The following is a 115,343-nucleotide window of genomic DNA, read 5'->3' as shown; positions in this document are numbered from 1 at the left end:
ATCTATGCTAAAAACAGTAATGGACAGCTATTAAAAGAAAGCTCAAAATCCTTTGTTGTCGATAATCCGCCAAGACCATCGGGTGTACATTTAATTAGCGGTTTTAAAGGTGTAGTTATCAGCTGGGATTATGTTGATGAAGCAACACAAACAGAGATTTTTGTCTCTGAGACGGATGACATTAAAACAGCGAAAAAAGTTGCTAAAGTCCAAGCACAAACTTATACACACAATATCAATGCCAACGTGATCCGCTATTACTGGCTACGTCATATTCGTGGAATTAACAAGGGAGAATTTTACAAAAGAGCGGGCTTAAAAGCAGAGACAGCATTAGCGACAGATACCGAGTTACAGAAAGTTCGTGAAGTGTTTGAGCTTGATGAATTGCGTGATTCGGTTGAGGAAGTTGATAAAAAAGTTGCAAAATCCAACAAAAATCTGACCGCTAAAATTGCAGATGAAGCAACGAAGCGACAGCAGGCGTTAATTGTTCAGGCGAGGGAGCAAGAGAAAAAATTAGTTGAAGAAGCGAAAAAACTAGGGACAAAAATCACGGCAGTTGAAACTGCAACAAATGATCAATCCCAACAACTATCACGCTTAACAGTGGCTAAAAATAATCTTGTAGCAGGCTTAGAACAAGAACGCCAAGCACGCATTAACGGCGATAAAGTAGAGGCACAAGCAAGGGCGAATTTAGTTAGTCAAGTTGAGAAAAATAAAGCTGGATTAAGCACGCTTTCACAGACAGTTGCTACTAATCAGCAATCGACCGTTAGCCAGTTGACAACTTTAACAGCCAAAGTTGATAGTTCTGTCTTTGGGGCTAACTTAATTCCTGATAGTGAGTTTGTGAATGGGTTTAGTGAATTGCTGATCCCAAATTATAATCGCTCAGACATTAGAACAGGGATTAACTTATCTCCAATGAGAACCGTCGAAGGAATGAATATTGCTTTTGTGGAAAGAAAAGGAGCAAGATCCCCTACAGGCAAAGGACGAGCAATCGAAATATATCGTATTCCTGTTGAAAAAGGTAAAACATATCAGCTTTCTTGCTATGTGCAACAAGCAACGCAAAACTGTAATAAAACGCATATTTATTATAGACCGCTCGTTAATGGTAATTGGCACAGTGAAAAAACATCACAAAAAATTATTAGAATAGCAAGTGCCTATAACCCGAATACAACCACGCTGAATACACTGACACGACATGTTATTAACGTACATATTGCACAAGATTCAGAGGTTGATACGATTGGTCTAGCGATTTGGATTGGTGAAAAAACAGATGATAATGTTGCTTATCAGTTCTTCACAAGACCAATGATATGTGAGGTTGTAGATCTTAATTCTCCTGAGGTTCCTTATTCTATCGGTAGTTCTAAGCTCCAAAATGAATCAAGTAATATAAAGGCTGAATTATCTCAATTTAAAGAGACTCAAGCCAACAGAGACAGAGTATTAACAACCGAGATCAATACAGCAAAATCGCGTTTGGGAAATGCGGAAAGCAATATTAGAGCGTTATCTCAAACAGTAACGAATAGTCAACAGACTACAGCCAGCCAGTTAACGACACTGACGGCTAAGGTTGATAATGTTAAAGTCGGAGGTAGAAATTATATTTTAAATAGTAATGTTAGTTTAGATAATAGTAATGGAATAGCTGATTATTTCCACAGGTTACATTTTAGTAGTGACTTACCTCTTGATGCTAAAGTATATACAATTTCTGCAGATTTTAATTGTGAGAATGTTTCTTATCCAGAGCAAAATTCACGAGTGATTGTAACCGCAAAAGTAAACTTTGTAGATGGAACACATAGTTATTTAGCTAGATTTTTAGCAACTTCGAAAAACAATTTATCAAAATTAAAAGGAAGATTTAGTACTACGCTTGAATATGATAAACCGATATCTGAAATCAACGATGTTTATATTCAGATAAGAAATATCAATGGCAAAGCATATATTGGAAATCCTAAACTTGAAGTTGGGAATGTAATGAGCGATTGGAGTCCTGCTCCTGAAGATCTAGATAGAAAAATAAGCACTATTTCAGCCAATTTATCTCGTTTCCAAGAAACCCAAGCAACTAAAAACCAGAGTTTAACTAATGAAATTAACACCGCTAAATCTCGCTTAGGTAGTGCTGAAGGTAGTATTAGAACACTTTCGCAGACAGTTGCCACGAATCAGCAATCGACAGCAAGTCAGATTACGACGTTAACAGCAAGGTTAAACACTAAGCCTAAGCGTTATGATTGGGCGAACGGTACAAGTTTTTACGGTAAGTCTATTTCTTGTGAGTTCCCACCAAGTAATGCCCCTGTTGTTTACATTAAATTTCGTGCTACTGATGTAGAAGGTGGCTTACACGTTAAACTAAATGGCGTTGAAAAAGCGATTGGGTTTAGGGGTAAGAATAACGAGGATAAATGGTACTCAATCAAAGTCAATTCAGATATTAACCGCAATCAGCCTAATGTTGTGGTGTTAGAAAACCCAGAAAAAACAGATGGAGGATCAATTTATTCTGTTATTTGGGAAGAAGATAACATTACTGATTCCCAAGCAGAATCCACACATACAATTAAAACGCAAGCCATTGCAGGCGGTAGAATAGCCGTTGCAGGTATCTCAGTAGGTGCAATGGCTAATGAGAGAACAGCAGAAAGTTCTATTATTTTAATGGCGGATAAAGTAGGCGTGGTGTCGAGTGCTAATGATGGAACGGTTAAAAACCTATTTTCTATTGTGTCAGGAAAAGTTGCTGTTAGTGGAGATTTAATTGCTGATGGAATGATAATGGGTAAACATATAAAGGCGAATCAGACCATCACAGCACCAAATATTCAAGGTGGTTCTGTTAATGTGAATAATCGTTTTATTGTCGATAATCAAGGAAATTTAACCGCAAATAGTGGCGTTTTTCGAGGCAGAATTGAGGGGGCAACGATCACTGGGGGGACAATAAAAGGTGGTACAATAAAAGGTGGTACAATTGAAGGTGTTACAGGAACATTTAGTGGTAATGTTTATGCAAAAAATTTAATTGATGATGTTGCAAAAGTTTATACATGGGAACGACATAATCAAACAATTACAATTCCACCATTTGCAAAAAATAGAGTACTAATTATTCCTGGTTCTAATATTAAATTTTGGGCTCACGGCGCATCTGGTTCTGGTAGCTCTTTTAATATTGATGCAGTATTAAAAAGTAACAGAGGGGATTCGATTAGGGATCAAGATTCAATTCACACAGGAGGTAAAACAACTTTACATTTATCAGGGGCTATACCTATACCACGAAATACATCACTGCAGGTTACGCTACATATTCCAACAACTTATTGCAATTTTAAAGCTCGTGTTGTTGGTATTGCAATTTGTTAATTTTTTATCATAAGGAGAAAGACATGAAAAAAGTACTTTTAGTCTCAATTTTAGCAACTGTCTTAACAGCTTGTTCAACAAACAGCAACACAAAACTAGATTATACAACTAAACCTGTTTTCTGTTATCAACTCGCTCCACAAGAACAAATGCCAAGTAAAAACTGTATTGGTTCTGGTGGACATAATTAAATCTAAACTAAACAAGGAGTCAAAAATGACAAAATATATCGAAAAAACTATTGAAGACATCACAACAGGTGCTGATGTTAACTACCACGAAGTCACTTATATTGGTATTGATCTAGCAAATAACTTAACCACCGCAACGGTGACCAGTTATTTCTCGCTGAAAGCTAAACAAAAAGGCAAACACCCAATCGGAGAACCGAAACGGTTTACCATTGAGAATAAACCGCCAAAAGGCGTAGAGCTGGAAAATTGGCTTTATGAGAATTTAACGCAGGCAATCCCTGAAGACTATCAACCAACACCTGAAAATGAGCAGTATATGGGTTATGTTGATCCGTATTTATTTAGTGGCGGGCTAGTTAAAGATGTGGAGGAAGAAAGCAATGAGAAATAAATAGGGATATGGCTATACTCCGTTTAGGTTGTAGTTATATTTTGGGGTTAAAAATATGAACAATGGTAAAAATTAACTAAACAGTGATTGTGACAGAATCGTGACATAACTATTTAAAAAATCACTAAATTGGTTGTATTTTGCATGTATAAAAATACATATTTAAAAGTATAACAAATTGATTTTAAATAAGTTTTTGTTTTATCTGTTTATATTTGTTCGCACTTCTAAGCCGTAGGTCATTGGTTCGAATCCAATAGGGCGTACCATTTTAAGCATCTTATAAATCAATAAATTATCTTTCAATTTTTTCTTATCAAAATCTTTTTTATGTCATAAATGTGCTGTGAGTTACGATATTATTTTCGTGATACATAAGATGAATGGTATTTAAATAAGCATATTTTCGATTATTTCCAGTTTAATTCTTCTCCATAAAGTCTTTTTTCATCGTTAACTTTTTCTTTGGCTAATGATACGGGTTTAAATTTATTGCCAGTAGTTATCGTTGAATCTTCTTTTGATAGTAATGGTGTAAATTCATTATAAATAAGTTAATTGTTACAATAATTCTATCCTCTGAATGACTTTAATTGTCGTTGTACGGTTAAGGCATTGGACGCACAGTTTATAAACTAAATTTAGATGATTACCCTGAGAAATTAGCCCATCAATTTGCAAAAGTGGAGATGAAAGGGAGCGAGTTTAAATGGGCTTTTAATCAGGTTGAAAGCCAGTTTAAAACCTTAAAAGATAAATTAGGGGTAACGAAGTTAAATGCCAAAGAAATGGTGACCGTTCGTGAAAATTTAAGCCGTAATTTTAAGTTTGCTAGTGGTGTGTTAAGTGCTGAAAATAAGGCGTTGATTGGCAGCGAAACGGCAACGGTTTGGTTAAGTGATGATACGCTGATTAAGCAGCTAAATAGCCGTGATGGGGATATAGTTATGCGTTATTGCCTGATATTATTTATGAGCCTGATAATATCCTCAGAGATGGAAGAAATTTAGTGTTCTTAAAACTATTTGATAATAAAAAATTAATGGCTGTTGTTAAAGAAATTAAGGATACAAACGAGTTCTTTATTTTGTCTTTTCGTGGGATTGGTCAAGCAGAATGGGATAAGTTTTTAGAAAAATTAGCGATTATTAGGTAAGGCTCCCGATCACTTACACACGCTCTCAGACACTTGGGCAGACCCCAAATAGGCTGCGGCAGGGAGATTATCACCGCTTTTCTAATAATCGCAGTTTGGAATATAACAAGGTTTAAAATTAAAATCAATAGGAGTTTTATATGGCAAAATTGTTAGAACAGGATAAATTATGGTTACAAGAAAGCTACCCTTGTGCATTAAGTAAATTTCATAAATGCGAAATAAAAGAGGCGTTATTAAAGAATTTAAGTAACAGTAGTTCAATGATTTGTAATTTTGCGGAATATTTAAGAACGATGGCTATTTTAGATGCCTATCCTGTAAAGGACGATGAATGATTATTGAAGTAAAGCTAAATAATGCCGATATGGTTACGGCGTTATTAAAAAAACTCGCTGATAAAACGGCTGACCGTAGAGAGTTGATGAGCATTATTGCTGGTACAATGGAATGCAGTACTTGAAAACTTTGAGAAAGAAGGGCGTCCTGCTTGGGCTGGTATTAAATATCGTCAGGGGAAAGTGCTAAATGACTCAGGGAATTTAAAAACAGTATAACTGCTGTTTTTTTGGATATACACTCATAACATTAAAATCAAATTGTCAAAGTAAAAGTGTGTTCAAGATAGCAATGATGGTAGCAAAAGCAATATAAAATTTGTTAAACTTATTTTTGTAAAATTTAATTAAAATATAACCGCTTGGTTAAAAGAGAAAACACTGAAAATAGATTGGGAATTAGTGCGTAATCTTTTGATGTTTCATAGAAGAGAAAGAAGAACAAAAACTCAGCATGCAAGATATCAGAGTAGATAATATTCGTAATTATACGATTTGGAATAAAATTAAATTAACTATTAAAAAGAAAGGGTTAGAATTAACTTTTGATAGTATAAAATCAGTCAGTAAAACGTCGATTTTGACATTATTATAATATTAGGAGAATAAAATGATAGCAACAATAATTCTAGGTATTTTTACTCTTCTTGTAATGACACTTTTTTTAAAGTGGCTTGGTATTAACCCTTTTATTTTATTAGGGTCAGTTATCATTATTGGATTAGTTTATTTGGCTCTTTGGTTGAATACGTCAGAGTTCCCCTATGGAATTTTTGTCGGGGCTGCAATTACGCTATTTGCTATTGTTTATAGTATAAAGGTATGGCGGGATCCGGCGTATAAAAGCTTAACTTCGAGCGAAAAATGGCGAATATTAAATGGGCAAGATCCATTTAAATAATTGAATAAAATTAGAATATAATCATTATTGTTTTAATAGGAAATAATATGTATTACATAATATGGTTTGTTAAATTCTTTGGTTATGGTCTCGTTTTGCCTTTTATCCTTTTATATATGCTAGGAGTATTGGCTAGCGATAAAGTATGGGAATGGAAAGGTTGGGGATATATTCTTGTATGGTTGAGTATTTTCGTCGTATTTGTCATTTATGAGGTATGTAAAGTTTATATAGAATATAAACAAGAAGAAGCAAGAAGAGAGCAGCTCAAAAAAGAGCAAGAAGAAAAAGACAAAGTTAAATACATTATCATTAAATAACAGGATCATAGTTAGAAAGCTCAATCTTAGCGGATTGGGCTTTTTTTATGAGCGAACTTTATGTCGGATTCATTAGGATATTTGAATATTTAGTTTCAGCTAAATTATTAAATTCTAAGTAACTAAAACAGAGCTTACGGTAGCTAAAGGAACAGACAGGAATAGATGCTTAAAATATCATTCTTACTATTGATGCAATTTAGTTTTGGTTTGATAAATATGATAATCAGAGAGCAATATATCTTGAAAAAGATCAGGCGTCATAATGAATTAAAAATAGATCAAAAAATAAAATTTGATAGGCGTCACATTTTTAAAAAATAGTTAAAAGTGAATCTTGCACGGTTGTTTTTTTTTGTACATTTGGTGCAATTCTTAACCGTCGATTATATGGAGTTTTATTATGAAAAAAACATTGCTAGTTATTGCAATATCAGCTTTTTTAACTGCTTGTGGTAGCGGTGGTGGCAGTAGTAATAGCGAGGCTAATACTACTGAAAATACGGCTGGAAATTCAGTTAATACACCAGCAGTATCAACTGTTCCAGCAGCAGATAAAAAAGATACAAGCTTAATTTTAAATGATATCGCTAAAAGCGAAATAAATCAGTTTGTTCTCAATGGTAAAACTGTTAATTTAATGCCTCAGGGGATGAATCCTGGTGGCTTCTTTATGAATAATGGAGGTAACATTTTTGGTGATACTTTAACGAAGGCGGTAAGTGGTAGAAAATATACTGAAACTCGTTTTGGTATCTTAGTGCCTGATGATGCAGATTTGGTTGCATTCAGTCAGGGTACAGTGACTGTATTAGATGATATGCCAACAGCCAATGTAGAGACTAAATACTCTGGTGATTTTGTTAATTATGACAAGAATAAAAAATCATTTAATAATGGTACAGTGGATGTCGGGGTAAATTTTGCACTTAAAAATATCAAAATTGATACCTTCGATGATCAAACAGGTAAAAAACTAGGTGATACGATGACAGGATCAATCACAGGTAACCAATTTACTTTTGATTCCGGAAAAGGTAAAGGTCAGTTTTATGGCTCACAAGCGGCGGAGTTAAGTGGTATCCATAAGGATGGTAATGTAGTCACTTCTTTTGGAGCTAAAAAACAGTAACCAAGCGGTTATATTTTTGGTAGAATTTACTAAAATGCTCGGGGCGAATTGGATTCGCCCTGAAATTTTTTTGTATAATTGTTGGAGGTATGTAATACGTCCTTACACAACAACTTTTTATAATGGCTGGCGAATACAATTTGCCTTTAAGATATACGGAATATGAAAAAACAATTATTAAGCATTTTAACTATTACTGCCATATCTAGTGCTGTGATAGCGAAAGATTATACACCACAAGATTATAAATCTGAGACCAATCCTGATTTTCAAGCAATAGATAAAATTGAAAAATTTGCAAAAACTGATAAAAAAGTGACCGCTTCAATCTCTCAGAAAAAGAGCAATGCGGTACGAGTAGATGAGCAAAATTTATTAGCTAATCCTCCTTTGTTAAAACGAGCAATGCAAAGTGTTGTATTGACCAAGCAGGTCGAAGGCATTGAGATTGTTTTGCCGATTTATCAAAAACTACCTGATGCTGATCCGTTGCTAATCACGTATGCAAAAGGCTTGCTTGCACATTCAAAGGGGCAGTTTGATACAGCGATCAACTATTACCGTGAAATTATTGCTCACAATCCTGAAATGTCTGTGGTGCGTTTAGATTTAGCAACAGCATTATATGCGAATCATCAGCGTGTGGCGGCACGTGATCAGTTTAATAAATTACAAAGTGAACCTTTGCCACCGAGTGTCGCAGAGCAGGTGAAACAAACCATATTACATATTGACAGAGAGCAAGATTGGCAGTGGAATGCAAATTTTTATTTTCGTAATGAACGCAATATCAATAATGCCCCAAAAGAACGTGAAGTGAAGTATGGTGATGGTAAAGTGACCACGCCAAAAGCTGAAAAAGCACAAGGTTTTCATTTTGATATTGGTGTGTCAAAACGCTTCAACTTAAAAGGTAATTTTTACGGTAACTTACAGGCAGATTTAAGTAGCGATCTGTTTTGGAATAATCATCAGTATGATGATGTTTCTGCCCAACTTGGCGTGGGATTAGGTTACCAAACGGCACGATTTGTCGCAGAAGTGCAACCTTTTGTTAAAAAACGTTTTTATGGCACGGATCCTTATTCTGTGAGCTACGGGGCGAGTGGATTTGAAAGTTATCAATTTACACCACGTTTTAAATTATCAAATAATTGGTCGTGGGAATATGAGAAATTTGATACCAGAAAGCATTTAAACGGTCAGCGTCACTTTATTGGGCTATCCGCCTTTTTTATGCGAAACTCACAACAATATTGGCTTGCGGGAATCAATCTTTATAACAAAGAGGCCCGAGATTTAGATGATGCTTTTGTCCGTAAAGGAGCTTATGTTGGCTTAGGGCAGGAGTGGCAAGGCGGTTTGTCATCTCGTTTGATTTTATCTTTTGGGAAACGTGATTATAAAGGGGTGGATCTGTTTAATATTAAACGTTCCGATAAGGATTATTCAGCGAAATTATCATTATGGCACCGTAATTGGCATTGGCTGGGGATTACGCCTCGTTTGGTACTATCGTGGAATAAAACCAAAAGTAATCATTTTTTATATAATACGCAAGAAAATAAAGTAAATATTGAGTTTTCTAAATCGTTTTAATCAATAAAGGGGAATAGTTCCCCTTTATTTTTATGTGCTTTAGATTTGAAATTTGCTTTTATCACCAATATCAAAATGCAGCGGCATTCGCCATTTTTGGATAGCTAAAACGATAAATAATCCGCCCACGATAACAGATATAATTTGCACCAATAATTCAGTATTAAATTGAATAAAAAACCATAGCAGGGCAACAAAAACAGGCTGTAAATTTAGCAATGGTACTCTAAAACAGAAATATTCTTTGAAGGCTAGTCCTCCTAGCGTAACTAATGCTCCACCAAGTGCTAATTCGTTAAAACCGATTATTTGACATAACAACGCAATCCAAGTGGCGAACTGTAAAATCAGGCGAAAAGATTTTAGATAAATATGCAGTGATGACGCACAACAAACCGCTGCAATTAAAATGCCTATTTGGGCAATATCAGGTTGATAAGGTAATAATAAAACCATTATCCCTGCTAGCACAAAGCCACAGCGATAAATAATAACGGTTAAATAATCCCAAAAGTCCATTGGGGATTGAATGTGTGGATCTGCCATAAAATGTCCTTGTTAATAATTGAAAATTAGATTGACTTCCTTAATTTTAACACAGGATCTAAAATAATTTTTTGATAAGGCGGATTATTGTTTTTGATGCGTGCTAATAAGGTTTCAACCGCCTTTTTAGCGAGCTCTTTTTTAGGCTGATTGATGGTGGTAAGTGGTGGAGCGAGAAATTGGGCGATATGAATATCATCATAGCCAATCACCGCCATATCTTGTGGGATTTTTAAACCTGCTTGCCAAATGGCTTGATAAGCACCGATAGCAATGGTGTCACTACACGCAAACACCGCCTTTGGAAGCGGTTGTTTTTTGAGTAATTTTTGCATAGCGTTAAAACCATCTTGAAAGTTTGCGTGGCTTTCAATAATCCAATCTGAATTGATGGCTAAATTAGCTTCTTTAAGGGCTTTTTTATAACCTTCTAAACGATTTTGAGCAAGGAATTTTTTAATTCCAGCGGTAATAATCGCAATTTTGGTGTAACCTTTATCAATCAGTGCTTTTGTTGCAAGATAGCCACCAAGTTCTGAGTTTTCGATGATTTTATCCGCATTTAATTCCGTTGGCCACCAGTCCATAATTACCATTGGTAACGTAAGTTGATGATTGATATCATCGCTAATATTCCAGTGTGATTCCGAACACATCAAGATCAAACCATCTACTTTTTTCTGAATTAACGTTTGGATATTTTTTTGTAAACGCTCGTTGTTTCCGTCGGCGTAAGAAAGGATCAAATTATAATTATAGCTATGGCAATATTGCTCAACATAACGAATAATTTCAGAGAAAAAAGGGTTATCGCTCGCAGTAACGAGCATTCCAATCGTTCTAGTTTCGTTTACTTTGAGGCTACGAGCGAGTGCCGAAGGGCTATAATTTAGCTCTTCAACAACAGCGAGCACCTTTTCTCTGATTTCATCACTCACAAAGCGAGAGTTATTGATAACGTGTGAAACCGTTGATGTTGATACTTTCGCAATGCGTGCAATATCTTTCATTGTTGCCATTAAGCGTTGATCCTTAAATCGTAAAAATTGGTTTAAATATAACCGCTTATACTAACCGAGATTATTGAGATTGTAAAAAATTCATCACATCTTCTCGGCTAGGAATTGAAGATTGTGCTCCTTTTTTCGTCACTGAAAGTGCGGCGGCTGCGTGAGCAAAGGTGATCGCCTCTGGCATTGGTTTTTGTTCGAGTAATGCCGTTAATAATGCACCATTAAAAGTATCGCCAGCGGCGGTGGTATCAATCGCATTCACTTTAAACCCTTTGATAATTTCACCTTGATTTTGATGGCTACAATAAACGCCCTTAGAACCTAAGGTTATCAGCACATATTCAATGCCTTTTTGATGAAATACTTGGGCGGCTTGTTGAGCCGATTGTTCATCGGTTACCTTAATACCTGTTAATAATTCCGCTTCGGTTTCATTTGGGGTAATCATATACAATTTTTCTAATAATTCATCAGGCAATGTACGAGCAGGGGCGGGGTTTAAAATCACTTTTACACCGCTTTCAAAAGCAATATTTGTGGCTTGAATAATAGTTTCAAGGGGCGTTTCAAGTTGCATTAACAAAGCATCGGCATTTTGTATTGTTGATTGACATTCAGTTAAGCGTTCAGGTAATAAGTGAGCGTTTGCTCCCGCACAAATCACAATGCTATTTTCTGCTTGTTCTGTTACTTGGATCATTGCAATCCCTGTCATTTCTTGGGATATTTTAAAAATATGTTGAGTGTTGATATTATCTTTTTCAAAGGCAGTTTTCATTTCTTGTCCAATCGAATCATCGCCAATACAACCAATAAAATCAACCTTTGCCCCTAACCTTGCCGCAGCAACGGCTTGATTAGCACCTTTGCCACCGTAAGCAATTTGATATTTTGTGCCAAAAATAGTTTCCCCAGCTTGTGGGAAGCGTTTGGTATAAACAACGTGATCAGCATTGATACTGCCAAGCACAACAAGGCGATGATTTGACATAATGAATCCTTAATTTTTTGTAAATTTTGATGAAAAATACACCGCTTGTGAGCAGTGTATGTAAGCTTAATATAATCTAAACTACCCTAACTTTTTTTTATGTAACAGAATTTATCGAAGTACGGTTACTGAGCTTGTCGAAGTATTAGTACTTCATTTTCCCTTCGACAGGCTCAGGGAGCGGTAGTATTATTTCGTTACCACTTTTAATGGTACTGGAATGCTTGCTTCCACTTTTTCGCCTTTTAAGACTTTATCTGCTGCTTCAATACCATATTGACCGATTAACGCAGGCTGTTGAGCGATAGTTGCACCAAGTTTACCACGTTTAACTGCTTGTAAACCTTCGTCTGTACCATCAAAGCCTACGATTAAAATGTCTTTTTTGTTTGCTGCCATTGTTGCACGCAATGCACCTAGTGCCATTTCATCGTTTTGTGCAAATACGGCTTTCACATCAGGTTTAGACGTCAGTAAGTTTTCCATTACGTTTAAGCCTTTGGTGCGGTCAAAATCTGCTGGTTGGCTTGCAAGTACGTCAAAGTTGTGTGCTTTAACTGCTTGCTGGAAACCTTCACCACGTTCACGAGCAGCTGACGCACCTGGAATACCTTCTAATTGAATTACTTTTGCATTTTTGCCTAATTTTTCAGCAATAAAATCGCCAGCTAATTTTCCACCTAATACGTTATCAGAGGCAATGTGGCTTACCACTTCGCCTTCACTAGCATTACGGTCTAATGTGATCACGGGGATATGTTTTTTATTTGCAATTTTTACTGCATTCCCAACCGCTTGTGAATCTGTTGGGTTGATAAGCAATACTTTTGCACCACGCACGGTTACATCTTCCACGTTCGCAAGCTCTTTTGCTGGGTCGTTGCGTGAATCCAACACAATTAAATCATAGCCAAGCTCTTTTGCTTTTGACTCCGCCCCTTCTTTTAAAGTTACAAAGAATGGGTTGTCTAAGGTTGAGATTGCTAGAGCAATGGTATCTTTTGCAAGAACACTACCTGTTGCCATAAGACCTAACATCATCACAGACGCTAATTTAGTAAACTTTTTCATAAGTTTTCTCCTAGATTGAAATTAAAGTAATGTAATAACAACGCACTAAACAAAAGTTACTACGCAGTTTTTTTACTACCTAAATAATTATCAGCTAACACAGCGGCAAGGATAACCAATGCTTTTGCGATCATTTGATAATACGAAGATACATCTAATAAGTTTAAGGCGTTATTTAAAAATCCGATAATCAATGCACCAATCAGCGTTCCCATTACACGTCCTTTTCCGCCCATTAAACTTGTTCCACCCACAACAACAGCGGCAATCGCGTCAAGTTCGTAAGCCGCCCCAGCCGTTGGTTGAGCCGATGAAAGACGAGATGTAACAATTAACCCTGCCAATGCAGCCAAGAAACCACTCGCAGCATACACAAAAAGTTTAATTTTTGTGGTGTTGATCCCTGATAATTGGGTTGCAGATTCATTGCCACCGAGTGCATAAATATAACGTCCCATTTGTGTATGTTTTAAAATATACCAAGCAACGACGAACACAATCGCCATTAAAATAATTGGGAATGGTACACCGAAAACATAACCTGTGCCTAAAAAAGAGAATAAATCGGCACTGTCTGAAAAACCTGTTGAAATCGGTCTTCCGTCAGTATAAACCATTGTTAAACCACGCAATAATGTCATTGTTACAAGGGTTGCAATAAAGGCTTGAACTTTACCTTTTGCGACAATAAAACCACTTACGCCACCGAGCAAAATGCCACAAATTAAGGTTAAAGGCACAACGATAAAAATAGACATTTCCATTGAAATAAGGCTTGCGGCAATTGCACCTGTTAAAGCAAGCACAGAACCAACTGATAAATCAATGCCAGCCGTTAAAATAACAAAGGTCATTCCCACCGCAATAATTGCATTGACGGACGTTTGTCTAAGAATATTTAAGATATTATCAACACTAAAAAAGTTTGGACTGATGGTTGATACCGCTGCAATTAAAATAAGCAATGCAACGAAAGAACGTTGTTCTATAATAAATTTTTTAAAATTAAATGCGTTCATAAAGTTATCCTTCATTATTTTTGCCAATAGCGGCAGCTAAAAGTTTTTCTTGGGTCGCTTCTTCTCTTGAAAATTCGGCTTTAATTTTGCCTTCGTGCATAACCATAATACGGTCACTCATTCCTAGCACTTCGGGCATATCCGATGACACCAAAATAATACTAAAACCATCTTCTTTAAATTGATTAAGTAGTTGATAAATTTCTTTTCTTGCCCCAACATCTACGCCACGCGTTGGCTCATCAACAATCAGCACTTTTGGTCTAGTCATCAAGCCTTTGGCAATCGCCACTTTTTGTTGATTTCCCCCTGAAAGCAATCCGATCAGCTGGTTTTGTGATGGTGTTTTAATATTGAACAGCTTAATAAAATCCTCAACCGCTAATTTTTCAGCTGATTGATCAATATGCCCAAGCGTAGAGAAATAATCTAATGCGGTTAGCGACATATTTTCTTTAACAGACATGCCTAAAATCAAACCGTCTTTTTTACGATCTTCGGAAATATACACAATACCGTTAGCTAAACCATCTTGCGGTGTTTTGTTATGAATAGCGAGATTATCAAGATAAATCGAGCCAGCTTCTTTTGGCAATGCACCATACAGCACTTTCATCAATTCGGTTCTGCCTGCACCCATCAAGCCTGAAATTCCAAGAATTTCGCCACTATGCAGTTCAAAATTGATATTTTTAACCCCTGAACCTGATAGATTTTCAACTTTCAGCACAACCCCGCCTTTTTGTTGTTTTAAATAAGGGTATTGTTCATCAAGTTTACGCCCAACCATCATTTCAATAAGACGATCTTCGGTTAAGCCTGCCACAGGCACTTCGCCAATAAATTGCCCATCACGTAACACTGTAACATCATCACAAATCTCAAAAATTTCTTTAAGGCGATGAGAAATATACACAATGCCTCGCCCCTGTGCTTTGAGTTCGTTAATCACTTTAAACAGGGCTTCGGTTTCAGTATCCGTTAGTGCGTCAGTTGGCTCGTCCATAATGATTACTTTTGATTCAAAGCTCAATGCTTTGGCAATCTCAACCATTTGTAACTGACCAATAGATAATTCACTCGCAAGCTGGGTACTTTTATGATCAACCCCCAATTTTGCAAGTAATTTATCCGCTTCACGGTACATCGTTTTCCAATCAATGCCCCCCCATTTATTTTTGAATTCTCGCCCTAGAAAAATATTTTCCGCAATGGTTAAATTCGCAATTAAATTTAATTCTTGATGGATAATGCTAATCCCCGCTTTTTGCGATTCTTTGGGATTTTTGAAGGTTACTTCATTATTTAAGTATTTGATTGAGCCTGCATCTTTGGTATAAATACCTGTTAAGACTTTCATCAAGGTTGATTTTCCTGCCCCATTTTCGCCCATCAATGCCATTACTCTACCTGCATAGATAGAAAGTCCAGCTTGATCTAAGGCTTTTACACCGGGAAAAGATTTATCAATTCCACTTAGGCGTAACAACACATTATTTGGCATATCTCCCCCTAGAATGGTACGCCAGAATATAAAATAATATTCGCATAAGGCGAACATTCCCCTGAACGAACAAAGGCTTTGGTTTCTTTTGTTTTTTGCTTGAATTGTTCGTGAGAAACAAAATCAATCTGAATGTTATTATTTTGTTTTTGTTCAAGTTCGCTCAAAATCGTTAAAACTTGTTGATACACCGCTGGATTAACCGTTTTAATTTCTTCGGCAAGTAACACCCTTTCCACAAAAAGTTCTTCAATTGTCGCTTTTAATACCTCAACAAATTTAGGCACATCTTTGACTAATGCCAAATCAATACGATTATTAGCCTCTGGAATAGGCAATCCAGCATCGCATAATGTAATGCCATCGGTATGTCCCATTAGTGAAATCACTTGTGATAATGGCGAATTAAGTAACATATTCTTTTTCATTTTATTTGTCCTTTACTTTATCAAGAAAGCTATCGAAACGTTTCGATGATGGATTTTATAAAAAATGGGAGAATATGTAAAAAGAGAATTGTTGGAATTGTGATCGAGTTCAAAGTTTTTTAAATCTAATTACTTTTTATATTGAGTTTTGTTACATCATACTCCGTCAATAATTCTATAAGTTAAAGCTAAAACAGTAACACATAAGCCAATATAAAAGATTTGTTTTCCGTGTTTTCTATTTTCTTCGGTGTAAACGTATATCACTTTGCCATTCGGTAAGGTTTTCTTAGCTGTCCATAATGAATAGCCCGTCAGTATTCCCAAAAGTCCGCCACAAAAAGCACAAAAATAACCTAATGCGACCAAAATCGGCGATGATTTAGGTTGAGATAATATTTCAATTCTTTCCTCTTTTATTTTTTCTAGCTTTTTAGGATCAACAGACTGACCTCTATCTTTTAGGATCTTTTTAGCAAGAGTATAATCAAACGCATTCCATTCATAGGGCTTTGATAAAATATCCTGTAATTCATCATCGGAAGAATCAAAGAGATAATAATCCTCTTCCACACTTTCAATCATTTTTTCTGCGTCTTTTTCAATGATCTGCTGTGCTTGTTCAAAATCAGCCTGTTTTAAATGAATTTCAGGTTTATTATTTATATGATTTCCAGCAAAATCAGGCGGTAAATCTTTTATAAGTTTTACGTCAATCCCACTTTGTTCAAGCAGAAATTTGACCTCTTCTGCTTCTTCTAACGTAAAACATTTTTTGAATTTTACATATTCTTGTGACATTTTGATTTCCTTTTTATTTAGCATTTACAAGCTGAATGGCTAGCCCACTTTGGCGTTGAATTTTACTCATCACGCCTTGCTTCCATACTTTTTCATTACTAAATAACGTAAAAGTTGTTTTGGCTCGAGTCACTGCTGTGTAAAGCAATTCTTTTGTTAAAATAGGCGAGTTTGTCACTGGAAGAATTAGCACCGTATGTGCAAATTCAGAGCCTTGTGATTTATGCACCGTCATTACGTAAGCCGTTTCATAACTCGGTAAGCGGTTTGGTGTTATGCTGTGGGGCTTATCGTTAATTTGGGTTTCAAAATAGACACGAGCATTACCTTGTTCATCAGGTAAAATCAAACCAATATCGCCACTGTAAATATGGGATTGTGGGGTGTTTTCGGTAATCATAATCGGCTTACCAAGATAATTTTCACGGTTGTGATTAAAAGTAATTAAGCCCTTTTGACGCAACGTATCCGCAATGCGATCATTGAGTTTTTCTACCCCAAATTCCCCCACTCGCAGAGCAGATAGAAAACGTATTTGATTAAAGGTGTCAAAAATTCGCTTAACACTGATATTCTCAGGATTTTGAGTGCGTTGTTTGACTAAATCCAAATAAGCACGATATAGCTCAACGGCTTGGTTTACCACCTGTTTCACGTTATATTCAATCCATTTAGACTTTTCACTGAACTGCGTACTGGCTTGATATTCAATTAAATTTATATCATTAAATTTTGCAAAAAGTTGCCAAGATTTGATCGCTTGTTGCCCGTTGATTTGCTGACTTAAATGCCCAATACCTGAATTTTCATCAAAACGGCGACTGTATCGTAAATGGCACAGAGAGTCACAAATTTCAGGTGGATTATTTTGCAACGCCGGAATTTCATAGCCTGTGATTTCTGCTAAATATTGGCAATGCGATGGCGAATAACCGTTAGTAATAAATGTACCTAACTCACCAATAACAGCCCCCGCCTCCACAGACGCAAGCTGATCTTTATCCCCTAAAATAATTAAACGTGCCGTTGGTTTTAAAGCGTTGATCACTTTTTCCATTAAAAATAGATCGATCATTGAGGCTTCATCGATCACTAATACATCTAAAAATAATGGATTATCACGGTTATATTTGGGGGTATCGTGCATTGGATTCACGCCAAGTAAACGGTGCAAGGTTAACGCATTTGTTGGAATTTGTGCCTTTAATTCATCGGAATGATTAAAACGAGCCAAGCTATCTGTGATCGATTCTTTCAAACGTGCAGCCGCTTTACCTGTTGGAGCGGCAAGCTTGATTTTTAATGGTTCTAAACCTAGCTGTTGCTGTTTGAGTTGCAAAGCCAATAAGATTTTAACCACTGTGGTCGTTTTTCCTGTTCCCGGTCCACCTGTAATCAAAGTAAAATTCTTGGTTAATGCAGTCGCAACCGCCACTGTTTGCCAATCAATTTGTTGCTCGTTATCTGATGGAAGTTGTGCGAGTACCTGTTTAACTAATTCACTTTTTGCATTTTTTTGATCAAAAGTGACCGCTTGTTTAAGGTAATTTGCGATACGATTTTCAGATTGCCAATAGCGATAAAAATAAAGCATTTCATTTTGAAATAGCATTGGAGCAACTTGCGATGGATCGTGACTAAATGCGATATGATTTTGTAATACTAACTGCCATTCAAGCGGTGTAATATTTTCAATTTTTTGCAAAATTTCGCTGTAAAAATCCTCGTCTAATTTTTTATTTTTTAGCCCAAAAGGATTACTCGCCAACGTAGAATGCAAGTCTAAGGCGGTATTACCTTGCATAACATTGTAAGAGATCAATGCACTCAAAAAGATCGCCAAATTTTGTTGCAATGCCGTATAAGAATAGGTTTGCTGTTTGTGGTCGATCATTTTCGCAAATTGATAATTCAGTTCACTGATAATATTTTGCTCTTTAAGACGTACGAGTAGGCTTAACATTGGCTTATCCTGTTATAAACATTTAGCGGGTTTTGGTAATCCTGCAATTTTGGTGGCTTGTTTGGCTGGTCCATTTGGAAATAAACGTTGCAGATAACGGCTATTGCCTTTCTCTTGCCCAAACTTATTGGCTAAGGTTTTGACCAACATTCGGATCGCTGGCGAAGTATTATATTCTTGATAAAATTCACGCACCACATTGATAATTTCCCAATGCTCGTTTGTTAAGGTAAGCTCTTCTTTTTGTGCGATGATTTCAGCCAATTCTGGCGACCAATCTGCAAGATTTTTTAAATAACCTTCGTTATCTGTTGGGATCTGTTGTTGCTTAAACTCGATAAAATTTGTCATTGTTGTATGTCTGATTAAAATAAAATGCCATTATACCTAAAAATGTAATGACTTATAAAAATTGATTCAACCATAAGCGTACTTTTAGCGACCAGCTCGCTTGTACGCCTGATAATCCTTGTTTCATTATACCATCTTGTAAAATGACAAAAGAGGGAGTAACACGTCCTGACCAATCTCTAAAAATGCGTCCATTTGGATCGTTGATGGTCGTAAAAGTATATTGATGTGTATTCAAATACTGTTTTACTTGTTCATCACTGCCCGAACTTACAGCAATAGTGACAACATTATAACCATCTTCGTGAAGTTCTTGGATTGATGGACTTGTGATGCTACAAACACTACACCAACTTCCCCAAAAATAAATAAGAAGCGGTCTATTTTTACTCATTTTTTGCAAATCTAATGCGTGATTATTTACTGAGATTAAATTAAGGTTGGGATTTGCAGGGGCTGTTGGTGCTCTATACCAGCCAATCGCAGTTAGGATAATGAGCAGAAGTAATAAAAATTTACTTAATCCCCACAGATAAGAAAGTAGTTTTTTCATTATAAAAGTCCGTGTTTTGGATAAATTTTAAACATAAAAAAGGCGAATATTTCATTCGCCTTAACTAAAAAATTATTTTTAGTGATTAGTCATCACCACGTAATGCACCTAAAATATTCAATAGGCTAACGAAGATATTATATAACGCTACATATAATTCAACGGTTGCTAAAATATAGTTAGTTTCACCATTATGAATAATTCGGCTTGTTGTCATTAAAATTGCACCGCTTGAGAATACAATAAATAATGCACTAAGTGCTAAATGTAATGCTGGAATATTCATAAAGATACTTGCGATCATTCCGATAATTAACACGATGAAAAGCGAGAACATCATTCCAGAAAGGAAAGACATATCTTTTTTCGTGGTTAGAACATAGCCTGAACAAGCAAGGAATACCGCAGCAGTTCCTGCAAAAGAAAGTCCTACAACATCGCCTAATCCCGCACCTAAATAAATATTAAGGATTGGTCCAAGTGTATAACCCATAAACCCCGTTAAAGCGAATACGCTTAAAATACCAAAACCACTACGCGCCGTTGCATTGGTTAGGAAGAGTAAACCATAAAAGCCGATCAATAAGATCCAAGGGGACATTATTGGTGCGTTGGTTGCCATTGCAAAAAATGCTGTTCCAGCAGAGAATGCGAGGGTGAGCGATAATAAAAAGTAAGTATTACGTAATACTTTATTGGTACTTAATACAGATTGTTTTTGTGCGTTAATCACAATGCGATCTTGTTGCATAAAATCTCCTAGATGTTACAACATAAAACTGTGCTTAAATTAGCGATAATTAAGTAGAATGTCAATCAACTTCTTTTTGTTTATCGCTTATTTTTTTATGAAAATCTGTTATATTATAGCCTCTATTTTTTACGATGATAATATGATGATACACTTCAAAAAATATTTTAAATTAACCTTAATTACAGCAATTTTAGGTGTGACGGGTTGTAGCTCAGTGCTAGATAGCCCTTCACAATTAGAAAACTCACAGACAGTTTCCCATAATAATCCTCTTTGGCAATCTCATTTAACTCAGCTTAAACAGATAAAATCCTATCAAACTACTGGACAATTTGGGTATATTTCAGCTCAACCGAAAGAGCGTTTCTCATCATCATTTGAGTGGTCTTACCAGAATAAACAGAATTTTGATTTTATGCTTTCCTCTACGTTATCAAGCCAGTTTTTAAAATTACACCACGATACACAAGGCTTGACGATTTCCGATAATAAACACACTCGCTCTAATGATGAAGCTAATTTATTATTAGAACGGACGCTAGGCAGTAGTTTTCCATTGGCTCAATTAGGTGACTGGTTGAAAGGAATTCCAGCTGAAAATAGTGATTATAAAGTGAATAAAAAAGGGCTGCTAATGCAATTTAATTATGTTGTAAAAGGCAAGATGTGGCAGGTACGTTATCTTAAATATGATGAAACAAAACAGCCTTATTTACCTAAGTTGATTGCATTAGATAATGGTAATCAAATTTTAAAAATTAGACTTGATGATTGGAAATACTAGAATGATTTTACCAAGTCCTGCAAAACTAAATCTATTTTTATATATCAACGCAAAACGAGCGGATGGCTACCACGAACTACAAACCTTATTTCAATTTTTAGATTTTGGCGATGAAATTGAGTTTGAGCTAACCAATACAGGTGAAATTGAATTATTAAATCAAATTGATGGTGTGCCAACAGAGCAGAACTTAATTTATAAAGCTGCAAAATTATTGCAAAATCATACCGCTTATCACTCATCCTTTGGGGCAAAAATCAAACTTACAAAGCGTTTACCGATGGGGGGCGGAGTTGGTGGTGGCTCGTCCAATGCCGCAACGGTGTTGGTTGGATTAAACCACTTATGGAAAATGGGTTTATCGTTATCAGAATTGGCTCAATTAGGCTTAACACTTGGGGCGGACGTGCCTATTTTTGTGCAAGGTCGCTCTGCTTTTGCTGAAGGTGTGGGCGAAAAACTTACTTTTTGCGAGCCAAAAGAGAAATGGTATCTTGTTTTAAAGCCTGAGGTACATATTTCAACAGCTGTTGTTTTTAATGATCCAAATTTACCACGAAATACCCCAAAACTTAGCTTAGATCAATTATTGAGCAGAAAATGGGGCAATGATTGTGAAAAAGTTGTAAAAGATCACTATTCAGAGGTTGAAGATCTTATCCAGTGGTTGGTACAATATGCACCTGCAAGATTGACAGGTACAGGTGCTTGTGTTTTTGCTGAATTTGATAATAAAGAAGAAGCCCAAAACGTGTTTTCATTAAAGCCATCAGGAGTGAGTGGGTTTGTGGCACAGGGATGTAATATTTCTTCTTTACATCAAACATTACATTTATTTTCTTAAACTATTAGAGGTTATTTACAAAATGTCCGACATTCAACTCTTCGCTGGAAATGCAGTTCCAGAGCTTGCAAACCGAATTGCAGAACGCCTTTATACTTCGTTAGGAGATGCAACGGTTAGCCGTTTCAGCGATGGCGAGATTCAGGTGCAAATTAACGAGAATGTGCGTGGGGGAGATATTTTTATTATCCAGTCCACTTGTGCACCAACAAATGATAATTTAATGGAATTAGTTGTAATGATTGATGCGTTACGTCGTGCTTCGGCAGGTCGTATCACAGCTGTGATTCCTTATTTTGGTTATGCAAGACAAGATCGCCGAGTGCGTTCTGCTCGTGTGCCAATTACAGCAAAAGTTGTTGCTGATTTTCTTTCAAGTGTAGGTGTGGATCGCGTTTTAACTTGTGATTTACACGCAGAACAAATTCAAGGCTTCTTTGATGTACCAGTGGATAACGTGTTTGGTTCGCCAGTCTTAATCAATGATATTTTAAAGAAAACGGATCTGGTTAATCCAATTGTTGTATCACCAGATATTGGTGGTGTTGTGCGAGCAAGAGCAGTAGCGAAATTATTAAACGATACTGATATGGCAATTATTGATAAACGCCGCCCAAAAGCAAATGTAGCACAAGTAATGCACATTATTGGTGATGTTAAAGACCGTGATTGTATTTTAGTTGATGATATGATTGATACAGGTGGTACTTTAGGTAAAGCAGCAGAAGCGTTAAAAGAACGTGGTGCAAGACGACTATTTGCTTATGCAACACACCCTGTTTTATCAGGTAATGCGGCTAAAAATTTAAGCAATCCTGCATTAGATGAAATTGTGGTAACAGATACCATTGCATTGTCGCCAGAAATCATTGCATTAGGTAAAGTGCGTCAATTAACTTTATCTAGTATGCTTGCTGAAGCGATTCGCCGAATCAGTAATGAAGAATCTATTTCTGCAATGTTCAATGCATAATTTTTCAATTTATTAAAACAAAAAGCTCAAAAGTTAGATTTAATTTTTGAGCTTTTTATTTAGGTATGAGATTGGCTATTTCATTTTTATTATTTGATCACACCACATGCCATACGTGGACCGCCACCGCCTAATTTTGCAGGATGATCTGAGTGATTATCTCCACCAGCGTGAATCATAATCGCGTGACCTTTTACTTCATCTAAATGTTTTAAACGTGGAGCTAAGACAGGATTTGTTGCTGTTCCATCGTGATTTACTGTTAGGGCTGGTAAATCGCCTAAATGCGCATTATCTTCCCAAGGATGACCGTGCTGTCCTGCATTCATCGGATCCCAATGTCCACCAGCGGCTAAGCCTGCAACCATTTTATCGTTCTTTTCTTTTGGCTCACAACTTGGATTTTGATGGATATGAAAACCGTGTAAACCAGCCATTAACCCCGTAAGATTCGGTGTAAAAACTAAACCGTGCTTAGATTCCGTGATAGTAATATCACCAATAGGTGCATTGCCATTTTTAAGATCAAGGGCGTTCATTTGCACTTTGATTGATGGTGTCATTGTATCAGTCATTTCAAGGTTGTTAGCAAAAGTAGCAGCAGAAATCCCACAAGTTAAGAAAACAGTTAATGTTTTTTTCATTTGAATTTTCCTTATATTCAATATAAATAAATTTATACTCTAATTCCTTAGAATAATGCTTAAGCGAAACATTATTATTGAAATTTTTTAAGATAACAATGACGTACCAAAGTGGTTGGACTTGTTAATGCTCATTTTTAACAGATTAAGCGGTCAGATTTTTTCCTAAATTTACAAATTTATGATAGGATCGCACAACTTTTTTATTTATAAAACTAAACAACAAATTATGAAATTTATTATTAAACTTTTTCCTGAAATTATGATTAAAAGCGATTCGGTTCGTAAACGCTTTATCAAAATTTTAACCAGTAATATCCGTAATACCTTAACTAAACACGATGAAACAGTGACCGTTGTGCGTAATTGGGATTTTATTGAAGTCCGCACTAAAGATGAAACTAAAAAACAGCTTGTGTTAGATTTGCTACAACGCACCCCAGGTATTCATCATATTTTAGAAGTGGAAGAAACGCCTTTCATCGATATGCATGATATTTTTGAGCAAACTTATTTGGCGGTAAAAGATCAGCTAGAAAATAAAACCTTTTGTGTACGTGTAAAACGCAAAGGAAAACACGAATTCCGTTCAATTGATTTAGAGCGTTATATTGGCGGTGGTTTAAATCAGCGTATTGAATCTGCAAAAGTAAAATTAACCAAACCAGAAGTGACGGTTCGCGTTGATATTGATCACGATAAAATGCTATTTATTAGAGAACGTTATCAAGGGCTAGGTGGCTATCCAATCGGCACGCAAGAAGATGTACTTTCTCTGATTTCAGGCGGTTTTGATTCGGGCATTTCAAGTTATATGCTACTAAGACGTGGCTCTCGAGTGCATTACTGTTTCTTCAATTTAGGTGGAGCAGCTCACGAAATTGGCGTGAAACAAATGGCGTATCATATTTGGAGTCGTTATAGCACCTCTCACAAAGTGCGTTTTATTGCGGTTAATTTTGAAGATGTGGTTGGCGAAATCTTAGAAAAAGTTGAAAATGGTCAAATGGGTGTGATTTTAAAACGTATGATGGTTCGAGCAGCGAGTAAAGTTGCTGAGCGTTTTAATATTGAGGCTATTGTGACAGGAGAAGCCTTAGGACAAGTTTCAAGCCAAACCTTAACCAATTTACGTTTAATTGACAAAGCCTCTGAACGTTTAGTATTGCGTCCATTGATCACACACGATAAAGAACAAATTATTGCAATGGCAAAAGAAATTGGTACAGATGATATTGCCAAAAGTATGCCAGAATTTTGTGGTGTCATTTCTAAAAATCCAACGGTTAAAGCGATTGAAAGCAAAATTTTAGAAGAAGAAAATAACTTTAATTTTGAAATTTTAAACCAAGCGGTTGAGAATGCCGATGTTTTAGATATTCGAGATATTGCCGAACAAACAGAAAAAGAAGTGGTTGCCGTTGAAACCACCTCTGAGTTTAGTGAAAATGATGTAGTGCTAGATATTCGTAGCCCAGAAGAAGCGGATGAAACACCTTTTGAATTAGAAGGTGTGGAAGTGAAACATTTACCTTTCTATAAATTATCTAGCCAATTTGCGGAATTAGATCAGTCTAAAAACTATTTGCTGTATTGTAGTCGTGGTGTGATGAGTAAATTACAGGCACTTTATTTGAAAGAAAATGGTTTTATGAATGTGAAAGTATTTAGAGCATAAGTGCATAGCGGATTAAATTGATTGTAGGGGCGTATATATACGCCCTATATTGTTTCAATGGTAATTTATCATAAATATAAAAGGAATATCACAATGACTCAATCAGAAATTTACACCCAATTTGAAATGTGCAAAATTTGGGAAGAAAGATACCGTTTGTTAATTCAGCTTAGCCGTAAATTACCTAAACCAACGGAACAAGAATTAGCCAGCATACCTGAGATTCACGGTTGTGAAAGCCGTTTGTGGTTTTCCTTTCAGCTTGAGCCAAGAGAAATTAAAGCATACAGCGACGCAAGGTTAATGCAGGGAATTTTGATGATTGTGGCTACGGTACTTGTGGAAAAATCTGTTGCTGAGTTAAAAGATCTTAATTTACAACAGATTTTTGATGATTTGCAGATTACCAAACATTTAACCAGTACGCGTTTAAATGGATTGCAACAGATTGAAAAAGTGATTCAACAATCACTTTGATACCGACGACAGAGCATACTCTGTTGCTACATCTGATTAAATAAAGAATAACGTAGGAACAGGCTATACTCTGTTCTTTTTATGATAAAAACTAATTATATTTTAGGTAAATATCAAATCGATGATTCTTTGTTGTGTGGCTAAAATCAGGTTTTTGTTCCGCTAGGAAAGGGGCGTAGTCAGGGCGTTTGACGACGACTCTTTTTTTTGCGAGATTTTTTGCGATTTCCAAGAACTGATCCGCATCTAGATCTGCACCGACTAAGTGTTGGAAAACTCGCATTTCTTTTTTGACTAAGGCTTGTTTTTTATTTTTTTGTTTATGTGGGTACATTGGATCAAGATAAACTACATCCGCTTTTTCTATCTCATCACTTAATTCTGCAATAGATCGTACGTTTAACAATTGCATTCGCTGTTGCATAAATTCGCCAATTTCAGGATCAAGATAGGCTCTTTCTAACCCATCTTCCAATAAGGCGGCGACGACAGGATTACGTTCGACCAAACGAACTTGACAACCAATACAAGCTAACACAAAGGCATCACGTCCTAAGCCTGCGGTTGCATCAATAACGCTCGGAAGAATATCTTTTTTAATGCCAACAGCCTTTGAAATCGCTTCGCCTCGTCCGCCGCCAAATTTTCGGCGATGTGCCATTGTGCCTTTGACAAAATCGACATAAACCGCACCGAGTTTAGGCTCATCTAATTTGCGTAATTCAAGTTGTTGTTCTGTTTGAACAAGGGCTAAAATAGCTGAATTGTCGTGAACGAGTTGCCATTTGCCGCAAATTGCTTGGAATGGTTGTTTATCTTCTGCTTCACAAATAAGTTGAATTTTTGTCATAAAATATAATCGCTAAAAAGGGTATCTATATGTTTAATAAGGGTATCTTTACCTAAAATATCTTCATTTTGCCACGCAAGTTGTAATATTTCGGGGGTAAATAAGGTTTGATATTGACTACTTATCGGCTGATAACTAATGTGCCACGGCTCAATACCAATTTTTTTATCTTTCTGTTGTTCATTAGTAGAGAAAGGAAAATAAAAGTCAAAATAAGCGGTGTAATTTTGCATAAAATTTGCAAATTCTTCAAAATATCCACCCGCTTGATATTCCCAAGGTTCAAGTTGCAAAGATTGATTTTTAGGGAGTAAATCAGGATCAAAAATATCAATTTCTGTTCCCCAATGATGGCGACTTGCCCCCGCCACAGCAGACCATCTTAGAATCGCTTGACACTTTTGCCAGTCATTCATTTTAGATAAATTTAAGGTTTCACCATTGTCATTATGCACTTTACGAGTACCATTAAATTTTGCATTCCAAATAAATTTTTGACGCTCAAAATTACGAAATGAGCTAGCAGGTTGTAAATTAAAACCTGCTTGCTTCGCTTTTTGCTGTAAACCTAAAAATGCCGTTGCCGCTTCTTGTTGTAAGAAGTGGTTAGGGGATAACGCATTTGGTAATGGCACTAAATGCGTGGTGGATTTTCCTGTTAAAAGATTAGCCAGCTTGTGCATATTTTGCGATATCTTTTGGCAATGCAACGTCATCATCATTATCATTTGGCTGATTTTTGATGAAAATGTCCATTTGATTAAAGGCAATTTCAATGCCATTTTCAGCAAATAACTGATCAATTTTGCGGTTTAAGGCATCAATAGTGGTATTTCGATCTCCAATTTCACCCACATAAACACGCAATTCGTGATCAAGAGTACTTGCACCAAAGGTAAAGAAATAAACCACAGGAGCCGGATCTTTTAATACGGTTTCTGTTTCTTCAGCTGCTTGTAGTAATAGCTTTCTAGTGAGTTCTAAATCTGAGCCATAAGCCACCCCAATACTGATAATGACACGAGTAATTGCACTTGATAACGCCCAGTTAGTTAAACGTTCAGTAACAAAGTTTTTGTTTGGTACAATTACTTCTTTTCCGTCAAAATCCATTAAGGTTGTGGCTCGAATGCGGATACGAGAAACCGTGCCTGAGAATTCGCCAACGGTAATGACGTCACCAATTCGGATTGGACGTTCAAATAAGATGATGATCCCCGAAATAAAGTTTGCAAAAATTTCTTGTAAACCAAATCCAAGCCCAACAGAAAGTGCTGCGAATAACCATTGTAATTTTGCCCACGACATTCCCAAAGAGGAGAATGCACTTGCTGAACCAAATGCAACAATGGCATAAGTAAGAAGTGTGGTAATGGTATAAGGCGTTCCTTGTGATAGTGTGATTCTTGAGAACACGAAGATTTCTAGAATACTACGTATATTACGTACTAAAATATAGGTAACGGCGATAATCACCAATGCAATCAAGAGATTAAAGAGAGTGATTGTTTCTATTTGTGTGCCATTGTCAGTTACAACACTTTGTTTCCAAAGAGAAATATTATTTAAGTAATCTGCAGAAACGATGAGTTCTGACCATACGTTATAAAGTAAACCGATCACCACAACCCATAAAATAATATTGGTCATATGGATAATTTGTGATTTTAAAATTCCAACTTTGATACTTTCACTTTGTTGTGGAATAGAAATGATATCATCAGCGACATTTGTAGTTGCTTCAATCGGTTTATTACGACGTTGTTCTTGTAAACGACGATAAGCTAAGCGACGAGAAGCCACTTGTACTGCACGATAAATCATATATCTGACGAGTAACCATACAACAATAATAATATAAGATGTGATGGTTAATGAGATCAGTTTTAATGCGGTATAGTAGTAACCGATTGCAATAAGTGCGATTAAGCCTATTGGTGTTAGTTGAATCAAAAGGCGTAGAGTAGTGAGTAAAATGTTTTCTGTTTTATCAACATCTGAGTGTTTATTATGAACATTTAATGCACGTTTAAAGCTAGGTGCAAGGATAAAAATACAGAAGACAAGAGCAAGAATACTGATAATTTGTCCAATAACATCATCGCCAATGCCGTTTTCAGTCACATTTGTGAAGATAGAAATATTCAATAAAATAAGCACAACGATCATTCCACGTCGGATTACTTTTTGGAATGTATAACAGCTTTCTTCTGATAAACCAAAGTGTTTAACGGAAATACCTTTCGGATTAAATAACGAAAGAATAAAGCTAAACAGCCATAAATAGCCTGACATTTTTAGTCCCCACGACCAAATTTCTGTTGGCGTAGTAAAGTAAAAATAGCCTAACCATAATGTGGCAATAAAGAATATAATTATTTTTGGAATGGTTAACAACATTGTACATAATAGTGCAATTGGCGTATGCCACTGACTATCAGCATTTAATGAATTAACTTGACCATTGATAATCGATAAACGTTTTTGAATTGCTTTTTTGAAATAAAACGTAACAATAAAGACGAGCCCAAGTAGGATACTCAGGGCAAGCATTCCGGTAAAATATTCTGAATTATCTTTTGATAGATCTACTTTTTTTGTAATATCTTGAAGTTGAAATGCTAATAATTTAGGTAATGATTTTAACCACTTTGAGTTTAGTGGTGCATTACTTTTTACCCAAAAGCTTTGTTGTACAAGTGTTTCTTCAATCTGTTTGCTAATTTCTGAAACTTGTTTTTGTACTAAATCTAAATTGATTGACTGGTTGAGCTGATTATTTAGATTAGTGAGCAAATCAGTTAATAATTTTTTACGTTCACTCAGCAGCTTTGTTAATTGATGAATATCATTAGGACTAAATTTCTCATCATTTTTTTGTTGTAATTTCTCAATATAGGAATTAGGAATATAAAGCTCATTACGTTGCTGTGTCATATCAAAAATACGGACACGAAGCTCTGAGATTTGATCAGGCAAATCTTTAATATTTGTATTGAGAGGTAAATTCTGTTTTTGTTTTTGAATAATACGTGATAGAACCAGTGTTCCTTTCAAGGCACTGATTTGCTCTTTTAATGTACGCTGTGTTTGCGTTAAGTTATTCAAAATATTTTGTAAACGTAAGCCTTCTTGAGAAAGCATATTCGCTTCTTTTGTTTGAGTTAGAAGCTGTTTACTTAACTGAGTATTGATATTCAATTCGGTTTGAATAGCTTTATTAACTTCTGTCCCAAGTTGATTATTCTGCGTTTTTTCAAACTGTTCTTGAGATTGTTGTAAGCGTTTATTATTGATTTGAGTTTGAAGCTCAGTTATTTTTTCTTGTAATAAATTTTCTTTTGATTGTAATAAATTTGATTGGGTTTGATAATAAAGCGTAATTTTATCATTAAATTTTAATGAGGTTTTATTGAAATTATTTTGTAAATTTAACAATTCTAGTTCAACAATATATTTTTTTTGAAGTGTTGGACTAAGGTTGCCAGATGAAAGTTGGTTGTTAATTTCCTGATTTTTCTGCGAATTTTCAGCAAGCATTGTTTGTGCATTTGCAGATAGGTTGTTTTGTTGCACTAAATTAGAATTTGCATTATTTAAATTGGATTGAAGATTCTTAAGGTCTCTAAGATTATCATCTAATTTTGTTTGTAGCTCATCAATACTCTCAGCTGTCTCGATATTTTTTTCTTTATCCAGATCTTGTGTTAGCTCTTGCTTTATACTAGAAATATCAGATTGCCCTTGCTGGATTTTGCCATCAATATCAATAAGCAGAAGCTCTAATTCTTTATTTTTTTGTTTTTGATTTTCTACTTTCGTTAATAAGTCGATAGTCTCTTCTAAATTTTTGATAAGCGTGGTGTCTTTTGGATCTTGTTTTTGCGCTGTTTCAAGCTGGATATTTAATTCAGAAAGTGCTGGAAGAGAAGCGAAAGCTAAAGGGGTTATAAAGCTGACACTAAATAAAAAAGAGAGTAAAGAAAAAAGCTTTCTCATTTGGTTGGAACTCCTTGGTGGTTAAGCGATTAAATTCTACTTGAATTTGTAAATTTCAATTAAAATTTAACCGCTATAATTTTAAATATTATGATTTTTTCTCGCTGAGTTGAAGCCAATCAGACATCATATTTTCCGTTTCTTTTAAAATGAAATCAGGTGCTTCATAATCTTTTGGAAGATCATCTAAATCTTTCAATGGTTTTTTACCTTCACGCTTAAAGCGAGAATTAAGCGTAGTTAAACGGCGGTTATCATCAATTTGACGTTGTTGCTTACGTTTTTCTAAATTTAAAGATAAGAATTTTTTGTTATCTTCTTCACGCTCAGCTTTTATATCTTTTGCTAGAGCGATAAATTCAGGATTGTTTGCAATACGTTTCAGATGCTTTTTCGTGAGTGTTTTAACAAATTGGCGAGCATTCGTGGACAGTTGATAGTTTGCTTGTGGAATTTTATCCCAAGGCAAAGCATTATCCTCAAAACTTTCACCCACTTCTTTTGCGTTGATGATCTCAGGATAATGAATATCTGGTTCAACGCCTTTTTGTTGTGTGCTACCACCATTGATTCTATAGAATTTTTGAATGGTATATTGCAACATACCGAGCTGCTTTAACTCTTTATCAAACATACTGCTCAAAGGACGCCCTTGTTGAACAGTTCCTTTTCCAAACGTCGTCTGTCCCACAATAATTGCACGGTTATAATCTTGCATTGCTGCTGCAAAAATTTCCGATGCAGAAGCACTATGACGATCCGTCATCACGATCATATTACCACGGTAAAGCACATCTTTATCGCTTCCACCTATATAAACTTTAATGTGGTTTGAGGCATCACGTACTTGGACGACAGGTCCTTGTTTGATGAATAAGCCTGTTAAGCGAATGACTTCAGTTAATGAGCCACCACCATCTGCACGTAAATCAATAATTAGACCATCAATTTTTTGTTTATTGACTTTAACTAATAATTTTTTGACGTCTTTGGTTAACCCCATATAAAAGGTTGGGCTCTCAATAACTGCGACTTTTCTGCCATTGATTTTATCAATCGTTAATTTTGCTGCACTGTCTTCAAGGCGAACCGTATCTCGTACAATAGTCACGATATGGTTCTTGCCTCCTTTGGCAGGTTCAATTTCTAAACGTACTTTCGTACCTTTTTTACCTTTGATCTTATCAACAACATCATCAATTCGCCAACCGACAACATCTTCAATTTCACCAGTTGCTTGCCCAACACCAACAATTTTATCTTCAGGATGGATCTGTTTGCTACGTTCAGCAGGTGCACCTTTAACTAGTGATTTAATCGTTGTGACATCATCGTCCATATAAAGCGTTGCCCCAATCCCTTCAAGAGAAAGTTTCATACTTTCTTCAAAGCGTCGTGCATTTCGAGGTGAAAGATAAGTGGTGTGAGGATCGATTTCTCTTGCAAAAGCGTTTAAATACATTTGCAAAATATCATCGGCATGTGTTTGAGTTAAACGGCGAATTGCTAAATTATAACGCTTAGCTAATTTCTTTTGGGTTTCTGACCACGTCTTGTGTTTAAGATATTGCGTGATTACATCGTGTTTATAACGCTGTTTCCATAAGCGTTTTGCCTCTTCTTCTGTTTTAGGAAACGCTGCTTTTTCACGATCTTTTTCAATCTCATCATCTTGAGTCAGATCGGGCTGTTTATCCACTAAGGTCAGCATATAATGATAACGTTGATAAAGACGTTTTGCCATTAAGTCATAGATTTTATAGGCAGAATCTAGTTTTCCTTGATAAAGCTCATCATCTAACAGCGTTGCATATTGTTGACGTAGTTGATCGACATCAGATTGCAAAAATATTTTATGCGTACCATCTAACCAATCGATATAACGGTCAAAAATTTTATTAGCAAAATCATTGTCCAAATCAAACTTACGATAATGGGATTGTATTAAACGTCCTGTTACTCGTTGTGTCGAAATATGATGATCTTCATTCGGCAAAGGAGTAATAATATCGCTTTCTTTAATTTCAGGCGTTACCGCAAGGCTAGTACTTGCGAGAAAACTGGTCAAGCAAATTAAAGAAAAATGTTTAATATTAAATTTTTTCATTATTAGCTAAAAATAGAATTTAAAGTCACGTTTAAAGTTAATCCAGAAGTAAGTTGAACTCTTGCTTCTTGTTTTTCCACTGCTAAAACAGTTGCATTTTGTACACTACTTCCTACTTTCACTTTCACCGTTAAACCTTTTGTGATTTCTGAGGTTTCTAAAGCAGTCAGTTTTTCAGCTTTTTTTGCAACTTTTGGACGATGTGCTTTTTTTACTGCTTTTTTCTCTTCTAACGCTTTCTTTTTAAAGAATTCTTTACGTTCTGTTTTGCGTTGTTGTGCTTTACGCTCAGCAACAATTTTTTTAGACTCTGCTAAAGTTTGAGCGGCGTGTTCTGCTTGTGCTGCATCAATTGTACCAGCAGGTTTGCCTTCTAAATCTACACGTTCAGCCCCTTCTTTACAGGCATTAAGATAACGCCATCCCATAGTGTAGCCACGCATTGCTTGACGAATCATTGTTTTACTGACTTTTTCATCGTTTTCTAATGCTTGAGCTAGATCTTGGAATAGACCAATTTTAAGTGGTTTTGCTTCGCCTTCAAGTGAGAAGCAAAGAGGAAATTTTTCTGCTAAATAAGCGATCGTTTCTTTTACGCTCATAGTTGTTTTTGCAGTTTGAGTTGTTTGTGTTTCAATTTGTTGTTCAGACATAATGTTTCCGTTGGTTATAAGTAAGTTTATTCAAATCTGATAATTATATTTTATTTGTTCCCTTTCAGCTATATATATTCAATAGAAATAATGATTTTTGTGTTGAAAGTCGCAAATTTGCAAATTTTAAGGTAAATATGACCGCTAAATTCTTTTTTTCTGACATTTATATTGAATGTAAGGATGAGTTTAGAGGGGCATTGACTATCTACGAATAATTATGCAAAAATCCGAGAAGGCTCATTTTACTCAAGAGGAAAAATTTATGGCACTTTGGGGCGGACGTTTTAGTGAATCAGTGGATCAACGTTTTAAACTTTTTAATGACTCTTTATGTTTTGATTATCGCTTAGGACTACAAGATATTGAAGGCTCAATAGGTTGGGCGAAGGCGATTGCCTCCGTAGGTATTATTACACAGAAAGAAGAGCAGAAGCTGATTCAAGCCCTGCAAGAATTGCACGCAGAATTAGCACCTAATTTGATGGTGATTTTGCAAGATGATAATGAAGATATTCATAGCTGGGTAGAGTCGAAACTGATTGAAAAATTGGGCGATTTGGGTAAGAAATTGCATACAGGAAGAAGTCGTAATGACCAAGTGGCACTAGATATTAAATTATGGTGTAAAGCACAGGTCAAATTATTACAGCAACGGGTTCGTCATTTACAGCAAAAACTTGTTACAACAGCGAAGCTACATCAAAATGCTGTAATGCCTGGTTATACCCATTTACAACGTGCTCAACCTGTGACTTTTGCACATTGGTGCTTGGCTTATTACGAAATGCTGGGGCGTGATTATTCTCGTTTAGAAGACGCTTATCACAGAATGAATACTTGCCCTTTAGGTTGTGGTGCGTTGGCGGGGACAGCATATCCGATCGATCGTGAAAAACTGGCTCAAGATCTTGGTTTTGCCAGTGCAACAAACAACAGTTTAGATAGTGTGTCTGATCGTGATCATATCCTAGAATTACTTTCTGTCGCTTCGATTAGTATGGTTCACCTTTCTCGTTTTTCAGAAGATTTGATTATTTTTAACAGTGGTGAAGCCAATTTTGTGGAATTAGCGGATCGTGTCACATCAGGGTCATCTTTGATGCCACAAAAGAAAAACCCAGATGCGTGTGAACTTATTCGTGGTAAAACAGGGCGAGTAATTGGTGCATTAACGGGGCTATTAACTACAGTGAAAGGCTTACCTCTCGCTTATAATAAAGATATGCAAGAAGATAAAGAAGGGATTTTTGATACCGTTGATACTTGGCTTGCTTGTTTAGATATGGCAAGTTTGGTGTTAGAGGATATACAAATAAATACGGAACGAACCTTAGAAGCGGCAAAACAAGGTTATGCGAATGCGACGGAGTTGGCTGATTATTTGGTCGCAAAAGGGATTCCATTTAGAGAGGCACATCATATCGTGGGAGAAGCGGTTGTTTACGCTATCAAAAACGCCAAAGCTTTGGAAGAATTAAGTTTAATGGAGTTTGCTCAATTCCATAAAGTGATTACTGATGATGTGTATTCTATTTTATCGATTGCGTCCTGCTTAGATAAACGTTGTGCTAAAGGTGGTGTAAATCAGGGGCGTGTCGCTGAAGCGATTGAAATTGCTGAAAAAATGTTAAAATAATTAACTAAAATTTTACACCAAATAGAGAAAAAAAAGCGTGATTTGGTTTTCTAAAAGAGTATAATTCTCATCAGCAATATTTTTTAATATTAACTTCTATAGGAGAACTAAAATGAAAGGCTTTGCAATGTTAGGTATCGGAAAAACAGGTTGGATTGAAAAAGAAAAACCAGCTTGTGGACCAATGGACGCAATTATCAAACCTTTGGCGCTTTCACCTTGTACTTCAGATACGCATACCGTATGGGAAGGTGCATTAGGTGACAGAAAAGATATGATTTTAGGTCATGAAGGCTGTGGTGTTGTTGCTGAAGTTGGCGAACTCGTTAAAGACTTCAAAGTAGGCGATCGTGTAATGGTTGCTGCAATCACACCAGACTGGGGTACGGTTGAAGCACAAGGCGGATTCCCAATGCACTCAGGCGGTATGCTTTCTGGTTGGAAGTTCTCTAACTTTAAAGACGGTGTATTTGGCGAATTTTTCCACGTAAACCATGCTGACGCAAACCTTGCTCACTTACCAGACTCAATCTCACCAGAAGAAGCGTGTATGTTATCAGATATGGTACCAACAGGTTTCCACGGTGTAGAATTAGCTGACGTTCAATTTGGTGATGTAGTACTAGTTGTTGGTATTGGACCAGTTGGTTTAATGGCGGTTGCTGGTGCTTCTTTACGTGGTGCATCACGTATCATTTGTGTAGGTACACGTAAAAATTGTCGTGAAGCAGCAAAAGGCTATGGTGCAACAGATTTCATTGGTTATGACGAGCCAATCGATGAACAAGTAATGAAAATGACTAACGGCAAAGGCGTTGATAAAGCGATTATTGCGGGTGGTACAGTTGAAACTTTTGAACCAATTATCAACGTGTTAAAAGCGGGTGGTAAAATTGGTAATGTAAACTACTTAGGTCGTGGTACACACATCAACATTCCTCGTGAAACTTGGGGTGTAGGTATGGGACACAAACAAATCAACGGTGGTTTAATGCCTGGTGGTCGTTTACGTCTTGAAAAATTAGCAAGCTTAATTGAATGTGGTAAATTAGATGTTAAGCCATTGATTACGCATAAATTCAAAGGTTTTGAACACGTTGAAGATGCGTTAATGCTAATGAAAGATAAACCAGCTGACTTAATTAAACCAGTGGTTGTAATATAATTTAATAGCAACTTATAAGCTATTATTCTTATATAAAAGCACGGTTGCGGATTTAACGAAAGCAACCGTGCTTTTTTATTTGTAAAAATAAGTCGGGGAGGATTGAATGAGCGTAGCGAATGGAATATCCTCCTGTTAAAATTAAATTACTCTTCGGGAGCATATACGTAAACGATGTTTGCTAATGCTCCTCTATAATCTTATTTAAAGATACTTTTATTAGGTTAATTAAATGAAAATACTTGTAATTTCTGGCTTTCTCGGTGCAGGCAAAACGTCTTTTATTAAAGAAATGGTTAAAAAAACAGGACGTCAATTTGTTATTTTAGAAAATGAATTTGGCGAATTGGGGCTAGATGGTGAACTATTAAAACAAGAGCAAAGCCAAAATAAAGATGTTGATATGAAAGTGTGGGAGCTGACAGAAGGTTGTATTTGTTGCTCGCTCAATTTAGATTTCAGCTACTCGGTGCTAACGATTGCCAATACGCTTAACCCAGATTATTTGTTGATTGAGCCAAGTGGTGTCGCAATGCCGAGTAAAATTCTTGAACAGCTTAATCGTATTGTGTATGAAGATATTTCATTGATTGCCCCGATTACGATTGTGGACGGTCGCCATTATCAAGAAAGTAAGCAGAATTATCCTGATTATTTTCAAGATCAGCTCAATACCGCAGGCACAATAGTCGTGAGTAAATCAGAAACTTTTACAGAAACAGACTTTCAAGCGGTCAAAAAAGAATTGAAATTTGCAAATAATGTGGAGTTTTTGCCTTCTCATTATAGCGAATGGCACAAAGAGCAGTGGCTGGCATTATTGGATAAAGGCATTGAAATTCAACAAAAAAATAATAAAGTGAATTATCGTTTTTTCCGTCACGAAGCACAAAAAGTCGATCCATTGGAGAATATCAGTTTTTCATCTCATCATATTTCAACTATTGATCAACTTGCGGATAAATTATTTTGGCTTACATCAGGCTTATTTGGCAAAGTGGCACGCGTAAAAGGCTATGCAAAAATAGGTGGTTTTTGGACAAAATTTGATATTGTGGAAAGTCAATATACCATTACAGGTTGCACCGAAATGCCCGATGAACGTATCGTGGTAATTGGTCAGCAATTAAATCATCAGGCGATTCAACAATTATTTATGTGTTAATTTTTTTAGAAAAATAGTTTACAATCATCGTTCATTCTCTGAATATTTTTAATAACAAGGATACGATAATGCAACAATTAACCCAATCAGTATTAGACATTGTCTATCAAGCAGGATTGCACTTAACGGAGTTTTATGCTGGTTCGGTTAAAATTCATATAAAATCTGATCGTACGCCAGTCACCGAAGCAGATCTATTTCTTAGCAAATTTTTAATCCATTCACTTTCAAAACTGACCCCCAACATACCAATCTTATCCGAAGAAAATTGCCAAGTGTCACTTGCGGAACGTTCACAATGGAAGGAATATTGGTTGATTGATCCTCTTGATGGTACGCAACAATTTATTGATCGAACAGGACAATTTTCGGTAATGATCGCATTGGTACGCAATAATAAACCCGTGTTAGGGATTATTCACGCACCTATTATTGATAAAACCTATTATGCGATTGAAAATCAAGGTGCATTTTTGGTTGAAAAAGGTAAAACATCTCGTTTGCAAAAAAATTGCAAAAAAGATAAAAAATCTGACCGCTTAGTTGTTACCACAAGAAAAGATACCCGCTTAATTGTAGAAGATAGTCTCATATCTTCACATCAGCTTGATTTTTTCTTTATGGGATCAAGCAGTTTAAAAGCGGGGCTTGTGGCAGAAGGAAAGGTGGATTGTTATGTTAGTCTTGGTAAAACAGGGGAGTGGGATACTGCGGCAGCTGAGGTGATTTTGTCTGAATTAGGTGGTGAAATTTATAATCTTAATTTTGAGCCTTTAACTTATAATCAACGAGAAACATTTATCAATCCTCCTTTTGTTATGGTAGGGGATAAAAGCATTGATTGGCAAAATATTTATCAATTTGATAGTTATTAACTACTGGTAACAACGTAAAAATTATTGCATAGTTATAACAAATTATTAACACGAATAATAAAAGGTAATATAGGTGTAAAAATGAACGCAGATAATAATTGTATTGTAATTTTTGGTGCATCAGGGGATTTAACATATCGTAAACTGATTCCTGCACTTTATGATTTATACAGTATCGGACGACTTACTGAAAACTTTTCTGTTTTAGGTGTCGCACGTAGTGAATTTAGCGATGAAACTTTCCGTGAAAAAATGCGCGGTGCATTACTTGAAGCAGGTAATGAAAGCAGTGAAATGTTAGAGAAATTCTGTTCACATCTTTATTATCAAGCAGTAAATACCTCAGATTCAAATGATTATGGCAAATTAGTGCCACGCTTAGCAGAGTTGCACGAACTTTATCAAACACAAGGTAATACACTTTATTACTTATCAACCCCTCCAAGTTTATACGGTATCATTCCAGAATGTTTAGCCGCTCACGGTTTAAATACCGAAGAAAATGGTTGGAAACGTTTAATTGTTGAAAAACCATTTGGTTACGATATTGAAACCGCAAAAGCGTTAGATATTCAAATTCATCACTATTTTGCAGAACATCAGATTTACCGTATCGATCACTATTTAGGAAAAGAAACGGTACAAAACTTATTAGTTTTACGTTTCTCAAATGGTCTATTTGAACCACTTTGGAATAGAAACTTCATTGATTATGTTGAAATCACAGGGGCTGAAGCGATTGGTGTAGGCGATCGTGGTGGTTATTACGATGGCTCTGGTGCAATGCGTGATATGTTCCAAAACCACTTATTACAAGTTTTGGCAATGGTTGCAATGGAACCACCTGCGATTATCAACGCAGATTCAATGCGTGATGAAGTGGCAAAAGTATTACATTGTTTACATCCATTAAATACTGAAACCGTAAAACATAATTTAGTGTTAGGGCAATATACCAGTGCGGAAATCAATGGCGAAAAAGTAAAAGGCTATTTAGAAGAAAAAGGCGTACCTGCAGAATCTAGTACAGAAACTTATATGGCATTACGCTGTGAAATTGATAACTGGCGTTGGGCTGGTGTACCTTTCTATGTTCGCTCAGGAAAACGCTTGCCAACACGTGTAACAGAAATTGTAATTCACTTTAAAACGACACCGCACCCAGTGTTTAGCCAAAATGCACCAGATAATAAATTGATTATCCGCATTCAACCAGACGAAGGAATTTCAATGCGTTTTGGGTTGAAAAAACCAGGTTCAGGTTTTGATTCAAAAGAAGTGTCAATGGATTTCAGCTACGCAGATTTAGCGTCGCCAAACTTATTAACTGCTTACGAACGTTTATTATTAGATGCAATGAAAGGCGATGCGACCTTATTTGCTCGTACTGACGCAGTACACGCTTGCTGGAAATTTGTTGAGCCAATTTTAGCCTATAAGAAAAATGGCGGACGAGTTTATGACTATGAAGCAGGTACTTGGGGGCCAAAAGAAGCGGATCGTTTAATTGCCAAAGAAGGCAAAGTATGGCGTCGTCCATCAGGTAAAATGAAGAAAAAGGTATAAAAAATAATGAATAAAACTATTTTTGATACTGCTCAACAAGCTGTTGAAAAGATCGCCCAAGAATTTAAAATGTATAGCGAACAGGCTCAGCCTGTTCATATTTCACTTTCAGGTGGAAGTACACCAAAATTACTTTTTAAAACACTTGCTCAATCGCCTTATAACACTGAAATAAATTGGAAAAACCTTCATTTCTGGTGGGGTGATGAACGAATGGTTGAACCAACTGATCCTGAAAGTAATTATGGCGAAGTGCAAGCGTTATTATTTGATCATATTGATATTCCAGCAGAAAATATTCATCGAGTTTTAGGCGAGAAAGAGGTGCAAGGTGAGTTAATTCGTTTTGAACAAGAGATCACTGATTGCGTACCAAACCAAGAGTTTGACTGGGTTATTTTAGGAATGGGAATAGACGGACACACCGCTTCACTTTTCCCAAACCAAACAGATTTTGATGACGAGCGTTTAGCAACAATTGCAGAACATCCTGAAACAAAGCAATTACGTATTTCAAAAACAGCACAATTGATTGAGAAAGCAAAACGCATTACTTATCTTGTAACAGGACAAAGTAAAGCGGTCATAATTAACCAAATTTTTGCAAATGATCCAAAAGCACAAAGCTATCCAGCTGCTAGAATCAAAGCGAGCAATGGTAATACCGAATGGTATTTGGATAAAGAAGCGAGTGAATTGTTGTGAACGCAATTATTCAAGCTATTTTATCTAACAGTGGAATGTTAGTAACTATATCTTTTTTATTTATATGGATTTTATGGTATATAAAAGAGCATTTCTATACTAGAAGAAAAGATAGACTTTCATTGGCTATTCAAGACTATGAACAGGTAGAGAAATTTTTTGTTAAAAATAAAATAGAGGAATTGGAAAGACAGCCTCAAATTATTCAATATATGGCTTGTAATACGATATCGGTGTTTAAGGGAATTACATTTGACCAAGTAATAAGTTGTGTAAGGAATGACATTACATTTTATGATTTCTGTAAATTTATTAATTTAGAAAAATTGAGAAAACAAGGCTATTTAACGGATAAATATGTTTTAAATAGGAGATATTGGCTTTTTAATAGTCCTCGTATATGGAAATGGATTTCTTGGAGTGTATTTGTTTGTATAAGTTTTATTTTTGTTATGCTTTATGTTGTATTTAAGGAAAATATCTTTAATTGGATTATTTTAATAGTAGAAGATAATGATTTATTTATAAATAGAGAAGACTTATCTAAGATTGTCTTGATATTTACATTTATATTAATATTTATAGCTGAGTGGTGTATGTTGTGGAGCTTTGATAAAAGAGATGAAATTCGAGAGCATATTTTGTGGTATGAAAAAAATAAAGATAAATTGAGAAAACAAAAAATCTTTTTTGAGTAAAACGAACTGGTTTGATTATAACGTGATCTGTGATTTTAATAAAAATCAGACCGCTAAAAAATTTTAAATTAAAAAACAAAACGAGGAGCAAAAATGAAAGGCGATATCGGTGTTATTGGCTTAGCCGTAATGGGACAAAACCTAATTTTAAATATGAACGATCACGGTTTTAAAGTGGTAGCGTATAACCGTACTACTTCAAAAGTTGATGATTTCCTAAATAATGAAGCGAAAGGTACGAATATTATCGGTGCGTATTCTTTACAAGATTTAGCGGATAAATTAGAAAAACCACGCCGTATTATGTTAATGGTGCGTGCGGGTGAAGTGGTCGATAAATTTATCGATAGCTTAGTACCATACTTAGACGAAGGCGATATCATCATTGATGGCGGTAACTCAAATTACCCTGACACAAACCGTCGTGTAGTGGCACTTCGTGAAAAAGGCATTCGTTTTATCGGAACAGGTGTTTCTGGTGGTGAAGAAGGGGCAAGATTTGGACCTTCAATTATGCCAGGTGGTCACGAAGAGGCTTGGCCATTTGTTAAACCAGTTTTACAAGCGATTTCAGCAAAAACGCCAGAAGGCGAGCCTTGTTGTGACTGGGTTGGTCAAGACGGTGCTGGTCACTTTGTGAAAATGGTTCATAACGGTATTGAATATGGCGATATGCAGTTAATCTGTGAAGCATACCAATTCTTAAAAGAAGGCGTAGGCTTATCTGATGATGAATTAGAAGCAACATTCAACGAGTGGCGTAAAACAGAATTAGATAGTTATTTGATTGATATTACAGCAGAAATCTTAGGCTATAAAGATGAAGACGGTAGCCGTTTAGTCGATAAAATCCTTGATACTGCGGGTCAAAAAGGAACAGGTAAATGGACAGGTATCAACGCATTAGACTTTGGTATTCCTTTAACCTTAATCACTGAATCTGTATTCGCTCGTTGCGTATCTTCATTCAAAGAACAACGTGTTGAAGCATCAAAATTATTCAACAAAACTGTTGGTAAAGTTGAGGGCGACAAAGCACAGTGGATTGAAGCGGTTCGTAAAGCACTATTAGCGTCAAAAATCATCTCTTACGCACAAGGCTTTATGTTAATTCGTCAAGCGTCAGAAGAATTTGGTTGGAACATCAACTACGGTAACACCGCATTATTATGGCGTGAAGGTTGTATCATTCGCAGTGCATTCTTAGGTAATATCCGTGACGCTTATGAAGCAAATCCTGACTTAATTTTCTTAGGTTCTGATAAATATTTCAAAGATATTTTAGAAAACAGCCAAGCAGACTGGCGTAAAGTAGTGGCGAAATCTATCGAAACAGGTATCCCAATGCCTTGTATGACATCTGCGATTACGTTCTTAGACGGTTATACATCAGCACGTTTACCTGCTAACTTACTACAAGCACAACGTGACTATTTTGGGGCTCACACTTATGAGCGTACTGACAAAGCACGTGGCGAGTTCTTCCATACAAATTGGACAGGTCGTGGTGGTGATGTTGCTTCAACCACTTATGATGTGTAATTTTTAGTTTAACACTAGGCTTAATAGAGAATATCTGTTAAGCCTTTTTTATATGCTTCTAAAAATTCGTACTATTAGAATGTGCGTGGAGGTAAAATGAATAATACATTGGTTAGAATTTATCAAGAGGATATGTTGCCCTCAAGTGGTTTATTACATTTGAGAATAGGCAAAAATTGTAATCAAGAGAAGAATGAAAGTAATATCAATTTTTTTCAGTCTGCGTTAGATTGTGAGTTTTTTAAAGAGAGAGAAACTCAAAAATGGTGGTTAGTTTTCTTTAAAAATAGTCCAGAACAACAAATATTTTGTGCAGAATTTATGGAATTACCTTTATTGGATAATATACAGGAAAATCAATGGCGAGAAACCTATGCACAAAAGATTAGAAATCGGCAGAATAGAAAAGAGATAACAAGGTTAGCTTTTGTTAACGCAGAATCGAATCAGGTTACGGATATGGAAATTTCATACGCCTCTTTGGGGATTCGATTGAGCCGAGCGATCAAGAGTGATGATTACCAACATAAGAGTTCGCACAGTGAACACGTTGATGGAAAAGGGTTGTCTTTTATTACTTGTCTTGAGGGGCAGCAATATCAATTTGAATATCGTATTTTATTGATGGCTCTTGCCTATGCTTATCTTAACGTTATGGAATCCCTGAGCAATAAATTGGCTTATGCTTCTCAAATTGCTAATAAGAATAATGATATTAAACAATTAACGTCTTTATATAAACGTGCGACAGAATTTAATGCACGTTTTTTCTTTTTACTTCCTGTAAAACATAAAAATACGAGTTTAGTTGAAACATGGTCGAATATTAAAGCGTCTTTAAATATTGTTCAAATAAATAGTGAATTGATTCAAAAGATTGATGATATCCACTACATTTTAGATTGGCAAAAAACACAAAAAGAGCAGTTAGATAGAGATAAGAAGCAAGAGCAAGATAATCAATTCAACCGTAAGATTGCAATTATTGGTACTGTTATTGCTTTCTTTGGTGTGCTTGAATTTTTATTAGGTTTGTATGAGTTTCTTTCTTCATAGCCTATTTTTTGCAATACCCGCTTGTTTGAAGCGGGTATATTTTCTTTAAAATTTACGTTTTTTAAAAGCGTATTTTCTTAGCCTTATGATTGTTGGTTTTTTGTAAAATTTGTGGTAATTACATCAAATTGCCTTAACAATAAACCTCTCTTTAACAAAAGCAACTTGTAATGCAATAACATCAATGTTACCCTGTTTAATAATTGTACGTGCTTTTAAGTAGGAAACTTAGTTTGGTACGTATGTTTATTTTTACAGAGAGAAATTATGAATAAAGTCTATAAAATTATTTGGTGTTGTGCTACGCAAACATTTGTTGCGGTATCTGAATTAACAAAAACAAAAACAAAAATAAAAATAAAATCAAGATCAGCTATCAATACAAATGTAAGTCGTCAAAATGTGGTGAAATTCAGGTTGGCAAAATTGAGTGTGGCATTGATGAGTGTTTTTGCCATAAATGCACAAGTAATGGCAACGGTAAACGAAAATTTGGTTTCTGGTGGATACAGCCAAATAGTTGTTATAGGTAATGCAACAGATAACAATGGTAATATTTCTGGAGCATTAAGAAAACGATTGCCTGCTGGTGCTAAGATTGGGGATCAGTCTGTTACCATTGGTAATGATGCTCTTGCGACGGGTAACTCTTCTATTGCAATTGGAGGTGATGATACCGATAAAGTAGCAAGTGAAACAATGCGTTATAAAAATAAGGTGATCACAATTCATCAAGATGGTACGGAAACGACGCAGAATGTTGATAAAAATATGACTGTTAAAGCGGTGTACGAGGAATTAACGGGGGATAATATGCAGAATCCTCGATATCCCGTCACACAAACTGGAGCAGGTGCGGTGACTATTGGTGTGAAATCACAAGCGAAAGGTACACTTTCAACTGCATTTGGAACAGGGGCTAATGTTGCAGAAACAGCGACTTTTGCATTGGCATTAGGTGCTGGAGCAAAAGCAACGCAGACTAATACGGTGGCTATTGGTGCGGGTTCTTTAACAGATGGTGAAGCAAAATCATATGATTTTGCAAAAGTACAGGCATTAGATAAAGATGGCAATGCGATCCCAAATGAGTTTACGACTTATGTATATCAACGAGATGCGGGAGGAGCGGGTAAACGATTATCGGCAGGTGATTATGTTTCTTTTGGTTCTAAAGGCTATGAGAGACAGCTTAAAAATGTTGCAGCAGGTGAGGTTTCTCCTACATCAACAGATGCTATCAATGGTTCACAATTAGCTACACTGGCAGGTCGACATCAAGGTCGTATGTCGAAAATGGAAGATAAAATCGGTGACGGTTTAATTTATGTTCATGTGAATGATGGTACAACAACGCAAGCAGCTGGAGATGCAACAAAAAATCTCGGTCTTATAAAGGAAAAAGCAGGCGCTGTGGGCAATTTTGCCGTTACCGTTGGAGTTAATTCAACAGCTACCTTAAGTGAAAGTATTGCAATTGGTAAATCATCTAATGTTTCTGCTGAATCAAGCATTGCATTAGGTGCTGATGCAAAAGCTGAGGGAAAATCATTAACATACGAAGATTCAAATCCTGATGATTTTACAAAGATTATTACGAAACAATCGAGTGGTCAGTCAATCGCAATTGGTAAAAGCACAATAGCACACGCAACCAAATCCATAGCAATAGGTGCAAATGCTTTAGCGGGTGAAGTCACGCCTAAAAATGGAGTAGAAGAGGTTCAAGGAATAGAAGCAATAGCGATAGGTTCTGATGCTCAAGCGTTAAAAAATGCCAATATTGCAATTGGTCAAAGAGCACAAGCGAAAGCTCATCAACAATCAATGGCAATCGGTAAAGATGCAAGAGCAGAAAATATTGGTACGATTGCATTAGGTACTGAATCGAATGCGACAGGAGAAGAATCTATTGCGATAGGTTTTAGTTCTAAAGCAACAGGTGAAGATTCAATTGCTCAAGGATATAGTGCGAAAGCTGAAGCTCAAAATGCTGTCGCGTTGGGTATCAATTCAAAAGTGTTAACAACGAATGCAACAAGTGGTATTGCAATTGGTCACAATGCAAAAGTTCAAGCACAAAATGGTATTGCAATAGGCGACGAAGCAGTGGTGAGTGGTGCAAGTAGTATTGCTTTAGGTGCGAGTAATACGGTTGCGAATACGAATACTTTTGTGCTTGGGCATAATGTCACAACATCACAAGATAATGCGGTTGTTTTAGGAAATGCCTCGACGGATAGAGCACATTCTTTGGTTACTGAAGGAGATGTGAATGGTGAAATCTATAATGGTTTTTCAGGTACAGCAACAGGCGTGGTTTCTGTTGGTTCAAACACCAAAGAAAGGCAAATTATCAATGTTGCTCCAGGTATAATTTCCGCGACTTCAACAGACGCAATAAATGGCTCTCAATTACATTCTGTGGCAAAGGGATTACAGGATAAAATCAAAAAACCGATTACCTTTACAGGTAATAAGAATTCAGATACGGATGCAGACAATGGGGCAGTAGCCCAAGATGGCACGCAACGAAAATTAGGAGAGTCGCTAGCCATTATTGGTGCGGCTACGAATCAAACGGCTCTTACTCGTAATACTGATAGTGCGACACAAGGCACATATTCAGCGAAAAATATTCAAACAATTGTGACAAATGGCGAAGTTCAAATTCAGCTTGCAGAAACCCCTGAATTTAAAGGTCTTGATTTAAAAAATGATAATAATACCACCACGTTAACCACCACAAATAAGGGATTAAGTGTGGGAGGCGATAAAATCACCAATGTTGGGAATGGTGAGATTTCGGCTACGTCAACGGATGCGATCAATGGTTCACAATTACATAATGCTGGCTGGGTTTTAAAAAATAATACAACAGAAAAAGATGATACGGTTCGAGATAATGATATCGTCAATTTCATTGATGGAAATGCAACTAAAGCGATTGTTGAAAGTAATGGTACAACAAGTAGCATTAAATATGATGTTGAAGTTGATGATCAAACCATAAAAGTTGTAGATGGAAAACTCAAAGTAGCCACTATCGATACAAACCTAAAATCAAAAGAGGTGGTTAATGGAGTTAATGATGAAACAGTTGTAACAGCAACTGGTAATGATGGTGATGAGAATCGTCAGTTTTCTGTGGGATTGTCTGATTCAATTAAAAATAAGATAACCGCGAATGAGCAAGGTGTTGCAGGTAATACCGCGTTAATCAATACAACAAAAGCAAATCTTAATAAAGCAATCGCAGATGGCGATCAAGAAAATAAAGATTTGATTGATGTAAATACAGGAAAAATTACAACAAATACGACCGCTATTGCTAATAATAGTAGAGATTTGGCAACAAAATTAGATAGAAATAGCATTCATTCTATTTCTAGCCAAGATTTAACGGTGTCTCAACCTAATTTAGTGGATGATGATATTGTACTGTCGATCAAAAATGAAGCTATTACAACTGCTAAATTAGCAGAAAATGCGGTTACAACAAATAAAATTACAAACAATGCAGTCACTAAAAATAAGATTGATACAACCGCTGTTGCCGATTTTGAGAAGAAATCAAAAGAGCAAGTATTTGGTGTGCAGAATGAAGTTGTTGTGACTCCCTCTTCAGCAGGTTCTGAAGATGATCGTACTTTTACCGTTGGATTGGATGAAACCATTAAAAATGATATTGCCACAGGTAAGAAACATACGACTGTGACGCAAGGGAAAGGAATTCTTGTTACGGAAGAAGGAACGAATACGGATGGCGGAAAAGTGTTTATGGTTAAGCTTGATCCTAAAATACAGGAAGGCATTGACACAAATAAAGAAACATTGAAAAACGCTAAACTTCAATTTGCTGGTGATACGGGCGACACAATTGTTAAAAAACTAGGGACAAAAATAGATATTATTGGCGGTAAATCATCCGAACTGACTAATAATAATATAGGTGTTGTGTCTGAAGCGGGTCAGCTTGTCGTGAAGCTTGCGAAAAATGTTGATTTAAGTGATTCGGGTCGTTTGATTATTGGAAGCACGAGCATTGATGATAATGGGCTTGTGATGGCTCAAGGTGGATCAAGTATTACTAAAGCGGGTATCTATGCAGGTGGAAAAGTAGTAACAGGCGTTGCTAATGGTGTCGCAGATACAGATGCGGTAAATGTTTCTCAGTTAGAAACAGCGAAAACGTCACTACAAAATAGTATAAATACAGTGAAGGCTAAAGCGGTCAAAAATGAAGGTGATATTACAAATAATGCAAATGTAATAACAGCCTTAGGTAATAATACCATTCAGCTAATTGGTGATACAGGTACGACAAATTCTCAGGCATTGAATAGTAATATCGTGTTTGATATCGAAGGAGCTGAAGGCGTAGAGACAGAAGCGAAAACAGGCACAAATAAAGTGATTGTTAAGCTTAATGAGGTAACAAAAACGCGTTTAGCTAAAGCGGATTCTGGCTTACAAAATATTCAAACCACAGTGAATGGCGATCCGTTAAAAACCTTGAATCAAGCAGATGGTACGCAAAATTTTGCTCAAGGCGATAATATTGTTTTGGAAAATGATCGTGGGAGTTTGAAAGTATCAACGCAGAAGAATGTAAATTTTGATTCTGTGAATGTGAAAGGTGTTGTGATCAACGAGTCGGGTGTTAATGCAAATAATAAGAAAATCACTAATGTTGCGAAAGGAACAGCAAATGAGGATGCAGTTAACTTTGCTCAATTAACCGAGACAAATAATAAGGTCACAAAAAATGAAGGCGATATTCAAACGAATAAGAATAGTATTGCAACCAATAAAGCAAAAGTTGAAGAAGGACTGAATTTTGCAGGGAATACTGGCACGGCGATCAATAAGAAGCTAGGTCAGACTCTGACGATTAAAGGTGATTTAGCTGACGCTACAGCGGCGTCTAGTAATAATCTGCGAGTAGATTCAACAGGTAATGAGTTAGTTATTAAACTTGCTGATTCACCAAGTTTCACTGGAAAAGTGAGTGCGGTAGGACTTGATGCAGGTAATCAAAAAATTACGGGTGTAGCTAAGGGAACAGAGAACACTGATGCAGTAAATGTTGAGCAATTAAAAACAGCAAAAACGGTTGTTGCACAAGGAACAAATGTTTCGATAGCTACACCGACTAAAGGTGTGAATGGGGAAGATGTTTATACTGTAAATGCAGATGGTTCGAGTGTGTCTGGTTCTGATGCAGTGAGTGTTATTAAAGGTATTAAAGATACGACAACGAATATCACAGATTATGCGATAGATTTAAGTGCGGCATCAAAAGCAAGCTTAGTGAAAGCGGATAGTGCATTACAATCAATTATTACTCAAATCAATGGGAATGAGGTAACGACGTTAACGAATGAAGCCGGTAAAAATATTGCAAATTTTACAACTGGTGACAATATTGTTTTGACTCCAGAAAATGGGGCAATCAAAGTATCAACGGCTCAAAATGTTGCCTTTGGTCAGACAACAGTTGGTGGTATTGTTACTAACGCGACAGGTATCAATATGAACGGTCAGGGTATTACCGCTCTTGCAAGCGGTGGTGATGTCGATACCAATGCTGCAAATATTGGTGATGTTAAACGTTTAGCCGATTCAGCTACAACAAAAGTAGCCGTTGAAGAACCGTTAAAAATTGCAACGACAGTCAACGCCGATGGCAGTAAAACACATACTATTGGTGCTAAATTTGAAACGTTAACATCAGCAAATGGTGTAGTTGCAACACCAATAAATGTGGATCGTTTTATGACCGCGGGCAATATTGCGGATATGATCAATAAATCTGGTTTTAACGTGCAAGCGAATGGAACAGGGGATGAATTGGTTAAATCTGGAGAGACGGTTGGATTTAATGATGGTGCGAATGTTGCTATTACTCAAACAGGAAAACAGTTTGAAATTGCAACGGAAGATACAGTTGTAACAGCGGTTACTGGTGGAGCAATTAAAGTTGTAGCCACAGAAGATGATGATGTTACTACAGCAGATGAATTTACGCTTGATTTAACTGATGTAACCAAAGCAAATATTCAAAAAGGTGTTGATGCTAAAGCATTAGTTGATACAAAAGGTTTCACTTTTACAGGTGATACAGGACAAACTAATTTAGAAAAATTAGATAGTATTGTTGCTGTGAATGGTGATAGTAATATCAGCACGGTTGCTGGCAATGATAAAATTCAAGTTAAATTGAATGATAATATCACTGTGCAAGGCGTTACAACCAATTCTGCAACAATCAATAATGCGTTAACAATCTCACCAAATGCAAATATCAATATGGGTGGAAATGTTATCCACAATGTGGGTAATGGTGTACAGGATACTGACGCAGTTAATCTTTCTCAATTAAAAGCTGTTGCTAAGGTATCAAAAACGGTAGTTGATTCAGGAAAAAATGTTACTGTCGATAAGGTCGTGGGTCAGAATGGTGAGGCAGATACTTATATTGTTAATGCCAAAGATACAACGGCACACGCAGGTTCTGATGCAGTCACAGTCGTAGCCACAACAAATACAAGTGATGTAACGGATTATGTGGTTGATTTAAGTACGACATCTAAAGCGAGTCTGGTGAAAGCAGAGAGTGCGTTGCAAAGTATTAACACCACTGTAAATGGACAACCGTTAAAAACATTGACTCAGGATGATAATGCTCAGAATTTTGTTCAAGGTAAAAATATTGTTTTAGCAAATAAAAGTGGCAACTTAGAAATTGCAACAGCACCAGAGGTTGAATTTGATAAAGTGACCGTTGAAGGGGTTATTATTGATTCTAATGGTATCAATGCTGGTAATAAACAAGTTAAAGGTGTTGCAAAAGGTACAGAGGGAACAGATGCGGTTAATGTGACTCAGTTAACCGAAGCAAAAGAGAGCTTACAAAGTAACATTGATGTGGTGCAAGCGAAAGCGGTTAAAAATGCGGAAGATATTGCAAATAATAAAACAGTTCTTGAATCAGGCTTAAATTTTACTGGGGATACGGGCGATCTTATCAATAAGAAACATGGTCATACGCTTGCAATTATTGGTGGTAAAACATCGGATTTAACAGAGAATAATATTGGTGTTGTGTCTGAAGCGGGTAAATTAAATGTAAAATTAGCAAAAAATCTAAACTTAACTGAATCAGGTAGTCTTCAGTTGGCGGATACCACTTTAACGAATAATGGTTTAGTTGTTGGTGGTAATCAAGGACCTTCTATTACCAAGAGTGGTATTAACGCAGGTGAGTTGAAAATTACCGGTGTTGCCGATGGTGTGGCGGATCATGATGCGGTGAATGTTTCTCAATTAAAAGATGTTGCTACTTCAAGCAAAACCGTTGTTGCAAAAGGCAAGCATATTGCAAGCGTTGTGAAAACGACAGGAACGGACAAAACGCCTGACATTTATACGATAAATGGTATGAATATTGAAGCTGGTTCTAATGGGTTGGCTGTGAGTGAAGATGCGACAGCAGGTAAATTTACAATTGATCTGAGTGATACAACTAAACAGGCATTAGCGGGTGTTGATGTTGGATTTAATATCAATGCGGATAATGGAAATGAAGATAATGTTAAATTAACAGAAACCATTCATTTTAAAGGCGTGGGGTCGAATCCAAATATCGTTACAAGGGTTGATGATAATGAAATCATATTGGATCTAAATAAAGTGGTCACGATAGGCGATGTTAATTCTGGCGATAATGCGATTGTTATCAATAGTAAAACAGGCGAAATTACAGGACTAGATAATACAGCGTTTGATCCTAATGTAGTGTATAACAGCAAGCGTGCCGCAACAGAAGAGCAATTGAAATTGGCTTATGAGAAAGGTCTTGCAGATGCCAAGAAATTCGCTAATGAAAAAACTTTTGGTTTAAAGGATTCTAAAGGCAATGAATTAGTCAAGAAAGTTGATTCGGTGATTGATATTGTCGGAGCAGATAATAATCTTTCAACAGAAGTAAAAGATGGTAAGTTAACTATTAAACTGGCTGACACTTTGACTGATATTAAGAGAGTTACAGGATTAGACGATCATCTAGATGTTGTTACCTCAGCAACTAAACAGGGTGTTAAACCAAAGGGTGATTTAGCGGCGATCGGTCACGATTCGGCGACAGTGAACGATATACTGAGTGCAGGTTGGAACTTAGAAGTTGAAGGTGAAGCAAAAGATTTTGTTACAGCTTATGATACCCTTAATTTTGAAGGAGAGGGGGCTATTACCGTTACTCATGAAGCCAAAGAAGGTAAACAAAATATTAAGATTGGTATTCAGAAAGGGAAGCTGGAAACAGATTTGAAAGGCAATGTGGTTGCAAAACCTGAGTTGAACGGATTTGTGACAACACAAGAAGTAGCTAACGCAATCAATAATGCTGGTTTTAATTTATCAACTAATGGAGCGGATGCTAAACTGATTAAATCAGGTCATCGAGTTGATATGAAAAATACAGATAGCAATCTTGTGATTTCTCATAAAGATATTCTTGAGAGTGGTAAAGTCATTGGACAGGAAGTTAACTATGATTTAGCAAAAGATATTTCGATTGATAAAGCAGAGATTAAAAATAGCTTACTTATTGGTGATGTTGAGATTACTCAGGCTCAATCCGATGTAATAACGCAAGGTAACCAATCAACAAATGCTCTTGATTTAGGGGGAAAAACCTTAACGAATATTGCGAATAATTTGCGTAATGGCGAAGGTAAAAGAGAGAATGCTCCTACAAATGTTAATCGTAAAAATGCGGCAAGTGTCAATGATGTTTTAAATACAGGCTGGAATTTACAGGTTGAAGGAGAAGAAAAAGACTTTGTTAAATCGTATGATACCGTGAATTTTAAAGGTGAAAATGGTATTAAGATTAAGCATAGCAATGCAAATGATGTAAATGAGATTACTATTGCATTGGAATCGGCAAATTTTGGTGAAAATAATAACGGTACATCAAGTAATGCAACAGCAGGTTTTATCACAGCGAAAAAAGTGGAAGAAGAGTTGAATAAATCTGGTTTTACACTCACGGCACAGGGCGAAGATGCTTCTTTGGTACAACGTGGGGAATCCGTAAATTTTCAGAATACAGATGGAAACCTAAAAGTTGCTAAAACAACGAATAATAATGATGTAAGTTTTGATTTAGCGGATGTAATTAGCATTAAAAAAGTAAACGCAGATCATATCAATGTGAATAATGGTTTAACCGTTGGGGCGGATAAAACAGGCAAGGGTGGAATTCAACTTGGTCAAGACGGTACAATCAGAGGAGTAAAATCAGATCCCAAAGATCCAACTTCAGTGATGAATGCTGGTGAGGTAACTAAATTGATCAATGGCAGTAACGCAAAAATAGAAGATGGACTTAATACGATATCTACAAGGGTAGATGAGGTTGCAGATAATGCCAATGCGGGAGTGGCTGCTGGTATTGCAACGGCTAATTTGCCTCAGCCTCATGATTCGGGTGCAAGTATGATCAGTGCTGCGGTTGGGCATTATCAAGGGCAACAAGCGATAGCAATTGGGTTATCAACTATTTCAGATAATGGAAAATGGATCATTAAAGGTTCATTATCAGAAGGTACACAAAAGAATTTCAGTGCAGGTGTGGGTGTCGGTTATCAATGGTAGAATTTTATTATTGTGTAAGTTATAATCTAAAAAGTTTTTGTAAAAGAGGTTTAAAATGAAATTATCAAAACTTATTACACTATCTGCTGTTACACTTTCTATTGCAGCTTGTACAAATACGTTAAATAATATCAACCGTGACGGTGTATTGGAAAATCCTAATTATGACGATTTACATTGGCCAGAAATTAAGGATGCAACACAACCAGAAGGTATTTTTCCTAATTTAGAAAATCTTGATCATATTGGTCCAGGTGTTACTAAGAAAGACTTATACTACATGATTGAACGCCCACATTTCTCTGAAATGCACGGTGCTCACGAATGGAATTATATTATGAAATTCCGTCAACTTGATCGTAGTGTGAAAATCTGTCAATACAAAGTATTGTTTGATGAAAATGACGTTGCTCAAAACTTCTATTGGTTACCAAAAGATTGTTTGACTGAGCGATTTGATTTAGCCGCAGATGCATTATTCCCATTTGATCGTGGTTCTTTAAAAGATATTAAAGAAGAAGGCAAACCACGTTTAGATGAAGTTGCAACTTATGTTACTCAGTTTGGCAATAAAGCAAAATTACGTTTAATTGGACATACAGATTACTTAGGTAATGAAATGTATAATCAAAAATTGTCTGAGAAACGTGTTGCAAGTGTTGCTCGTTATTTAGAAAATAAAGGCGTAAATGGTATGAATATTACCACGATTGGAATGGGTGAAAGCCAACCAATTAAACATTGTTCAACGGATATTTCTCGTAAAGCATTAAAAGAGTGCTTACAGCCAAACCGCCGTGTAAGTGTAGAAATTATTAAACGCTAATTGTTGTTTCTATTTAAAAAGCTGTTCTTCTTTTAGTAAGAACGGCTTTTTGTTTTGGAATCGTTATTTCTCACATAAGTAAGGATCGTCAAATCCCATCGCTTGCATAATTTTAGCTTCTAAACTTTCCATTTCTTCAGCTTCTTCAGCAACTATATGATCATAACCAAGAAGGTGCAACGTACCGTGAACCGTTAAATGTGCCCAGTGAGATTCTAATGAGATTTGTTGCTCTTTGGCTTCTTGTTCAACTACTTGGCGACAAATGACTAAATCACCAAGAAGAGGTAATTGTACACCTTCTGGTACTTCAAAAGGGAACGAAAGCACGTTGGTTGATTTATCTTTGCCACGATAAGTTAAATTTAATTCGTGGCTTTCTACTTCATCAACAATACGGATTGTGATTTCCGTTTCTGCAAAATCCGCTGTTTGAGCTTCAATACTGAGTGCTTGTTGCATCCAGTAGCTAAATTGTTCCAGCGTTGGCAAATTCGTCTCGTCTTCTGTGGCAATTTGTAAATCAATTATCGGTGTATTCATTTTTTACCTACTATTTTGACGGAACATCGTTAAGTGCATTTGGATTTTTATCAATAAACATCGCATCGCCATAACTGAAAAAACGGTACTTTTCAGCAACAGCGTGCTGATAGGCTTGCATACAATTTGAGTAACCAGCAAAAGCGGAAACAAGCATAATTAAGGTTGACTCAGGCAAGTGGAAGTTAGTGAGCAATGCGTCAATCACTCGGAATGACTTTCCTGGATAAATAAAAATTGAAGTATCTGAGAAGAATGGTGCAATAAGTTGCTCGCCTAATTCTGCTTGTTGTGCAGCACTTTCAACAGAACGAACAGAGGTTGTTCCAACCGCAATTACACGTTTTCCATTTGCTTTTGTTGCAAGGATTTTATCTACCACCTCTTGGCTTACTTGGGCATACTCAGCGTGCATTTTGTGATCTTCAATAGTTTCTACTCGTACAGGTTGGAACGTACCAGCTCCAACGTGGAGCGTTACAAAAGCAGTTTGTACACCTTTTTCCGCTAGTTTTTGTAGCATCTCATCATCAAAGTGTAACCCTGCGGTTGGGGCAGCGACTGCGCCCAATTCTTTGCTATATACTGTTTGATAACGCTCTTGATCGGTATCTTCATCTGGGCGATCAATATAAGGTGGTAACGGCATATGTCCAGCACGTTCTAATAATTCAAATAATGGTTGTTGTTCCTCAAAACGAAGTTCAAATAAGGTTTCGTGGCGAGTAACCATTGTCGCTTTAAATCCGTTTCCTTCGCCCAACTTATCTTCACCAAGAATAATTGTTGCCCCTTCTTTTGGAGATTTTGAACAACGAATATGAGCAAGGCAGCGGTGTTCATCAAGCACACGCTCTACAAGTACTTCTAATTTTCCACCACTTAATTTTTTACCGTATAAACGAGCAGGGATAACACGAGTATTATTAAAAATTAGTAAATCGCCCTCATTGATATGCTCTAAAATATGCGTAAATTGCTGATCTTGATATTGCCCTGTTTCGCCATTAACATAGAGTAAGCGACTAGCTGAGCGTTGTTTAGTTGGGTAACGAGCAATTAACTCGTTGGGTAAATCAAAATGAAAATCCGAAAGTAACACGTTGTTTCCTTGAAAGTTGTCCTTGAAAATAAGGGGGAGTTCGTAAATTAAGGGCGTATTTTAGCCTATTTAGCCCCAGTAAAAAATCCCTTTTATAAAGATAAAAGGGATTTTGCAAAAAGTGAAAAAAATTTGACCGCTTATCCAACGACTTTTGGTAAGTATCCCGCTTGGATTAACATTGGTACGCTCATTATGATAAGCCCTGAGATCAATGCGAATACTAATGTGATGTTGCCACCGAATACACGGTAAGGTAATTCAGGGTATAATTTTCTCATTCTCCACACCATTCCAATCGGTAAAATCAAGCCATAAAAAGTAAACATTTGACCTGCGTAACCTAGTGCCATAATGAAGCCTTCAGGATAGAATAACGCAAAAATTAACGGTGGAATGAAAGTTAATAAACTCAATACCGTTTGTCCTGCAGTAATATTCACACGTTTTAATAAATCATCTAAACAGTGTAATAAACTTAATGCTACACCTAAGAATGACGTGACTAATGCTAATGTTGAGAAAATTCGTACTGCTTCACCGATGAAACTACTACCTGTGATATGTTTGGTTGCATTCACTAAACCATTTAATGTTGGGTCGTCTGATAAAATATGTACAAACTCAGTTTGACTTAATGTGCCGTGAGTTGCCATTTGCCACAAAATATAAGCGATTAAAGGAATACCTGTTCCAATTAAAATGGAAGCACGCAAGCGTTTGATATTCCCTTCTAAATAACGATTTAAGCTTGGAATAACAACGTGGAAACCGAATGATGTAAAAAATACAGGGCTTGCAGAAATAATGACAAAATCTTTTAATGGCATTGCTCCTAAATTAGCTGTTGTAACTTTTGGCAACATCATCAATAAAACAAAGAAAAATGCGACTAATTTGATAATGAATAAGATGCGAGTTAATAAATCAACACTTTTTGTGCCGATACTAACAAATAATCCCAATATAATTGTGAAAACAATAATTGCTACAGAGGTTGCGTTATCGCCTAAAAAAGGTAACAAACCAGAAAGTAGTGAGCCACCACCTGAAATGTATGCAGCGATAATTGCATACATAAATACGACTAATGCAATAGTTGAAAGTACTCTGCCTGCCATACCAAAATATTGCTCTGCTAAGGTTGCAATACCCGCATTGGTACGCGGAGCTTTTTGGTAAACTTCAACAAAAAGTAAACCGCTATAAGAGAGTAATCCCCATAGTAAAAAAAGTAAAATAAGAGTATAAGTAAATCCCATTTCAGCCGATGTGAGTGGCATTGCTAACATTCCCGCACCAATTGTTGTTCCCGCAACAATTAACGCACTCCCAAAGGTATTATTCTTCATAATGCTTCCCCAATAAATAATTTTTTTAATCTTTAAATTTGAACAGAAAAATTTCTGTTTCTACTTTATACAATGAATTGTTATAAATTGCGAATAATTTTTGATAAAATTTTAGAATTGAGATTAAAAAATAAAAATGCAATTAAAGTAATTAAATTGGATAAATGCTAAATATAAAGATCATTCAGTTGGTTTTTTTTGGAATTTATGCTATTTTCTCTGCAATTTTTAAAGATGTATTCAATTAAGGAATTTTTATAATGTCAGTTGTATTAACTACAAAGCAAAAGCAATATTTAAAAGGTCTTGCTCATCATTTAAGCCCAGTTGTTATGTTGGGTGGAAATGGTTTAACAGAAGGTGTATTAGCAGAAATTGATAATGCACTTAACCATCATGAACTTATTAAAGTGAAAGTCGCGGGAGCAGATCGTGATACGAAAAAATTGATTATTGATGCGATCGTGCGTGAAACAAAGGCAACAAACGTGCAAACAATCGGTCATATTTTAGTTTTATACCGTGAGAGCGATGATAAAAAAATCGTTTTACCAAAAGCGAAGAAAACAGTTCAAAAATAGTTAATTATTTTTGTTTAGTATAAGATGATAGACTGCTTAATCGTTGTGATTAAGCAGTCTATTTTTTTATTCCTCAGGAAGAATTTGATTAAGCAGAAGTGCTAATAATGCTCCAACGGTGATGCCAGAACCGAATACTTCTTTTAAAAAGTCCGGTAGTTTATCTAATAACTCAGGACGAGTGGTTACGGCTAATCCCCCCCCGATTGCAATTGCAATAATCAATCCATTACGACGCGTTTTTTCTACACTGTTTAGCATTTGGATACCAGCTGAAATAATCATCGCAAACATAATTATGCCCGCACCACCTAATACAGGGAGCGGAATGGATACGATCAATGCACCAAATATAGGGAATAATCCCGCCAAGACTAATAATGCACCTGTAATTGCAACAACATAACGGCTTGCCACCCCTGTTAATGAAATAATACCGATATTTTGAGAAAAGGTTGAAAATGCGGTTGTGGACATTATTGCTGCAAGTGCAGAACCTAATCCTTCAGCTAAAATACCTCGCTTAAAGTGTTGAGGGGTTATTTCAGTATTTGTTGCCTCTCCAAGTGCTAGAAAATTACCACTTGATTCAACTATTGTGACTAAATAGGCAATACTCATACCGATGATACCCGAGATAGGGAAGGATAAACCAAAGTGTAATGGTTGTGGTATTGCAAAAATATTCGCCGCTTTTACACCTGAAAAATCAACCCAGCCTAAGCACAGAGATGTAATATAGCCAATGAGCATACCAATCACAATAGCTGCAACGGAGAAGATACCTTTTCCCCATTGCACTAGGATGATGACAATAGTCAGAACAAAGATTGCCATAAGTAAATTTTGTGGGGTTGCATAGTTAGGGTCACCCACTTGTCCGCCGGCAAACCAATCGACAGCCACAGGAATGAGGCTTAATCCAATCATCATAACCACAGTGCCGGTAACAACTGGTGGAAAGAATCGACGGATATAAGGCATAAAAAAGCTACCAATAATCATCACAAGAGATGCAATCAGAGAGGAGCCCAAGATACCGCCTACACCCGCATCGCTAAAACCGATTGCAAGTGCAGCTGCAACAAAAGTAAAACTTGTCCCCATTACAGCTGGTAATTGAATGCCTATTTTTCCGATACCACGACATTGTATGATGGTTACAATACCAGATACAAGTAGTGCAGCATTGACTAATACAATCGTATCTTCGGTAGGAAGTTTTAACACATTACCAATAACTAACGGTACAGCGATAATCCCACCAATAGCAGCAAGTAAATGTTGAATGGCTAACAATAAACTTAATGCGAATGGAGGATGATCTTCTATCGTGTAAGATAATTTACTATTCATTAAGGAGTCCTTATGTTAAGAGAGAGAAATTAAGAATTATGCAAATTATACACGACGCAAACGTTTGCTTAAATATTTTTTTACACTTTTTTTGCTAATTTCTTATATAATTCGACCATTAGTTTCATTTTACAAGGAGAATCAAATGGCTTTTTACTATGGTTTAGATATTGGTGGTACGAAAATAGAGCTTTCTGTTTTTAATGAAAAATTAGAAAAATTATATTCAAAACGTACACCAACCCCTCAAACAAGTTATGAAGATTGGTTAGAAACCATTAAAAATTTAGTACAAGAAGCAGACAAGATGTTTGAAACCAAAGGCTATGTTGGACTTGGTTTACCGGGTTTTGTAAACCACGATACAGGCATTGCAGAAATTACCAATATTCGTGTCGCAGACAATAAACCTATTTTAAAAGATTTAAGCGAATGTTTAGGGCGTGAAGTTCGAGCAGAAAATGATGCTAACTGTTTTGCTCTTTCAGAGGCGTGGGATCAAGAAAATCAACAATATTCAACTGTATTAGGATTGATTATTGGCACAGGATTTGGTGGTGGATTGGTTTTTAATGGCAAAGTGCATTCAGGCAAAATTGGAATGGCTGGCGAAGTGGGTCATCAACAATTAAATTATCACGCATTACAGCTTTTAGGTTGGGATAAAGCCCCAATTTATGAGTGCGGTTGTGGTAATCGAGCTTGCTTGGATACCTATATTTCAGGGCGTGGGTTTGAAATGTTATATAAGGATCTTGAAGGTGAGGCTCTTTCAGCTAAAACTATTATTGAAAATTTCTATAACAACCAACCACAAGCGGTCAAATTTGTTGAAAAATATGTAAAATTGATGGCAATCTGTATTAGTAACCTCATTACTGTGTTAGATCCAGATATGCTTGTGTTTGGTGGTGGATTGTCTAATTTTGACTATATCTACGAAGCCTTACCGAAAGCATTACCAGCATATTTAATGCGTTCGGCAAAAGTACCGGTGATCAAAAAAGCCATTTATGGTGACGCGGGCGGCTCTCGTGGTGCGGCAGCTCTCTTTCTTACAAGATAACATTTAAAACAAGATAGCAAAAATGCAAATTATCCCTATCAAAGCACTTTCAGATAACTATATTTGGTTAATTCAAAAGAAGGATCAAGTGATTGTGGTTGATCCTTCACAAGCGGACGAATTATTAGATTTTTTTGCAAAAAATGATCTAAATCCGACCGCTATATTACTCACTTATAACCACGCCGATCATGTCGGTGGTGTGGTTAAATTAGTTGAACATTATCCAAATTTACCTATTTATGGCTCTAAAGAAGTGTCACAATTTGCTAATCATATTATGGTAGATCAGCAAGAATTCGAGTGTTTAGGTTCTCAAACAAAGGTAATAAAAACCGCAGGACATACAGCGGAACATATTAGCTATTTAATTGATAATAAACATTTATTTTGTGGGGATAGTTTGTTCTCTGCGGGTTGCGGACGAGTATTTACAGGCGATTATAATGCACAATTTGATACTTTACAGAGATTAGGACAATTAGCTGATGATGTAAAAATCTACCCAGCACACGAATATACCCAGAGCAATTTGGAGTTTGTTAAAGTGGTAATGCCAAATAATCAGGCGGTACAATACTATACTCAACAAGTGGCTGAATTGCGTTGTCAGGATAAAATAACCTTACCTTCAACGATGGGTTTAGAGAAACAGGTAAATCCATTTTTAATGGCGAAATCGTTAGCTGAATTTATTGAATTGAGAAAAAAGAAGGATTGTTTTTAATATCTTTTGGATTATAAGCAATTCTTTCGACAGCCTCAGGAATCGAAAATAAGTAAATTAGATTAGTGAACCTGTCGAAGTATTCCTACTAATATTGTGAAACTTCTTCACTCATCAAATCATTTTCTTCATCGCTTCCCGCAATATACTTTTGTTCGCTTGCCCATTCGCCAAGATCGATCATTTGGCAACGTTGGCTACAAAAAGGGCGATATTGATTTTCTTTTGACCAAATTACTTCTTTTTCACAAGTCGGGCAGTTTACGATTGTTTCTGTCATTTTTTAATTCCTATTTTTTAAAGTGTTTTGCAAGCGATAAATAAAGATGATGAAGTTCATCAACTTGTTTATCTAAATTTTTGCTATTTTCACTAAGTGGTAAATTGTTTTCAATAATATCATCAGCAAAAGAAAGCCGTTTTTCTCGGCTGACTTGTGCCTTCATTATATTTTTAATCAATTCAACCTTATTGCTATCTCGTTTTGATGCACGTTCAAGCTGAATTTCAGGCAATACATCAATGACTAAAACACGATTGCAAAATTCAGTCAGATTATTTTCAATCAACAACGGCACAACCCACAGCACATAAGGGCTATTAGCTTGCTCTAATTGTCGTAACATTTCTTGACGAATTGCAGGGTGTAATAAATTATTCAGCCATTCGGTATTTTCTTTATGATTAAAGATAATTTGACGCAATGCTTCACGATCTAATTCGCCATTTTCAAGTAAAACTTGTGATCCAAATTTCTCAACAATTTGATCGAGCAAAGGCGATCCTTTGGTAACCACTTCTCTGGCAACAATATCTGCGTCAATAATTGCAATGTTGTATTTCTCAAATAATCTCGCAATAGTGCTTTTACCACTACCAATGCCACCTGTTAATCCAACGATATAACTCATAAATTTCTCCTTTATATTAGGAAATTTTATCAATAAACAGGATGAAAGTCGAAAGGCTAATAAACGGAATAAAAGGTAAACGAGAAATTTTGTATTTTTTTATAAAAAAATAACCGCTTGCAAAGATGATACCGAGCAAGTTTGCATAAAGCAGTAAGGCTAATAATTGTTCAATATGAAATAGGGGAGAGAGTGAGATAATCAGTAAACTATCGCCAATGCCGAGCATTTCTTTTTTATATATAAAAGAGCAGATTAAATGAATACTGGCAAAGAAAATTAAGCTGAATAAGAGCGAGAAAATATTTTCTTCAATGGCACTGTTTTGGTAAAAAGTGACAAAAATTAGACCGCTTATAAAAATAATGGCAATGTACTTAATGTCGGTTAGGTAATAGTTAAAATCTAAAAATGACAGATAAACTAAAATAGCTAAAACGATAAGGATAAATACACTTTCATTTTGAAATAAAAACGCGATGAAAGGGAGTAATAAATAGAGTGATTTTATCGCTCTTAGCGGTTTATATTTCAGGCTTGATTGTTTTAAAAAATCATAGAAAAATAAATTTCCATTAGTGATTTGTTGATATTCTTGAAAGATTTGACGATTGATTTTAAAAGGAAATTTTGTCAGTTCTTTTTCAAACCAATAAGCAACAATAACCATTGTGAGCATATAAATAGTAATCATTAAACTAATGTCCCCATATCAAAAATAGGCAAATATAAACCAAGAATAATAGCGCCAATAATTCCACCAATTACCAGCATTAAAATCGGTTCAAGCATTTGAGAAAGGATATCAATTTTGTAATCTAATTGCTGTTCTGTTATCTCGGCAACGTGTTCTAGCATTTGAGATAATTGCCCACTTTGTTCGCCAATGTTGATCATTTGTATGATTTGATCGCCAAATAGAGCAGGGTTTAATCCGTAAGAAAATGCGAATCCTTGATTGAGATATTGCAATATTTTTGAGATTTCTTGTTGCAAGATAAGGTCGGGATCTTTTTCAGAAAAAAAAGAGGATAACGCCATATTGAGTGGTACGCCTGATTTTTGCATTAGGGCGATATTTTGGCAGAAAAAAATAATTCTATTGTCGTTAAAAATAGTGTTAAAAATCGGTGTAATGGTTAAAAGCTTGAATTTTAGTTTTGCGATAATTTTCGTTTTCTTATTTAAAATCAAAATGATAAAGCATAAAAATAAACTTAAAAATGACAAGAGAGAGGAATAATTATTCAAAAATTGTGAGCTATCAAATAATAGTTGGGTAATCAAAGGTAAAGTTTTGTCTTTGGATTGATAAAGTTCAGCAAATTGTGGCACGATAAAAATCAATAATAGCAGTGAAACGGTGATAGAAATAATCAGTACAACAACAGGATAAAAAAGAATTTTTTTGACTTTTTGGGCTAATTTTTGCGATTTTTCTTGGGTTTTCGCAATATTGTAAAAAATTGTCGATAATTGACCGCTTTGTTCGGCAATTTTAATAAGTTGAATTTCTTGGGGCTTGAGATATTTATCTAATTTTATCAAAGCATTAGAGAGTGTATATCCCGATTCTAATAATTGAATCAGTTGTTTTATCCATAAATAAAGTTGAATGTTTTTTGTGCTATCAAGCAAAAGCATTAAAGATTGTTTTAAAGTGATGTGAGCGTTGAGCAACAATGCCAACTGGCTAATAAAATCGGTAATTTGCTTATTTTTAGGTGCGGTTGAAAAGTGAAAATTACGCGTGATTTTTATATGGCTATACCCTTTTTGAAGTAATTTATTTTCAGCCTCTTGAGTTGTTGTAGCAAGAATTTTACCTTTTTGACGCTGTGAAAAACGATTATTCGCTTTGTATTGAAATTCATAGATTTTCATTGCCAATTATTCTCGCTATTTCCGTTAAATCTGTTTGTTGTTGGGCTACTTTTTGCTTTGCACTTTCATATAAATTTTTGAAATCCAAACAAGCGGTTGTTTTTTCAAAGGTTTTTGCATTTTTTGATAATAATTGAAAAATACCTATTCGCCCCTTATAGCCGTTAAAACAATGCTCACAACTTTTGCCTAAACAGTGGGTACATAATTTTCTAACCAAACGTTGTGCAATCACTAATTGTAAAGAATGCTGAATTTCATACTCTTTAATGCCAAGTTGTAACAAACGTTCAATCGCAGACGGAGCGTCGTTGGTGTGCAAAGTAGAAAGGACTAAATGCCCAGTTTGAGCCGCTCGCAATGCAATTTCTGCACTTTCTCTATCACGAATTTCACCAAGCATAATAATGTCAGGATCTTGACGTAAGAAGGTACGTAACAGTTGGCTAAAATCAATGCCAATACTACGATTGACTTGGGTTTGAATAATCCCATCAATCGCAATTTCAATGGGATCTTCGGCGGTTAAAATATGTTTATCTGTTTGATTAAGATGATTTAAGGCACTGTATAGCGTAATGCTCTTGCCACTTCCTGTTGGACCGGTTACCAAAATCAAGCCTTGTGGCTGATTAAGGGCGTTCACTAATGTTTCTTTTTGAGAAGGATTAAGCCCTAAGGCTAAAAAATCTAAATTTGTCGGATTATTTTTTTGTAATCGCAACACCAATTTTTCGCCATAATGGGTGGGAAGTGTGGATACCCTAAAATCTAGCCGTTCATTTAGTTGAGTTTGAAAGCAAAATTGTCCGTCTTGGGGCAGGCGAGTTTCACTAATGTCTAATTTGGCTAATAATTTTATTCTGGAAATAATACGGCTGGCAATATTAAGGGAGATACGCTTATAGCAATGCAATACACCGTCAATTCTTAAACGGATAATCAAAATCTCTTTTTGTGGCTCAATGTGAATGTCCGACGCATTTTTTTGCAAGCAATATTTAAAAATATCATCTAATAACTGAATAATGGGGTCTTGATAATTGATGTCTTCTTTTTGATTTTGTTGGTTGTATAGCACAAGCTGAGGTTCATTAAGCTGATTATCAATATTTTGTGTCGGTGATAATTCATTTAATAAATATTTAAGCTCATCAGAAGAAATTAAAATCGGTTCAATAATTTTGTGGGTCAAAAATGAAAAGATTTCACAGGCATTGAGATTGTTTTCATCATCAATCGCGAGCCATAGCGTGGTATTATTTTCTTGAATAGGCAGGGCGAAGTAGCGTAATAAAAGCTGATGATCCTCGCCATTTTGTTGCCACCTTTTTTCAGAAATTGTCCATACTTTTTCATTAGTTAGATCGTAAATATTATATTGCATTTTCTTTTTCCTGATGAGCTTGTTATTTCAGTTGTATTAGTTTGAACAGAAACCTGCTGGGAAGATACTTGTATCGCTGTCTTTTCCTGTACAAGTGGCTTTCCAATTCACATTATTATTTGCGTAGGTTGGGGTTAGGGTATAGCTATAATCTGCGATATTTCCTTTACCTGTTACTGTAATCACACCCGCCGCAGTTGTAATACTATTCAGATATTTTGCATTAGAAGAGGTTTTATCTGCTTGAATGCCATTTGAACCACCGTTACAGTTGGTTTTATCGCCTGAATTATAGATACAAATTTCTACATCGGATTTATAAGGTGCAGAAGCACTTAATATTTCAGAAAGTGCCGCTTTTTGGGTGTAACTTGTATAAGACGGGATCGCAATGGTGGCTAAAATAGCGATAATAGCAATGACGATCATCAATTCAATAAGGGTAAAGGCGTGTGGACGTTTAAAGTGGATTTTTTGCATAATTTTCTCCTGTATTTGTAAAATGCTTAGGAATATTGACCGCTTTAAAAAGAGAAATCTAAGGGAGAACATCTTTTTTGCGATTGAGATCGAAAAAATAACTTTTTGATACTGTTTATTTAGACAGTGTTTTGATAGAATGACACAAAATAAAATCAGTAGGGCAAGTAAAAATTTTAAATTTTTAGTTAATGAATATTTTGTAGGGAAGGATGAAATGAGCAAAGCGAATGGAATATCCTCTCGTTCATTTTACTATCAGAAACGGGAGCATATACGCAATAAATTGCTAATGCTGTCCTACAAATAATATATAAATTTGAATTTTTTCCCTAAATCTTATAAATAGAAAAAGAGGTTTTCAATGGCAAAAGCACCTAAAACAGCTTATGTATGTAGTGATTGTGGCGCAGATTATTCGCGTTGGATGGGACAGTGTAAGGCTTGCTTGGCGTGGAATACCATTTCAGAGGTGCGTTTAGTTTCACAAAAAGACGCAAAAAATGACCGCTTGCGTGGTTATGCAGGGGAAACCACAGGGAAAATCCAAAAGTTATCTGAAATTAGTCTTGAGGAATTGCCTCGTTTAAGTAGTGGTTTTAAAGAGTTAGATCGTGTTCTTGGTGGCGGTATTGTTCCAGGTAGTGCAATTTTAATTGGTGGACATCCAGGAGCAGGGAAAAGTACCTTATTATTACAAGTAATGTGTGGCTTATCTAACCAATTACCCACATTGTATGTTACTGGGGAAGAATCATTACAACAGGTTGCAATGCGAGCAAAACGTTTAAATTTGCCGACTGAAAATCTAAAAATGTTATCAGAAACGTCCGTTGAGCAAATTTGTAATTTGGCGGATCAAGAAAAGCCAAAAGTAATGGTCATCGACTCAATCCAAGTGATGCACCTCGCTGATATTTCATCTTCACCCGGTAGTGTTTCTCAGGTGCGAGAATGTGCTTCGTTTTTAACTCGTTATGCCAAAATGCACCAAGTTGCGATAATAATGGTTGGACATGTAACTAAAGATGGTACGCTTGCTGGTCCAAAAGTATTAGAGCATTGTATCGACTGTTCTATTTTACTAGAGGGAGAAGCGGATTCTCGCTATCGAACTTTGCGAAGCCATAAAAACCGTTTTGGTGCTGTAAACGAATTAGGGGTTTTTGGTATGACAGAGCAAGGTTTGAAAGAAGTGAAAAACCCATCAGCAATATTTTTGAGCCGTAGCGAAGAACAGACCGCAGGCAGCTCTGTTATGGTTCTTTGGGAAGGAACTCGTCCACTTCTAGTTGAGATTCAAGCCTTAGTGGATCACTCAATGCTCGCAAATCCACGCCGAATCGCTGTGGGGTTAGAGCATAATCGTTTATCTATGCTACTGGCTATCTTACATAGACACGGTGGTTTGCAAATGTCGGATCAAGACGTGTTTGTGAATGTAGTTGGCGGTGTAAAAGTCACAGAAACCAGTGCGGATTTAGCCTTATTATTAGCTCTTATTTCAAGTTTTAAAAATCGTCCTTTACCACAAGATTTGGTTATGTTTGGGGAAGTTGGGTTAGGCGGAGAAATTAGACCTGTTCCAAGTGGGCAAGAGCGTATTAGCGAAGCTGCAAAACACGGTTTTAAACGTGCGATTGTGCCTTTTGCTAATAAACCTAAAAAAGCGATTGCTGGAATGGAAGTCTTTACGATTAAAAAACTCTATGATGCGTTGGAAATAATAGATAATTTATAAAAAAGTATTTATTGATTTCATCATATTCAAATTACAGATATAATGCCGAAATATTTACGGCTTTAATTTTATAATTTTATGGAAACAATTAATTTTTCAATTTATTTTCAGTTTCTTATTGGTTTGTTTGCGATTGTGAACCCAATAGGCTTTTTACCTATTTTTTATAGTATGACCGAACATCAATATGAGACAGAACGTAATCATACTACGTTTGTTACTACTTTTTCTGTCTGTATTATTTTATTGATTTCTCTTTTTTTTGGAAAATTAATTTTAGATACTTTTAGCATTTCATTAGATTCTTTTCGTGTTGCTGGTGGTTTTTTGATTACTTCTATTGCAATTACGATGATTAACGGAAAATTAGGTGAGCATAAGCAAAATAAAGAAGAACGAAATACGGATGTATCAGAATATGACAACATTGGTGTTGTTCCTCTTGCTATGCCAATGATGGCTGGACCTGGTTCAATTGGCTCAACTATTGTATGGGGAACACAATACAATGAATGGGTTGATTATGTTGGATTTAGTGTTGCTATTATTGTGTTCGCAGTGAGTTGTTATGTCGCATTACGCTTTTCAGCCCCTTTAGTTAAAAAATTAGGTAAAACGGGGACTAACGTGGTTACTCGTATTATGGGGTTAATTCTGATGTCATTAGGAATTGAGTTTATTGTTAATGGTATTGCTAATTTATTCCCTGCTTTAGTGAATGCTTAAATATTGATTAAAAGGTGTGATAATGCGATGGTTTAAGAATATACGTAATGTAAGAATTGGGGGCTTTATTGGTCTCCTGATTTTATTTCTTACAGGTTGCGATCAAATTAAAACACCTATTAAACCATCATTGAATACCCAACCAGAACATACATTGAGCCGTGTTCTATACGGTGAAACATTCCAGTTAGATCCTATTTTTGTTACTTCATCAGCTTATACCGCACCTTTAAGAGATTTATTAACAGGCTTAATGATTTTTAATAATAAAGGTGAAGTTGTTTCTGGGGTTGCGGAGAACTGGCAAAGTGAAGATGGCAGAACGTGGGTGTTTTATCTCAAAAAAAATGCTAAATGGTCTAATAATGCACCTGTTACTGCACAAGATTTTGTATTAAGTTGGCAACGTTTGGCAAATGTACAAAATCATTCGCCTTTATCAGATTATTTAATTTATATGGGGATTAAGAATGCTGAAGCGGTTATTTTAGGACAAAAATTTGCAACTGATCTTGGTATAATGGCAATAGATCAACATATCATTAAAATTGAATTAAACCGCGTTAATTTTCAACTTCCGTTAATGTTAGCTCATTCTGCACTTTTACCGACTTACCAAGGCAAAGCCCCAAATTTAGAAGAAGGATTCATTAGTAATGGTGCTTATAAATTAAAGAAAAAGGAATATAACCAATTAACGTTAACGGCAACGCAATCTTCAATACCTTTCCAAAAAGTGATTTATAATCGTATAAATTCATTTAATGCCCTAAAAAATTATGACTTAATTGATAATCCTTCTGAGGAATATTCAAAGAATATAGTTAAACTACCAAAACTTTGTACTTCTTTTTATGAATTTAATTTTGCTGATCCTTTAATGCAACGTAAACCTATTCGTCAGGCAATTAAGGGAATGTTATCAGTGAATAAAGTGGTTGAAAAGGAAGGCATACCAAATAGCTCAATTTTGCCAAATTCGATGTATTTTAATGAGACCAATCATTGGAAACCAATAGTAGTAGAAGAGTTATTAGCGAATGAAAATATTACTAGTAAAAATCCACTTAAAATCACGCTGACGGTTGATAATCAAGGTAATCATTATCAAATCGCGAATAATATGGTTCGTTCATTATGTCGTTCAGATTTATTCACAGTGGATTTGAAGGAAGTGACTTGGCAAGATTTATTAAGGATAAGAGAGCGTAAGCAATTTCAAATGATTCGTTCTGGGTGGTGTGCTGATTTCCCTGATCCTGTACAATTTCTTACGCACTTTCATTCAAAAAGCCCTGATAATAAGATGAGTTATAAAAATGAGATAGTGGATAAGTTGCTTGAACAATTAGAAGGTAATAATTTAGATTTTGCTGAGCGTCAAAATTTACTGTATCAAGTGATTCAGCAATTGGAAGATGATGTGGTGATTTTACCATTATTTCAGTATCAACAGAATATCGCCCTTGATCCAAGTATCAAAGGCGTTGAAAGTGAAAATTCAAGTGGTGTAATTTATAGTAAAGATTTGTATCGAGTGGTGTCAAAAAGCAATTAGCTTATTCAACAATCTCATCATCACTAAAAAAGTAGGCGATTTCTTGCATTGCTGTTTCTTCTGAATCTGATCCGTGAACTGAATTATGTGTTTTATTTAACGCATAAAGTTTACGGATTGTTCCTTCTGCTGCTTCATTAGGATCGGTTGCTCCCATTAGCTCTCTATATTTGCGAATCGCATTTTCTCTTGAGAGTACAGCAACAACTACTGGGGCAGAAATCATATAGTTGATGAGTCGTTCAAAATATTCTCTGCCTTGATGTTCAGCATAAAAACCTTCTGCTTGCTTTTTGGTCAGTTGAATTTTCTTCAATCCACAGATTGTAAAGCCATTTTTTTCCAGATAAGCCAAAATTTCACCAACTAAATGGCGTTCGGTTGCATCTGGTTTAATAATTGATAATGTTTTTTGCATTTTATGTCCTTAATTTAAGATTTTATTCTACTAATATTTTAGTAAATATGCACTAAATTTGATTGAAATCATATTATTGGGTTAGCCAACTTTAAAAAGTTTGAAGTAGGTAACAGTTTTTAATTTTTAAACGTCCTATAATACCACTCAATTAATATTAACTTAACTTATAGGAGACTATTATGTCAATCATTAAAGAACTAGAACTTGTTGGAATCACTGGTGTATCAGAAGTAGTTTATAACCCTACTTACGAGCAACTTTTCGAAGAAGAGATGAAACCTGGATTAGAAGGTTTTGAGCGTGGTACTTTAACAGATACTGGCTGTGTTGCTGTCGATACTGGTATTTTTACAGGTCGTTCTCCAAAAGATAAATATATTGTTTTAGATGATACAACAAGAGAAAACTTCTGGTGGACAGAAGAAAAAGTAAAAAACGATAATAAACCGATGACCCAAGAAACGTGGGCAAGTTTAAAAACATTGGTAACAGGTCAATTATCTGGAAAACGTTTATTTGTTGTTGATGCTTTCTGTGGTGCGACAGAGCAAAATAAATTAGCAGTTCGTTTCGTAACAGAAGTTGCGTGGCAAGCTCACTTTGTAACAAATATGTTCATTCGTCCAACTAAAGAACAATTAGAAGGTTTCAAACCTGACTTCGTGGTAATGAATGGTTCTAAATGTACTAACCCTAACTGGAAAGAACAAGGTTTAAATTCTGAAAACTTTGTTGCATTTAACTTAACAGAAGGTATCCAGTTAATCGGTGGTACTTGGTACGGCGGTGAAATGAAAAAAGGTATGTTCTCAATGATGAACTACTTATTACCACTTAAAGGTATTGCATCAATGCACTGTTCAGCAAACGTAGGTGAAGATGGTGATGTTGCTGTATTCTTCGGTTTATCAGGAACAGGTAAGACAACGCTTTCAACTGATCCAAAACGTCAACTAATTGGTGATGATGAGCACGGTTGGGACGATGACGGTGTGTTCAACTTTGAAGGTGGTTGCTATGCGAAAACAATCAATCTTTCAGAAGAAAATGAACCAGATATTTTCCGTGCAATCCGTCGTGATGCATTATTAGAAAACGTTGTGGTTCGTGAAGATGGCTCTATCGACTTTGACGATAACTCAAAAACAGAAAATACACGTGTGTCTTACCCAATTTATCATATTGATAACATTGTTAAACCAGTTTCTCGTGCAGGACACGCGAAAAAAGTGATTTTCTTAACAGCTGACGCATTTGGTGTGTTACCACCTGTTTCTAAATTAACACCAGAACAAATGAAATATTACTTCTTATCTGGATTTACAGCGAAATTAGCGGGTACAGAACGTGGAATTACAGAACCAACACCAACATTCTCTCCTTGTTTTGGTGCAGCGTTCTTATCACTACACCCAATCCGTTATGCTGATGTGTTAGTTAAACGTATGGAAGCAGTAGGTGCAGAAGCATACTTGGTAAATACTGGTTGGAACGGTACAGGTAAACGTATCTCAATCAAAGATACTCGTGGAATTATTGATGCAATCTTAGATAGTTCAATCGATAAAGCTGAAATGAGCAAATTACCGATCTTTGATTTATCAATCCCAGCAGCATTGCCAGGTGTTGATCCTGCAATCTTAGATCCACGTGATACTTATGCAGATGTAGCTCAATGGCAAGAAAAAGCAGAAGATTTAGCAACTCGTTTTGCTAAAAACTTCGAGAAATATGCAACTAACGAAGCAACAATTGCATTAAAAGAAGCTGGTCCAAAACTATAATTGGATAGCTGATAATTAAAATACTAAATATAAAGACTGATTTCTGTTTTTAATAGGAATCAGTCTTTTTTGTTCGATGAAATAGTGAAGCGGTGTAATTTTTAATAAAATTTGCAAATAATAATTTCGTTTTAATTTATTGATTATTTTCAAGGTTAAGTAGCTTGTTTTATGTGCAATTATATTCTAATATTCAACAAATCTTACCTAGCATAAATAAGGAATAAGAATGTTTCTTATACGATTGTTTTTTATTATTCTCTTTAATGTTTTCATCTCTATTTCTTATTCTTATGCAGTAGCTCCGCCAGCATTACAAGAAACCCAAAGAAAAGCATTGCAAGGTGATGTTGATGCTCAATATAACTTAGCTCTGATGTACTATCGAGGAGTCGGTGGGGTTATTCAATCAAATGTTTTGGCATTCAAATGGTTTAAAAAAGCAGCTGAGCAAGGGGATCAACACGCACAATATACGCTAGGACAGTTCTATTACAAAGGATTAGGCGTTCAGCAATCTTTTAAAAATGCAGAAAAGTGGTTTAGAAAATCAGCGGAACAAGGGCTTGATGATGCTCAATCAAATTTAGGTTATATGTATGAGATTGGGCAAGGTGTAATACAATCCTACAAAGAGGCTTTCAAGTGGTATAAAAAAGTCGCAGAAAAAGGCGATTCAGAGAAGCAATATCTTATTGGCCGAATGCTTTATTCTGGATTAGGTGTTGAAAAATCACTTTCCGAAGCGATTGAGTGGTTCAATAAGTCAGCTGAACAAGGCTATGTTAGATCTCAATTTGTATTAGGTAAAATATACGCCCAAGAAAAAGCCGTTCAATCCTACCCTGATGCAGTAAAATGGCTCATTGAAGCAACAAAACAACGCTATCAGCCAGCAATACAATTTTTTAGAGAGTTATTAAATAGCAATCCAAGTTATTTTGCCAAAAATCCACAAGTTATTGAGTGGTTAAAACCTGATGCAGAAGAAGAAATTGCTAGCAATGTTGCAACACAACACTATTTAGGCGTAGCCTATTATAATGGGACAGGCGTCAAGCAATCTTATACAGAAGCCGCAAAATGGTTTAAAAAAGCAGCTAAATTTAATGAGCCTACGGCTCTACTTGCACTCGGTAAAATGTATTACAACGGAACGGGTGTGCCGCAGTCTTATTCAGAAGCGATAAAATTTTTTGAAAAATCAGCAAAATTTGGAAATTTAGACGCATATTTTGAACTAGCAAAAATATATTATTTAGGTAAAGGTGCAGAGCAATCCTATTCCAAAGCCTTTAAATATACCGAAATTATGGCTCAGCGAGGAAATATCACGGCTCAAAGTGTTTTAGGCAATATGTATCAACACGGATTGGGCGTGGCACAATCTGATGTTAAAGCCTTTGAATGGTATGATAAAGCAGTCCAAAATGGCTTTTCCGATCCTGAAATATTGTTTGAATTAGCATCAATGTATTACAGAGGAGTTGGTACGACAATAGATAACAATAAGGCATTTAAACTTGCTGAGAAATCGGCAGAAAAAGGATATGGCAATGCACAAAGTTTAGTTGGTGTGATGTATTATTATGGAAGTGGCGTTGCTCAATCTTATAAAAACTCAATGAAATGGCTGAAAGAAGCAGTGCAAAATAGAGGTAATGACACTGCTTTGCTTTTATTGGGCATAATGTATTATCAAGAACAAGGCGTTGAACAAAACTTACCATTGGCTTACGCCTACTTTAAATATACTGAGTATAGCCATAATACATCGATTAAAGAACAAGGACGCGTATTCTTAGAAATAGTAAAAAAAGAGATGACAAAAGAGCAAATTGTTAAGGCTAATAAAATAAATATTTTTGATTTATAATACCAAGTATTAAAGCGGTCATTTATAGAATGTTTTTTGCAAATTCTCAATAAAAAATGACCGCTTGTTTTGGCTTCCATTCATATTAAATTAGAGCAGTCATTACAATCATCCGCAAATTAAGGTAAAATCTAGCTCTTCGAAAGTAAAGAGAGCAGAAAATGAAGGGATTAGATTTAACTCACAAACACGTTATTATTCAACGTCGCTATGAAATATTAGGGGCGATTAACGATCTATTTATTGCAATTTGGTTTTTAATTGGGAGCTTTTTCTTTTTATCTGATGCCTTAGTTACTGATGGTACGTGGTTATTTATTGTGGGAAGTGCTCAGCTATTGATTAAACCTACCTTGAAACTTGTTAGTTTACTTCACGTTAAAAAGGTCTATTATAAACACCTGAATAACTCATCGCTTTGATTATAAAGCGAATTTATCCTAAAAAATTTGTTATAATTGGTCGCAAAATTTCACATTAAATTTAAAGAAAAATAAGATGACAACAGAAATAAATTACGAAGGCATTGAGCAAATGCCGATTAAACGCTTTACCGAAGAAGCGTATTTGAATTATTCAATGTATGTAATTATGGATCGTGCCTTGCCTTTTATTGGGGATGGTCTAAAACCGGTGCAACGTCGCATTGTGTATGCGATGTCGGAGCTAGGTTTAAACGCACAAGCAAAATATAAAAAATCAGCGAGAACCGTTGGGGACGTGTTGGGTAAGTTCCACCCACACGGCGACAGTGCCTGTTATGAAGCAATGGTGTTGATGGCTCAGCCGTTTTCTTATCGCTATCCTTTGGTTGATGGGCAAGGAAACTGGGGTGCACCAGATGATCCAAAATCTTTTGCGGCAATGCGTTATACGGAATCAAAACTCGCTAAATTTTCTGAATTATTGTTAGGGGAATTAGGGCAGGGGACAGTTGATTATCAACCTAACTTTGATGGCACATTAGAAGAACCAAAATATTTGCCGGCACGTTTACCGCATATTTTATTAAATGGTACGACGGGGATTGCGGTTGGTATGGCAACGGATATTCCACCCCATAATATCGATGAATTAGCTGAAGCCAGTGTGATATTATTGGATAATCCAAAGTCGACACTTGATGATTTATTGACGGTGGTGCAAGGTCCTGACTATCCAACAAATGCGGAAATTATTACGCCAAAAGCCGATATTAAGAAAATGTATCAGCAGGGACGTGGTTCAATAAAAATGCGAGCGGTGTGGGAAAAAGAAGATGGCGAGATTGTGATAACCGCTATTCCTCATCAAGCGTCACCGTCTAAAATTATTGAGCAAATTGCGACTCAAATGCGTAATAAAAAGTTACCGATGGTTGATGATATTCGTGATGAATCTGACCACGAAAATCCGATCCGTATTGTGATTGTGCCACGTTCTAATCGTGTTGATTTTGACGGTTTAATGGGGCATTTATTTGCCACGACGGATTTGGAAAAAAGCTATCGTGTCAATATGAATATGATCGGCTTAGACGGTAAACCCGCAGTTAAAAGTCTAGATGCGATTTTAACAGAATGGCTGAGTTTCCGTCGTGCGACAGTCACTCGTCGTTTAAATTATCGTTTAGATAAAATCCTAAAACGTTTACATATTTTAGATGGTTTATTGATCGCCTATTTGAACATTGATGAAGTGATCGCCATTATTCGTAATGAAGACGAACCAAAAATTGAGTTAATGAAGCGTTTTGGTTTTACAGATACTCAAGCTGAAGCGATTTTGAATTTACGTTTGCGTAATTTAGCAAAATTAGAAGAACACGAATTGCAAGCAGAGCAATCAAAATTACAAGAAGAGCGTAATCATCTGCAACTTATTTTAGGCTCAGAAAGACGTTTAAATACGTTAATCAAAAAAGAAATTCAAGCAGATGCAAAAACCTTTGCAAGCCCACGTCGTAGCCCAATTGTGGTGCGTGAAGAAGCGAAAGCGATTTCAGAAAGTGATTTAACGCCGACCGAGCCTGTAACAGTAATTTTATCTGAACGTGGCTGGGTACGTTGTGCCAAAGGACACGATATTGACGTGCAAGGCTTGAACTATAAAGCCGGAGACGGCTATCTTGCTCACGCTTATGGTAAGAGCAATCAACCTGTGGTGTTTATTGATAATACAGGGCGATCGTATGCGGTTGATCCGCTTTCATTGCCTTCAGCACGTTCACAGGGTGAGCCGATCACAGGAAAAATCACTTTGCCTGATGGTGCGGTGATTGAGCAAGTGTTAATGGCTCCGCCTGAAACCAAAGTATTGATGACATCAGATTCAGGTTATGGTTTTATTTGTAAATTTGATGACTTAGTGTCTCGCAACAAAGCCGGTAAAGCGGTCATTTCTTTATCAGAAAATGCAAAAATGTTGCCACCACAACTGATTGAAAATGAAGAGGAATTATCTCTTGTTGCAATGAGTAGTGTAGGGCGAATGCTGGTATTCCCATTAAGTGATTTACCAACGCTTTCAAAAGGTAAGGGAAATAAAATCATCAATATTTCTACCAAAGCGGCGAAAGAGCGTTCTGAATTATTAGCACGCGTATTGTTAATTAAGCCAACGAGTACGTTAGTATTTTTATCGGGTAAGCGTAAAATTCGTTTAAAACCGGAAGATATCAATAATTATCGTGGTGAACGTGCTAGAAAAGGATCGCAATTAGTGCGTGGTTTGAGTGCGGATGTAGCGGTTGAAATACTAGACTAGTTCTAAAAAATAAAAAGGAGAATTTAATTCTCCTTTTTTATATTCGATTAAAAAATATTAGACGCGATAAATACAATCATTCCTAATGCTGCACACACTGTTAATGCGGCATAACCAGCAGTCCCCATCATAAATCTCCTTAAAAAAGTTAAAAATTCCAGTTCATTTTATAACTATTTTAGAAAAATTAAAACAAAGGATCGATTTTATTTAACTTTAATCAATATTTATTTACTTTTTTCTTTATTCAGTTTTTCCTTTTCTTGCCAAAATAATGCTTCTTGCTTATCCAATTTTTCAAGCATTGGCTCATAGCGTTTATCAGTGAGCATTTTCATAAACGCAACAAGGGCATCAATTTTGCGATCGGTCATTCGTTTTGCACGAAGATCATCCATATCCACTGTTTCAGGTACTTCTGGTTCGCCCCAAGGTTTGCCCGTTTCAGGATTTAAAATGCGATCGTGATTGTTATATTTATCATAAAATTCAACCACAGTTCTTAGATGTTTAAAGACACCGTTGTGCATATAAGGTCCTGTTACTGCTACATTACGCAACGTTGGCGTTTTAAATTTACCCTCTAATTCTTTTAGATTTGGCTGACCTTTTAGTTTTGGATTTTCAGCTAAGCCTCTATCAACAAAACTATCACCTAAATTATTCATTTTAATCAATTCAAGATTTTTAGGTGTGCCAATATTGCGATATTGGAAGTTAGTAAAGGTTTCTTGTTGGTTGCCTTCTGGGAATAATTTATGGCAATTTGAACAACTCACATTATCATTTGAGAAAAAGAGTGTCATACCTAAATCTTCTAATACTTCAAGCTCATATTCGCCTTTTAAGAAGCGGTCATATTTTGAGTCAAAAGGACTAAAATCTTGGCTCTTTTCAAAAGCTTCAATAGCATCGGTCATCGCGGTATAGGCTTTTTCTGTATTATCAAAAATATTTTGTCCGTAAGTTTGAACAAAGGCTTTTTGGTAAAATGGTTTTGCTTTTAAGCGATCAATAATTGCCTGTTTATTTGGCATATTCATTTCAACTGGGTTAAGCGGTGGACCACCTGCTTGCTCTGCAAGAGTATCCGCACGACCGTCCCAGAATTGCCCGCCTGTCCACTCTTTTTGTTTTTCATCAAAGTGGAATGTTGGCGAGAATGCCGCATAGCCTGCGGTTGGTACGTTACGATTTCCTTTTGAATGCCCATCATCACCTAAGGCAACAATCGCCCCATTTTTATAAGGACGTATATCCACAAAGCCTGTCGTTGGAGAGTGGCAAGAAGCACAAGAAAGCGTGCCATTTAATGACAGAGCTGTATCAAAATAGAGTTTTTTACCGAGTTCTATTTTTGCGAGAGCTTGTTTATCTTTACTAATAGCTTGCTGTGTTTGAGTGTCTAGGGCATAAGCGGAATTTAACGATATGCCAAGTACTAATGCTGATAAAATATGACGTTTATGAAACGTTTTGTTGTTGTTTTTGACGTTTTTCATCGCGTTTTTTCCCAATATGTAAAATATCAATAAAAGGTTGAAAAAGTAACCCACCCAGTGTGCGATAAGGCTGTGCCATTGTTTTTGGAAAACCGAATCGTTTAGGTTTTTCTATATCTGCGGCACTTTGCCACGATCCAAAAATAAAATCCCAAATTCCCAAATATCCCCCATAATTTTTATTCGCAAATTGAGCCGTGTGGTGTAGCTGATGTTGTGCGGGTGAAATAAAAAATCGTTCGATAAATTTGGGATAGTATAAATAAATATGTGAATGTCTCAGGTTTGCGCCCAAAAGTAAAAAAATAAAGATGAAAGCGTTACAACCTAGAATTGTCCAAACACCTAATTTTGCCCCAAATAACCATAAACAAACACCGGTGACCAAACCTGTTGACAGAGAATAACGAATGCCGAAAAGTAGATTTTCAACAGGGTGGATTCGATAAAATGAAATGGGATTTAATACTTCACAGCTATGATGGACTTTATGAAATGCCCATAAAATAGGGATAGTATGCAAAAATCGATGTAGCCAATAGCGAGTAAAATCGCTAACCACAAAAAGACTCAGTGAGTAGATAGCAATAATCACAGTGCTAGGAAGTTGTATGGAATACATCATATCAGGTTTGAGATAGCTTAAACCTTGCCAAATCCACAATGCGATTGTTTTTGCTGAAAGTAGTAAGGGGGCGAGCAGAAAGACCTTAATCAGTGTGTTTAATACAAAATAAAGGTAATCTAAAATGGCACTTGGATGAAACCAATAGCTCGTTAATTTGCTTTTTTTTATAATAATTTGACCGCTTGCAAAATAGACGAATACCCCATAAATTGCAATAAGGCAAAGTGTACTGACTAAATAGAGCCAGTACACTCTTTGATTTGGATTTAAAAAGTAACTCTGGATAATATCCATTTTACCCCGCTAGCCTAATCACCATCCGCTTCTAGAATTTTACCTTCTACAGGCAATTGCTCTAAAATGGTACTGTAATAGGTGAAATAAAGATGAGCTAAATCAAGCATAATTGGTTTCACCATATCGGGCGTGAACTCACTTAATTGGTTTAATTTATGACTAATATCTGTTAAATGTTGCTGTGCGGTATCTGCACCTTCACCAATACCTCGTGTACGTAATAAAGTAGCAAAATTATCAAAATCTTGTTTACCGAGTAATGCACGTTGTGCTTCAACGATGCTTTTTGCTGAATCAATACCTAACTGGCTCAATGGAAATTCAGCACGCATAGGATCTGGGTAGCCTTTGTATTTACTGGTTACTCCCGCAGGATCACCTAATCGCCAATCTTTAAGTTTAAATACGCGATCTGCCATTACGTCAATGATCATTTTAATCGCTTTATTTGGATCTTTGATAAATTGTGTTTTATTTGTTTGATAAAATTCATCAATTTCAGTCAGATGATCACAGATTGCACCAAGCATTATTTGAGAAAAATGAATATTTCGTTCTCCCCAATTTTTCTCAGGATATAAGACGGTTTCCAGAGCAGAAAAGGATTTATAGGAGTTTTTAAAGAGAGCCATTTCTGCAGCTTGATCACTATCAAGTAAACGCAGAATACTCTTTGGTACATCTTCATTGCCCGTATGGAAAATGTCTAAATATGCGGGTATGTCAATCATATCCGAATCCATATCTCCTGCAATATAGTTGGCTTCTACTTTTTTCCAATCTAAAACAAGATGTTTGAAATCTTGTTGATAACGTTCTTGTGAGAGATTTTTCGTTAAGTCATTGAGGAAAATATCACAAGACTGTTTTGCTTGATGCGCATCTTTTACGATGACGTTATCATAAATTGACGTGAGGATAGCGGTCTCTTTTTCGACATTATTTGCAAAAACCAATGTTGGCATACAGCAAATTAAAATGCCGATCGTTTTTTTTATACTTTTCATTATAAATTCTCCAAAAATTCAATAAGTTGTTGGCGTTGTTCTTTTGGTAATGCTTTGAAACGTTTTTTCGCTTCTTTTGCTTCACCGTCGTGCCAGAATATGGCTTGTTCTATGGTTTCAGCTCGTCCATCGTGAAGTAGGCTTAATTTTGCTTTCAATTTTATGCCTAACCCCCATAATGGCTGGGTTCGCCATTCTGAACCTATTGCCATAAATTCATTGCGTTTATCCGCGAGTCCCTCACCCATATCGTGTACTAAAAGATCACTAAATGGCGAGAATTCCGTACCAGAAGGAGTTGTCCAATTTTCTTTATGGCAGGATGAACAACCTAAATCATTAAAGAGCTTACGCCCTTTTATGAACTGATCTTTCGGTAAAGGTTTAGGTGCTTTTAAATGAGCTACATAAAATGCAATGCCTTTTAAACGTAAATCAGGTAAATCTAATAAGCCTTCAGGGGATGGTCGACCAACAGGGGCATTTAGACATTCTGTTTGCGTTTGCATACAATGTTCTTTTGGAAAGAATCGATTGGTTAATCCCATATCGTGAGCAGCTGCATCAGCAGTTTGCATCGCAAGAGAAGATGCTTGTGCTTTCAACCCAAAACGCCCCACCATTTTTTGATGTGTATAAGGATGATAAACCCAGTTTACTCGTCCAGAAATACCATCATTATCTTTATCATCAGGATCTTCATTCGCAATAATTTGTTCATCGGTGAGTGCTTCAATCAATCCCATTCCTGCAAGCATAGGCGACATTCTTAAACTGATATAAGTCTGTGGTGCGAGCGAGCCATAATTTAATTCTTTAAGAGACGGAATAGGCTTTTGCAAAGTGACTTTTGTGCCATCATCAAAATAGTCTGTTTTATATTCAAATTCAATGACAGGTTTTGCTTCAAAAGGTGCATTTGAATTACCATTGATTGAAAGTTGCCCGCCATAAACAGGATCTACGTGTTGTGCTTTAAAGGTTTTATTAAAATCATAGTGCTTTGATACATCAATAAATTTAAAGGCTAACGCACGGTTAATATTGCCGTCTTCATCCTTAATGCGTCCAAAATTTCTTTTTCCGTGACAACTTGCACAAGTATTTGCACTAAATAATGGACCTAAACCATCACGAGCTGTTGTTGCACTGGGTGCAGCCACCCAAGGAATACTAAAAAAAGAACGACCGATAGTAAAAAGATCTTCTTCATCGTAAGTTAAGCCACCTACTGTGTGTTTAAGAGGGAATGTGTTATGAGATTTTTTAGTTTCAAACCAATGTTGAGGATCTTGTTGTTTATTACGATCAACGGCTGGTTTTAATAATGCAGGATCAATATCTGTATTTGCAAAGCTAAAATGAGTTAATCCTAAACTAATTGTAATAATTAAAAATAAAGGATTACAGCGAGTTGGAAACATATATAACCTATTTGATAATTAAAAATATTGGTTGGTATAGATATTTGGCAATAAAAACTGAAAAAGCAGTCAATTCGGTCGGAATTGTACTGCTTTTCATCTTTATATTACTAGCGATAAATTTACTATTCTTTGATTATTAGCAAATTATAGTTTAGTTTCTTCTGCGTCAGTTACATCTTCAGCAGTTAAAGAAATACCCATTGCTTTTGCAACAAGAATCATTTTATCACCTAGTTTACGCAAGTCATTTTTCAAACGGACGATATTTTTTGCTTCTTCTTTATTTTCTGGGTGGATTTGGTAGTCAAAGTGCATTTTTGTTTTTGCTAACTCATCTACTTTTGCAATACGTTCTTCAATGTTAGCAATTAAGCCTTCAATGTCTTTACGTTGATCTGCAGAAACTTGGCTTAATAAGTTGAAACCAACTTGTTTACCTTCAATTTGACCAGTTAATAAATATTTGAAGCTCTTATAGTTAGTGTCGATATCACGATGAGTGTTATCAGAGAAGCAAGAATGTTCATCTTCTTCAGAAGGCGTTAAAACAGCAACTGCAATACGCTCATTTGCTAGTTCTGATTTAATAAACATACCCATACCTGCAAAGATTTGTTTTAATGCTTCTTTTTGGTCGATATTTTTGTCTGCATCAGCACCAGTTAATTTACCTAATAATGCTGCACGGTATAAACCTGCGTTATCTTTTACTTGTTCAGCCCAAGCACTTTTTACTAAGTCAAGATCAACCACTAATTTATCTGCTGCTGCTACTAAGTAGTCTAAGCGACGTTGTGCAAATTCATCCGTTGTGAAATCTGTAATTGGGCGTTGTCCAGCAGTCATTGGACCTTTGGTTACATTATCCGAAATCATATTTTGGTAGTCTTGATCTTGACCCCATAATAAGAATTCAATTGCATGCCAACCTGAAGCTACGTTTGCTTCGCCGCCATTTTCATTTAATGCTGTAATTGTTTCAATATCAATTTTATCAATATTTACAGGAGTTGGTTTTTCACCACCGTCAGCAGGAGTAAAAGAACCTTTAGAATCAATAATATTACCTTTTGTTGGTTTACCTTCTGCATCGAGGGTATAGTCAATCATATTTTCATCTAATGGCCACGCATTGATTTGACCTTCTAAAGCACCGTAAGCTTCAGCAACCCAACCTTCTTCAGCATCAATAGGACCATTTGATAAACGGAATGATTCAGTGACACCATAAGCTTCACGAGCTTCAAGCCATACTTTTTTTGTATTTTCTAATGTTTCTTTAGTTGGATTTTTAGCAAATGCTTTAATTGCGGCTTGTAAGCGAATAGCATCTTCATAGCTTTTAGTGTAGAGAAGATCAGCCATTTTTGCATAACCATCTAGGAATGCTGTTGCACTTTGATTTACGATAACTTGTTGAGTTTCTGCTTGAGCAATAGTAGGAAAAGTTGTTAATGAACTTGCTAGAGCGATGGTAATTGCAAGAGTGGTTTTTTTAAACATAATGTTTCCTCATTAGAGTTAATATGAAATATCCGAACCGAATTATAGCAAAACTTAAATAATAATCAATCTTAATTAAGAATGGTTTGTTGCGTTAATTTTATTCAATTGCAATGATACCCTATTGAAAATTAACATTTTGTCACCATTTTAACAAAGATATTACAAAATACAGGAAAGTTATAATGGAAACATTTATTGAAAAAACGATTTTTGCTACACGTTGGTTACTTGCACCGCTTTATTTAGCGATGTCTTTACTTTTACTCGGACTTGGATATGTGTTCTTACAAGAATTATGGCATTTATTTACTCATATACATCTTGTTAAAGAAACCGATTTTATTCTGACTTGCTTAACATTGATTGATATGTTGTTGGTGGGGGGATTGATTGTGATGGTTATGTTTTCAGGCTACGAGAATTTTGTTTCAAAATTAGATAAAGCGGGGGATACATCTCAAATTAAATGGCTTACACATCTTGATTCTGGGACATTGAAATTAAAAGTGTCAGCTTCAATTGTTGCTATTTCATCCATTTTTTTACTGAAAAAATATATGGTTATTGAGGAAACCTTAGCAACATTACCACAGAATACGCCACTGCATGAAAATCCATTATTTTGGCAAACCTTAATTCATCTTGTGTTTGTGGTTTCAGCAGTATTATTAGCATTTGTTGATAAAGTTGCGTTTAGTAAACATCGTGCTTCATCGTAAGATAAAAAGAGAGCAATAAAAAAGGAGCTAAAAAATTAGCTCCTTTTTTGTTTTAGTATTTTTTATTTTTCACTATCAAACCAGCCACGAATGAACTGAACAGAGATAAAGAAAGTGAGTAGCAACAAGACATATAAAATATAACTAAAGATTGGGCGAGACACCTCATCAGCTTCTGTTAAGGGCTTAATAGAAACAATATTTCTAAATTCACTTAGCATATTGATTCTCCAGCCATAATATTTAACCTGAACAAGCTGTTTATCATTCGCATAAGCTTGAGCTTTTGCTTGCACATCCGCCGAATTAAATTTGAAATAGAAAGGCAGTCCCCATCTGGTATCTTCGTTACGATACACCATAATTTCTTTGGTGGTTGGATTTTCTGTAAAGATAAAATAAGCATCTCTGGTTGGGCCATCCGCTGGGTTTGATTTACTAATCGGACCATCTTTATCCACACGTTTTGCTTCCATTCCTGTCACCACTGTCTCTTCATAGCTTGGAAAAGCATAATTCACACTTCCAACGAGTACTATGTGTAAAGAAAGCACGACTAGAATGAAGAAATATTTGATCATCGTTCTCATAATTTATCCTTGTTAAATATTAAAGTGAGTAATAAGCCACTAGATAAGCGGTTATATTTTAAATAATTTTTGCACATTTTGAGTGGTAATGCTAGCAAGTTCTTGCACTGATACCCCTTTTAATGCCGCCATATATTCACAAACCTCTCGCACATAAGCGGGTTGGTTAGGTTTGCCACGATAAGGAATTGGGGCAAGATAAGGCGAATCCGTTTCAATAAGCAGGCGATCTAGTGGTAATTTTCTCACGACATCTCGCAATTCTTCGGCATTTTTAAAGGTGATGATCCCTGAAATAGAGATATAAAAACCGATATCCAACGCACGTTTTGCCATTGCATAATCTTCGGTAAAGCAGTGTAATACGCCGCCACATTTTTCCGCATTACGGCTTTCTAATAGATGCATTGTGTCTTCACGGGCTGAACGCGTGTGAATAATCAACGGTTTATCTAACTCGTTTGCCACATCAATATGCTGTTCAAAAATAGAAAGTTGTAGCTCTTTGGTTTCTGGGGTGTAGTGATAATCCAAACCCGTTTCACCAATCGCAACCACTTTGGGATCATTTGCAAGTGAACGTAGCGTTTGAATATCAAACACTTCATCTTCAATATTTAACGGGTGCATTCCACAAGAAAGCGACACATCATCACGGTGTGCGGTTAGTTGTTTCATCTCTTTAAAATCACTAAGCGTAGTACACACAGAAATCACGTGTTGTACGCCTCTTTGTTTGGCATTTTCAAGCACTTCATCCACACTTTTGTGACGTGTTTCATAATCTAATGCATTTAAGTGGCAGTGGGAGTCAATAATAAATAAATCGTTCATAATTTGTCTTTCTGAGTTAAAAAAATTGCAAAAATTCTAACATAATTCTAATTGTTAATATATGGCTTATTTTGTTCCATTTAAGCGGTGTTATTTTTATAAAAATTTACAATTTTTTTACTTTTAATTTGATTTTAATTAAAGAATTGAATAAAGATAGAATTGATATTTGTTTTCATAAAAATACCTATGCTATATTCCGTCGCCCAATAAGTATGCAATACATAAAAGAGAAAAAATTGTGAAGAATAATGACGGATTAAAAGAAAGAACCTTAAATAGTGTGCCAGAAGGCACGACTTGTACGATAGTAAAAATTCAAGCGGATGATACGGATATGGAGAATTTTCTGTTTTCTTTGGGCTGTTTTGAAGGTGAAGAAATCAGTGTTATTTCACGATTAGAACAGAATATTATTATCACAATTAAAGAGGCAAGGTACAGCATAGACAGTGATTTAGCCTCAGCAATACTTATTGATGGATAGATTTTATTATATTGTTATGTTGAGGAACTAAAATGAAAATTGCATTAGTCGGCAATCCAAATAGTGGCAAAACGACATTGTTTAATGGCATTACAGGAAAGCTTGAAAAAGTGGGTAACTGGGCAGGTGTGACCATTGCGAAGAAAGAGGCCTTTATCAAACCAGATTTAGCGACGAAGGGAACGATCTTAGCAGTCGATTTACCGGGGGCTTATTCAATGTCACCTTATACCTCTGAGGAGAGTATCACCAGTGATTTTGTGAAAAATGAAAACCCTGATGTGATTGTAAATATTGTGGATGCAACCAATTTAAGCCGAAGTTTATTTTTTACCGTACAACTGTTGGAATTAGGTATTCCTGTGGTGATGGCGTTGAATAAAACAGACCTAAATTTAAAGCAGAAAAATACGGTGAATGTTAAGGCGTTGGCGGAGAAATTAGGTGTATCTATTGTTGAAACGATCGCAACAGATAGCAATAAAAATGGTTTTCAAGCATTGATTAACGCGGTGTATGCTTCACAAGGTAAAGCTCAGCAAGCAGTGGTAGATGTTGGAACGGTGGATGTTGAAAATGCAGAATCAATGAAAGAAGCTGATATCAAACGCTATGCTTTTGTAAAAAAATTAGTGGCGGATGTTTCTGTTAAACAAACCTTATCAAATCAAAAAAACACACAAGATAAAGTGGATCTCGTGGTGGCAAATAAATGGTTAGGCTTACCAATTTTTGCGGTGATTATGTATTTGGTTTTTTCGATTTCTCAGGAACACGTTGGACCTTATTTTGCCGATCTCTTAGTGGGTTGGTTAGAAGAAGGACAAGGCATAATCGGCGATATGCTTAGCACTGGCGTATCCGAATTTTGGTCAGCCTTATTGGTGGATGGCATTATCGGTGGTGTGATCGCTGTGGTCGGTTTTCTTCCTTTGATTATGGTGCTATTTTTCTTATTAGCCTTATTGGAAGATTCGGGTTATATGGCTCGCGTTGCGGTGGTCATGGACAGATTTTTCAAAATTGTCGGATTATCAGGTAAATCCATTATTCCAATGGTCATTTCAACAGGTTGTGCAATTCCGGGGATTATGTCTACACGAACCATTAAAGATGTCAGACAACGTCGCACAACGGCAATGCTCACCTCTTTCCTTCCTTGTGGAGCAAAATTACCCGTTATCGCACTGTTTGCTGGGGTATTTTTTAAAGACGCTGCTTGGGTTGGCTGGTTAATGTATTTTGTGGGAATTTTAATTATCTTCTTTGGGGCTTATCTTGTGATGTTGATTACAGGCTCTAAAAACAAGAAAACCTACTTTATTATGGAATTGCCAGCGTATAAATTCCCAAGTTTAAAACGTGCTTTAATTTCTATGCTTTCAAGAGCAAAAGCCTTTATTATTAAAGCGGGAACGGTGATTCTAGTGTGTAATGCAGTGGTACAAATTATGCAAACTTTCAACTGGCAGTTCCAAACGGTGTCAGAAGAAATGGCAAATACCAGTATTCTTGCGGGCATTTCATCGCCTTTTGCATTCGTGCTTATTCCACTTGGATTTGGGGTATGGCAACTTGCTGCGGCGGCAATTACAGGTTTTATTGCGAAGGAAAATGTGGTCGGTACATTAGCGGTGGTTTATGGCGTAACAAACTTTATCAACACCGATGAATTAGCCCTCGTGGGTGGTGCAAGCAATGTTGCCGAAGTAATGGGATTAACCTCATCCGCCGCCCTTGCTTATTTAATGTTTAACTTATTCACCCCTCCGTGCTTTGCGGCGATTGGTGCCATGAACTCAGAAATGGAAAATAAAAAATGGCTATGGGCAGGAATCGGTTTACAGTTTTCTGTTGGATATATCATTGCTTATTTTGTTTATCAAATTGGCACATTTATTACCACAGGCAATGTCGGACGAGGCGTAGTTCAAGGCGGTATCGTTAGCCTATGTTTGATTAGTTTAGTGGTCTATTTAGTCAGAAAAGGAAATTCAAAATCCATTAAATAGGTTAAAAAGTCGGTGGGTTTTCTAGAATGCCAACCGACATTTATTTTAGATTATCAATTAAAGGTTATGCTATGTCTATAAAAGAACTCATCGTTATCATTACCGTATTGGTCATTTTAAGCATCGCTATTTTTTCTATGATTAGAATGAAGAAAAAAGGGGCAAAATGTATTGGTTGCCCGAGTTGTTCCCAACAACATTGTGCGAGTAGAAATAAGTTAAATTGATATTTTTAGGGGGCGATTAAATACGTGTTGAGAATAGCTCATCATTTCGTCCCCCAATTATTTTGAACAATTACAGACTATTTAAGTGTTTTAAAAAATCCTGTGCATCAACAAAACCATTTACGCGTTTTTGTGTCAGCTCTTGTCCTTGTTCATTAAAAAATAACAACGCAGGTAGCCCAAGAATATGAAGCTGTTTCATCAGTTCTTTGCTTTCAGGGGTATTTTTTGTGGCATCAATTTTAAAGACAACCATTTGTTGTAATTTCTGTATTACTTTTGGATCAGTAAAGGTTTCCTCTTCTAACATTTGGCAGGCGACGCACCAGTCAGCATATACGTCTAACATCATCTTTTTGCCTTGATAAGCGGTCAGTTTTTGTTGTAAATCTGCAAAATTTTTAATGTGAATAATCTCTGATGTATGTTGTGCTTGTGAAGTGTTTTTTGTATTCAAAATCATTTCAGAATAAGGTTTTGCACTGATAATTACCCCAATGAATAACACAATGTGTAAGATTTTTTGCCACATTTTTTGCGTTGGGATTTGAAAACTAAACCAGATTAAAAAGGCGATAACAAGCGATGACCACATAAATGGTTCAAGGTTGTGTGGAAGTACACGGCTTAATAAAAAGATCGGTAAAGCTAACATTACAAAGCCAAAAGTGGTTTTCACGTTGAGTAACCAGTCACCTGATTTTGGTAATACTTTGTTACCAAAAAGAGTGATAAGAATAAGTGGCACGCCCATTCCTAGACCTAATAAATAGAGAGCAGAACCACCAATCACAAAATCGCCTGTTTGTGCTACGTAAAGCAATGCACCCGAAAGCGGTGCAGAGGTGCAAGGAGAAGCGACTAAGCCTGCGACCATTCCCATTACAAATGATCCTTTAATTGAGCCACCTTGTTGGTTTTGGCTGATGTTATTCAGTTTTTGTTGCCAGCTATTCGGCAGTTTAATTTCAAATAAACCAAACATAGAAAGGGCGAATAACACAAAAACGGCACTTAATGTGATTAACACCGGCGAACTTTGTAACGCAATTTGAAATGGTAAGCCAATACTTACTACCATTAAACCTAATAGCGTATAAGTGAGCGCCATTCCTTGTACATAGCTTAGGCTTAAGAAAAATGCCCGTTTGGTATTTGGGCGATTTTGCTGTCCGATCACAATAGCTGAAAGTAACGGTAACATTGGCATTACACAAGGCGTAAAAGCTAAACCGAGACCAAAAATAAAGAACCAAACCAATGCGATTGGATTATCGGTGAGCTGTAAGTAATCCGTTAAAGCGGTGGTATTTTTTTCAGAATTTGCAAATTCTTGATCAGAAATGACCGCTTCATTATTGTTATTTGTACTTGTCACATTATTCTCTTTGAGAAAATGAACAGTTTGCATTTCTGGCGGATAGCATAAGCCTTCGGTGCAACCTTGATATTCGACCGTTAATGTAAAATCAGAAAGCGGTGCTTTTGCGGTAAGATCAAGATCGAGTTGCTCTGTATAAATTTCAGTTTTGCCGTAGAATTTATCTTCGTGAAATTCTCCCTGTGGTAACGCAACAGGCTCAATCTCGCCATTTTCTGTTGTGATTTTAATTTTATCTTTATATAGATAATAATCAGGGGCAATTTGCCAAGACAATAAGAGATGGTTATCTTTTTGTTCAGAAGAAAATATAAACGCTTCTTCACTTGATAAGTATTGCTGTTTATTTTTACTAAATAATCCAGCATTGCTGGTAAGAGAAAAAGTTAAGCAGATAAGAAATGTTAAAAATTGTTTTAGCATAATATATAAACGTTAAAATTATAAGTAAAAGTGCAACATTCTACTGGGTTAGTATCAATTTTAGCAATGATTATTTGTTTTTGGACTATAAAAATAAAAATTTATCAATTGAAAACTTTACTTTTTTTCAAAAAATGATACATTGCTCACAGTTTTTTATGGAGTAAACATTATTTGGGGTCAAATTGTTGTCGCAAAAAGAGATAAAGCCTTCTCAGATAGAGATTGCAATACAACGAATTGATGCACTTGATGAATTAAGAATTGAGAGAACATTGATTAGTGATAGTCAATGTTTTCAGCATGTTTTTCAATTACTTACTCTACTTATCCATTATAACGATCCTCAATTACCCGCTTACGTCGAAGGTGCACCAAAAGGCATTTGGCGTTTTTCTCCAAGCAATTATCAAAAAAATTATTTGTTACAAATCGAACAAAAAATTGAAGCTGTCAATTCTGTGGATTTTGATGGTGTTTATGCTATGGGAAGCACGGGATCGATTTCACAAACTAGCCATTCTGACCTAGATATTTGGGTGTGTAGTGAGCAATGTTTTAGTGTGCAGCAAGAAGCACTGATCCAAAGTAAATTTAATCTCATTACTGAGTGGGCGAGTCGCTTTAATGTCGAAATTCATTTTTATTTAATGAATCCGAAACAATTTAAAAATCAGTTTTGTTATAACAAAGTCTCTCGAGAAAACAGTGGTTCAGCTCAGCACTTTTTCTTACTTGATGAATTTTACCGTTCTGCTATTCGGTTATCTGGTAAGCGGTTGTTATGGTTACATTTATTGAAAGATCAAGGGCAATCTTACCAAAATGCGATTGATTGTGCGGTATCGGAGCAGGGACTTTGTTTAGATGAATGGATTGATTTTGGAGATTTTTCTGCACTTTCTATTGATGAATTTTTTGGGGCAAGCTTGTGGCAACTCTATAAAAGTATTCATTCACCCTATAAGTCAGCGATTAAAATTCTTTTATTAGAAAGCTATACACAGAATTATAATGAGATTGATCTGATTTCTAGACAATTTAAACGTTATTTGTTAGAGGGTAACGGGCAAGAGAATTATCATTTTGATCCTTACCTAGCAATGCTTGAACGGGTCACATTATATTTAACTGAAATCAATGATCTTGAACGTTTAGATAAAATTCGCCGATGTTTTTATATTAAAGTTACAGATGGCATTTCACAACAAAGTTGGCGTTTACAACAAATTACTCAGCTTATTTCTGATTGGGAATGGTCAGAATCACAGATTGATGAGCTTGCAAAGAGAGAGAGTTGGAAAATCAAGCAAGCAATGGAACATCAGCAAGGTTTATTAGAGCTATTTATTGAAAGTTATCATAGATTAGTTCTTTTTGCGAAGAAACAAAATATTGAACCTTGTATCTTATCTCAAGATAGCGATATTTTAATGCGTCAATTGTATTCTTCTTTTGAAACATTACCAACGAAGGTTCCTTTATTAAATAATAAAATCAAATGGAATTTAGCAGAAGAAGAGCTTACTTTTATTGAATCAACAGGCGATTCATTTTTTGAGAAAGGTTGGTATTTACTCAATCATTCTCCCAAAATAGTGTATAACTCCAGTAATCGCTATGTGCAATATTTTCCATCATTGGTTCAGTTAATTTCTTGGGCTTATTTTAATGGTTTAATCACCCCAAAAACACGTTTGCACATTGTGAGTAAAAATGTATCGTTACTCAAACTTCGTCAATTTATTACCGATTTTCGTTTACATATTCCAGTGAAAGCACCTTTACCAAGTAGTGAAGCGTGGCATCATCCAAATGATATCCGACATTTAATTGTGGTTGTTAATTTGACAAATGATCCGACAAAATCGATCAAAACAACATCGACAAAATTATCATTAAAAGAATTATTTAATTTAGGCCATACCTCACAAAATGTGGTAGGAAGCATAGGCTTAATTTATCGGAATATGTGGAATGAAATTAGGACAGAATATTTTGAGGGTGAAAATGCAGTATTAGAAGCATTAAAACTCCTTTCTAACAAACTTTATCAAAGCAATTTTGCACCACATTCATTAAATGTTTTCTGTTATTCACGACGTTTTACACAAGAATTACAAGCATTAGTAAGTGGGCTCGTGAATCGCTGTATTGTGATTCAAACCGGCGTAAATTATCAGAAGCAATTTTTATTACGTTCAGAAATATCAAGTAAACGGTGGCGATCTGTATTTAAACACTTAAGTGAAAATAATAAACAAGCAGTCACATTTTTACCAGATTTTGCAAAAAACGTGAATAATTTCACAAATTGTTCATTACCAAAAGAAATAGGGCATTTTGCGGTTGAAGGTTTTGTTCAATTCTTTTTTGAGGATCAAGAAAATGAGAAATTTAATGTCTATGTATTAGATGAAAAAAATCACCTTGAAGCTTATTTAAACTGTATAGGCAGTAAAAATAAGAAAGTACGCTTAATCAATGCAATTTATGCAGAGAAGAAGGCACAGAAGGTGACTTTTAGTTTTCCACAATTTTATAATATTGTGGAAAAAAGGGGCAATATGCGAATTGAATTATTTGAAATTTCTCACAAATTTGTTAAATAAACATCAATTCGTAATTAAAATGTGAGGTAGTTCTCATTTTTTAATAATATGTTGTGATTTTTTATGAAAAAATCAGTAAAATTCGTTTACTTTTAATTTAACTTTAACTTAACTACTTAATGAGGTCTTGGCTATGAATGGTCTATTAAACAGCATTTTAGGGATTTTTGTCCTGTTAGCGATAGCTTTCTTATTTTCTAATAATAAAAAAGCAATCAATTTCCGCACAGTTTTTGGTGCACTAGCAATTCAGGTCGGCTTGGGAGCCTTTATTCTTTATGTTCCTGCTGGTCGTGAAGCATTAGGTGCAACAGCAAACGGTGTTCAACACGTTATCAACTATGGTAACGAAGGGATTAACTTCTTATTTGGTGGCTTAGTATCAGATAAAATGTTTGAAGTGTTTGGCGGGGGCGGTTTCGTATTCGCATTCCGTGTACTTCCAACAATCGTATTCTTCTCAGCATTGATTTCAGTACTTTACTATGTAGGCGTTATGCAACTTGTAATTAAAGCTTTAGGTGGTTTATTACAAAAAGCATTAGGTACTTCACAAGCAGAATCTATGTCAGCTGCAGCGAATATCTTCGTTGGTCAAACAGAAGCACCATTAGTGGTTAAACCATTCGTTAACAAAATGACTGAATCTGAGTTATTTGCAGTAATGAGTGGTGGTACAGCGTCAATCGCAGGTGCGGTAATGGCTGCATATGCTGGAATGGGTGTTCCACTAACTTACTTAATCGCTGCATCATTTATGGCTGCACCAGGTGGGTTATTATTTGCTAAAATTATCCTTCCACAAACAGAACAATTTAAAGATCAATTAGAAGAAGTTGATTTAGACAAACCAGCAAACGTATTAGAAGCAGCAGCGTCTGGTGCAAGTACAGGTTTAGGTTTAGCAGCTAACGTAGGTGCAATGTTAATCGCATTCGTGGCATTGATTGCATTGATCAATGGTATGATTGGTGGCATTGGTGGCTGGGTAGGTCATCCAGAATGGTCATTAAGCTTAATCTTTGGTTTAGTGTTCAAACCATTAGCTTGGGTTATCGGTGTGCCTTGGAATGAAGCATCAATTGCGGGTGAAATGATTGGTCTTAAATTAGTAGTAAATGAATTCGTAGGTTACTTAGAATTCATCAAATACTTAGCACCTGAATCAGCAGTGCACTTAACAGATAAAACTATTGCTATCGTAACCTTCGCACTTTGTGGTTTCGCAAACTTCAGCTCAATCGCAATTTTAATCGGTGGTATCGGTACAATGGCTCCAAATCGTCGTAGTGATATTGCTCGTTTAGGTATGAAAGCAGTATTAGCAGGATCATTATCTAACTTAATGAGTGCAACAATTGCAGGTCTATTTATCGGACTTGGTGGTGCAATTGTCGCTTAATTAGGTTCTTGCATAACTAATTAAAACACCACTGCAAGTCAGTGGTGTTTGTCATTTTAGCGTTAGAGAAACGATTGCGTTTCAAATTTTAAATGGTTAAGGAGAAAAAATGAGTCAGAAACAAATTGCAAAACAAGCATTATCTTTAATGGATTTAACGACTTTAAATGATAATGATACAGATGAAAAAGTGATTGCTTTGTGTGAACAGGCAAAAACAGAATTTGGTAGCCCTGCGGCTATTTGTATTTATCCACGTTTTATTCCTGTTGCTCGTAAGGCATTAAAATCATTAGGATTAGATGCTGTTAAAATTGCAACAGTAACCAATTTCCCACATGGCAATGATGATGTTGAAATTGCGGTTACAGAGACTAAAGCTGCGATCGTTTACGGTGCAGATGAAGTTGATGTGGTATTCCCATATAAAGCATTGATTGCTGGTAATGAAGACGTTGGTTTTGAATTGGTGAAACAATGTAAAGCTGTTTGTGAGCAAGCAAATGTGACACTTAAAGTCATCATTGAAACGGGTGAATTGAAAACAGAAGCATTGATTCGTAAAGCAAGTGAAATTTCAATCAAAGCGGGTGCTGATTTTATTAAAACATCAACAGGTAAAGTGCCAGTGAATGCAACTTTAGAATCTGCTAGAATTATGATTGAAGTTATTCGTGATTTGAATGTTGCGGATAAGGTCGGCTTTAAAGCTGCGGGTGGTGTAAAAACAACCGCAGAATCAGCACAATATTTATCTTTAGCAGCAGAGATTCTTGGTGCTGATTGGGTAAATGCAACCCACTTCCGTTTTGGTGCATCAAGTTTATTAGCAAACTTGTTAGCAACATTAAACGAAACAGAAGAGCAAGCAGTAACAGGTTATTGATTGTAAAATAGTGTAAATTTACAGTAAAATATGACCGCTTAAATTTTTTATAACAAACTTAATGAGGAAAATAAAAATGGCAACTCCACATATTAACGCACCAGAAGGTGCATTCGCAGATACAGTTTTAATGCCTGGTGATCCACTTCGTGCAAAATATATTGCTGAAACTTTTTTAGAAGACGTTGTTCAAGTAACTGATGTTCGTAATATGTTAGGTTTTACGGGGACTTATAAAGGTCGTAAAATCTCTGTTATGGGTCACGGTATGGGTATCCCATCTTGCTCAATCTATGCAAAAGAGTTAATCACTGAATACGGTGTTCAAAAAATTATCCGTGTTGGTTCTTGTGGTGCAGTAAGTGAAGATGTAAAAGTACGTGATGTTGTTATCGGTATGGGTGCTTGTACAGATTCAAAAGTAAACCGTATTCGTTTTAAAGATCACGATTTTGCAGCGATTGCTGACTTTGATATGACTGCAAATGCCGTAGCAGCAGCAAAAGCAAAAGGTGTTAAAGCGAAAGTGGGTAACCTTTTCTCTGCGGATTTATTCTATACACCAGATTTCTCAATGTTTGATGTAATGGAAAAATATGGCATTTTAGGTGTTGAAATGGAAGCTGCGGGTATCTACGGTGTTGCAGCAGAATTTGGTGCAAAAGCACTTTGTATCTGTACTGTTTCAGACCATATCCGTACTGGTGAACAAACAACAGCAGAAGAACGTCAATTAACTTTCAACGATATGATTGAAATTGCGTTAGATTCTGTATTATTAGGTGATCAACAGTAATTTTATTCTAATTGTTGAATAAAGAATAAAAACCTATTTTAATCAGGCTAGATATTTTATTGTCTAGCCTGATTTTTTATTTTTTCCTTTCATTTTTTCTCAAAATCAGTAAAATGAACGTTCGTTCAGTTTTCTATTCAATAAGAGTTTCATTTTTTTATGCTTAATTTTTCAAAATCCTATTCTGAGATGGCTAGGCGTGTTTTGATGGCAACACAAACATTGATTGCAAAAGAAGGAATATCAAAAGTTTCTACCCATAAAGTTGCTAAACAAGCGGGTATTTCTGTTGGAACTATCTATTTGTATTTTAAGGATAAAGAAGATTTATTAAATCAACTTATTCATTTTCTTTTTCAGCAATATAATGAATGTCTTTCACAAAATTACGATTCAAAATTACCGATTATTGAACAATATGATCAATTTTGGACAAATCATTGGGGATTTTTACAGAAGTATCCTGATGCTGTAATGAATATTCATCAATATGAAGCCCTACCTCAGTTCCGAGAGGTTTGTCGTGCTTATTCTGAAATTCCAGATTTACCTTATCATTTATTCGTTTTTCAGGGAAAAAAAGAAAATGTTATTGCCGATTTGCCGATAGACATTATTTATGAACTTACTTTGCAAGTTGCGACAAGTATTGCCTATTCACAGATTGTAGATAATAAACAATATGATGATGGTGTGTTAGAAGATGTGAAGAAGCGAACTTGGAAAGCGATTACAATCTAAATTTTACTATTTTTATGGAGTATTTATGGAAATAAAACAAAGAAAAAAAACACGAAGCAAGAAATTTTTACTTATTTTAGTATTGATTATTGTATTAGTGGTTTTTGGTGGCGTTGTGGGAATGCAGCAGTTTATTAAAATGAAAAAGACTGAATATGCTGAACATATGCCAGAAGCGGTTAGCTTGGTTACAGCAATGAAAATTGAACCTACAAAATGGGTACCAAGCATTAAAGCAACCGGAAAGATCCGTCCGAATCAAGGTGCAATGTTAAGTGCTCAGATGTCAGGTGTGATTAAAGATGTTTTGATTAAGTCTGGTCAACAAGTGGAAAAAGGGCAGTTGTTAGTCGAAATTGATAGTTCAGTTGAAAAAGCGAATTTGAGAGCTTCAGAAGCACAGCTTCCACAAGTGAAGAAAAATTATCAACGCTATCAAACCTTGATTAAATCGGGGAGCGTTTCAAAAGCTGAATATGACAATATGAAAGCGAGCTATAATCAATTAGTTGCTAACATTGAGGCGTTAAAAGCAAGTATTAAACGTCGTCAAATTTATGCACCGTTTAGTGGAGTGGTTGGGATTGTAAAAGTTAATAAAGGGCAATATGTCAATATGGGAACACCTATTGTGCGTGTTGAAGATCAAAGTGCGATGAAAGTTCAGTTTAACTTATCTCAAACCGCCTTAGCAGAAGTAAAACAGGGACAAGATATTGTTGTAACGACAGATGTTTTGCCAAATCAATCTTTCCCTGCAAAAATTTCAGCAATCGATCCTGCGGTTAATACGGCAACAGGCTTAGTTGAAATGGAAGCGTTAATTACATCAGGACAACAAAAATTACTTTCAGGTATGTTTGTAAACTTAAATATTCAGCTACCTAGTGAGCAAAATCAAATCGTTGTGCCACAAATCGCTGTTACTTATACAATGTATGGTGAGACGGTTTATGTTTTACAACCTTTATCTGATAAGGATCGTGTAATGGTAGAAAAAATGCAAGCACGGAATCCTGATTTAAAAGTAGACAGAGTATATCGAGCAAAACAAATAGAAGTAAAAACAGTCGATCGTAACGGTAATTTTGCACAGTTACGTCAAAATAAAGGTTTAAAATCAGGTGATTTAATTGTAAGTGGAGGTTTCCAACGATTATCTAACAATGTATTAGTTTTGGTAGCTGATAAGAATGGTGTCGGTGAAACAGCCCCAGCCACTATCGGCAATTTATAGTTGGAGGTAAAATGAAATTTACCGATATATTTATTAAGCGTCCTGTTTTGGCAATCTGTATTAGTTTACTGATTACTATTTTGGGTTTGCAGTCGATTCAGAAACTACAGGTTCGAGAGTATCCTGAAATGACGAATACTATTGTGAATGTCAGTGTCAATTATGCTGGTGCAGATGCAAGCTTAATGCAAGCTTTTGTAACCTCTAAAATAGAAGAAGCAGTGGCTCAGGCGAATAATATTGATTACATTACATCCAGCAGTTCACCAAATTCAACAGTAGTGACTGCAAAAATGAAGTTAAATACTGATCCGAATGCAGCATTATCGGATGTGTCAGCAAAAGTGAATGCAATTCGTTCACAATTACCAAGTGGTATTGATGATCCTGCGATTAGTGTCTCAGGTGGTGGTGATACGTTAATGTATATTCAGTTTGCTTCACAAGAATTAAGTGCAACTGAAGTAACGGATTATTTAGAACGGGTGGTGAAACCACAATTCTTCACTGTAAATGGTGTATCAAAAGTATCTATTTTTGGTGCGACACCTTTTGGATTACGGATTTGGCTTGATCCTCAAAAATTAGCAACACACAATATTTCTGGTGCGGCAGTAATGCAAGCATTGAGTGCGAATAATGTGCAAACAGCGGCAGGATCAACGAATGGTTATTATACTGTTTATAATAATAAAATTGAATCAACAACAAAAACAGTAGAAAGTTTAGGGAATTTAACCATTATTTCTACGTCAGATGGCAATCAGGTGAAATTACGTGATCTAGCTAACATTGAATTAGCAAAATCATCAGATAGAGCCAGAGCAACAGTAAATGGGAAAGAAGTTGTGGTTATGGGAGTAGAATCAGCAGCAACAGCAAATCCATTAACTGTTGCTAAAAATATTTACCCTATGTTTAAGCAAATGCAAAGTAATTTACCGAGTTCAATTCAAGGTAAGATTTTACACGATAGTACCATTGCGATTAACGATTCGATTAGTGAAGTTATTCATACTATCGGTGAAGCTGTTGTTATTGTTTTGATTGTCATTATCCTTTTCTTAGGTTCTGTAAGAGCAATGGTTGTACCAATTATTACTATTCCAATTTCATTGATTGGGGTGCTATTTGTTCTACAAATGTTTGGTTTTTCTATCAATTTATTGACCTTGTTAGCTCTGATTCTTGCGATCGGGCTTGTTGTAGATGATGCGATCGTTGTGCTAGAAAATGTTGAACGTCATATAAAAGAAGGTAAGAATCCATTTGATGCGGCAATTATTGGTACACGAGAAATAGCATTACCTGTTATTGCAATGACAATTACACTTGGTGCAGTATATTCTCCAATGGCGTTAATGGAAGGTGTCACTGGGGCATTATTTAAAGAGTTCGCTTTAACCCTTGCTGGAGCTGTATTGATTTCAGGTGTAACGGCATTAACACTATCACCAATGATGTCAGGGAGTATTTTAAAAGCAAAATCAGAGCCAAATCGTTTTGAGCTATTAGTTGAAAAAACCTTAGAAAAAATGACCGCTTGTTATGTGGGTATGCTAAGTTTAGTGATGTCTATTCGTGGATTTGTTCTCTTTTTTGTTGTGGCTATTTTTGTTAGTTTACCTTTCTTGTTTGGCTCACTTTCTACTGAAGTTGCTCCAACAGAAGATAAAGGTTTTGTAGCAGCAATTTCAAGTGGGCCTTCTAATACCAATTTAGATTACACTCAATCCGCATTAAAACCTTTTGAAAAAGAAGTAACTGAGATGCCAGAAGTGAATCGAATTATGAATATTTCAGGATTTTCTGGGGCAAACAGTGCATTATCGTTAATTATGTTAAAAGATTGGAATGAACGTTCTCGTGGCATAATGGAAATGAAAGGTACTATCGGACAAATTGGTAAAAAAATTCCTGAAATGAATGTAACAGCGATCACTTTCCCTGAAATATCGACAGGAGAAAGCGGTTTACCATTCTCATTAGTGATTACATCAGCAAATAGCTATCAAAAATTATCTGAAGTTGCATTAGGTATTCTAGAAAAAGCACAAAAATCAGGTAAATTTTTCTTTGTTACCCTTGATTTAAAATTTGATACAGCAACGATGAAGATGACCTTTGACCGTGAAAAAATGGGTGCATATGGTATTACAATGCAACAAGTGGGAATGACATTAGGTAGTTTTCTTTCTGGTGCAACGATTACTCGAGTAGATATAGATTCTCGTGCATACCCGATTGTATCGCAAGTGCCTAGAGTAGAGCGTTTGAATCCGCAAGATTTAATGAACTATTATGTCACGGCAAAAAATGGAGAGTCAGTACCACTAGGTTCATTTATAAAAATGGAATTAACAACAACGCCAAAATCTCTTAACCGAATGAACCAGCTTAATGCAGCGACGATAGGTGGTGTAGCTGTTGGCTCTATTGGTGATGCAGTAGATTGGGCAAAAGAAGAGCTAGACAAAACATTGCCACAAGGCTATCAATATGATTTCCGTTCTGAAGCACGTCAATATGTGCAAGAGGGAAATGCGATGGTGATGACTTTTGCTTTAGCGATTGTTATTATCTTCATTGTATTAGCGATCCAATTTGAATCATGGCGAGATCCAATGGTTATTATGGTTTCTGTGCCATTAGCGATCAGTGGAGCATTGCTCGTTATGAATATTCTTGGTATTGCAAAAGTTCAGGGAGCAACACTTAATATTTATTCTCAAGTTGGTTTAGTCACACTAGTTGGACTAATTACTAAACATGGTATTTTAATGTGTGAAGTTGCTAAAGAAGAGCAGTTATTACATGGAAGATCTCGTTTTAATGCGATTATTTATGCCGCAACTATTCGTTTACGTCCAATTTTAATGACGACCGCAGCAATGATAGCGGGTTTACTCCCATTACTCTTAGCAGGTGGTGCAGGAGCCGTTGCACGTTTTAGTATAGGAATGGTTCTTATTGCAGGACTAGGTATTGGAACATTGTTTACGTTATTTATTCTGCCAGTAATTTATAGTTTCATTGCAAGTGAGCATAAACCACTGCCAGAATTTGATGAGAATAAATATAAAAAGAGTTAATTTATAACTTAAAAAATGACGATAAAGCTTAATGGAATAGACTATTTCATTAAGCTTTTTTATTACCTCATTTTAGAAAGATCTTCTTCCGTTTTTTCAATCGCATCTACACAGCGTTGCTTACGATATTCGGTTTCTTGTAGCTGAATTTGCCAATAGGTTTTATCTTCATTCGTTTGAGACTTATATCGCTGCTCAATAATCCAACTGATTTTATCATTTAATAGACGTAATGCTTTTCTATATTCTTCTAAGCGTTTTGCTGGGCGTAACGTGTGAATATTTTTAGGAAAGCGATAAGATGACTGAAATACAGGGCGAGCATTTTCAGTATATTTAGGCTTATTTTTTAGAAATTCAACTGATTTTTGAAGCGTTCTAAATTGTAAGATTAGCTTATCAGCATAAAATTCAACAACATCGTCTTGATTTATTTTGGTCAGAATCGTTGCAGTTTGTTCAATTTCATTAACAAAGGCTTGCACTGTTTGAGTATGTTGTGAAAAGCAGTCAGCATAGATAGTAATTTCTTGCGTTAAATAAGGCGAGAAAATTGCAAGTTTTTGATGGATAGAAGAATCGAATTTCATAATAAAAATTGTAAATTTTGATAAAAATATGACCGCTTAAATATAGAATACAAATAAAAAAGCCCTCAACAAGTGAGGGCATTATACATCAATTTCTATGAAATATTAGCTTTGAGTTGCTTGAATTGCAGTTAATGCGATTGTATAAACAATATCATCTACTAATGCACCACGAGATAAGTCATTCACAGGTTTACGCATACCTTGTAGCATTGGACCGATAGAAACAAGATCCGCAGAACGTTGAACAGCTTTATAGGTTGTATTACCTGTATTTAAGTCAGGGAATACGAACACAGTTGCTTTACCCGCAACAGGTGAATTTGGTGCTTTTGAGCGAGCTACATCTTCCATAATCGCTGCGTCATATTGTAATGGACCGTCAATGATTAAGTCAGGACGTTTTTCTTGTGCGATACGAGTTGCTTCTTTTACTTTCTCAACATCAGCACCAGAACCTGATGTTCCTGTTGAGTAAGAAATCATCGCAACACGAGGTTCAACACCAAATGCTTTTGCTGATTCAGCAGATTGAATCGCAATTTCTGCTAATTGTTCTGCATTTGGATCTGGGTTTACCGCACAGTCACCGTAAACAAGCACTTGATCAGGTAATAACATAAAGAAGATTGAAGAAACAATCGAGCTACCTGGTGCTGTTTTGATGATTTGCATTGGTGGGCGAATTGTATTTGCTGTTGTGTGAACCGCACCTGATACTAAACCATCAACTTCGTTCGCTTCTAACATCATTGTACCAAGTACAACGTTATCTAATAATTGCTCACGAGCAACCACTTCCGTCATACCTTTGTTTTTACGTAATTCAACTAAACGTTCAACATAGTTTTCACGAATAGTTGCAGGATCGATGATTGTTACACCTTTTCCAAGCTGAACGCCTTGTGCTTCTGCTACACGTTGAACATCTGCAACAGGGGCTAAAAGGATACAGTCAGCAATACCACGCTCAGCACATAGAGCCGCAGCTTTAATCGTACGAGGTTCATCACCTTCAGGAAGTACAATACGTTTTTTCGCTGCACGAGCAAATTCTGTTAATTGATAGCGGAATGCTGCTGGTGATAAACGTTTTTCACGTACTGCGCCGTTTGTGATATCAGTGATAAAGTGGCTAGAAAGCTGTTCAGATACATATTGTTTTGTGTTTTCAATACGTACTTTATCATCAATAGGCACTTCTAAGCTGAAACTTTGTAAGCTAAGTGCAGTTTGCCATGTATTTCCTTCAACTCGGAAAATTGGCACGCCTTTTTCAAAAGCTTGTTGACAAAGATTTCTTACACCTAAATCTAATTTATATCCACCAGTTAGTAAGATTGCACCAATTTCAACACCATTCATAATCGAAAGAGCTGCAGCGATCAAAACATCAGGACGATCTGCTGAAGTTACTAATAATGATCCTGCTTTCATATGTTCGATCATATTTGGTAAGCTTCTTGCACAGAAAGTAACCCCACGAATACGACGACTATGCAATTCACCTTCATGAATAATTGATGCACCTAAATGTTTTGCGATATCAATGGCACGAGTTTCGATTAACTCTGGTTTCCACTCAACACAAGCGAGTAGTTTTATATCACTTTTTTCAAATAATACGTGAAGGTCGTTTACATTCACATTACGGTTTACATGTTGGAATGAGTCGAAAATTTCTGTTAAATCAGGACGTGTTCTACCTGTTTCATCAACTGGAGCATTAAATTTATTAACGATTACACCTAATAAATTCGGATTATTACGTCCACCGAATTCAGATGCTGCAACATCAATACGCTCTTTTAAGCGAGCTGGCGAATCAGTACCTGGTGCTGCAACTAAAATAATTTCTGCATCTAATGTTTGTGCAATTTCGTAGTTGATGTTATTTGCATAAGCACTACGACGAGTTGGGATAAGCCCTTCAACAACGATAACTTCATTCGTGTTAGCAAGTTTTTGATGTTGTTCAACAATTTTTTCTAATAGAACATCAGTTTGATTTTTACCAATAAGCATTTCTGCTTGGCTCAACATCATAGGTATACCTACTTCTGTTGTTTGTGAGGTTCTAATAATATTAGTTGAACGATCTAATTCATCATTACCATTTTCTGGCTGTGAAATTGGTTTTAAGAATCCAACTTTAGCCCCTTTTTGTTCAAGCGAGTGAACAAAACCTAAGCTAACACTAGTTAAACCTACACCGGCACTAGTTGGGATAAGAATAATAGTTCTAGACATTATATAAATTCCTATGGTCAATAAAAAGAAAAAACCTACCTTTTAGGTAGGTTTTAATATGTTGATTATGCGGTTAGCTTAGCTGTATCTTGTGCGATAACAAGCTCTTCATTGGTTGGAAGAACGATAGATACAGGTGTACCTTCTTTAGTAATGATACCATCTTTACCGAAACGAGCAGCTACGTTTTTCTCTTCGTCAACTTGATAGCCGAATAATTTTAAATGGTTTAACGTTAATTCACGTACTAATGATGAGTTTTCACCGATACCGCCAGTAAATACGATTGCATCTAAACGATCGCCAATTACTGCCATATAAGAACCGATGTATTTTGCTAATTTGTAGCAGAATACGTCTAATGCACGCTTAGCTGGTGCTTCTGTTTCATAGTTATCTTCAGCATAACGACAGTCGCTAGTCACTTCAGTTAAACCTAATAAACCAGATTTTTTAGTTAAACATTCATTGATTTCTTCAACTGACATACCTAAGTTATCGTGCATATAGAACATAATTGCAGGATCGATGTCACCACTACGTGTACCCATTACTAAACCTTCTAATGGTGTTAAGCCCATTGAAGTATCGATACATTTACCGTTACGAACAGCTGCGATTGAAGCACCGTTACCTAAGTGACAAGTGATTACATTGATTTTATCTTCCGCAATATTTAATGCTTTTGCTGCTTCACGGCTTACAAAGTAGTGACTTGTTCCGTGGAAACCATAACGACGCACGCCATTTTCTTTATACATTGCATAAGGAATTGCATATAAATAGGCTTCTTCTGGCATTGTTTGGTGGAATGCCGTATCAAATACAGCGACATTACGCTCTTTTAATTCTGGGAAAATACGGAATGCTTCTTTGATTCCGATTAAGTGAGCTGGATTGTGAAGAGGTGCGAATTGTACAGCTTCTTCAATACCTTTAATTACTTCATCAGTAATTACTACAGATTCAGTGAATTTTTCACCACCGTGAACAATACGGTGACCGATCGCAGCAATACTTTCTTTTAATTCATCAGTTAAAATATTTTTCGCAATAAAATCTAATGCTTGAGTATGTGCAGCACCTGCACCTAAATCAGCATTTCCTTTTTCACCATTTAACTTCCATTTAATGCGAGCATCTTCAAGATGAAATGCTTCTGCAAGACCTGATAATGTTTCAGCGCCTGTCGCAGGATCAAGAACAGCAAATTTTAAAGAAGAGCTGCCGCAGTTAAGGATAAGAATTAAATTTTTATTAGACATAATAAACCTATTTTAGTTATTGAGTGGATGAAATTATGCTTTGTAGTTAAAGCACGTAAAATCTTTCGTATAGGATACACTTTTCAGCGAATAAAATAAATTATTATATTTTGATAATTATCAATTTTTTCAAAAAAAGTTTATTTTTTAAAAAAAAGTTGAGCAAGAAAAGTTATTTCATTTAATAACTATACAAAAGGGGGATTTTCAATGGAATTTAAGGAATAAAAAAGGTCGCCCGAAGGCGACCCCATAACATATTTCTAATTACTTATTAAAGGTAGCGTTTACTTACTACTTTTAAGTTTTCATCTAAAGTATAAACTAATGGCTGACCTGTTGGGATTTCTAAATCCATAATATCTTCATCAGAGATACCTTCGATGTGTTTTGCTAATGCACGTAATGAGTTACCGTGTGCAGCAACTAAAACACGTTTACCTGCCAAAATTGCTGGTGCAATTTGATCTTCCCAGAATGGTAATACACGCTCTAAAGTTACTTTTAAGTTTTCACCATCAGGGATCACATCGTGTGGAAGGTGAGCATAACGACGATCGTTATGAGCTGAATTAGGATCGTTACGATCTTGTAATGGTGGTAAAACATCGTAAGAACGACGCCAGATATGAACTTGCTCTTCGCCGTGTTCTTCAGCTGCTTCTTTTTTGTTTAACCCTTGTAAACCACCGTAATGACGCTCATTTAAACGCCAAGATTTTACTTGTGGTACGAACAATTGATCAGACTCTTCTAAAACAAAGTTACAAGTTTTGATTGCACGTTTTAAAACAGAAGTGAATGCGATATCAAATTCAAAGCCAGCAGCTTTTAATTTGCGACCAGCTTCTTTTGCTTCTTCCACACCTTTTTCTGCTAAATTAACATCGTGCCAACCAGTGAAAAGGTTTAATTGATTCCACTCACTTAGACCGTGACGGATAAATACTAATTCCATAAAAAACTCCTATTGTTAATACTAAATTAAAAACTTTGTTATTTTACAACAAAAATAAGGGATTTTTAAAATATAAAGTTGAATTATTGAAGAAAAGCTGATTTTTCTCAAAGAACAGATTAAAATAAGCCTCTTTCTTTTATATTTTAAGGATTTTTTGTGAAGTTATGTTTTCAATTGTTAATGTTTTTGTTTTTTTTACAAGGTCTTTTCACTCAACCTCTTGTTGCAAGTGATCTTTCTAGTATTCGACATAAGATTAGACAACAGCAAGATAAGATCTATAAACAAAGACAACAGCGTAATGAATTACAGAGCCAGCTGAAAAATCAAGAGAAAGCAATGGGCGAGGTTATTAAAGCCTTGCATAATACAAAAAAAAGCCTGACTGAAATTCGCCAAACTATTAAGAAAACAGAACTGCAAATTGAACAACTTGAAAAGCAAGAGCAGAAACAGAAAGCTCGTTTAAGAGAGCAGCTAGATTCTGCCTACCGTTCAGGCATCAATCCGTCAGTGATTGAAAAGCTACTTTCAAAAGAAGCAAAAGAAGCTGACCGAATGGCTCAATATTATGAACATATGAATCAAGCACGTATTGATTTAATCAATGATATTCGTCATACACAACAGAAATTAACAAAGCAACGTGATTTGTTGGCGAAACAAATTTCTGACAAGATGAGTCAAATATCAGAACAGACTTCGCAAAAACAGCAATTAGAAAAAATTACGTCAGAAAGAAAACAGACCATTTTTTCGATCAATAAAACACTTAAAAAAGATTCCAACCATCTTGAAATTTTAAAGGAAAATGCAAAATCGTTACAAGAAAGCATTGCAAATGCGAATCAAGAAGCTCAAAGACGTGAAGAGCGTGAGCTTGCTAAGTTAAAAGCAGAAAAAGAGCAGCAGGGTAAGGGGCAACTAACCAACCAAGAAATTGAGCAAGTACGAGCGGGAAGCGGTTTAGGTAAAGCGAGAAGACAATATGCTATGCCTACTCATGGAAAGATTATACAAAAATTTGATCCTGAACATAGCTGGAAAGGGATAGTGATTAAGGCATCAACAGGTGATAATGTTCGAGCTATTACTTCTGGACGAGTTGTATTGGCAAACTGGTTGCCAGGTTATGGTAATGTGGTTGTAATTGATCACGGTAAAAATTATTCGTCTATTTATGGTTATAACAGTGACATCTTGGTAAAAGAAAATGATAAAGTAGGAAAAGGAATGATTATTGCTAAAGTAGGAAATTCAGGAGGGCAATCTCATTCAGGACTTTATTTTGGTATTACTTATAAAGGACAAGCAAAGAACCCATTACGTTGGGTGAAATAGGAAATGATTAAAATGGATAAAAATAAGATGAAGTATAAGCGGTTAAATTTTTTAAGAATTTTGCAAATTTTATTATTTATTTCACCGCTTGCGAGTGCATCAAAATTAGCGATAGTGATTGATGATGTTGGCTATCGTCAGGAAGATTATGCTATCTATGATATGCCACAAGAAGTGACAGTGTCCATTATTCCAGTATCTCCTTATGCAACAGAAAGAGCAGAAAAAGCGTTTGAACAGCAACGAGATGTGCTAATTCATCAACCGATGCAGCCTTTGAGTAAGATTAAAATTGAAGATAAAGCACTGGAAGTGGGAATGGAAAAACCACAAATTCAAGAGATTATGGATTATGCGAGAAAGCGAGTGCCTTATGCTATTGGTTTAAATAATCATATGGGGAGTGCAGCGACAGCAGATCAACAATTGATGAATTATTTTATGGAAATTTTGGCGAATGAACAGCTTTTCTTTTTAGATAGTAAAACCAATAGCAAGAGTGTTGCAGCACAAACGGCGAAAAGTTTTTATATTCCAACGTTAGAAAGACATGTTTTTTTAGATGATAATAATTCATTGGCGGATGTGCAACGTCACTTTGATTTAGCCGTTCGTTATGCTCAAAAAAATGGACTAGCGATTTTGATTGGACATCCTCGTAAGAATAGCATTAAAGTGTTACAACAAGGTATTAAAAATCTGCCGAATGATGTGGAGTTGGTAAAAATGAGTAGTCTATGGCGAAATGAAAAAGTGAAGATATCAAAACCATTGATTATGTTCTTTGAAATGAAACCTGCTCAAACTTCAACGAGTAACCTGAATAATGTTCCACTGTTAAGAGGTGTGCCGAAAGAGTAGTGGAGAATAAGGAAAGCAAGCCGCTAGTTTGATGAATCAGCTAACGGCTTAATTTTTTACATAAAATAGCCCGTTGGCGTTACGGGTTGTTTTTTAGCAAACTTAACAATACCCACTACGACACGGAATAAATACCATATTTCAACTAATACAATAATAATGAGCCCAAAGCCAATCGCGGATAAAATTATACCTAAAATAATACCGATCAAGGCGATAATAAAAGTTCTTAGTAGATAAGCGATATGTGTTTCATAAATAGTACCTCGCACATCATCACGTTTTCGATAAGCCAAAATTGCACCAACGGCTGAGGTTACGCTAGTAAATACAACGCTTAAAGCAAATAAAATATAAATAGCGAGTATAAAATTGCGTTGAGAGTCATTTGGTTCGGTTAGATTGTTATTTTCATCCATCTTTGTCTCCTTAAAAATAAAAAATCCCCTTAACAATTCGTTAAAGGGATTATACTAATTAGAAGTTTGCGTTGCGTGGTGCACGAGGGAATGGAATTACATCACGGATATTTTGTAACCCTGTTACATAAACGATTAAACGTTCAAATCCTAATCCAAAGCCTGAATGTGGCACTGAACCGTATTTACGTAAGTCACGATACCACCAGTAATCTTCTGGATTTAAGCCCATCTCAGCCATACGTGCATCTAATACATCTAAACGCTCTTCACGCTGTGAACCACCGATGATTTCGCCAATTCCTGGTGCTAATACGTCCATTGCAGCAACAGTTTTACCGTCATCATTTAAACGCATATAGAATGCTTTAATATCTTTTGGATAGTTTTTCACAACTACTGGTGATTTAAAGTATTCTTCTGCTAAGTAACGTTCGTGTTCTGAAGAAAGGTCGATTCCCCACTCAACAGCAAACTCGAATTTTTTACCTGATTTTAATAACACGTCAATCGCATCCGTATAATCAATTTGAGCAAAGTCAGAATTTACAAAGTTTTCTAAACGCTCAACAACAGTTTTATCAATGTGTTTTGCGAAGAATTGTAAATCGTCAGCACGTTCTGTTAAAACAGCATTGAATACATATTTCAACATTTTTTCTGCCAATTTTGCGTTATCTGCTAAGTTAGCAAATGCGACTTCTGGCTCAACCATCCAGAATTCTGCCAAGTGGCGAGTCGTGTTTGAGTTTTCCGCACGGAACGTTGGGCCAAAAGTATAAACTTTACTTAATGCGCAAGCATAGGTTTCTGCATTTAATTGACCTGATACTGTTAAGAATGCTTCTTTACCGAAGAAATCTTCGCCAAAGTTGATATCACCTTTTTCAGTACGTGGTAGGTTTTCTAAGTCTAAGGTTGATACACGGAACATTTCGCCTGCACCTTCGGTGTCAGAAGCCGTAATTAACGGAGTCGCAACCCAATAAAAACCTTCTTCGTGGAAGAAGCGATGAATAGCTTGTGCTAAACAGTGACGAACACGAGAAACCGCACCAATTAAATTTGTACGTGGGCGTAAGTGAGCCACTTCACGTAAATATTCAATTGAGTGGCGTTTCGCTGCCATTGGGTAAGTATCAGGATCTTCAACCCAACCAACAACTTTAACTTGTGTTGCGTGAAGTTCAACCGCTTGCCCTTGTGCTGGTGATTCTACAAGTGTTCCTGTTACTTCAACAGAACAGCCAGTCGTTAATTTTAAGACTTCTTGTTGATAATTTTCGATATCATTATTGACGATTGCTTGAATTGGATCAAAGCAAGATCCATCGTAGATAGCTAAGAATGACAAGCCAGCTTTTGAATCACGGCGAGTACGAACCCAACCACGAACGGTTACCGTTTCCCCAACGGCAATTTTTTCTGATAAAACCTCAGAAATAGAAGGAAAATTAGACATTATAACCTCAATGTATTTTAAAAATTTTAATTATTGGACGAGTGTAAATTTAAGAGCAGGGTACTCGTCTTGGTTTACTTTCACTTGCAATGAATATTCGCCAACAGGATCGGTGTCTGTAGCAAAGGCCCAGCACATACTGACGATTCCGTCTGCGGATGCTTTATTAGTTGAAACTATGGCGTGTCTGGTTTTCTCTTCATTCGCAAGAGTGATACCTGCTGGTATAGAAAAGAATCCTCCACGAGGCGATAGTATTGTTTGTTTGATATGATAAATCGTATTTGGTTTTAAGCCTGTGTTAAACCAGCATACTTGCTTATTTCTTTGAGAAAGAGAAATTATGTTGGATTTACTTTCAACCACACCACCTAATTTAGGATTATATTGTAAAATAGATGCTTTAAAATTAGGGGCTGCTATGCTTGTATTAGATGCAAAAAGCAAAATACAAGAAATCAATGATACTAAATTAGATTTTTTCATAATTATTCACCATCTTTGGGGGTTTTAGTTTGTTCACGTAGTTTCTTTGCAATTATCACAATGGCTTCCTTATGGGGTACACCTGTTGCAACGAGTTTCATAATTTCCTCAACGGCTTGTTGCTGTTGCTCGTGAGTTAATTCAAGTAACGCATTATTGTACATCTTTTTTTCCTCTATTTCTAGCCATTACCAACTGCCACCAGCACCGCCACCGCCAGTACTTCCACCACCGAAACCGCCACCAGAGCCAAATCCGCCACCTGATCCAAAACTACTTCCGAAGCCACCCGAATGACGAGATGCTGAACTAATATTGCCAAGATGGCCTAAATTACTTGGGCTAACATAGTGATTATCACGCCCAATAAGGTTAAAAATCACAAATAAGACAAAGGCAATTCCTAAAAAAATAAATAAACCATCAAAAGGATCTGCTTTTTCTTTCTTGGGAGGAGCATACTCGCCTTGTGTTGCTTTAATAATTGCGGAGAGTCCGCTGGCGATACCTTGTGCGTATTTATTTTGTTTAAAAAATGGTGCGATATTATGACGAATAATGGTAGATGCGATAGCATCAGGTAATGCGCCTTCTAGCCCACGTCCTACAGCAATGAAAAGCTTGTGATCGTTCTTAGAAATTAACAGCAAAACACCATTATTTTCTTTCTCGCGTCCTATTCCCCATTTATTAAATAGATTAAAGCTGTAACTAGCAATATCTTGTCCTCCCGTTGTTGGTATCATTACAACAGCAATTTGTGAACTGGTTTTTTTACCGTATTCCACTAAGGCATTTTCTAGTTGTTGTTGATCTGATATTGATAATGTTTGCGTATAATCAGATACATAGCGAAACGGTTTTGGTACATCGGGATAATTTGCCTGTGCGGATAAACTTATCAATAAAGCAATTACAAATGAGAATTGCAAAAGAAAACGTTTTATCATTTTATAATAACCTCATTAGATAGCTCATCAATATCATTAGGTAAGATAGGGTAGTGCATTGCAAGTTGTGTTTCAACTTCTTTAATGCCATTGCAAATTGCTTGGGTAAAATGACCTCTTTGGCATTGTTTTTTCATTGCATCATAGACATTTTGCCAAAATTCATCGCCTACTTTTTGATGGATACCAATATCACCAACCACCGCAACATAATGAGGTTTGAAAGATAAGTAAATAAGTACCGCATTGCGTTGTTCGGTTTGATTCATTTTCAGCTCATTAAAGAGCTGGTTTGCCCGCTCAATCGCTGAGGTTGTTTTTGCTTTACGCTCAATAACTACGCGTAATTCAGCAGAAGTCAGTTGTTCTAGATGAGTAATAGCGTGTTCAATTTGTTGGGTATCAACAGGTAATTTTTTACTAAAAAAAGAGAAAATTTTCATTTGGTTTGCCCTGATTAAGACGAGTGTAAGCGGTCAAATTTATTGATGATTTTGCAAATTTTTAAAAAAATTTAACCGCTTATCGTATTATGATTTTAGTTGAAATTTACCGTTGGGGCATTTTCTGCACCCGCAGTTGCTTTAAATTGTGGTTTTGGTTCAAAACCAAATAAAGCTGCAAATAATTTAGTTGGGAATCTGCGTACTTTTTTATTGTACTCTTTTACAGCATTATTAAAATTATTACGTTCCACATTGATACGATTCTCAGTACCTTCAAGTTGAGCTTGTAGATTTAAAAAACCTTCGTGAGCTTTTAATTCTGGGTATTTTTCTACACTCACTAATAAACGAGCAAGAGCTGAATTTACACCTTGTTGTGCTTGTTGGAATTTTTCCATTTGCTCAGGTGTTGCTTTGCTTGGATCGATAGTTGTTTGTGTTGCTTTGGCACGAGCTTCGATAACAGCTGTTAAAGTTTCTTTTTCAAAGCTTGCTTGGCCTTTTACAGTATTTACTAGATTTGGGATTAAATCTGCACGACGTTGATAAGCCGATTCTACATTTCCCCATACTGAATTGATGTCTTCTTCTGCTGTGACTAAGCCGTTGTAACTATTTTTTAATGTGATACCACCAAAAATTGTGATCACAACTAAGCCAATTAAAATCCACTTTTTCATAAAATAAACTCCCAATATAGAAAAAATAGGTAGAAAAAAAGCGAGCATTTAATAGCTCGCTTCGTATTAGGTATTGAAATTAGCGACGTAAACCTAAACGTGCGATAGTTTCAGAATAAAGTTTTAGGTCGGTACGTTTTAAGTAATCTAAAAGTTTACGACGACGTGAAACCATTTTTAATAAACCACGACGACCGTGATGGTCTTTTTTGTGTTCTTTAAAGTGACCTTGTAAGTGGTTGATTTGAGCAGTTAATAATGCGATTTGAACTTCTGATGAACCAGTATCTTTTTCATCACGACCAAATTCTGCAACGATTTTTGCTTTTGCTTCTGCACTTAGAGACATATTTTTTACTCCTAATAAGTAATGTTAATATTCATCAATAGCCGATCTCTAATTCAGCTATGACACGGAATTGCTGATTTTAAATAGAATTAAATAAAAAAGCAAATGGTTATTGAGGTTGAGTCGTTAATTTATGTAACCTCTATAAATAAAATGCTCTCACATAAAAGCGAGAGCATTTTTCCATTATAGATTATTATCTAATTTTGCCATTGCCCCTTGAATCGAAAATTGGATTTCAGTGGACATCAAACTTTGCAGTAAAGTAATGGTATCTTTGGCTTTTTCAATGTTCGGTTTATTTTCATTATCAAAATAGCCTTGTGCTTTTAAGCTCGAAATAAAGGTTGAGAATAACGCTTTATCAAAGAATTCAGGTGCATTGATACCGTGTAGCACAGAAAGACGTTGTGCAATAGAGCAACTTTTTGCCTCTAATTCTTTATGGCTGAGCTCAGATTGCTCAATTAGCACGCTTAAACTAATGTAGTAGCGTTGTAATTGTTCTCTGATTCCAGCTGAATAAAGTTGTAAAGTACGAACTTGTGAGCGGCTAATCAGTAGCATATCATTTTCATTTTTAATAACATTTTGTTGTGTGAGTTCATTGATAATGCCTTCAATATACGTATCCAACGTATTTTCATCAAAATGTAAAAATAACTCTGCTTTCAAGAATGGATAAATCTGTTTGATCGTTTGGAAAACTAAATCCTTAGATACCGCCTCGTGATGTAACACAATATTCGCAATTAAAGACGGTAACACCATTAAATGCTGAATATTATTACGATAATAAGTCATTAAGATTGCGGATTCACGATCAAGACGTACGATTTCACCGAAGCTGTCTTTTTCAACTAAAATGCCAGAACGTGGTAAGCTGATAACGTGTTCTAATAACTGTTCTGCATTTTCAGTTGGTAGGGTGACGTCCGTTGCATAAGTGACATTTCTTAATAATTGCAAGTAACTTTCTACTTGTTCAAGTAACTGCTCTTTGGTTAAAGAACGTTGGCGAGAGTTGAGTAGAGCCGTTCCGATTAAATTTTTTGAATTAACGGTAGCGGCATTGTTAATATGCACCATCACTAAATTGGCCACATCACCTACCGCATTGTTAAACCATTGTGGGCGTTCGTGCCCAAATTCTTCTTTCCATTGAGGATAGTGATCATTTAGGTAATGATTAAGTTGAATTGGTTCGCCAAAGTTTACAAAACCTTGTCCAAGATTACTTAATTTTTTAATAACTCTAAATACCAGTGCGGCATTTTCTTTCTCTTTTTTCGCACCACGCAATTCTTTGGCATAAGTATCCACTTCTAAAACGTGTTCGTAGCCAATATGTACTGGCACGATAGAAATTGGGCGAGTTGCACCTTGCACCGCTCGTAGTGTCATTGCCATCATACCTGTTTTTGGTGAAAGTAAACGACCAGTACGAGAACGACCGCCTTCAATAAAGTATTCAACAGAATAGCCTCTATGGAACAATTCTGCTAAATATTCACGGAAAATGGTTGAATAAAGACGATTACCATTAAAGGTACGGCGAATAAAGAATGCCCCCCAACTTCTAAATAATGGACCTGCTGGCCAGAAGTTTAAGTTAATACCTGCGGCGATATGTGGTGGTACTAAACCTTCGTGGTAGAGCAAATAAGAAAGTAATAAGTAATCCATATGGCTACGGTGGCAAGGTACATACACAATTTCGTGTCCTTCTAAGGCTAATTTACGCACTCGATCCGCATTTTCAACAGTAATACCTTGATAAAGCTTATTCCAAAGCCAGCTTAATGAACGATCGGCAACACGCAAACTATTATGGTTTACTTTTGCTGCAATCTCATTCATCATTTTTTCTGCTTCTTTGCGTGCTTTTTCAGGCGAGCTTTTTGGTTTTTTTGCCTCTTCTTCAATCGCAGCTAAAATGCTTGGTGTTTGTAGTAATTTATTAAACATTGCTTGGCGGTTCGGTAATTGTGGACCTGTTGCCGAGTAGCGTTGTTTTGAAAAGTGCATTTTTGCCACACGAGACAGTTTATGCGCAATTTTAGTATCTGAGCCGTGTTCATCTGCCATATAGCGTAATGAAACCGCTTGGGAGAAACGGACAAAATTATCACGTCCAAACCAAATCATTGCAATTAAACGTTGGAAAAAGCCCAAAGAACGTAGTTTTGCACTGTTTTCTTTACCTGGTGCACGTCCCCAAAGTACGGAAACAGGGATGACTTGCACATTTAAGCTTTTATCATCTCGGTGTAAACTTAAATATTGATTGAAGATAGCCTGTGCTTTATTGGCTTCTTTTGGTTTAAATAAGCAATGATTTTGCTCTAAGAAAACAAAACGAGGTAATTGTTGACCGTTAATATTGTTGGTTTCTAGTGGATCTGGTAGCCCTAATTTTTGACAGTGTTTTTGTAAAATCAAAACATCTGTTTGTGAGCTATAAGGCAGAACATAAATTATTGATTGTGTTAAGTCTAATCCTAATTCATTGGCTGGATTCTGAGGAATAGTGCGAGATTTTACCATTAAAGAAAGAGGAAGACGCAATATCTTATGATAAAAACAACGTAATTTAGACATGTATAAATCCTTGATATAAGTGGAAATAAAACAACGCAATCATAACATAAAAATTTATTTTTATCTTTAAATTCTTAGTTGCAAATATCTTCATACTGTATATAATGCCAATGATTTTCTGTATATAAAAACAGGTAGGAGAGATTTTTATGCAACATCAACCTTTAACTCAACGTCAACAACAAATTTTTGATTTTGTAAAATCTCAAATTGAAGAAACTGGTATGCCACCAACACGCGTAGAAATTGCCCGTGAAATTGGTTTTAAATCCCCTAATGCAGCAGAGGAGCATT

General features: G+C 36.0%; 101 protein-coding genes (2 of these 101 running past the window's edge). 51 read left to right on the top strand and 50 right to left on the bottom strand.

Going from position 1 to position 115,343, the window contains the following annotated elements; genetic code table 11:
• The 11 genes from DYE60_RS10320 to DYE60_RS04500 all read left to right on the top strand — a co-directional run.
• On the top strand, positions 1-3,408 hold the 3' portion of the coding sequence (locus tag DYE60_RS10320) for a TipJ family phage tail tip protein (RefSeq protein ID WP_245942677.1). 2,043 nt of this gene lie to the left of the window's left edge; the window shows 3,408 of its 5,451 coding nt (coding positions 2,044-5,451); its start codon lies beyond the left edge, outside the window; it ends in the stop codon at positions 3,406-3,408.
• 23 nt (positions 3,409-3,431) lie between these two features.
• Positions 3,432-3,599 (top strand): hypothetical protein, encoded by a 168-nt coding sequence (locus DYE60_RS10200; protein ID WP_172460361.1) that lies wholly within the window; start codon positions 3,432-3,434, stop codon positions 3,597-3,599.
• A 25-nt stretch (positions 3,600-3,624) separates the two neighbouring features.
• Positions 3,625-3,993: a hypothetical protein gene (locus DYE60_RS04535; RefSeq protein WP_115315452.1), complete on the top strand. Its 369-nt coding sequence runs from the start codon at positions 3,625-3,627 to the stop codon at positions 3,991-3,993.
• 689 nt (positions 3,994-4,682) lie between these two features.
• A complete protein-coding gene (locus tag DYE60_RS04530) occupies positions 4,683-5,003 on the top strand; it encodes a hypothetical protein (protein WP_115315451.1) in 321 nt (106 codons plus the stop codon).
• Positions 5,003-5,149, top strand: coding sequence for a hypothetical protein (locus tag DYE60_RS10195; protein ID WP_172460360.1), 147 nt, complete (start codon positions 5,003-5,005; stop codon positions 5,147-5,149). Before DYE60_RS04530 ends, DYE60_RS10195 begins: the two co-directional genes overlap by 1 nt.
• Positions 5,150-5,289: 140 nt before the next feature.
• Positions 5,290-5,487 (top strand): hypothetical protein, encoded by a 198-nt coding sequence (locus DYE60_RS04525; RefSeq protein WP_115315450.1) that lies wholly within the window; start codon positions 5,290-5,292, stop codon positions 5,485-5,487.
• Positions 5,484-5,612, top strand: coding sequence for a G protein (locus tag DYE60_RS04520; RefSeq protein ID WP_245942676.1), 129 nt, complete (start codon positions 5,484-5,486; stop codon positions 5,610-5,612). The genes DYE60_RS04525 and DYE60_RS04520 overlap by 4 nt, the downstream gene beginning before the upstream one ends.
• Positions 5,613-6,097: 485 nt before the next feature.
• Positions 6,098-6,388 carry a hypothetical protein gene (locus DYE60_RS04515; RefSeq protein WP_115315449.1) on the top strand — a complete coding sequence of 97 codons (291 nt, stop codon included), beginning with the start codon at positions 6,098-6,100 and terminating at the stop codon, positions 6,386-6,388.
• A gap of 47 nt (positions 6,389-6,435) precedes the next feature.
• Complete coding sequence (locus tag DYE60_RS04510; protein WP_115315448.1) at positions 6,436-6,708, top strand: hypothetical protein; 273 nt, start codon at positions 6,436-6,438, stop codon at positions 6,706-6,708.
• A 403-nt stretch (positions 6,709-7,111) separates the two neighbouring features.
• Entirely contained in the window at positions 7,112-7,840 is a 729-nt protein-coding gene (locus tag DYE60_RS04505) for a transferrin-binding protein-like solute binding protein (RefSeq protein WP_115315447.1), read from the top strand.
• Between the two features lie 162 nt (positions 7,841-8,002).
• Entirely contained in the window at positions 8,003-9,439 is a 1,437-nt protein-coding gene (locus DYE60_RS04500) for a porin family protein (RefSeq protein WP_115315446.1), read from the top strand.
• A 39-nt stretch (positions 9,440-9,478) separates the two neighbouring features.
• On the opposite strand, the gene DYE60_RS04495 is transcribed toward DYE60_RS04500, so the two are convergent.
• From DYE60_RS04495 to DYE60_RS04440, 12 genes are all read right to left on the bottom strand, one after another.
• On the bottom strand, positions 9,479-9,985 hold the full coding sequence (locus DYE60_RS04495) for a DUF2301 domain-containing membrane protein (RefSeq protein ID WP_115315445.1): 507 nt from the start codon (positions 9,983-9,985) through the stop codon (positions 9,479-9,481).
• 26 nt (positions 9,986-10,011) lie between these two features.
• Positions 10,012-11,004 (bottom strand): substrate-binding domain-containing protein, encoded by a 993-nt coding sequence (locus DYE60_RS04490; protein WP_115315444.1) that lies wholly within the window; start codon positions 11,002-11,004, stop codon positions 10,012-10,014.
• Between the two features lie 61 nt (positions 11,005-11,065).
• A complete protein-coding gene (gene rbsK / locus DYE60_RS04485) occupies positions 11,066-11,989 on the bottom strand; it encodes a ribokinase (protein WP_115315443.1) in 924 nt (307 codons plus the stop codon).
• 189 nt (positions 11,990-12,178) lie between these two features.
• Positions 12,179-13,060, bottom strand: coding sequence for a ribose ABC transporter substrate-binding protein RbsB (gene rbsB / locus DYE60_RS04480; RefSeq protein WP_115315442.1), 882 nt, complete (start codon positions 13,058-13,060; stop codon positions 12,179-12,181).
• Between the two features lie 59 nt (positions 13,061-13,119).
• Positions 13,120-14,079, bottom strand: coding sequence for a ribose ABC transporter permease (gene rbsC, locus DYE60_RS04475; RefSeq protein ID WP_172460359.1), 960 nt, complete (start codon positions 14,077-14,079; stop codon positions 13,120-13,122).
• 4 nt (positions 14,080-14,083) lie between these two features.
• On the bottom strand, positions 14,084-15,583 hold the full coding sequence (gene rbsA / locus DYE60_RS04470) for a ribose ABC transporter ATP-binding protein RbsA (protein WP_115315440.1): 1,500 nt from the start codon (positions 15,581-15,583) through the stop codon (positions 14,084-14,086).
• A gap of 8 nt (positions 15,584-15,591) precedes the next feature.
• Positions 15,592-16,011, bottom strand: coding sequence for a D-ribose pyranase (rbsD, locus tag DYE60_RS04465; RefSeq protein ID WP_115315439.1), 420 nt, complete (start codon positions 16,009-16,011; stop codon positions 15,592-15,594).
• A gap of 156 nt (positions 16,012-16,167) precedes the next feature.
• Complete coding sequence (locus DYE60_RS04460) at positions 16,168-16,812, bottom strand: hypothetical protein (RefSeq protein WP_115315438.1); 645 nt, start codon at positions 16,810-16,812, stop codon at positions 16,168-16,170.
• 13 nt (positions 16,813-16,825) lie between these two features.
• Entirely contained in the window at positions 16,826-18,775 is a 1,950-nt protein-coding gene (gene recD / locus DYE60_RS04455; RefSeq protein WP_115315437.1) for an exodeoxyribonuclease V subunit alpha, read from the bottom strand.
• A gap of 12 nt (positions 18,776-18,787) precedes the next feature.
• A complete protein-coding gene (locus tag DYE60_RS04450; protein ID WP_115315436.1) occupies positions 18,788-19,126 on the bottom strand; it encodes a TusE/DsrC/DsvC family sulfur relay protein in 339 nt (112 codons plus the stop codon).
• Positions 19,127-19,178: 52 nt separating this feature from the next.
• Positions 19,179-19,679 (bottom strand): protein disulfide oxidoreductase, encoded by a 501-nt coding sequence (locus DYE60_RS04445; protein ID WP_115315435.1) that lies wholly within the window; start codon positions 19,677-19,679, stop codon positions 19,179-19,181.
• Positions 19,680-19,764: 85 nt separating this feature from the next.
• Complete coding sequence (locus DYE60_RS04440; protein ID WP_115315434.1) at positions 19,765-20,430, bottom strand: Bax inhibitor-1/YccA family protein; 666 nt, start codon at positions 20,428-20,430, stop codon at positions 19,765-19,767.
• A 142-nt stretch (positions 20,431-20,572) separates the two neighbouring features.
• Between DYE60_RS04440 and lolB the strand changes: the two genes are divergently transcribed.
• From lolB to DYE60_RS04425, 3 genes are read left to right on the top strand one after another with little or no spacing between them, the layout of a single operon-like run.
• Entirely contained in the window at positions 20,573-21,217 is a 645-nt protein-coding gene (lolB, locus tag DYE60_RS04435) for a lipoprotein insertase outer membrane protein LolB (protein WP_245942675.1), read from the top strand.
• Complete coding sequence (gene ispE / locus DYE60_RS04430) at positions 21,201-22,061, top strand: 4-(cytidine 5'-diphospho)-2-C-methyl-D-erythritol kinase (protein ID WP_245942674.1); 861 nt, start codon at positions 21,201-21,203, stop codon at positions 22,059-22,061. The genes lolB and ispE overlap by 17 nt, the downstream gene beginning before the upstream one ends.
• A 22-nt stretch (positions 22,062-22,083) precedes the next feature.
• Positions 22,084-23,034: a ribose-phosphate pyrophosphokinase gene (locus tag DYE60_RS04425; RefSeq protein ID WP_115315431.1), complete on the top strand. Its 951-nt coding sequence runs from the start codon at positions 22,084-22,086 to the stop codon at positions 23,032-23,034.
• Between the two features lie 89 nt (positions 23,035-23,123).
• Here the strand turns inward: DYE60_RS04425 and sodC are convergent, their stop codons facing one another.
• Positions 23,124-23,678: a superoxide dismutase family protein gene (sodC, locus tag DYE60_RS04420; RefSeq protein ID WP_115315430.1), complete on the bottom strand. Its 555-nt coding sequence runs from the start codon at positions 23,676-23,678 to the stop codon at positions 23,124-23,126.
• Positions 23,679-23,907: 229 nt separating this feature from the next.
• On the opposite strand from sodC, the gene thiI reads away from it, so the two are divergent.
• Together thiI and DYE60_RS04410 are read left to right on the top strand one after the other, a co-directional pair.
• A complete protein-coding gene (gene thiI, locus DYE60_RS04415; RefSeq protein ID WP_115315429.1) occupies positions 23,908-25,356 on the top strand; it encodes a tRNA uracil 4-sulfurtransferase ThiI in 1,449 nt (482 codons plus the stop codon).
• Between the two features lie 93 nt (positions 25,357-25,449).
• Positions 25,450-25,833: a SufE family protein gene (locus DYE60_RS04410; RefSeq protein ID WP_115315428.1), complete on the top strand. Its 384-nt coding sequence runs from the start codon at positions 25,450-25,452 to the stop codon at positions 25,831-25,833.
• Positions 25,834-25,924: 91 nt separating this feature from the next.
• Here DYE60_RS04410 and DYE60_RS04405 read toward each other — a convergent pair whose 3' ends face one another.
• From DYE60_RS04405 to proQ, 5 genes are all read right to left on the bottom strand, one after another.
• On the bottom strand, positions 25,925-26,683 hold the full coding sequence (locus DYE60_RS04405) for a class I SAM-dependent methyltransferase (protein WP_115315427.1): 759 nt from the start codon (positions 26,681-26,683) through the stop codon (positions 25,925-25,927).
• Complete coding sequence (locus tag DYE60_RS04400) at positions 26,680-27,366, bottom strand: M15 family metallopeptidase (RefSeq protein WP_115315426.1); 687 nt, start codon at positions 27,364-27,366, stop codon at positions 26,680-26,682. The genes DYE60_RS04405 and DYE60_RS04400 overlap by 4 nt, the downstream gene beginning before the upstream one ends.
• A complete protein-coding gene (mscK, locus tag DYE60_RS04395) occupies positions 27,350-30,682 on the bottom strand; it encodes a mechanosensitive channel MscK (protein WP_115315425.1) in 3,333 nt (1,110 codons plus the stop codon). Before mscK ends, DYE60_RS04400 begins: the two co-directional genes overlap by 17 nt.
• 88 nt (positions 30,683-30,770) lie before the next feature.
• Positions 30,771-32,789 carry a carboxy terminal-processing peptidase gene (gene prc, locus DYE60_RS04390; RefSeq protein ID WP_115315424.1) on the bottom strand — a complete coding sequence of 673 codons (2,019 nt, stop codon included), beginning with the start codon at positions 32,787-32,789 and terminating at the stop codon, positions 30,771-30,773.
• Between the two features lie 2 nt (positions 32,790-32,791).
• Positions 32,792-33,442 (bottom strand): RNA chaperone ProQ, encoded by a 651-nt coding sequence (gene proQ / locus DYE60_RS04385; protein WP_115315423.1) that lies wholly within the window; start codon positions 33,440-33,442, stop codon positions 32,792-32,794.
• Positions 33,443-33,707: 265 nt separating this feature from the next.
• Between proQ and argH the strand changes: the two genes are divergently transcribed.
• The 11 genes from argH to DYE60_RS04330 all read left to right on the top strand — a co-directional run bounded on the left by argH (position 33,708) and on the right by DYE60_RS04330 (position 54,342).
• Positions 33,708-35,081, top strand: coding sequence for an argininosuccinate lyase (argH, locus tag DYE60_RS04380; RefSeq protein ID WP_115315422.1), 1,374 nt, complete (start codon positions 33,708-33,710; stop codon positions 35,079-35,081).
• Between the two features lie 112 nt (positions 35,082-35,193).
• Positions 35,194-36,246, top strand: coding sequence for an NAD(P)-dependent alcohol dehydrogenase (locus DYE60_RS04375; protein ID WP_115315421.1), 1,053 nt, complete (start codon positions 35,194-35,196; stop codon positions 36,244-36,246).
• Positions 36,247-36,478: 232 nt separating this feature from the next.
• The gene (locus tag DYE60_RS04370) at positions 36,479-37,411 is read left to right on the top strand and encodes a CobW family GTP-binding protein (RefSeq protein WP_115315420.1); all 933 of its coding nucleotides are present in this window, start codon (positions 36,479-36,481) and stop codon (positions 37,409-37,411) included.
• A gap of 68 nt (positions 37,412-37,479) precedes the next feature.
• On the top strand, positions 37,480-38,286 hold the full coding sequence (gene cysQ, locus DYE60_RS04365; protein WP_115315419.1) for a 3'(2'),5'-bisphosphate nucleotidase CysQ: 807 nt from the start codon (positions 37,480-37,482) through the stop codon (positions 38,284-38,286).
• A gap of 81 nt (positions 38,287-38,367) precedes the next feature.
• Positions 38,368-39,852, top strand: coding sequence for a glucose-6-phosphate dehydrogenase (zwf, locus tag DYE60_RS04360; RefSeq protein ID WP_115315418.1), 1,485 nt, complete (start codon positions 38,368-38,370; stop codon positions 39,850-39,852).
• Between the two features lie 6 nt (positions 39,853-39,858).
• The gene (gene pgl / locus DYE60_RS04355; RefSeq protein WP_115315417.1) at positions 39,859-40,557 is read left to right on the top strand and encodes a 6-phosphogluconolactonase; all 699 of its coding nucleotides are present in this window, start codon (positions 39,859-39,861) and stop codon (positions 40,555-40,557) included.
• Complete coding sequence (locus tag DYE60_RS04350) at positions 40,554-41,255, top strand: hypothetical protein (RefSeq protein WP_115315416.1); 702 nt, start codon at positions 40,554-40,556, stop codon at positions 41,253-41,255. The genes pgl and DYE60_RS04350 overlap by 4 nt, the downstream gene beginning before the upstream one ends.
• A 93-nt stretch (positions 41,256-41,348) precedes the next feature.
• Positions 41,349-42,797: a decarboxylating NADP(+)-dependent phosphogluconate dehydrogenase gene (gnd, locus tag DYE60_RS04345; RefSeq protein ID WP_115315415.1), complete on the top strand. Its 1,449-nt coding sequence runs from the start codon at positions 41,349-41,351 to the stop codon at positions 42,795-42,797.
• 96 nt (positions 42,798-42,893) lie between these two features.
• Positions 42,894-43,853, top strand: a complete 960-nt coding sequence (locus tag DYE60_RS04340; RefSeq protein WP_115315414.1) for a hypothetical protein — start codon at positions 42,894-42,896, stop codon at positions 43,851-43,853.
• A gap of 267 nt (positions 43,854-44,120) precedes the next feature.
• Entirely contained in the window at positions 44,121-53,516 is a 9,396-nt protein-coding gene (locus DYE60_RS04335; protein WP_115315413.1) for a YadA-like family protein, read from the top strand.
• Between the two features lie 55 nt (positions 53,517-53,571).
• A complete protein-coding gene (locus DYE60_RS04330) occupies positions 53,572-54,342 on the top strand; it encodes an OmpA family protein (RefSeq protein WP_115315412.1) in 771 nt (256 codons plus the stop codon).
• A 63-nt stretch (positions 54,343-54,405) separates the two neighbouring features.
• Here the strand turns inward: DYE60_RS04330 and ybeY are convergent, their stop codons facing one another.
• From ybeY to DYE60_RS04315, 3 genes are all read right to left on the bottom strand, one after another.
• A complete protein-coding gene (gene ybeY, locus DYE60_RS04325) occupies positions 54,406-54,885 on the bottom strand; it encodes an rRNA maturation RNase YbeY (RefSeq protein ID WP_115315411.1) in 480 nt (159 codons plus the stop codon).
• Positions 54,886-54,895: 10 nt separating this feature from the next.
• Entirely contained in the window at positions 54,896-55,987 is a 1,092-nt protein-coding gene (queA, locus tag DYE60_RS04320) for a tRNA preQ1(34) S-adenosylmethionine ribosyltransferase-isomerase QueA (RefSeq protein WP_115315410.1), read from the bottom strand.
• A gap of 140 nt (positions 55,988-56,127) precedes the next feature.
• Complete coding sequence (locus DYE60_RS04315) at positions 56,128-57,339, bottom strand: aromatic amino acid transporter (RefSeq protein ID WP_115315409.1); 1,212 nt, start codon at positions 57,337-57,339, stop codon at positions 56,128-56,130.
• Positions 57,340-57,599: 260 nt separating this feature from the next.
• On the opposite strand from DYE60_RS04315, the gene yhbY reads away from it, so the two are divergent.
• Positions 57,600-57,920, top strand: a complete 321-nt coding sequence (gene yhbY / locus DYE60_RS04310) for a ribosome assembly RNA-binding protein YhbY (protein ID WP_115315408.1) — start codon at positions 57,600-57,602, stop codon at positions 57,918-57,920.
• A gap of 66 nt (positions 57,921-57,986) precedes the next feature.
• Here yhbY and DYE60_RS04305 read toward each other — a convergent pair whose 3' ends face one another.
• Positions 57,987-59,276, bottom strand: a complete 1,290-nt coding sequence (locus DYE60_RS04305; protein ID WP_115315407.1) for a nucleobase:cation symporter-2 family protein — start codon at positions 59,274-59,276, stop codon at positions 57,987-57,989.
• 145 nt (positions 59,277-59,421) lie between these two features.
• On the opposite strand from DYE60_RS04305, the gene nagK reads away from it, so the two are divergent.
• Both nagK and gloB read left to right on the top strand, forming a co-directional pair.
• Positions 59,422-60,342, top strand: a complete 921-nt coding sequence (gene nagK, locus DYE60_RS04300) for an N-acetylglucosamine kinase (RefSeq protein WP_115315406.1) — start codon at positions 59,422-59,424, stop codon at positions 60,340-60,342.
• A 22-nt stretch (positions 60,343-60,364) separates the two neighbouring features.
• Positions 60,365-61,069: a hydroxyacylglutathione hydrolase gene (gene gloB / locus DYE60_RS04295; RefSeq protein WP_115315405.1), complete on the top strand. Its 705-nt coding sequence runs from the start codon at positions 60,365-60,367 to the stop codon at positions 61,067-61,069.
• A gap of 88 nt (positions 61,070-61,157) precedes the next feature.
• Here gloB and yacG read toward each other — a convergent pair whose 3' ends face one another.
• The 6 genes from yacG to DYE60_RS04265 are packed head-to-tail and all read right to left on the bottom strand — an operon-like array spanning position 61,158 to position 65,731.
• Positions 61,158-61,349 (bottom strand): DNA gyrase inhibitor YacG, encoded by a 192-nt coding sequence (yacG, locus tag DYE60_RS04290; RefSeq protein ID WP_115315404.1) that lies wholly within the window; start codon positions 61,347-61,349, stop codon positions 61,158-61,160.
• Between the two features lie 10 nt (positions 61,350-61,359).
• Positions 61,360-61,980, bottom strand: coding sequence for a dephospho-CoA kinase (coaE, locus tag DYE60_RS04285; RefSeq protein ID WP_115315403.1), 621 nt, complete (start codon positions 61,978-61,980; stop codon positions 61,360-61,362).
• 16 nt (positions 61,981-61,996) lie between these two features.
• Positions 61,997-62,674, bottom strand: coding sequence for a prepilin peptidase (locus tag DYE60_RS04280; protein WP_115315402.1), 678 nt, complete (start codon positions 62,672-62,674; stop codon positions 61,997-61,999).
• Entirely contained in the window at positions 62,674-63,864 is a 1,191-nt protein-coding gene (locus DYE60_RS04275; RefSeq protein ID WP_115315401.1) for a type II secretion system F family protein, read from the bottom strand. The genes DYE60_RS04280 and DYE60_RS04275 overlap by 1 nt, the downstream gene beginning before the upstream one ends.
• Positions 63,851-65,251 carry a GspE/PulE family protein gene (locus DYE60_RS04270; RefSeq protein ID WP_115315400.1) on the bottom strand — a complete coding sequence of 467 codons (1,401 nt, stop codon included), beginning with the start codon at positions 65,249-65,251 and terminating at the stop codon, positions 63,851-63,853. The genes DYE60_RS04275 and DYE60_RS04270 overlap by 14 nt, the downstream gene beginning before the upstream one ends.
• Positions 65,252-65,287: 36 nt before the next feature.
• Positions 65,288-65,731, bottom strand: a complete 444-nt coding sequence (locus DYE60_RS04265; RefSeq protein ID WP_115315399.1) for a prepilin-type N-terminal cleavage/methylation domain-containing protein — start codon at positions 65,729-65,731, stop codon at positions 65,288-65,290.
• 364 nt (positions 65,732-66,095) lie between these two features.
• Between DYE60_RS04265 and radA the strand changes: the two genes are divergently transcribed.
• From radA to DYE60_RS04250, 3 genes are all read left to right on the top strand, one after another.
• Positions 66,096-67,472, top strand: a complete 1,377-nt coding sequence (gene radA, locus DYE60_RS04260) for a DNA repair protein RadA (RefSeq protein ID WP_115315398.1) — start codon at positions 66,096-66,098, stop codon at positions 67,470-67,472.
• 78 nt (positions 67,473-67,550) lie between these two features.
• Positions 67,551-68,198 (top strand): YchE family NAAT transporter, encoded by a 648-nt coding sequence (locus DYE60_RS04255; protein ID WP_115315397.1) that lies wholly within the window; start codon positions 67,551-67,553, stop codon positions 68,196-68,198.
• Positions 68,199-68,220: 22 nt separating this feature from the next.
• Positions 68,221-69,756 carry a peptide ABC transporter substrate-binding protein gene (locus DYE60_RS04250; RefSeq protein ID WP_115315396.1) on the top strand — a complete coding sequence of 512 codons (1,536 nt, stop codon included), beginning with the start codon at positions 68,221-68,223 and terminating at the stop codon, positions 69,754-69,756.
• Position 69,757: 1 nt separating this feature from the next.
• Here the strand turns inward: DYE60_RS04250 and ndk are convergent, their stop codons facing one another.
• Entirely contained in the window at positions 69,758-70,174 is a 417-nt protein-coding gene (ndk, locus tag DYE60_RS04245; protein ID WP_115315395.1) for a nucleoside-diphosphate kinase, read from the bottom strand.
• A 182-nt stretch (positions 70,175-70,356) separates the two neighbouring features.
• Here ndk and pckA point away from each other — a divergent pair, with 182 nt between their 5' ends.
• The 4 genes from pckA to parC all read left to right on the top strand — a co-directional run bounded on the left by pckA (position 70,357) and on the right by parC (position 76,582).
• Positions 70,357-71,961, top strand: a complete 1,605-nt coding sequence (gene pckA / locus DYE60_RS04240; protein ID WP_115315394.1) for a phosphoenolpyruvate carboxykinase (ATP) — start codon at positions 70,357-70,359, stop codon at positions 71,959-71,961.
• Between the two features lie 229 nt (positions 71,962-72,190).
• Entirely contained in the window at positions 72,191-73,837 is a 1,647-nt protein-coding gene (locus DYE60_RS04235) for a tetratricopeptide repeat protein (RefSeq protein ID WP_115315393.1), read from the top strand.
• Between the two features lie 161 nt (positions 73,838-73,998).
• The gene (locus DYE60_RS04230; RefSeq protein WP_115315392.1) at positions 73,999-74,259 is read left to right on the top strand and encodes a YrhK family protein; all 261 of its coding nucleotides are present in this window, start codon (positions 73,999-74,001) and stop codon (positions 74,257-74,259) included.
• A gap of 76 nt (positions 74,260-74,335) precedes the next feature.
• Positions 74,336-76,582 carry a DNA topoisomerase IV subunit A gene (gene parC, locus DYE60_RS04225; protein WP_115315391.1) on the top strand — a complete coding sequence of 749 codons (2,247 nt, stop codon included), beginning with the start codon at positions 74,336-74,338 and terminating at the stop codon, positions 76,580-76,582.
• Between the two features lie 227 nt (positions 76,583-76,809).
• Here the strand turns inward: parC and DYE60_RS04220 are convergent, their stop codons facing one another.
• From DYE60_RS04220 to DYE60_RS04200, 5 genes are all read right to left on the bottom strand, one after another.
• The gene (locus DYE60_RS04220) at positions 76,810-78,084 is read right to left on the bottom strand and encodes a cytochrome-c peroxidase (RefSeq protein WP_115315390.1); all 1,275 of its coding nucleotides are present in this window, start codon (positions 78,082-78,084) and stop codon (positions 76,810-76,812) included.
• Positions 78,047-79,006 carry a sterol desaturase family protein gene (locus DYE60_RS04215; RefSeq protein ID WP_115315389.1) on the bottom strand — a complete coding sequence of 320 codons (960 nt, stop codon included), beginning with the start codon at positions 79,004-79,006 and terminating at the stop codon, positions 78,047-78,049. The genes DYE60_RS04220 and DYE60_RS04215 overlap by 38 nt, the downstream gene beginning before the upstream one ends.
• 14 nt (positions 79,007-79,020) lie before the next feature.
• Positions 79,021-80,016, bottom strand: a complete 996-nt coding sequence (locus DYE60_RS04210) for an imelysin family protein (RefSeq protein WP_115315388.1) — start codon at positions 80,014-80,016, stop codon at positions 79,021-79,023.
• Positions 80,016-81,440, bottom strand: a complete 1,425-nt coding sequence (locus tag DYE60_RS04205; RefSeq protein WP_115315387.1) for a di-heme oxidoredictase family protein — start codon at positions 81,438-81,440, stop codon at positions 80,016-80,018. The genes DYE60_RS04210 and DYE60_RS04205 overlap by 1 nt, the downstream gene beginning before the upstream one ends.
• A gap of 147 nt (positions 81,441-81,587) precedes the next feature.
• Positions 81,588-82,946 (bottom strand): imelysin family protein, encoded by a 1,359-nt coding sequence (locus DYE60_RS04200; protein WP_115315386.1) that lies wholly within the window; start codon positions 82,944-82,946, stop codon positions 81,588-81,590.
• A gap of 185 nt (positions 82,947-83,131) precedes the next feature.
• Here DYE60_RS04200 and DYE60_RS04195 point away from each other — a divergent pair, with 185 nt between their 5' ends.
• Positions 83,132-83,668 (top strand): TIGR00645 family protein, encoded by a 537-nt coding sequence (locus DYE60_RS04195; RefSeq protein WP_218563614.1) that lies wholly within the window; start codon positions 83,132-83,134, stop codon positions 83,666-83,668.
• Positions 83,669-83,730: 62 nt separating this feature from the next.
• On the opposite strand, the gene DYE60_RS04190 is transcribed toward DYE60_RS04195, so the two are convergent.
• Together DYE60_RS04190 and DYE60_RS04185 are read right to left on the bottom strand one after the other, a co-directional pair.
• Complete coding sequence (locus DYE60_RS04190; protein WP_115315384.1) at positions 83,731-84,258, bottom strand: DUF1523 family protein; 528 nt, start codon at positions 84,256-84,258, stop codon at positions 83,731-83,733.
• 51 nt (positions 84,259-84,309) lie between these two features.
• Positions 84,310-85,092: a TatD family hydrolase gene (locus DYE60_RS04185; protein WP_115315383.1), complete on the bottom strand. Its 783-nt coding sequence runs from the start codon at positions 85,090-85,092 to the stop codon at positions 84,310-84,312.
• A gap of 241 nt (positions 85,093-85,333) precedes the next feature.
• On the opposite strand from DYE60_RS04185, the gene DYE60_RS04180 reads away from it, so the two are divergent.
• From DYE60_RS04180 to DYE60_RS04170, 3 genes are all read left to right on the top strand, one after another.
• Positions 85,334-85,579: a FeoA family protein gene (locus DYE60_RS04180; RefSeq protein ID WP_218563613.1), complete on the top strand. Its 246-nt coding sequence runs from the start codon at positions 85,334-85,336 to the stop codon at positions 85,577-85,579.
• Positions 85,580-85,611: 32 nt separating this feature from the next.
• Positions 85,612-87,591 (top strand): ferrous iron transport protein B, encoded by a 1,980-nt coding sequence (feoB, locus tag DYE60_RS04175; RefSeq protein WP_115315382.1) that lies wholly within the window; start codon positions 85,612-85,614, stop codon positions 87,589-87,591.
• 71 nt (positions 87,592-87,662) lie between these two features.
• The gene (locus DYE60_RS04170) at positions 87,663-87,818 is read left to right on the top strand and encodes a FeoB-associated Cys-rich membrane protein (protein ID WP_172460358.1); all 156 of its coding nucleotides are present in this window, start codon (positions 87,663-87,665) and stop codon (positions 87,816-87,818) included.
• Positions 87,819-87,888: 70 nt separating this feature from the next.
• Here DYE60_RS04170 and DYE60_RS04165 read toward each other — a convergent pair whose 3' ends face one another.
• Positions 87,889-89,622, bottom strand: a complete 1,734-nt coding sequence (locus DYE60_RS04165; RefSeq protein ID WP_115315380.1) for a protein-disulfide reductase DsbD — start codon at positions 89,620-89,622, stop codon at positions 87,889-87,891.
• Positions 89,623-89,807: 185 nt separating this feature from the next.
• On the opposite strand from DYE60_RS04165, the gene DYE60_RS04160 reads away from it, so the two are divergent.
• From DYE60_RS04160 to DYE60_RS04130, 7 genes are all read left to right on the top strand, one after another.
• Positions 89,808-92,234, top strand: a complete 2,427-nt coding sequence (locus DYE60_RS04160; RefSeq protein WP_115315379.1) for a class I adenylate cyclase — start codon at positions 89,808-89,810, stop codon at positions 92,232-92,234.
• 133 nt (positions 92,235-92,367) lie between these two features.
• Entirely contained in the window at positions 92,368-93,636 is a 1,269-nt protein-coding gene (locus tag DYE60_RS04155) for a NupC/NupG family nucleoside CNT transporter (RefSeq protein WP_115315378.1), read from the top strand.
• Between the two features lie 109 nt (positions 93,637-93,745).
• Positions 93,746-94,522 carry a deoxyribose-phosphate aldolase gene (deoC, locus tag DYE60_RS04150; protein WP_115315377.1) on the top strand — a complete coding sequence of 259 codons (777 nt, stop codon included), beginning with the start codon at positions 93,746-93,748 and terminating at the stop codon, positions 94,520-94,522.
• A gap of 76 nt (positions 94,523-94,598) precedes the next feature.
• Positions 94,599-95,318 carry a purine-nucleoside phosphorylase gene (gene deoD / locus DYE60_RS04145; RefSeq protein WP_115315376.1) on the top strand — a complete coding sequence of 240 codons (720 nt, stop codon included), beginning with the start codon at positions 94,599-94,601 and terminating at the stop codon, positions 95,316-95,318.
• Between the two features lie 207 nt (positions 95,319-95,525).
• A complete protein-coding gene (locus DYE60_RS04140) occupies positions 95,526-96,059 on the top strand; it encodes a TetR/AcrR family transcriptional regulator (RefSeq protein WP_172460357.1) in 534 nt (177 codons plus the stop codon).
• A gap of 25 nt (positions 96,060-96,084) precedes the next feature.
• Positions 96,085-97,296 (top strand): efflux RND transporter periplasmic adaptor subunit, encoded by a 1,212-nt coding sequence (locus DYE60_RS04135; RefSeq protein WP_115315374.1) that lies wholly within the window; start codon positions 96,085-96,087, stop codon positions 97,294-97,296.
• An 11-nt stretch (positions 97,297-97,307) separates the two neighbouring features.
• The gene (locus tag DYE60_RS04130; RefSeq protein WP_115315373.1) at positions 97,308-100,388 is read left to right on the top strand and encodes an efflux RND transporter permease subunit; all 3,081 of its coding nucleotides are present in this window, start codon (positions 97,308-97,310) and stop codon (positions 100,386-100,388) included.
• A gap of 62 nt (positions 100,389-100,450) precedes the next feature.
• Here the strand turns inward: DYE60_RS04130 and priC are convergent, their stop codons facing one another.
• The 4 genes from priC to DYE60_RS04110 all read right to left on the bottom strand — a co-directional run bounded on the left by priC (position 100,451) and on the right by DYE60_RS04110 (position 105,451).
• Positions 100,451-100,978 (bottom strand): primosomal replication protein PriC, encoded by a 528-nt coding sequence (priC, locus tag DYE60_RS04125; RefSeq protein ID WP_115315372.1) that lies wholly within the window; start codon positions 100,976-100,978, stop codon positions 100,451-100,453.
• Positions 100,979-101,083: 105 nt separating this feature from the next.
• Complete coding sequence (gene pta / locus DYE60_RS04120) at positions 101,084-103,228, bottom strand: phosphate acetyltransferase (RefSeq protein ID WP_115315371.1); 2,145 nt, start codon at positions 103,226-103,228, stop codon at positions 101,084-101,086.
• A 65-nt stretch (positions 103,229-103,293) separates the two neighbouring features.
• Positions 103,294-104,493, bottom strand: a complete 1,200-nt coding sequence (locus DYE60_RS04115) for an acetate kinase (RefSeq protein WP_115315370.1) — start codon at positions 104,491-104,493, stop codon at positions 103,294-103,296.
• A gap of 274 nt (positions 104,494-104,767) precedes the next feature.
• Positions 104,768-105,451: a 2,3-diphosphoglycerate-dependent phosphoglycerate mutase gene (locus DYE60_RS04110; protein ID WP_115315369.1), complete on the bottom strand. Its 684-nt coding sequence runs from the start codon at positions 105,449-105,451 to the stop codon at positions 104,768-104,770.
• Positions 105,452-105,634: 183 nt separating this feature from the next.
• Here DYE60_RS04110 and envC point away from each other — a divergent pair, with 183 nt between their 5' ends.
• Both envC and DYE60_RS04100 read left to right on the top strand, forming a co-directional pair.
• Positions 105,635-106,795, top strand: coding sequence for a murein hydrolase activator EnvC (gene envC / locus DYE60_RS04105; protein ID WP_115315368.1), 1,161 nt, complete (start codon positions 105,635-105,637; stop codon positions 106,793-106,795).
• 12 nt (positions 106,796-106,807) lie between these two features.
• Complete coding sequence (locus tag DYE60_RS04100) at positions 106,808-107,656, top strand: divergent polysaccharide deacetylase family protein (RefSeq protein WP_245942672.1); 849 nt, start codon at positions 106,808-106,810, stop codon at positions 107,654-107,656.
• A gap of 56 nt (positions 107,657-107,712) precedes the next feature.
• Here DYE60_RS04100 and DYE60_RS04095 read toward each other — a convergent pair whose 3' ends face one another.
• The 9 genes from DYE60_RS04095 to plsB all read right to left on the bottom strand — a co-directional run bounded on the left by DYE60_RS04095 (position 107,713) and on the right by plsB (position 115,049).
• Positions 107,713-108,075: a DUF4870 family protein gene (locus tag DYE60_RS04095; RefSeq protein ID WP_115315367.1), complete on the bottom strand. Its 363-nt coding sequence runs from the start codon at positions 108,073-108,075 to the stop codon at positions 107,713-107,715.
• Positions 108,076-108,133: 58 nt separating this feature from the next.
• Positions 108,134-109,537, bottom strand: coding sequence for an asparagine--tRNA ligase (gene asnS, locus DYE60_RS04090; protein ID WP_115315366.1), 1,404 nt, complete (start codon positions 109,535-109,537; stop codon positions 108,134-108,136).
• A 30-nt stretch (positions 109,538-109,567) separates the two neighbouring features.
• Positions 109,568-110,023 (bottom strand): hypothetical protein, encoded by a 456-nt coding sequence (locus DYE60_RS04085; protein ID WP_115315365.1) that lies wholly within the window; start codon positions 110,021-110,023, stop codon positions 109,568-109,570.
• Between the two features lie 2 nt (positions 110,024-110,025).
• Positions 110,026-110,187: a YoaH family protein gene (locus DYE60_RS04080; RefSeq protein WP_115315364.1), complete on the bottom strand. Its 162-nt coding sequence runs from the start codon at positions 110,185-110,187 to the stop codon at positions 110,026-110,028.
• A 24-nt stretch (positions 110,188-110,211) separates the two neighbouring features.
• The gene (locus tag DYE60_RS04075) at positions 110,212-110,973 is read right to left on the bottom strand and encodes a TPM domain-containing protein (RefSeq protein WP_115315363.1); all 762 of its coding nucleotides are present in this window, start codon (positions 110,971-110,973) and stop codon (positions 110,212-110,214) included.
• Complete coding sequence (locus DYE60_RS04070) at positions 110,970-111,416, bottom strand: TPM domain-containing protein (protein WP_115315362.1); 447 nt, start codon at positions 111,414-111,416, stop codon at positions 110,970-110,972. The genes DYE60_RS04075 and DYE60_RS04070 overlap by 4 nt, the downstream gene beginning before the upstream one ends.
• A 95-nt stretch (positions 111,417-111,511) precedes the next feature.
• Positions 111,512-112,099, bottom strand: a complete 588-nt coding sequence (locus DYE60_RS04065; RefSeq protein WP_115315361.1) for a LemA family protein — start codon at positions 112,097-112,099, stop codon at positions 111,512-111,514.
• A gap of 79 nt (positions 112,100-112,178) precedes the next feature.
• On the bottom strand, positions 112,179-112,448 hold the full coding sequence (rpsO, locus tag DYE60_RS04060) for a 30S ribosomal protein S15 (RefSeq protein WP_115315360.1): 270 nt from the start codon (positions 112,446-112,448) through the stop codon (positions 112,179-112,181).
• A 186-nt stretch (positions 112,449-112,634) separates the two neighbouring features.
• Positions 112,635-115,049, bottom strand: coding sequence for a glycerol-3-phosphate 1-O-acyltransferase PlsB (gene plsB, locus DYE60_RS04055; protein WP_115315359.1), 2,415 nt, complete (start codon positions 115,047-115,049; stop codon positions 112,635-112,637).
• 149 nt (positions 115,050-115,198) lie between these two features.
• Here plsB and lexA point away from each other — a divergent pair, with 149 nt between their 5' ends.
• Positions 115,199-115,343, top strand: the 5' end (the start) of a protein-coding gene (gene lexA / locus DYE60_RS04050) for a transcriptional repressor LexA (protein WP_115315358.1). The gene runs 479 nt beyond the window's last position; only the first 145 of its 624 coding nucleotides appear in the window; the start codon lies at positions 115,199-115,201; its stop codon lies off the right edge, out of view.

This window comes from Phocoenobacter uteri (assembly GCF_900454895.1).
GTDB lineage: Bacteria > Pseudomonadota > Gammaproteobacteria > Enterobacterales > Pasteurellaceae > Phocoenobacter > Phocoenobacter uteri.
This window is presented reverse-complemented; position numbering and strand designations above follow the sequence as displayed.

What these genes read in the sequence shown, in the direction of transcription:
- DYE60_RS04165 (WP_115315380.1), bottom strand. Translation starts at nt 89,622, where the DNA reads ATGCTAAAACAATTTTTAACATTTCTTATCTGCTTAACTTTTTCTCTT.
- DYE60_RS04510 (WP_115315448.1), top strand. Translation starts at nt 6,436, where the DNA reads ATGTATTACATAATATGGTTTGTTAAATTCTTTGGTTATGGTCTCGTT.
- ispE (WP_245942674.1), top strand. Translation starts at nt 21,201, where the DNA reads ATGATTGGAAATACTAGAATGATTTTACCAAGTCCTGCAAAACTAAAT.
- DYE60_RS04235 (WP_115315393.1), top strand. Translation starts at nt 72,191, where the DNA reads ATGTTTCTTATACGATTGTTTTTTATTATTCTCTTTAATGTTTTCATC.
- envC (WP_115315368.1), top strand. Translation starts at nt 105,635, where the DNA reads ATGTTTTTGTTTTTTTTACAAGGTCTTTTCACTCAACCTCTTGTTGCA.
- argH (WP_115315422.1), top strand. Translation starts at nt 33,708, where the DNA reads ATGGCACTTTGGGGCGGACGTTTTAGTGAATCAGTGGATCAACGTTTT.
- DYE60_RS04520 (WP_245942676.1), top strand. Translation starts at nt 5,484, where the DNA reads ATGATTATTGAAGTAAAGCTAAATAATGCCGATATGGTTACGGCGTTA.
- DYE60_RS04450 (WP_115315436.1), bottom strand. Translation starts at nt 19,126, where the DNA reads ATGACAAATTTTATCGAGTTTAAGCAACAACAGATCCCAACAGATAAC.
- DYE60_RS04085 (WP_115315365.1), bottom strand. Translation starts at nt 110,023, where the DNA reads ATGAAAAAATCTAATTTAGTATCATTGATTTCTTGTATTTTGCTTTTT.
- priC (WP_115315372.1), bottom strand. Translation starts at nt 100,978, where the DNA reads ATGAAATTCGATTCTTCTATCCATCAAAAACTTGCAATTTTCTCGCCT.
- rbsC (WP_172460359.1), bottom strand. Translation starts at nt 14,079, where the DNA reads ATGAACGCATTTAATTTTAAAAAATTTATTATAGAACAACGTTCTTTC.
- DYE60_RS04305 (WP_115315407.1), bottom strand. Translation starts at nt 59,276, where the DNA reads ATGAATAGTAAATTATCTTACACGATAGAAGATCATCCTCCATTCGCA.
- rbsK (WP_115315443.1), bottom strand. Translation starts at nt 11,989, where the DNA reads ATGTCAAATCATCGCCTTGTTGTGCTTGGCAGTATCAATGCTGATCAC.
- feoB (WP_115315382.1), top strand. Translation starts at nt 85,612, where the DNA reads ATGAAAATTGCATTAGTCGGCAATCCAAATAGTGGCAAAACGACATTG.
- prc (WP_115315424.1), bottom strand. Translation starts at nt 32,789, where the DNA reads ATGAAAAAATTTAATATTAAACATTTTTCTTTAATTTGCTTGACCAGT.
- DYE60_RS04100 (WP_245942672.1), top strand. Translation starts at nt 106,808, where the DNA reads ATGGATAAAAATAAGATGAAGTATAAGCGGTTAAATTTTTTAAGAATT.
- DYE60_RS04095 (WP_115315367.1), bottom strand. Translation starts at nt 108,075, where the DNA reads ATGGATGAAAATAACAATCTAACCGAACCAAATGACTCTCAACGCAAT.
- DYE60_RS04080 (WP_115315364.1), bottom strand. Translation starts at nt 110,187, where the DNA reads ATGTACAATAATGCGTTACTTGAATTAACTCACGAGCAACAGCAACAA.
- sodC (WP_115315430.1), bottom strand. Translation starts at nt 23,678, where the DNA reads ATGAAAAAAACATTAACTGTTTTCTTAACTTGTGGGATTTCTGCTGCT.
- rbsD (WP_115315439.1), bottom strand. Translation starts at nt 16,011, where the DNA reads ATGAAAAAGAATATGTTACTTAATTCGCCATTATCACAAGTGATTTCA.
- gloB (WP_115315405.1), top strand. Translation starts at nt 60,365, where the DNA reads ATGCAAATTATCCCTATCAAAGCACTTTCAGATAACTATATTTGGTTA.
- DYE60_RS04250 (WP_115315396.1), top strand. Translation starts at nt 68,221, where the DNA reads ATGCGATGGTTTAAGAATATACGTAATGTAAGAATTGGGGGCTTTATT.
- nagK (WP_115315406.1), top strand. Translation starts at nt 59,422, where the DNA reads ATGGCTTTTTACTATGGTTTAGATATTGGTGGTACGAAAATAGAGCTT.
- DYE60_RS04505 (WP_115315447.1), top strand. Translation starts at nt 7,112, where the DNA reads ATGAAAAAAACATTGCTAGTTATTGCAATATCAGCTTTTTTAACTGCT.
- plsB (WP_115315359.1), bottom strand. Translation starts at nt 115,049, where the DNA reads ATGTCTAAATTACGTTGTTTTTATCATAAGATATTGCGTCTTCCTCTT.
- DYE60_RS04230 (WP_115315392.1), top strand. Translation starts at nt 73,999, where the DNA reads ATGAAGGGATTAGATTTAACTCACAAACACGTTATTATTCAACGTCGC.
- DYE60_RS04130 (WP_115315373.1), top strand. Translation starts at nt 97,308, where the DNA reads ATGAAATTTACCGATATATTTATTAAGCGTCCTGTTTTGGCAATCTGT.
- DYE60_RS04525 (WP_115315450.1), top strand. Translation starts at nt 5,290, where the DNA reads ATGGCAAAATTGTTAGAACAGGATAAATTATGGTTACAAGAAAGCTAC.
- DYE60_RS04185 (WP_115315383.1), bottom strand. Translation starts at nt 85,092, where the DNA reads ATGAACGATTTATTTATTATTGACTCCCACTGCCACTTAAATGCATTA.
- DYE60_RS04140 (WP_172460357.1), top strand. Translation starts at nt 95,526, where the DNA reads ATGGCAACACAAACATTGATTGCAAAAGAAGGAATATCAAAAGTTTCT.
- DYE60_RS04405 (WP_115315427.1), bottom strand. Translation starts at nt 26,683, where the DNA reads ATGACAAAAATTCAACTTATTTGTGAAGCAGAAGATAAACAACCATTC.
- DYE60_RS04425 (WP_115315431.1), top strand. Translation starts at nt 22,084, where the DNA reads ATGTCCGACATTCAACTCTTCGCTGGAAATGCAGTTCCAGAGCTTGCA.
- DYE60_RS04335 (WP_115315413.1), top strand. Translation starts at nt 44,121, where the DNA reads ATGAATAAAGTCTATAAAATTATTTGGTGTTGTGCTACGCAAACATTT.
- DYE60_RS04190 (WP_115315384.1), bottom strand. Translation starts at nt 84,258, where the DNA reads ATGAGAACGATGATCAAATATTTCTTCATTCTAGTCGTGCTTTCTTTA.
- DYE60_RS04340 (WP_115315414.1), top strand. Translation starts at nt 42,894, where the DNA reads ATGAATAATACATTGGTTAGAATTTATCAAGAGGATATGTTGCCCTCA.
- ndk (WP_115315395.1), bottom strand. Translation starts at nt 70,174, where the DNA reads ATGCAAAAAACATTATCAATTATTAAACCAGATGCAACCGAACGCCAT.
- ybeY (WP_115315411.1), bottom strand. Translation starts at nt 54,885, where the DNA reads ATGAATACACCGATAATTGATTTACAAATTGCCACAGAAGACGAGACG.
- DYE60_RS04115 (WP_115315370.1), bottom strand. Translation starts at nt 104,493, where the DNA reads ATGTCTAATAAAAATTTAATTCTTATCCTTAACTGCGGCAGCTCTTCT.
- mscK (WP_115315425.1), bottom strand. Translation starts at nt 30,682, where the DNA reads ATGAGAAAGCTTTTTTCTTTACTCTCTTTTTTATTTAGTGTCAGCTTT.
- pta (WP_115315371.1), bottom strand. Translation starts at nt 103,228, where the DNA reads ATGTCTAGAACTATTATTCTTATCCCAACTAGTGCCGGTGTAGGTTTA.
- pckA (WP_115315394.1), top strand. Translation starts at nt 70,357, where the DNA reads ATGTCAATCATTAAAGAACTAGAACTTGTTGGAATCACTGGTGTATCA.
- pgl (WP_115315417.1), top strand. Translation starts at nt 39,859, where the DNA reads ATGAATAAAACTATTTTTGATACTGCTCAACAAGCTGTTGAAAAGATC.
- rpsO (WP_115315360.1), bottom strand. Translation starts at nt 112,448, where the DNA reads ATGTCTCTAAGTGCAGAAGCAAAAGCAAAAATCGTTGCAGAATTTGGT.
- DYE60_RS04210 (WP_115315388.1), bottom strand. Translation starts at nt 80,016, where the DNA reads ATGAAAAGTATAAAAAAAACGATCGGCATTTTAATTTGCTGTATGCCA.
- deoC (WP_115315377.1), top strand. Translation starts at nt 93,746, where the DNA reads ATGAGTCAGAAACAAATTGCAAAACAAGCATTATCTTTAATGGATTTA.
- DYE60_RS04075 (WP_115315363.1), bottom strand. Translation starts at nt 110,973, where the DNA reads ATGATAAAACGTTTTCTTTTGCAATTCTCATTTGTAATTGCTTTATTG.
- radA (WP_115315398.1), top strand. Translation starts at nt 66,096, where the DNA reads ATGGCAAAAGCACCTAAAACAGCTTATGTATGTAGTGATTGTGGCGCA.
- DYE60_RS04255 (WP_115315397.1), top strand. Translation starts at nt 67,551, where the DNA reads ATGGAAACAATTAATTTTTCAATTTATTTTCAGTTTCTTATTGGTTTG.
- DYE60_RS04375 (WP_115315421.1), top strand. Translation starts at nt 35,194, where the DNA reads ATGAAAGGCTTTGCAATGTTAGGTATCGGAAAAACAGGTTGGATTGAA.
- DYE60_RS04410 (WP_115315428.1), top strand. Translation starts at nt 25,450, where the DNA reads ATGACTCAATCAGAAATTTACACCCAATTTGAAATGTGCAAAATTTGG.
- DYE60_RS04515 (WP_115315449.1), top strand. Translation starts at nt 6,098, where the DNA reads ATGATAGCAACAATAATTCTAGGTATTTTTACTCTTCTTGTAATGACA.
- DYE60_RS04500 (WP_115315446.1), top strand. Translation starts at nt 8,003, where the DNA reads ATGAAAAAACAATTATTAAGCATTTTAACTATTACTGCCATATCTAGT.
- DYE60_RS04170 (WP_172460358.1), top strand. Translation starts at nt 87,663, where the DNA reads ATGTCTATAAAAGAACTCATCGTTATCATTACCGTATTGGTCATTTTA.
- cysQ (WP_115315419.1), top strand. Translation starts at nt 37,480, where the DNA reads ATGCAACAATTAACCCAATCAGTATTAGACATTGTCTATCAAGCAGGA.
- DYE60_RS04070 (WP_115315362.1), bottom strand. Translation starts at nt 111,416, where the DNA reads ATGAAAATTTTCTCTTTTTTTAGTAAAAAATTACCTGTTGATACCCAA.
- recD (WP_115315437.1), bottom strand. Translation starts at nt 18,775, where the DNA reads ATGTTAAGCCTACTCGTACGTCTTAAAGAGCAAAATATTATCAGTGAA.
- rbsA (WP_115315440.1), bottom strand. Translation starts at nt 15,583, where the DNA reads ATGCCAAATAATGTGTTGTTACGCCTAAGTGGAATTGATAAATCTTTT.
- coaE (WP_115315403.1), bottom strand. Translation starts at nt 61,980, where the DNA reads ATGAGTTATATCGTTGGATTAACAGGTGGCATTGGTAGTGGTAAAAGC.
- DYE60_RS04215 (WP_115315389.1), bottom strand. Translation starts at nt 79,006, where the DNA reads ATGGATATTATCCAGAGTTACTTTTTAAATCCAAATCAAAGAGTGTAC.
- DYE60_RS04490 (WP_115315444.1), bottom strand. Translation starts at nt 11,004, where the DNA reads ATGGCAACAATGAAAGATATTGCACGCATTGCGAAAGTATCAACATCA.
- asnS (WP_115315366.1), bottom strand. Translation starts at nt 109,537, where the DNA reads ATGTCTAATTTTCCTTCTATTTCTGAGGTTTTATCAGAAAAAATTGCC.
- DYE60_RS04265 (WP_115315399.1), bottom strand. Translation starts at nt 65,731, where the DNA reads ATGCAAAAAATCCACTTTAAACGTCCACACGCCTTTACCCTTATTGAA.
- DYE60_RS04065 (WP_115315361.1), bottom strand. Translation starts at nt 112,099, where the DNA reads ATGAAAAAGTGGATTTTAATTGGCTTAGTTGTGATCACAATTTTTGGT.
- yhbY (WP_115315408.1), top strand. Translation starts at nt 57,600, where the DNA reads ATGTCAGTTGTATTAACTACAAAGCAAAAGCAATATTTAAAAGGTCTT.
- DYE60_RS04370 (WP_115315420.1), top strand. Translation starts at nt 36,479, where the DNA reads ATGAAAATACTTGTAATTTCTGGCTTTCTCGGTGCAGGCAAAACGTCT.
- DYE60_RS04135 (WP_115315374.1), top strand. Translation starts at nt 96,085, where the DNA reads ATGGAAATAAAACAAAGAAAAAAAACACGAAGCAAGAAATTTTTACTT.
- DYE60_RS04400 (WP_115315426.1), bottom strand. Translation starts at nt 27,366, where the DNA reads ATGCACAAGCTGGCTAATCTTTTAACAGGAAAATCCACCACGCATTTA.
- DYE60_RS04280 (WP_115315402.1), bottom strand. Translation starts at nt 62,674, where the DNA reads ATGATTACTATTTATATGCTCACAATGGTTATTGTTGCTTATTGGTTT.
- thiI (WP_115315429.1), top strand. Translation starts at nt 23,908, where the DNA reads ATGAAATTTATTATTAAACTTTTTCCTGAAATTATGATTAAAAGCGAT.
- DYE60_RS04535 (WP_115315452.1), top strand. Translation starts at nt 3,625, where the DNA reads ATGACAAAATATATCGAAAAAACTATTGAAGACATCACAACAGGTGCT.
- DYE60_RS10200 (WP_172460361.1), top strand. Translation starts at nt 3,432, where the DNA reads ATGAAAAAAGTACTTTTAGTCTCAATTTTAGCAACTGTCTTAACAGCT.
- DYE60_RS04275 (WP_115315401.1), bottom strand. Translation starts at nt 63,864, where the DNA reads ATGAAAATCTATGAATTTCAATACAAAGCGAATAATCGTTTTTCACAG.
- lolB (WP_245942675.1), top strand. Translation starts at nt 20,573, where the DNA reads ATGATGATACACTTCAAAAAATATTTTAAATTAACCTTAATTACAGCA.
- DYE60_RS04330 (WP_115315412.1), top strand. Translation starts at nt 53,572, where the DNA reads ATGAAATTATCAAAACTTATTACACTATCTGCTGTTACACTTTCTATT.
- proQ (WP_115315423.1), bottom strand. Translation starts at nt 33,442, where the DNA reads ATGTCTGAACAACAAATTGAAACACAAACAACTCAAACTGCAAAAACA.
- gnd (WP_115315415.1), top strand. Translation starts at nt 41,349, where the DNA reads ATGAAAGGCGATATCGGTGTTATTGGCTTAGCCGTAATGGGACAAAAC.
- DYE60_RS04445 (WP_115315435.1), bottom strand. Translation starts at nt 19,679, where the DNA reads ATGAAAAAACTACTTTCTTATCTGTGGGGATTAAGTAAATTTTTATTA.
- DYE60_RS04460 (WP_115315438.1), bottom strand. Translation starts at nt 16,812, where the DNA reads ATGTCACAAGAATATGTAAAATTCAAAAAATGTTTTACGTTAGAAGAA.
- DYE60_RS04440 (WP_115315434.1), bottom strand. Translation starts at nt 20,430, where the DNA reads ATGCAACAAGATCGCATTGTGATTAACGCACAAAAACAATCTGTATTA.
- zwf (WP_115315418.1), top strand. Translation starts at nt 38,368, where the DNA reads ATGAACGCAGATAATAATTGTATTGTAATTTTTGGTGCATCAGGGGAT.
- parC (WP_115315391.1), top strand. Translation starts at nt 74,336, where the DNA reads ATGACAACAGAAATAAATTACGAAGGCATTGAGCAAATGCCGATTAAA.
- yacG (WP_115315404.1), bottom strand. Translation starts at nt 61,349, where the DNA reads ATGACAGAAACAATCGTAAACTGCCCGACTTGTGAAAAAGAAGTAATT.
- DYE60_RS04110 (WP_115315369.1), bottom strand. Translation starts at nt 105,451, where the DNA reads ATGGAATTAGTATTTATCCGTCACGGTCTAAGTGAGTGGAATCAATTA.
- DYE60_RS04205 (WP_115315387.1), bottom strand. Translation starts at nt 81,440, where the DNA reads ATGTTTCCAACTCGCTGTAATCCTTTATTTTTAATTATTACAATTAGT.
- DYE60_RS04195 (WP_218563614.1), top strand. Translation starts at nt 83,132, where the DNA reads ATGGAAACATTTATTGAAAAAACGATTTTTGCTACACGTTGGTTACTT.
- deoD (WP_115315376.1), top strand. Translation starts at nt 94,599, where the DNA reads ATGGCAACTCCACATATTAACGCACCAGAAGGTGCATTCGCAGATACA.
- DYE60_RS04220 (WP_115315390.1), bottom strand. Translation starts at nt 78,084, where the DNA reads ATGAAAAACGTCAAAAACAACAACAAAACGTTTCATAAACGTCATATT.
- DYE60_RS04270 (WP_115315400.1), bottom strand. Translation starts at nt 65,251, where the DNA reads ATGCAATATAATATTTACGATCTAACTAATGAAAAAGTATGGACAATT.
- rbsB (WP_115315442.1), bottom strand. Translation starts at nt 13,060, where the DNA reads ATGAAAAAGTTTACTAAATTAGCGTCTGTGATGATGTTAGGTCTTATG.
- DYE60_RS04495 (WP_115315445.1), bottom strand. Translation starts at nt 9,985, where the DNA reads ATGGCAGATCCACACATTCAATCCCCAATGGACTTTTGGGATTATTTA.
- DYE60_RS04315 (WP_115315409.1), bottom strand. Translation starts at nt 57,339, where the DNA reads ATGAAGAATAATACCTTTGGGAGTGCGTTAATTGTTGCGGGAACAACA.
- DYE60_RS04530 (WP_115315451.1), top strand. Translation starts at nt 4,683, where the DNA reads ATGAAAGGGAGCGAGTTTAAATGGGCTTTTAATCAGGTTGAAAGCCAG.
- DYE60_RS04200 (WP_115315386.1), bottom strand. Translation starts at nt 82,946, where the DNA reads ATGTTTAAAAAAACCACTCTTGCAATTACCATCGCTCTAGCAAGTTCA.
- DYE60_RS04155 (WP_115315378.1), top strand. Translation starts at nt 92,368, where the DNA reads ATGAATGGTCTATTAAACAGCATTTTAGGGATTTTTGTCCTGTTAGCG.